Origin of the sequence: Mameliella sp. LZ-28 (genome assembly GCF_012274245.1) — a bacterium.
GTDB lineage: Bacteria > Pseudomonadota > Alphaproteobacteria > Rhodobacterales > Rhodobacteraceae > Antarctobacter > Antarctobacter albus.
The window spans coordinates 111,782-206,440 of the sequence record NZ_JAANYX010000001.1; the positions used below are offsets into that span (position 1 = coordinate 111,782).

The following is a 94,659-nucleotide window of genomic DNA, read 5'->3' on the forward strand; positions in this document are numbered from 1 at the left end:
GTACGGCTTCTGCCAGCGACTTCTCGGTGAATGGGGGGGCGGTTGGCTACTCTGGTCCGCAGGAATGGGGCTATCGACGCTTTATCCTGCACCAGGCGGCGCTTTGTGCGGCGGCCGGGGGGGTGGAAGCGTTCTGCATTGGCTCCGAGATGCGCGGTCTGACCCAGATCCGTGGCGCTACAGGATTTGCTGCGGTGGCCGCGCTGAAGGATCTTGCGACCGAGTGCCGGGCCTTGCTGGGCTCTTCCACCATGATCGGCTACGCGGCGGATTGGACAGAGTATTTCGGGTATCAGCCGAATGATGGCTCTGGCGACCTCTACTTTCACCTGGACCCTCTCTGGTCCGATGCCGAGATAGATTTCGTCGGGATCGACAACTACATGCCACTTTCCGACTGGCGTGATGGACAAGAGCACGCAGACGCAGGGTGGGGGAGCATCTACAATCAGGACTATCTGCGCGCCAATATCGAGGGCGGTGAAGGGTACGATTGGTTCTATGCCTCCGAGGCAGACCGGGACGCGCAAGTGCGCACACCGATCAGCGACGGGGCGCATGGCGAACCCTGGGTCTGGCGCTACAAGGACCTTCGCAACTGGTGGAGCAATCCGCACCATGAACGAATTGCCGGCGTAAGGCAGCCCACTGCGACCGCCTGGCAGCCGGAATCCAAACCGATCTGGTTCACCGAACTGGGGTGTGCGGCAATCGACAAGGGGACGAACCAACCCAACAAGTTTTTCGACCCGAAATCCTCGGAATCAAACCTGCCGCATTTTTCCAACGGTTTGCGGGATGATGCGATCCAACAGCAATACCTGAAGGCACAACTTGGCTATTGGGGGGAGGCCGGGAACAACCCCGTGTCGTTCGTCTATGGCGGGCAGATGCTGGATCTTGAGCGCTGTTTCGTCTGGGCCTGGGATGCGCGGCCCTATCCCTGGTTTCCGGCGGATGAGAAACTTTGGTCGGACGGGCCGAACTATCGGCGAGGGCATTGGCTGAACGGGCGACTGTCCATTCGCAGCCTTGCCTCAGTCGTGCGCGAAATCTGTTCCCGAGTGGGCTTGACGGATGTGGATACGAGCGACCTGCACGGGGTGGTGCGCGGCTATGTCGTGTCCCAGGTCAGTGATGCAAGACGGGCGCTGCAGCCGTTGATGCTGGCGCATGGGTTCGATGCCATAGAGAGGGACGGGAGGCTTGTTTTTCGGATGCGTCGGGGGCTGGGGCCGGTGGACATTCCGCGCGACGTGCTTGCGGTCAGTGACGAGATCGAGGGCGATCTGGCAGAAACGCGTGCAAGTGAGGCCGAAATGGCCGGGCGCGTGCGCGTCCATTTCGTCCTGGCGGATGCGGACCACCAGGTTGCGGCGGAAGAGGCCGTGCTGCCGGATGAGGCCATGCATGCGGTTTCGGAAACCGACATGCCGCTTGCCCTGACACGCGGCGAGGGGCGGCAGACGGCGGAACGCTGGCTGGCAGAGGCGAGGGTCTCACGAGACACCCTGCGCTTTGCCTTGCCTCCGTCGAAACTTGCGCTGGGCGCGGGTGACATCGTTCGATTGCCCTCAGACCGTGGTCCAACCCTGGCGCGGATCGACAAGGTCGAGATCATGGAGCACCAGATCGTAGATGCCGTCCGGATCGAGCTAGACGTATTCCTGCCGTCGGAGATGCCCGAGGAACCGCCCCAGGTCCGACCGTTCACGCCCGCCGTCCCGGTGACGCCGGTGTTCCTGGATGTGCCCCTTATCAGCGGGGATGAAGTGCCGCATGCGCCGCACCTTGCGCTGAGCGCGACACCCTGGTCTGACAGTGTCGCCGTATATGATGCCGCGCAAGACGCGGATTATGGGCTGAACGGCATCGTGGCCGCGCGGTCGGTAATCGGTCTTACCGAAACTGACCTGCCATCGGCTCGGGCAGGAGTGATCGACAACGGGGCGCCGCTTGAAGTGCGGTTGGCCAGTGGAGGCCTGCAATCGATCAGTGATGCGGCCCTACTTGGGGGCGGCAACCTGATGGCCATAGGCGACGGGACACCCGGAAACTGGGAGTTGTTTCAGTTCCGGGATGCCGAGTTGATCTCGGAAGGGCGTTGGCGCCTGTCACACCGTCTGCGCGGACAGGTGGGGAGTGATGGTTTGATGCCAACGTCTTGGCCCGCAGGTTCCTGGGTTGTCCTTCTCGATGGTACCCCGTCACAGATCGCACTCAAGTCCCTGCACAGGGGGCTGGAGCGCCATTACCGGATCGGACCGGCCAGTCAGACCTATGACCATCCGTCCTACGAACATCGTGTGCATGTCTTCGAAGGAAACGGCCTGCGGCCCTACAGACCCGCGCATTTGAACGCGGAACAAACGAACGGCGGCCTGGCTGTCCACTGGATCCGGCGCACTCGGATCGACGGAGATGGATGGGACCGCGCAGAGGTGCCCTTGGGCGAGGACAGCGAGGCTTACCAGGTGCGGGTGCGCCAGGGAGAGACGGTACTTCGGGACGTGACCGTCAACACCCCGGAATGGGCCTACGCGGCGTCAGAGATGGCCGTGGACGGCGCAAGCGGCACCATCACGCTATGCGTGGCCCAGGTTTCGGAACGGTATGGCGCCGGCCCATTTGCGGAACTGCAGGTGACAGTGTGAAACCGGTTCTGCCAGGGGATGTGATTGCGGCGGCACGGGCCTTGTTGCCCGCGCGCCCGATATGCGTTCGGAGCTGGCCCGCCGGCTTATAGACGAAGCATGTGCTGCCGACCTGCATTGCCAACGGACGGGGCGTGCGCATGTGCGCTGGGGCAACGGGACGCTCTCGGCGGCTGCACATGGGTGCGAAATGGGGCGGGAGACCTGTTTCGAAGACCCCGACTTTCTGGACTGCCAGGTGAAGATGCTCGACGCCCTGCGCGCCTTCTATCAGCCCGAGGCGCAGGAGATACAGCGCATCGCGGTCGGATCCAGTTCGAGGCGCTTGATGGCGATCTCTTCGCCGCAATCCTCGCAGTAGCCAAAGTCTCCGTCTTCGATGCGTGCCAGTGCCGCGACCAAAGCGCGGCGCTGGGCGTCACGGCGTGCCTGCGTTGCCTTGGCCATCGACTGGTTCAATAGTGCATCCTGACGCGACAGACGTCCTACCGCCTGCTGATCCAGTTCCACCGTCGATTGACTGTCGCGGCCCAGGGCGTCTTCTTCGCCCAGGGTCGTCAGCCGGTCGCGGATCATGGTCTGGAATCGGCGTGTCGCGGACTCATCCATATCGAAGATTTCCCCTATCACGGAATTGCGTTTCGATCGGGCAAGCCTATCTGATAGGGTCACGGCGTCAAAGGAGGACAGGCATGGCTGAAACGCGCGCACATCTGGCGGAGCTGGACCCGGTCTGGGCCCGCATTCGAAGCGAGGCCGAACAGGCCGTGATTGACGAGCCGCTGCTTGGCGGTTTGGTGCATTACTCAATCCTTCACCATCCCACGCTGGACAGGGCCCTGAGCTACCGGATCTCGCTGAAGCTCGCCAATCCCGAGATGTCCGAACAGATCCTGCGGGAGATCTGTGACGAGGCCTATGGCGAGGCGCCGGAGTTGGCGCTGTCCGCCCGGGCGGATATCGCGGCCACGTATGAACGTGACCCGGCCTGCCACCGATTCCTGCAGCCGCTGCTGTTCTTCAAGGGGTTCCAGGCGGTCCAAGCCTACCGCGTGGCGCATTGGCTCTGGACCCAAGGACGCCGTGACCTGGCCTATTTCTTCCAGATGCGCAGCTCCGAGGTCTTCGGCATCGACATTCACCCGGCCGCACGTATCGGCAAGGGCATCATGATCGACCATGCCCACTCCATTGTCATCGGTGAGACGGCTGTGGTGGGCGACAACGTCTCGATGCTGCATTCGGTGACGCTGGGCGGGACCGGCAAGGAAGAAGAGGACCGCCATCCCAAGATCGGTGACGGTGTCCTGATCGGTGCGGGCGCCAAGGTGCTGGGCAATATCCGCGTGGGCGACTGCTCGCGGATCGCGGCGGGGTCCGTGGTTCTGAAAGAAGTGCCGCGCTGCTCGACCGTGGCAGGTGTGCCGGCCAAGGTCGTGGGCGAGGCGGGCTGCGATCAGCCCTCGATCAGCATGGACCAGTTGCTGCGCGGCAGCTGAGAGTTTTTTGCATTCATACTCACGAAGCGGCGCGCCCCATCGGGAACGCGCCGTTTTTCGTCCTGGAGCAAAGGTTTTGCCCGCGTGTGGCCTGCGCTTTTTTAGGCCAGCAGGGCCAGCGGATTCTCCAGCCCTTCGACGATGGCCCGTAGCAGCTCCGCTCCCAGTGCGCCGTCGATCACCCGGTGATCGACTGAGAGTGTCACGGACATGACCGTGGCGACCTCGACCTGACCGTCGGCCCCGACCACGGCTTTCTTGACGCCCGCACCGACGGCCAGGATGGCACCGTGCGGCGGGTTGATGACGGCGTCGAAATTCTCGATTCCGAACATGCCGAGGTTGGAAATGGCAAAGCTGCCACCCTGGTATTCCTGGGGAGCAAGTTTGCGGTCGCGGGCGCGGGTGGCAAGGTCCTTCATCTCGGCGGAGAGGGTCGACAGGCTTTTCTGGTGGGCATCCCGCAGGACAGGCGTAAACAGCCCACCCTCGATGGCGACGGCCACGGCGACGTCGGAAGGCTCCAGTTGCAGGATGCTGTCCCCGGCCCAGACCGCATTGGCGGCGGGCACCTGTTGCAGCGCGTTGGCGCAGGCCTTGATGATGAAATCATTCACCGAGAGCTTGACCCCGCGCGCGGCAAGCTGGTCGTTCAGCTGCCTGCGGAAGGCCATGAGCGCGTCGAGACGAATGTCGCGGCGCAGGTAGAAATGCGGAATGGTTTGTTTCGCCTCCGTCAGGCGGGCGGCAATGGTGCGGCGCATGCCGTCGAGCGGGATCTCCTGGTGCGGACGATCGGCGTAGGTCTTGAGCACCGCATCGGCGCTGGCCCCGCCTGAGACGGGGACGGTCGTGGTTTGCGGTGCAGCGGCGACTGTCGGTTTGGCGACCGGGGCAGGGGAGGCTGTCGCCGCCTCGACATCGGCCTTGACGATCCGGCCACGCGGGCCGCTGCCACTGATCTGTGCCAGGTCCAGCCCCTTCTGCTCGGCGATCCGGCGCGCCAGAGGAGAGGCGAAGATGCGCGTGCCGTCCGATGTTTGCGGTGATGGAGGGGCGGCTTGCTCGGGGCCCCCTGCGGGGGCCGCCTCGGCAGCCGCGCCGGCCTGCGCCTTCGGCGCCGTGGCCGGCGGGGCGTCGGCGATGTCGCCGGCGGTTTCGCCCTCTTCAAGCAACACGGCGATGGGCGTGTTGACCTTCACCTCGGCGGTGCCCTCGGCCACGAGGATCTTGCCGATCACCCCTTCGTCCACCGCTTCGAATTCCATCGTGGCCTTGTCGGTCTCGATCTCGGCGATCACGTCGCCTGAGCGGACCTCGTCACCTTCCTTGACCAGCCATTTGGCCAGCGTGCCTTCCTCCATCGTGGGGGACAGGGCGGGCATGAGGATTTCCGTGGGCATCTTTGATCCTCCTCTCAGCGCTGTGACAGCCGCTGGACGTGGGTATTTTTGCCAAGAAGAAGCCGCATTTCAGCGAACCTCGATCAGCGTCAGGATATCATAGGGCGGTCGCGGCGCATCGCCGCGTGCCAACCGTTCGACAGCGCGGGCCAGCGCCGCGCGATGGGCGGCGATCCATTCGTAGGCGTCCTGGTGCGAGGGCCGTCCGCCGGGGCGCAGCCTGCCAGCCATCAGGCATTCGGGCACGAAGGCGGCGCCGGCATCGGTTTCGATGCGATAGGCCTCACGCGCGACGTCGCGGCCCCGAACCTGAACCCGCGTGCTCACCGGTAGCAGACCTGTTTCGCCGCCTCGATCACCTCGGGCGTGGTGACAAGCGCGTGGCGTTCGAGGTTGGCGGCATAGGGCATGGGCACGTCCTTGCCGGTGACGTTGATGACCGGCGCGTCTAGCCAGTCGAAGGCCTGCTGCATCAGCGTCGCCGAGATGTAATTGCCGATCGAGGCCACGGGCCAGCCTTCCTCGACGGTCACGCAGCGGTTGGTTTTCTGCACGCTTGCGATGACCGCGGCCGTGTCGATGGGGCGAAGACAGCGCAGGTCGATGACCTCGGCCTCGATGCCCTCTTCGGCGAGTTTCTCGGCAGCTTCCAGCGCGTAGGTCATGCCGATGCCGAAGCTGACGATTGTCACGTCCGAGCCTTCGCGCCAGATCCGGGCCTTGCCCAGCGGAACGGTGAAATCCTCCATCACGGGGACGTCGAAACTGCGCCCGTAGAGGATCTCGTTCTCGAGGAAGATCACCGGGTTCGGGTCACGGATGGCGCTTTTCAAGAGGCCCTTGGCGTCCGAGGCGCTGTAGGGCATCGCCACCTTGAGGCCGGGAATATGGGCATACCAGGCGGCGTAATCCTGGCTGTGCTGGGCGCCGACACGGGCGGCGGCGCCGCTGGGGCCACGGAAGACGATGGGACAGCCCATCTGCCCGCCGGACATATACAGTGTCTTGGCCGCCGAGTTGATGATCTGGTCCATCGCCTGCATGGCGAAGTTGAAGGTCATGAACTCGACGATGGGGCGCAGGCCGCCAAAGGCGGCACCGACACCGATGCCGGTAAAGCCGTGTTCGGTAATCGGCGTGTCTATCACCCGTTTCGAGCCGAACTCGTCCAGCAGGCCCTGGCTGATCTTGTAGGCGCCCTGGTATTCGGCAACCTCCTCGCCCATCAGGAAGACATCGCCATCGGCGCGCATTTCCTCGGCCATCGCATCGCGCAGGGCCTCGCGGACCGTCTGTTTCTTTGTCTTGGTGCCTTCGGGCCAGTCCGGCTCGGGGCGGGCGGCTTCGACCCTGGCCGGGGCGGCCGGTTGCGCTGCCGCTGTGGGTTGGGCCGCAGGCTTGGCGGGTTGAGCCGCCGCGCCCGTGCCGCCGACCTGATCCGGGACCTCTTCGCCCTCTTCGACCAGCACCGCGATGGGCGTGTTGACCGCGACGTTCTGGGTGCCCTCGGTGACAAGGATCTTGCCCATCACGCCTTCGTCCACGGCCTCGAATTCCATCGTGGCCTTGTCGGTCTCGATCTCGGCGATCACGTCGCCGGCGGAAACGGTGTCGCCCTCCTTGACCAGCCATTTGGCCAGCGTGCCTTCCTCCATCGTGGGGGACAGGGCGGGCATGAGGATTTCAGTTGCCATGTCAAACGCTCCTTCAGAACCCGCCCAACGCCAGAACGACGACGAGCCCGATCGCGATCGCGACGACCAAGATGACGATCTGCGAAATCAACACGTTGCCCATTGTCAGGTCAGTCCCGTCCAACGGTTCTACGTGCTGGGCCACCCAATAGGCCTGGAGAACGAAGACGGCGATGGACAGGCCAGTTATCAGAACCGACAAAATCCCCATTGCCCCCGCTGCGCCAAGGGCAAAGCCCAGAGCAAAAGACAGCACAAAGAAGCCAAGGAAAACAAGGATGTATACCTTGAAGAGCCCGCCATAGGGGACCCGCTTCTTGAACAGCCAGCGCAGGACCAGCATGACAAGGGCGGCATAGATCAGCTGTCCGATGACGCCACCGATGATGTTGGAGACAAGTGCTCCGGCAATACTTCCGTTCATGATGGATCCTCGGTTCAGGCGTCTGCGTAGACGTCGGTCCAGAGCTCGTCGAGCGCCGGCTCCGGGCTTTCACGGGCGAACTCGGCAGAGGCGTTGACCACCGCCTTGATCTCCTTGTCGATGGCCTTGAGGTCTTCTTCGGAGGCATGGCCCCCCTGCACCAGCATGTCGCGGACGTGGTCGATGGGATCGCGCTCCTCGCGCATCTTCGACACTTCCTCGCGGGTGCGGTACTTGGCCGGGTCCGACATGGAATGGCCGCGATAGCGGTAGGTCTTGATTTCCAAGATGTAGGGGCCCTTGCCTGCGCGGCAGTGTTTCACCGCCTTTTCGCCCGCCGCCTTCACCGCCAGTACATCCATGCCGTCGACCATCTCTCCGGGGATGCCGAAGGCGTTGCCGCGGTGATAGATGTCCGGGGTCGAGGTCGACCGCTTCATCGCCGTGCCCATCGCGTACTGGTTGTTCTCGATCACGAAGACCACGGGCAGGTCCCAAAGGGCGGCCATGTTGAAGGTCTCGTAGACCTGGCCCTGGTTGGCGGCGCCATCCCCGAAATAGGTGAAGGTCACGCGGCCGTTGCCCTTGTACTTGTCGGCAAAGGCAAGGCCCGCGCCCAGTGGCACCTGCGCGCCGACGATGCCGTGCCCGCCGTAGAAATGCTTTTCGCGGCTGAACATGTGCATCGAGCCGCCCTTGCCCTTGGAATAGCCGCCCTCACGGCCGGTCAGTTCCGCCATGACACCATTCGGGTCCATCCCGCAGGCCAGCATGTGCCCGTGATCGCGGTACGAGGTGATGCGCTTGTCGCCTTCCTCTGCGGCGGCCTCAAGGCCCACGACGACGGCCTCCTGCCCGATGTAGAGGTGACAGAAGCCACCGATCAGGCCCATGCCGTAGAGCTGGCCGGCCTTTTCCTCGAACCGGCGGATCAACAGCATGTCGCGGTAATACTGCGTCAGCTCCTCGGGCGAGACATTGGGTTTCGCCGTTGTCTTTCGGGCTGCCATGACACTCCTCCCCAGGACTCGTTCAGTGCTGAACTACTTTGGGCGAGGATAGGCGGGGTGCGCGACGGCGTAAAGCCTCTACGCGTCCGGTCACGGGAGCGGGCAGAGCGGCGACAAGGGCAAGCGCGTGTCAGTGCACCACGATCTCGTCGCTGCGGATCAGGCCCAGCACGTCACGGGCCTGCTGGTCCAGCAGGTCGAGGTCCAGGAAATCGTCGGACAGGCGGCGTGTGAGGTTTTCCATCCGCGCGACCTCTGCGTGCAGCTCGTCCAGTTCGCGGGCCAGCTTGTCGCCTTCGACGGCGATTTCCGCGCGACGGAACAGGCCGGAATCCCCCTGCACGGCGGCAAAGGTGAAATAGGCCGAAAGGCTCAGCGTCACGGAGAAAAAGACCAAGGCCCCCAGCGAAGGGCGCGATCGACGGGATGTCATGTGTCTGCCTCAAACACGCGCCTCTTTGGGGGCGCATGGTGGGAGAGTGGCACAACCGCGCGGGAAAGGGAATCCCGCGCGGCACCTGATTCGCGGCGCGCTGCAAAAAGTCCTTGCAGCGTTGCATTCATGCACTCAGCGCCGTGGCGACTCGGTTTTCGGGCCGGGCGGGCGCGGGGGCGGGGCGCCACCCGGAACCGCCTCTGCGAAATCGTCGGGGTCGCCGCTGCGCAGGAACTGGGCGGCGCGCAGGAAGTCCAGCGGACCGAAGGGTGTCATGCGGCCCCCTGGGGATTGCCCCGGTGCACCGATGACAGCGTCTGCAGCAAGCCGCTGTAGTAGGTCATCTCGTCTTTCAGCATCAGCTTGCGCGATTTCAGCGCGCGCAGGCGGCTCATGCTGGGCAGGGGGCGGCGCTGTTCGGCCTCGATGTCCTGTTCCAGCGCGGCGTGGCGGCTGCGAAGCGCCTGAACGCGGGCCTCCAGCGATGGGGTGCCGGTCTTTGCTGTCTTCATCTTCGGATCCTCCTCTGGCGTTACGGGATCGAGATGGGGGGCAGCGGGTTTCGATAAAACCCAATGCAATAATGATTTTGCATTGGTTATACCTATATTTCAGGAAACAGGAGGCCCGTCGTGCCCGAGACCCCAAGCCTGCGCCAGTTGCGCTACTTTCTCCTGCTGGCCGAGACCGGACAATATGGCCGCGCCGCCGCGCGCGCGGGTATCAGCCAGCCTTCGCTCAGCCTGCAGATTGCGGAACTGGAAAAGCGGCTGGGCCTGCACCTGGTGGAACGCAGACGCCGCGGTGTCGTCCTGACCCCCGAGGGCCGCGAGGTGCGCGCCCGCGCCGCCCGCATCGCCGAAGAGGTCGAGGCGCTGGTGGAAACCGCGCAGATGCTGGGAACGGGGAAGGCGGCGCAGTTGCGGCTGGGTTCGACCCCCACCATCGGCCCCTACCTGCTGCCCGGACTGGTCCGCCGCCTGCACGCCGCCGACCCGGATGCCAAGCTGATCCTGCGTGACGGCGCGCCGCGCGACCTGACAGAGGACCTGGTTGCCGGGTTGCATGACGCCATCCTGACGCAACTGCCGGTTCAGGCCCGGGACGTGACCGTGATCCGGCTGTTCCGCGAACCCCTGGTGGTGGCAATGGCCCATGATCACCCGCTGGCCGAGGCAGAGGAGGTGCGCGATACCGACCTGGCGGGACAGGACGTCCTGTCCCTGTCCAGCGCCTTTGCCCTGCATGACCAGATTGCCACGCTCTGCCGCGACCTGGGCGCGCATCTCAGCGCCGACTACGAGGGCACCAGCCTCGATGCCTTGCGCCAGATGGTGGCGATGAACATGGGGCTCAGCTTTCTGCCCGCGCTCTACGTGCGCTCGGAAATCAGCGCGCCGCGTGGCGACGTGGCGGTGCGCCCCTTCCGCAAGGGGCGATTCACCCGGTCCGTCGGTCTGGTCTGGCGGCAAAGCTCGGGGCGGGCGGCCAGTCTCGAACGGCTGGCCGATGTGCTGCGCGAGGTCATTCGCGTCGATCACGCAGGTGTTGTCATTCCCGAGGGCTGAGAGCTCTCGACCTTGCGCGCGGTTTCCCCGATTGTGCGGCCATGACTCGTGTGTTTTTCGTCCTGACGATCTGTCTGTCTGTCGCCGCCTGCGGCCCGCGCGGCATGGTGTCCCTTGTCCAGGGCGTGACGCCCGAAGCTTATGACGCGACGGTGCAGCGGGTGTTCATCGCCAGCAATCGTCACCTCGAACAGGGGTCCCCCGAAGAGGCGTTGCACCAGGCCTTTGGCGAGAGCCGCGACCCGGTGGTGAGTTATGGCCGTATCGACATTTCGATCCCGCCCAGCCACCAGCCGGGCCAGATCGAATGGCCGGGCAACGACCGCCCGGACCCGGCGCAGCATTTCGTGGCGCTGTCGGGCGAGCGCTACGCCAGCCAACTGGCCTTTCTGCGCAACCTGCCGCGCCCGGGTGGGCGCCCCGACGTGGTGCTGTTCGTACACGGGTTCAACGTGAACAACGCCGAAGCCGTCTATCGCCTTGCGCAGATCGCGCATGACTACAAGACAGAAGACCCGGTCATCAGCTTTTCCTGGCCTTCGGCCGGTGATCCGCGCGGCTATGTCTATGACCGCGACAGCGTGATCTTCGCACGCGACGATCTCGAATCCCTGCTGCTGGGGTTGGCGCGCGACAAGCGGCGGGTTCTGATCATCGCCCATTCGATGGGCAGCCAGCTGGTGATGGAGACGCTGCGGCAGATTTCGATCTCCGGCAAGGGCAGGGCGCTGACCAGCATCATGGGGGTGGCCCTGATCAGCCCCGATATCGACGAGGATGTCTTTCTCCGGCAAGCGCGCCGGATCGAACCCTTCCCTGAACCTTTCATGATCGTCGTGTCGCGCCGGGACCGGGCCCTGGGCCTGGCGGCCCTCCTGACCGGCACGCCGTCGCGGCTGGGCTCGATCGACGATCCGTCAAGGCTGGCGCAACTGCCGATCGAGATCATCGACCTCAGCACCATTCCCGGCGGTGACAGGGCGGGGCATTCCACAGCCTTTACCGCGCCCGAGGCGATCCGCCTGCTGCGCGACCTGTCCACGCCATAGGGGCGGCGTTGCATCGCTGCACTGCTATTGGCGGGCTGATGCAACAAAGGGCTGGAAACGAATCGCGCGCCAGTTAAATTTTCGTCGCATGACGAAAGGGTTATTCATCATCCTTCTGGCCGGCCTTGTCGCCGCCTGCGCCCCCCGGGGCCAGATCGACCACGTGCCGCGCGCCGTGGCCGGGGCTGCCGACCTGCGGCGCGTCTTTGTCGCCACCAACCGCAACCTCGCCCCCGAGGGCGACCTGGAACTGGTCCGTCAGGCCTTTGGTGCGGCCCGGTCGCAGGAACTGCGCTATGGCTGGGCAGACATCTCGATCCCGCCCACCCACGAGGAGGGAGAAATCGAATGGCCCGGCCGGGCCAGTCCCGATCCCGCCCGCCATTTCGTCACCCGCGACGGCGCGCCCTATGCGGGTAAGCGCCAGTTCCTCGACGGTCTGACCTCCGCGTCGCAGCCGGGGCGCAAGGACGTGGTCCTGTTCGTGCACGGGTTCAACGTCCGCAATGCCGAGGCGGTCTACCGGGTTGCGCAGGTGGCGCATGACTTCGACGCCAAGATCCCGATCGTGCTCTATTCCTGGGCCTCTGCGGGGCGGGTGCGCGGCTATGTCTATGACCGTGACAGCGTGATGTTCTCGCGCGACGGGCTGGCGCAGGTGCTGCGCGACCTCGCCAGCGAAGGCTGGCGCGTGACGCTGGTGGCGCATTCGATGGGCGCGCAACTGACGATGGAGGCGCTGCGCCAGGCGTCGATTGCAGGGGACGAGGCATCTCTCAAGGCGCTACGCGGCGTGGCGCTGATCAGCCCGGACATCGACGAGGATGTCTTTGTGCAGCAGGCGTTGAAAATCAAGCCCTTCCCGGAACCCTTCCTCGTGCTTGTCTCCAAGATGGATTCGGCGCTCAGCGTCTCTGCCTGGCTGACGGGCAAACCCTGGCGGCTGGGATCGATCCAGGACAAGACGCGGCTGGCGGGCCTGCCGATCCGGATCGTCGATCTCAGCGATTTCCGCGGCGGCGACCGGCGCAAGCATATCACCGCCCTGACGGCGCCCGAGGCGATCAAGGTGCTTTACCGGATGGAACGGGAACTCGCCCGGCAGCGATAGACCGCCGGGCGCAAGGGGCGATCAGGCCTCCAGCGCGGCGACGCCGGGCAGTGTCTTGCCTTCCATCCATTCCAGGAAGGCGCCCCCGGCGGTCGAGATATAACTGAACCCGGAGGCCGCACCGGCCTTGTTCAGCGCCGCGACCGTATCGCCACCGCCCGCGACCGAGACCAGCTTGCCCAGTTCGCTGCGTTCCGCCGCGTGTTTCGCGGCGGCATTGGTGGCCGCGTCGAAGGGCGCGATCTCGAAGGCGCCCAGCGGGCCGTTCCAGATCAGCGTTTCGGCCTCGTCGATGGCCGCGATCACGGCGGCCACGGAGTCCGGCCCGGCGTCCAGGATCATCGCGTCCGAGGGGCAGGCATCCGCCGGAACGGTTTCGTTCTCGGCGCCTTCCTTGAACTCGCGCGCCACAACCACGTCGGTTGGCAGGATGATCCGGCAACCCGCCGTCTCGGCCTTGGCCATGATCTCTTTCGCGGTGCCGGCCATCTCGTGTTCGGCCAGCGACTTGCCCACGTCGATGCCCTTGGCGGCAAGGAAGGTATTGGCCATGCCGCCGCCGATCACCAGCATGTCGACCTTTTCGACGAGGTTGCCCAGCAGGTCCAGCTTGGTCGAAACCTTGGCCCCGCCGACCACGGCAAGAACGGGCCGCGCAGGCGTGCCAAGCGCGCCTTCCAGGGCTTCAAGCTCGGCCTGCATCAGGCGACCGGCGCAGGCGGGCAGGGCATGGGCAAGGCCCGTGGTCGAGGCATGGGCCCGGTGCGCCGCCGAAAAGGCGTCGGAGCAATAGACATCCCCCAGCGCGGCCATCCCGGCCACCAGCTCGGGGTCGTTCTTTTCCTCGCCCGCGTGGAAACGGGTGTTCTCCAGCAAGGCGACCTGGTTCTCGCCCAGGCCGTCGATCACCGCAGCCGCTGCCGGGCCGATGCAGTCGCTGGCAAAGACGACCTCGACGCCCAGCACCGCTTCCATCGTCGGGATCAGCGGTTGCAGGCTCATGTCGGCGCGACGTTCGCCCTTGGGGCGGCCGAAATGCGCCAGAAGCACCGGCTTGCCGCCCTTGTCCAGGATGGTCTGCACCGTCGCCGCGATCCGCTCGATCCGCGTGGCATCGGTCACTTCCCCGTCTTCCATCGGCACGTTGATGTCGACCCGGGTCAACACGCGCTTGCCCTCAAGGTCCATGTCGTCAAGGGTGTTCCAGCCCATCTCTCACTCTCCGGTCGCAATTCCCCGGCCCACTAGACCCGATGTGCCGTGCAGGTCAACGCCGTCTTGGCTTTGGCCGCGTCACAGGCTACCTCTCGTCGCAAATGAGAAACGGAGAAAGACCAATGGCCGATATCAAGGACCCGGAAAACACCATCCTGATGGAACTCAAGGGCGGCACCGTCACCATCGAGCTGCTGCCCGACGTGGCCCCCGACCATGCCGCGCGCATGAAAGAGCTGGCGCGCGCGGGTGCCTATGACAACGTCTGCTTTCACCGCGTGATCGAGGGCTTCATGGCCCAGACCGGCGACGTGGCGCATGGCAACATGGAAAAGGACTTCAACCTGCGCCGCGCAGGCACCGGCGGCTCCGACCTGCCGGACCTCAAGGCAGAGTTCTCCAAGCTGCCGCATGACCGGGGGACCCTGGGCGCCGCGCGCTCGCAGAATCCCAACAGCGCCAACTCGCAGTTCTTCATCAACTTCAAGGATAACCATTTCCTCAACGGTCAGTACACGGTCTATGGCCGCGTGATCGAGGGCATGGACCATGTCGACGCGATCACCCGGGGTGAGCCGCCCGCGAATCCCGACCGCATGATCTCGGTGAAGGTGGCCGCAGATGTCACCGGTTAAAGGCGGTATTCTTGCGGTCGCCGTCCTGCTGGTCGGCCTGGGGGGCTATTCGGTGCTGCGCGGTGGTGCAGGGGCGGTGGATGCCGCCCCCGATCCTGCCGCGCCTGCCGAGGATGGCGTGGCCGCCGCGCCTGCGCCCGTGGCCGAGCCTGTCCTGGAACCGCTGCCCGAAGGCGCGGACATGGGGCTGCAGATCCAGCTTGCGGGCGAGGCGGACGGCACCATCACCATCGACCTCTTCGAGGACGTGGCCCCGGGCCACACCGCCCAGATCGTCGCGCTGGCCAAGGCCGGTGCCTATGACGGGGTGGTCTTTCACCGGGTGATCGATGGCTTCATGGCCCAGACCGGGGACGTGCAGTTCGGCCGCACGGGCGCCGAGGATTTCGACATGCGCCGCGCCGGCATGGGCGGCTCGACCCTGCCGGACCTCGAGGCGGAATTCTCGGAGCTGTCCTTCGAACGCGGTGTCGTCGGCATGGCGCGGTCGCAAAGCCCGGACAGCGCCAATTCGCAGTTCTTCATCATGTTCGCCCCCGGTCCCTTCCTTGACGGTCAGTACACGATCGTCGGCAAGGTGACGGAGGGCATGGACGTGGTCGACGCCATCAAGCGCGGCGACCAGCGCGCCAACGGTGCCGTGACCGGAGAGCCGGACCGCATGGTCAAGGTCACTGTCACCCAGGAGTGACCCGTGCCCACGCGCCGTCAAAAGCGCGTGGGACAGGCTGGGCAGACGCAGATTTTCGCGGCATCCTTCGGGCCACGCCCGGAGGAGATCCAATGCGCCTTTTGCCCAGACTTGCCATTGTTGCGGTTTTCGCCGCCGTGTCGGCTGCCGCCGATCCCGCCTTCTGGAAACACGAATGGCCGGACACGGATTTCGAAAAGACCACCATCACCAACTGGGTCGAGATCATGTCGGGCGGCCCGCCCAAGGACGGCATCCCGGCGCTGACCGATCCGCAGTTCATCCCGGTCGACCAGGAAAGCCGCATCCCCGATGCCGAGCCGGTCATTACCGTCGTGATCGAGGGCGAACGACCGCGCGCCTACCCGATCCGCTATCTCACCTGGCATGAAATCGTGAACGACGTCATCGGAGAGGTCCCGGTGGCGGTCACCTTCTGCCCCTTGTGCAACTCTGCCCTGACCTTCGACCGGCGCGTCGGGGACAGGGTGCTGACATTCGGCGTGTCCGGCAAGTTGCGCAACTCGGACATGGTCATGTATGACCGCGAAACCCAGAGCTGGTGGCAGCAGGCCATCGGCACCGGCATCGTGGGTGATCTGACCGGGGTCGAACTGGTCACGCTGCCCAGTTGGATGGAAAGCCTTGCCCAGTTCCGGGAACGTCACGCGGACGGCGTGGTCATGGCCGAACCGGCCTGGAACCGGCCCTACGGTCAGAACCCCTACCGCAACTACGACTCGTCGAAACGGCCCTTTCTCTATTCCGGAGAGATGCCGCCGCACGACATCCCGCCGCTGATGCGGGTGGTGCGCGTGGGCGGCCGGGCCTGGCCGATGGACCGTCTGGCCGAGGCTGGCGAGCTGCGCGAGGCGGGCGTGGTCATCACCTGGCGCGCCGGTCAGGCCTCTGCGCTGGATGCGGGCCGGATCGCAGCGGGGCGCGACGTGGGCTCGGTCCGGGTGCGGGATGAGGGCGGCGCCGACTTGCCGCATGACGTGATGTTCGCCTTTGCCTTTCACGCCTTCTGGCCAGAGGGCACGTGGATGCTGGGCGAGTGAACGCGGCGCCCGTAGGATGGGTTGTGTCAACCCATCTTCCCAATGGGACGGTCATGCCGCCATCCGCAGCGGCAGGCGCCGCGCCAGCGGGGCCAGCGCCCCCATGTGCAGCCATGTTCCGCCAAGGCGATGTGCCCGCGCGCCTGTGCCCAGCTTGAAATGGGTCACGCCGGGCGCGTCCTGCGTGTTCAGGATGCCCAGGTCCAGGCAATCGTGCCCGCGTGCCGAAAGCGTCTGCATGGCGCGCCAGAGCAGCAGGTTCATCGCGTGGCATCTGCGCCCCACCGGCGTGGTCACACCGATTTGCCAGGTGGCCATGCGCCCGTGCCGCAGCATCAGCGCGCCCGCGACGGGCCTGCCCTTGTCCAGTGCCTCGAACACCCGCGCCGCACCGGGGTTGGCCTGGGCAAAGGCGGCGCTGAACGCCGGCGGCAAGCCACGGTAACCCCGGGTGCGGGCCTGCGCGGCCTCGGCGGCCAGGATCCAGTGATCCGGGGTCAGGTCCGTCTCTCGCAGCGTCAGCCCGAACCGTTCCGCCCGGTTCAGCCGGTTGCGCCATTTCTGTCCCAGTGCCGCCCGCATTCCGGCCTCGGTTCCCAGTGGCAGCAGGGCCAGCGTGGTCGGCGTCACCAGCGGCCAGAACCCGGCACCGCGCAGCGTCCCGGCACTCAGCCCGTCGGCATTCAGCACCAGTGGCCGCCCGTCGTGCCAACGCGCCCAATCCTGCAGCCAGCTGTCCAGGTCGTCCGGATGTGCCGCGACCGGCCCGCGGGACACCAGGTCCAGCCGTCCCAGCGGGCCGAACCGGCGCGACTGCACCTGCCAGACCAGTCCGCCGTCGTTTCGACAACGGCGCAGGGGCCGGCCAAGCAGATCGCAGCTGCGGGCGAATTCCTTGGACTGGGGCAGGGGCAAGAGCAGGGACATGAGCGACATTTACCGCATGGAAAGTTTCCATGCTGTTAACTGCGCTCATGATGACCAAACACCTGCGGCACGATCCGCCCCGCGCCATTCCCCGTGACATGGCCCGCCCACGCCCGACCGTGGCGGCCGCGCTCTTGCTGGCGGGGGCTTTGTCACTGCCCTTTGCGGCCCTGGCCGTTTTCCAGGCGGTTTTCTGACCATCAGGGCAGCGGCGGGTCCATGTAGATGTCGGCGATCGGCACATCGGGCGGCAGGATGCCCATGCAGCCCAGCTCGATATCCACGTCGCAATCGTAGCATTCGACCTGCGATACCAGGGTAACCCGTGCATTGTAGCAGCTGAACCGCAGGCGGGGCATCTGCCCACCGCCGTAGCCATCGGGGTAGAGCCAGCTCTGGAATTCCTCCCATTGGCCTGCGTTGATCTCACACTCATAGGGGCGCCCGGAGCGCGCATCGACAAAGGCCCCGGTCGAGCGCATGACCTCGCCGTTCCGCGTCAAGGTCATCGCGCCGGCCCCCGGTTGCAGGTCCAGGTGCGCAGGCGCCTGGCTGCGGCTGTTGCGGCAGATCGCGTCAAAGAACTGTTCCTGCGCATAGGGATAGCGCCCATAGTTCAGCACGTTGGGTTCCACGTCGACGCCCCAGCGCACCGCCTGTTCCACGGTGTCCAGCACCAGCGGATCATCTGCGGGATGCGCCAGCATCTCGGCGAACAAGCCCTCTGACATGAAAAGTCCGCCGCCGGCGATCACGGCGGCAATGCGCGCGCTGGCTTGCATCCCCACCTCCCAGATCTGGCGCGCCGTCTCGGGGGAATAGCTGTCCTGCGTCAGGTCTATGGCGGGTGCGTGCAGGCTCAGCCGGCCCTTGGGGTGCAGGATGAAATTCGAACGGCCCTCGTAGGCGGGGTTGCCGGAAAACCGGACGAAACGCCCGGCCAGAAAGACTAGCGCGCAGGCGCCGTTGCAGGAATCGTCACGGGCGATGGCCGTCTGGATGCCGGCGGGACCACCGCTGCGGTCGCTGCTTTGATCCTGGATGTGGCCGACGATACGCAGCGCCTCGACCAGCGAACCGCCGGTGCTGTTCAGGCACACCCGGTGGGTAAAGATCGCATCGGGCGCGTAATCCAGCGCCGGGCTGAACTGTCGAAAGATGACATCGGGCCTGAAATCCGGATCGTCGTATCCCCCTGTCGGCGAGGTTTCGAGAAAGGGGGCGATCCGCTCCAGGTCGCCTGTCTCGGTGGGGCCGGACAGGCGCGCGGTACATCCCATCTCTGCCATCTTTGGCGAAATGTCGGTTTCAAGCGTGGCCGCCTGCAGCGGCGTGGCCAGCAGGGCCAGGCAGATCAAGCCGGAAAGAAATCGCATCGGGATAACCTGTTCATGAGACAATAAATCCCTGTCAGATTGCCCGGTTCGGCCCTCCGGATCAATCGGCCCCGCGCAAAAGCAACGGGCCGTCCCGCGGGGGACGGCCCGTGTTCCGTTCAGGCCGAAAGGCTCAGTCCGCCAGCTTGACCAGCGCGTGCCGCTTCTTGCCCGCCGACAGCTTGACCGGCGAGGCCAGCGCACCCGCGTCCAGCATCATCCCGGCATCGGTCAGCGGCGCATCGTCGATGCGCGCTCCGTTCTCGGCGATCAGGCGCTTGGCCTCCTTGCCGGACTTTGCCAACCCCGACTTGACGATCAGCTGCACGATGGAAATCCCGTCACCCAGGTCTGCAGGCGACAGTTCCAGCGTCGGCAGATCATCCCCGACGCCTCCTTTCTCAAAGACCTCGCGCGCGGTGGCCTCTGCTGCTGCGGCCGCCTCGGCACCGTGACACAGCGCGGTGACCTCGTTGGCCAGCACGATCTTGGCGTCGTTGATCTCGGATCCGGCCAGCGCACCCAGGCGTTCGCATTCGTCCAGCGGCATCTCGGTATAAAGCTTGAGGAACCGGCCCACGTCGGCATCCGTCGTGTTGCGCCAGAATTGCCAGAATTCATAGGGCGACAGCATGTCCGAGTTCAGCCAGATCGCGCCGCCCTGGCTCTTGCCCATCTTGCGCCCGTCCGAGGTGGTCAGCAGCGGCGAGGTCAGGCCATAGATTTCTTCGTCCAGAACACGGCGGGTCAGGTCGATGCCGTTGACGATGTTGCCCCACTGGTCGCTGCCGCCCATCTGCAGGGTACAGCCATAGCGGCGGTACAGCTCGAGGAAGTCATAGGCCTGCAGGATCATGTAGTTGAACTCGAGGAAGCTCAGCGATTGTTCCCGGTCCAGCCGCGATTTCACCGACTCGAAGGACAGCATCCGGTTGACGCTGAAATGCCGCCCGATGTCGCGCAGGAATTCCAGGTAGTTGAGCCCGTCCAGCCATTCGGCATTGTTCAGCATCAGCGCGCCGTTGCCGGATTCGCCATAGTCCAGGTACTTGGCGAAGACCTGTTTCATGCCGTCGATGTTGGCGTCGATCTGGTCCGGCGTCAGCAGCGGGCGTTCATCGGCGCGGAACGAGGGATCGCCCACCTTGGTGGTGCCGCCGCCCATCAGCGTGATCGGCTTGTGCCCGGTCTTCTGGAACCAGCGCAGCATCATGATGTTCAGCAGGTGCCCGACATGCAGCGATTTTGCCGTGGCGTCATAGCCGATATAGGCGGTCACCACCCCCTGGCTCAGCGCCTCGTCCAGCGCCTGGTAGTCGGTGCAGTCGGCCAGGTAGCCGCGCTGCATCATGACGGCCATGAAATCCGATTTGGGATGGTAGGTCATGCGGGAGCCTCTGTATACTGCGCGGCGCAGGTATAAGCGCGGGCAGGGCCGAGGGAAAGAGCATGTTGAAGGATGGGGCCGTCTGGGCGCTTGGCGCCATGTCGGGGACCTCGCTGGACGGGGTGGATGCGGCCATGCTGCACACCGACGGGCTGCGGATCCTGGATTTCGGCACCAGCGGATACCGCGCCTATTCCGAGGGGGAGCGCGCGGTGCTGAGGGCTGCTCTGGGGCGCTGGCCCGGCGCGGGATTGGAACCGGCGCTGGAGGTGATCCAGTCGGCGCATGTGGAGCTGCTGTCGCAGTTCCCGGGAGCGCAGCTGGTGGGGTTTCACGGCCAGACCCTGGCGCATGAACCGCGCGGCCGGGGCACGCACCAGCTGGGCGATGGCGCCGCGCTGGCGCAGGCCCTGGGAAAGCCGGTGGTCTGGGATTTCCGCTCGGCGGACGTTTCTCTGGGGGGCGAAGGCGCGCCCTTGGCGCCGTTCTTCCACTGGGCCTGCGCGCGCCATATTGGCGCGACCGAGCCACTGTGTTTTCTCAATCTCGGCGGCGTCGGCAACCTCACCTGGGTCGATCCCCGGGCGGAGACACCCGAGGCCGAAGGCGCGCTTCTCGCCTTCGACACCGGCCCGGCCAATGCGCCGATCAACGACCTCGTGGCGGAACGTCTGGGCCTCGATTGCGATCTTGACGGGCGGTTGGCCCGCAAGGGACGGGTCGAGGACGGCGCGCTGGAGCTGTTCCTGGATGAGGGGTTCTTCCGCAAGATGCCGCCCAAGTCGCTGGACCGGGACGATTTTTCGCTGATGCTGGACCTCGTGCGTGAATTGTCGGATGCCGATGCGGCGGCCACCATGACAGGCATGGCGGCGGCGGCGGTCATGCAAGGTATGGAACATTGCCCGAAACCGCCCGCCCGCGTGCTGGTCACAGGGGGCGGGCGCAAGAACCCGGTCATGATGCGGATGTTGGCGGCGGGGCTGGATTGCCCGGTGGAGCCGGTGGAAAAGGCCGGCCTCGATGGCGACATGCTGGAAGCACAGGCCTTTGCCTATCTCGCCGTGCGCGTGGCCCGTGGCCTGCCCACATCGGCGCCGGGCACAACAGGCGTGGCGGCGCCGGTGGGGGGCGGACAAATCAGCCGACCTGAGAGCGTCCAGGGATGAATCGCGCCTGCGGCGCGTGCCTTCGGCGGAGGTATTTATAGCCCAAAGAAACATGGGGTCCTGCAAAACGCCCGCCCCGTGACGCGCACGAGACGGGCGTGAAGCGGCGCCGGTGTCTGCCGGATGCTTCTTCGGGCACGGTCATCGGCTCCTCAGCCTGTACCGTGCAGACAGGTTGGCGCATTAACCTTAATCAAGGGTGAACGACCCAGTATTTCTTTGGGCCGAAAATACCTCCGGGGAGCGCGAGGGGCAGAGCCCCTCGTCCAAACAGCCTGTGCGGCGCAGCCGCTCCGTCGGATCAGCCTGACGTCAGCCGCCCGTGTGGCTCATGTGCCGGGACACGCGACCGTCCACGCCCTGGCGGGAGTAGTCGAAGTCGTGACCCTTGGGTTTGAGCGCGATGGCCGCGCGGATCGCCGCCTCCAGCGGTTCGTCGCTGTCGGGATGGTTGCGCAGCGCCGCGCGCAGGTCGGCGTTATCTTCCTGCCCCAGGCACATGAACAGTTCCCCGGTGCAGGTCAGGCGCACGCGGTTGCAGCTTTCGCAGAAATTATGCGTGAGCGGCGTGATGAAGCCGATCTTCTGGCCGGTTTCTTCCAGCCGGACGTAGCGGGCGGGGCCGCCGGTGCGTTCGGGCAGGTCGGTCACGGTATACTGTTCCGCCAGCCGCGCGCGCAGGTCGGTCAGTTTCCAGTATTGATCCAGCCGGTCCTCGTTGCCGATGTCGCCCATCGGCATGACCTCGATCCAGGTCAGGTCCATGTCGCGTTCGGCGCACCATTCGGTGATCGAAAACAGCTCGTCCTCGTTGAAGCCCTTGAGCGCCACGGCGTTGAGTTTGACCCGGAGACCCGCCGCCTGTGCCGCGTCCAGCCCGCGCAGGACCTGCGGCAGACGGCCCCAGCGTGTGACGTCGGCAAATTTTTTTTCGTCCAGCGTGTCGAGCGAGACATTCACCCGCCGCACGCCCGCCGCGTAGAGATCCCCGGCGAAGCGTTCCAGCTGCGATCCGTTGGTCGTCAGCGTCAGTTCCTTGAGCGCGCCGGAGTCGAGATGCCGCGTCATGCGGCGGAAAAACGTCATGATATCCCGGCGCACCAGCGGTTCCCCGCCGGTGATGCGCAGTTTCTCGACCCCCAGTCGCACAAAGGTCGAACACATGCGATCCAGCTCTTCGAGCGTCAGCAGCTCTTTCTTTGGCAGAAAGGTCATGTTCTCCGACATGCAGTAGACGCAGCGGAAATCGCAGCGGTCGGTGACGGAGACCCGAAGATAGGAGATCGGGCGCTGAAAGGGATCGATGAGCGATTGTGTCATGTGCGAGACACTAGTCCTCGGTCGGAAATTCGGCAAGAGTGCCGTGGGAAATGTCATGAAGGGGGAGGGACGCAAATTGCGCGGCATCCTGACGACACTGTTGATTTGCGCCGCCCTGGCGCCCGCAGGCTGCGGCAAACTGCCCTTCCTCAAGGACCGCTCGCAGGCCGAGGTGCCTGCACCACAGCCGCAGACCCCGCCGGAGGGCGCAGCCGCGGTCAGGCCGCCAGAGGGCGCGCGCACGGCGGAACAGTTCGATACGACCACCGCCGATGAGCGCAAGAAGGCAGCCGAGGCGCCAAAACCGGGGGGTGAGAGCCTGCTGGGCGAAACCGTGGCCAGCCTGGGCGATCCGGCGGCGGCCGGGTTCTGGCTGGAAACGCCGCTGGTGACGTCGGTGCGGCAGGGCCGGGTGGAAAACCCGGCAACCGGCAAATCCTCGCAAGTGGAACTGAGGCCGATCGATGGGCCGAAAACCGGCGGCAGCCGGATCTCGCTGGCGGCCATGCGGCTGATCGGCGCCTCGCTGACGGATCTGCCGACGCTCAAGGTCTTTGCCGGCGGCTAGGGCAGGTACTTGCCTGCCTCCTTGCGCGCAAAGGGTTTCATCGCTGCGCCATGCGAGTCGAGGAAACCCTGCGCGGCCCCGGCGTCATGTTTCGACAATTCGCGAATCCACCAGGCCACGGCCTTCTGGATGAACCAATGCTGGTCCGGCACATAGCCCGCGGCCCAATCCAGCACGCGCGCCCGGGCCTCGGCCTGCTCGGGCTTGGGGAAATTCAGATGCGCCAGGGGCAGGGTGATGACCAGCGCCGCGCGTTTCGTCCAGAGATGGTCGCTGGTGGTCCAGGTCTCGACCTCGTCCAACCGGGACAGATCCGCCATGATCCGGCGTTGTCCTGCCATGCAGGCGTGATCGGCCACCGCCCAGGCGTCGAAGGTCGGCACCCAGGAACAGATCAGCCGCCAGGCCTCGTCGTCGGGCCGCAGCCGGGCCTGGGTCAGCAGCTTGGCGGCCAGGATACGCGCCTCGTGGATGTCGCTGGCCCAGAGCGCACTGGCCAGCGCCACGCGGCCCGGCACGTCCATGACCTGCCGCCATTCCTTTGCCAGGTCGTTCAGCACCGGATTGGGTACGCCCAAGTAGACGCGGTCCACCTTGTGATAACGCGCCGATCCCTCGGCGCGTTCCGCGTCTCCCTGCGCGCGCAGTGTGTCCAGGGCTTGGTCCGGCGTCACTCCACCGTCACCGATTTTGCCAGGTTGCGCGGTTGGTCGACGTCGGTGCCCTTGGCAATGGCCGTGTGATAGGCCAGAAGCTGCGCGGGCAGGGCATAGAGGATGGGTGCCAGCACGTCTGGCACCGTCGGCATCTGAACCACGCGCCAGACGTCCTGGCCTGCGGCGGCGGCGCCCTCGGCATCGGTGACCAGGCAGACCTTGCCACCGCGCGCCATGACCTCCTGCATGTTCGACACGGTCTTTTCGAACAGCGCGTCCTTGGGGGCCATGACCACCACAGGCACATGTTTGTCGATGAGCGCGATGGGGCCGTGTTTTAGCTCTCCAGACGCATAAGCTTCGGCATGGATGTAGCTGATTTCCTTAAGTTTTAGCGCGCCTTCAAGCGCGAGGGGATACATCAGGCCTCGCCCCAGGAAAAGGATATCGCGCGCCTCTGCCAGCTTGCGCGCCACGCCCGCGATCACCTCGTCGCGGTCCAAGGCGGCGTTGAAGGTGCCGGGCAGCGCGCGCAGGCCCTTGAGGATCTCGTCGCGCGCCTCGGGCGTCAGCCGCCCGCGCGCCTCAGCCGCCTTGAGTGCCAGCAGCAGCAGCACGTTCAACTGGCAGGTAAAGGCCTTGGTCGAGGCAACCCCGATTTCCACGCCAGCGTGGATCGGCAGCGCCAGGTCGCTTTCCCGCGCGATCGAACTGTTGGGCACGTTGACCACGGAAAAGATCTTGTCGGCCTTGTCCGCGCAATAGCGCAGGGCGGCCAGCGTGTCCGCCGTCTCGCCCGACTGGCTGACGAAAAGCGCCGCGGTTCCGGGCAGGACGGGCGGCTCGCGGTAACGGAACTCGGACGCGATATCGACCTCGACCGGCAGGCCTGCAAGCTGTTCGAACCAGTATTTTGCCGTCAGGCAGGCGTAGTAGGCGGTGCCGCAGGCGACCATCGTCAGCCGGTCGATTTTGGCAAAGTCGATGCCCGGATCGGGTAGGGTGATGCCCTCTTCGGTCAGGTAGGCGTTCAGCGCGTCGGACAGGACCTGCGGTTGTTCCGCGATCTCCTTGGCCATGAAATGCTTGTACCCGGCCTTGTCGACGCGGGCCGCGTCCATCTGGACCTTGCGCATCTCGCGGTTGACCAGGCGGCCCGCCTCGTCGCGGATGGTCACACCTTCGCGGGTCAGGACCGCGCGGTCGCCTTCTTCCAGGTAGGTGATGCGCGGCGTCAGCGGGGCCAGCGCGATGGCGTCGGAGCCGACGTACATCTCGCCCTCGCCATGCCCGATTGCCAGCGGAGAGCCCTTGCGCGCCGCGACCATCAGGTCGTCTTCGCCGTCAAAGAGAAAGGCCAGGGCAAAGGCACCTTCCAGCTTGTCGATGCAGGCCATCGCCGCATCCACCGGCCCCATGCCCTTTTGCATCAGGCTATGGGTCACAAGGGCGATGGTCTCGGTGTCGGTTTCGGTCGCGGGCGCCAGTCCCGAAAATTTAACTTCGGCGCGCAACTCCTTGTAGTTCTCTATGATTCCGTTGTGAACCACGGCCACGGGGCCGGATTTGTGCGGGTGGGCATTGTCGGTCGAGGGTTCGCCGTGGGTGGCCCAGCGGGTGTGCCCGATGCCCGATTTTCCCGCCAACGGGTTGTGCACCAGCGCGTCCGAGAGGTTGACCAGCTTGCCCATCGCCCGGCGCCGGTCCAGGTGGCCGTCATGCACGGTGGCGATGCCTGCGCTGTCATAGCCGCGATATTCCAGCCGACGCAGCGCCTCGACCAGTTGCGGGGCCACTTCGTGGGTCCCAAGAATGCCTACGATTCCACACATCTTCTCAAATCCCTCGTCTCAAAATAATCCGCCCGGTCAGGCGTTTGCCTTCTGCTTGGCCTTTTTCGCGCGCAGCATGTTCATCAGCTTTTCCGCCAGGCCCGGCTTGGTTTCCTGCTTGCCCCGCGCAATCGCCAGCGCCCCGGCCGGCACGTCCGAGGTGATGGTCGATCCCGATCCTGTCATGGCGCCGTCACCAATCGTCACCGGGGCCACCAGCATCGTGTCCGATCCGATGAAGGCGCGTTTGCCGATCACGGTGCGGTGCTTGAACACGCCGTCATAGTTGCAGGTGATGGTGCCGGCGCCGATGTTGGTCTTTTCGCCGATCTCGGCGTCGCCGATATAGGTCAGGTGGTTGGCCTTGACGCCTTCGTGCAGCACCGCGTTCTTGACCTCGACAAAGTTGCCGACATGCACGTCCTCGGCCAGTTCGGCACCGGGACGCAGGCGGGCATAGGGGCCGACGATGGCGCCACGGCTGACGTGGCAGCCCTCGAGATGGGAAAAGGCACGGATGCGGGCGCCGGATTCCACGGTGACACCGGGGCCAAAGACCACGTTCGGTTCGATCTCGGCATCGCGGCCCACCACCGTGTCCCAGGCCAGGTGCACCGTTTCGGGAGCCTGCAGGGTGACGCCCAGGTCCAATAGCTCGGCCCGCGCGGCGGCCTGAAAGGCGGCTTCGGCAAAGGCCAGGTCGGTGCGCGAGTTCACGCCCAGGGTTTCCGCCTCGGGGCAGCGGACGACGGTTGCGCTCCTGCCCTCGGTGCGGGCGAGGCCCGGAACATCCGTCAGGTAGTATTCGCCACTGGCATTGTCGTTTCCGACCTTGGCCAACATCTCGGCCAGCAGGCCCTTATCTGCCGCAATTACACCTGAATTGCAGAGGGTTATGTTGCGCTCTTCATCCGTCGCGTCCTTGAACTCGACGATTTTGACCAGGTCGTCGCCCTCCATCACCAGCCGGCCATAGCGGGCCGGGTCAGCGGCCTCGAACCCTAGCACCACGACGTCATGCGTGGCCCGCGCGGCGCGCATCGCCTCCAGCGTGTCGGGCGAGATGAAGGGGGTATCGCCATAAAGCACCACCACGTCGCCCTCGAACCCCTCCAGCGCGGGCAGCGCGATACGCACCGCATGGCCGGTGCCCAGCTGTTCGGCCTGTTCGACCACGGAGAGGTCGGGGTCATAGTCGCGGGCGGCCTCGGCCACCGAGTCGAACCCGTGGCCACCCACGACCACAGTCCGCTCGGGCTCTAGCGCGGCACCGGCGCGCAGCGCGTGCCAGAGCATCGGCGCCCCCGCGATCCGGTGCAGGACCTTGGGTTGGTCCGAGTTCATGCGAGTGCCCTTGCCGGCGGCAAGTACGATCAGGGCGGTGCTCATCAGGCTGCTCCGGAATTGCCTCTTTTTCCTGCCCGTTTTATCGGAGTGTTCGAGTGGTGCAAGGTGGCGTGGTTCACGGCAGGTTGCGGCATGTGACAGCAGGGGGCAGGCAAATGAAGAAATGCGTCATCTTTGATCTGGACGGCACCTTGGCCGACACCAGCGGCGACCTGATCGCCGCCGCCAATGCCTGTTTCGAAGGCATGGGAGAGGCGGTTCGCCTGGACCCGGCCACGGATGCAGGCGTGGCGCTGCGTGGCGGCCGGCGGATGCTGACCGAGGGGCTGACGCGCGCGGGCCGCATGGACGAGGGTGTGGTGGACGCCTGGTATCCGCACCTGCTGGAGCATTACGGCGCGGCGATCGACACGCACACGCGGCTCTATGACGGTGCGGTCGAGGCGGTCGAGGCCCTGCGCGGAGCGGATTACGCCGTCGGGATCTGCACCAACAAGCCCGAGGCGCTGGCCCAGGTCCTGCTGGAACGGCTGGGGGTGCGCGGGTTGTTCGGCTCGCTGATCGGCGCTGATACCGGACCGACGCGCAAGCCGGATGTCGCGCCCTACTGGGCGGCGGTCGAAGGCTGCGGCGGTCTGCGCGAGGCTTCGCTGCTGGTGGGGGACAGCGACACGGACCGCAAGACCGCCGCCGCGGCGGGCGTGCCCTCGGTTCTGGTCACCTTCGCGCCCGAGGGGCAGGCGGTCAGGGCGCTGAACCCGGAAGGTGTGATCGACCATTTCGACGAGTTGTCAGGGGTCGTCCGGCGTCTGATCGGGTAGCGGCAAGGCCCTTGGACCGCGCTTTCAAGCGCGTTTCTCCACCTGTGGCGCCCGATACAGAAGATCGGTCAGCGCAGTCAGCGGCCCGGTTTCAAGCTGAGCGATGGCCTTGTCGATGGCCCGGGCACGGTCCGGTCCCAGAATCGGGTCCGCCAGGGCGCGGTATTTCCCGGCCAGTTCCTCTTCTGTCGGCGGCGCCTCGGCGTCCCATCGCGGCTGGACCCAGTCGCCCTGGACGACGCGCCCGTCACGCAGGTGCAGCCGCACCCGCGCCAGCCGCGTTCCCGGAAAGACCGCGTTGGCATGGGCGTCTTCGGACATGATCAGCCCTTCGGAGAGGCGCAGGATCTCGGGGTCGCGCAGGCTGTCGCCGTCGAGATCCTCTGGCCCAAGGGCGCCGCGCACCAGCGCCACGGCACAGGGGAACGACGTCGAATACTGCGCCTCTTCGGTGGTCCGGGGGCGTGCCGTGGCCAGGCGGATCGACTCGTGAAAGCTCTCGACCTCGATGCGGTCGACATCGCCCGAGGTCAGCCCATGCGCCCGCCGCAGCGCCAGCACGCCTTCCACCGGCGCCTGGGCCCAGCGGCAGACCGGGTAGGGTTTGAAGTACTGCCGCAGGATACGCCAGTCTTCGCCCAGACCGGTCCAGACCTGCGGCGCCTGTTCAACCGTGATCGCGGGGGCACCGGTAAAGCCGCGCCGCGCCAGCTGGACCGCCGAGACGCCGCACATGGCGCCCCAGCCGGACCCGTCCTTGACCATCGTCGGCCAGTCGATGCAGCGCATCATCTGGCTGCGCGGGCCGTGGTATTCCGCGATTCCCAAGGCCTGCCGCGTCTGCTCTGCCGAAAGTCCCAGAAGGCGGGCGCCCCCCGCCGCCGCCGTCACCGCGCCCCAGCTCCCCGAGGTGTGGTAGTCGGGGCAGGTGGCGTGCTGGGCCTCGGCCGCGCGCGCGCCGAATTCATACCCCATGACCAGCGCGGTCAGGAACTCTTGCCCCGAGACCTGTGCCTGGTGGCCAAAGACCAGCAGCGCGGGCAAGAGCGGGCAACCGATATGCCCCTTGGAAGGGTTATAGCCGTCGTGACCATCGAGGCTGTCGATGGTCATGCCCGCGGCCATTGCCGCCGCCGCGGGGGCCGCAGCGCGATTGTCGAACAGCATCGGTGCCGTGCCGGGCAGGTCCTCGGCGGCGTGATCGCGGATGATCCGCGACAGGTCGGTGCCAAGACCACCCGCTGCGACGCCGACCAGGTCGCGCAGGCAGCGCTTGGCCTGGGCCTGAACTCTCCGGGGCAGGTCGTCCCATCGCAGGGTGTGGATAAAGGTCAGGGTATCGCTCATGCTCCAAGTCTTTGACCGGGGCGGCCCGGATTCTGCGCGGATCGCGACAGGATTGCCCGCGGAGTGTCGGAAACGAAGACTGTGCGCCGGGGCAGGTCCGATGTGAACCGGCGCGCGTGCCCTTGGCCGGCAGGAGTGATAACGACGCGCCGTAGTTCCGAGAAAGGCCGTGCCCGATGATTCCCGCCAGATATGCCCATGTCCTGTTCAGCCTGCTCTTGTCCGGGTTCATGTCGCTGCTGGTGTCGCTGATCGCGACGCTCAAGAATGCAGGGCTGAACGCCGATATCCTCTCGCTCTGGATGGGGGCCTGGCTGTCCAGCTGGCTGCTGGCCTTTCCCGCCGTCCTGGTCATCGCGCCTTTGGTGCGCCGGCTGGTGGCGCGGCTGACCGTGGCCGAGGACCGCCCCGTCTGATGTGCGGAGGGGAATTGACCGCGCCCGGCCAAGGCGGCATCAAAGACCCATGACAGAGCGTTTCACCGGCACTTTCACCCAGCAGGAACCGATCCCCGAGGAGGCCATTGCCGCCGCGGTCGAGGTCATGCGGGGCGGGCGGCTGCACCGTTACAACACCCTTCCCGGAGAGACCGCAGAGGCGGCCTTGCTGGAACAGGAGTTCGCCGCCCTGACCGGGGCGCGCTACTGCCTGGCGGTGGCCTCGGGGGGCTATGCGCTTGGCTGTGCCTTGCGGGCGGTCGGCGTGCAACCGGGCGAGCCGGTGCTGACCAATGCCTTTACCCTGGCCCCCGTGCCGGGGGCGATTGCCGGGGCGGGGGCGGTGCCGGTCTATGTCGGCGTGACAGAGGATCTCGTGATCGACCTCGACGACCTTGAAGCAAAGGCGGATCGTGCGCGTATCCTGATGCTCAGCCACATGCGCGGGCATCTTTGCGACATGGACCGCCTGATGGCGATCTGCGACGCGGCGGGGATCACCGTGATCGAGGATTGCGCGCATACGATGGGCGCGGCCTGGAACGGCGTTCCCTCGGGGCGCCACGGCGCCGTGGGCTGTTACTCGATGCAGACCTACAAGCATGTGAACTCGGGCGAGGGCGGGTTGCTTGTCACCGATAACGAGGAGATCGCGGCGCGCGCCGTGATGCTGTCGGGGTCCTACATGCTCTATGACCGGCACCTGGCCGCGCCGGGACCGGAGGTTTTCGAGCGGGTGAAATACACGACGCCCAATGTCTCGGGGCGGATGGACAACCTGCGCGCGGCGATCCTGCGTCCGCAACTGCGGGCGCTGGACACCCAGGTGGACCGCTGGAACGACCGTTACGCGGTGGTCGAGGAGGGCTTGCGCGGGACACCCGGTCTGCACCTGCCGCGGCGTCCGCAATCGGAACGCTATGTCGGCTCTTCGATCCAGTTCCTGCTGCCGGGATGGACCGGCGAGGCGGTGCAGGAAGTGCTGTCACGCTGTGCCGCGCGGGGTGTCGAACTCAAGTGGTTCGGCGGGGCCGAGCCCAGCGGCTTTACCTCGCGCTATGACAGCTGGCGCTATGCCCCGTCCGAGCCGATGCCGCAGACCGACCGTATCCTGCGCGGCCTTCTGGACATGCGCCTGCCGCTGACCTTCAGCCTCGAGGATTGCGCATTGATCGCCCGGATCATCCGGGCCGAGGTCGGGGCCGTCTTCCAGGCGCGGGACTGAAAGCCGCCTAGTCGATCACCGGGTCCAGCCCCATCAGCCGGCTGACAGGCGCGTGGTCGTCGGTCAGGATCATCGGGTCCTTGGCGCACAGCACGCTGTCGATGAACTCCGGTCCCAGCGCGGCAAAGCGGATCTCTTGCGGGGCACGCGTGGTGATGGTGGACACCTGGCTGTCCCCGGCGCCCGCCAGCAGGACGAAGATCCGCCGCTCTCCGGGTTGCGGCGGGCGTGCCTCGGTCCAGACCTCGACGCTGGGAAAGACCGCGCGCAGGGTTGCCACGATGGCGGCCAGCGCATCCAGCCGGTCAGTGCTGTCGATCAGGTTCATCGCAAAGACGCCATCCGGGGCAAGCCGGTCACGGACCAGCTGAAAGAACTCGCGCGTGACCAGGTGTTCGGGCACGGCGATGTCGGTAAAGGCATCGCCGATGATCACGTCATAGGGCGCGGCGCTGTCTCGCAAGGCGGTGCGCGCGTCGCGGTGCAGGACTGTGACGGTTTCGGTGTCGAACCAGAAATCGGCCACGGCCCGCGCGGTCACCTCGGGGTCGATCTCGGCCACGGTGATGCCGGTGATGCCGCGATCCGCCCAGGCGCGCGGGACAGAGTAAGAGCCGCCGCCGATGTGGAACGAGGTGAAATCGCGATCCCCCATGCGCATCCGGGGCAGGGCGTCCAGCATGGCGGTGTGGTCGGTGAACATGACGCGCGGATCTTCGCGCGCGCTGATGCCGTGCGCCAGGTGGTCGAGCACCATGAGTCGGACCGGCGCCTCGGTGTCCTCGGACAGGTCCACGGTGCGGATACAGAAATAGCTGCTTTCCCGGTCGCAGACGGCGGGCAGGCGCAGCGCCGACACCCCCAGCAGCAGGGCCAGCGCCAGCGTGCCGCCCACGGTGGCCCACTGGCCGCGTGATCCGCCCGCAAGGCCAAGGCAGACCAGGGCCGAGACCGCATAGACCGCCGCGATCACCGTCAACGAGGCGACCGAGCCCAGCCAGGCCACGAAGAGGAACCCGGCCAGCAGCGTGCCGGCGATGGCCCCAACGGCGCCTGCGGCGAACATCGCCCCCAGCGCCTGTTCCGATTTCTCGCGCCCGCGCATTGCCGCGACGCTGAGGATGGGCGCTGGCACCCCGGCAAAGAGCGACGGCAGGAAGAAGGCCAGCGCGGAAATCGCCGTGATCGCCGCCAGGGGATGGGTCAGCGCGCCCAGCACCGGCCCTGCTGTGGAACGCAGCAGCAAAGAGGCGGCGGCCGTGGCCACCGACGCCGCCACCATGCACCAGGCCGCCCTTCGCAGTGCGCGGCCCGTCTCCAGCGCGGCGATCCGTCCGCCCCACCAGTGGCCGACCGACAGGCCCGCCAGGACGACGGCGATGATGGCAGTCCAGGTGTAAAGGCTCATGCCGACGTAGGGCGCGATCATGCGTCCGGCGACGATCTCGACCACCATGCTGGCGGCGGACACCGTGGCCTGCAACAGGATCATAAGCCAGAGCGGGGCGTGCGGGGATGTGGGTCCGGTCATGGTGCCATTAGGACAGCCGGGAAATCCCGGTCAAGCCGGAAGCGCGGGACGGCATTAGCCGGACCGGCGCCCTGCGGCTTGACCGGTCCGGTTGCGTCAGGCGCTGCGCCGTGTCGCGTTGGTGCCCGGTGCCCTTGGGGCAAGGCGTTCACGGAGTGCCGCCGGCAGGTGCCGCCGGGCCGAAATCCGCGGGCGGGGCATCTCGGGGATGATCCGTTCAACCCCGTAGAGGTCGAGGTATTCACCAAAGTTGTCAAAGGCCCGTCGACCGACAAGGTCGATGAAGGTTTCCGCAGGCGCGCCGTTGGCCAGGATCACGTCATGCGCCTCTGTCTCGACATGGTAGACGGTGAACCGCTGGGGCAGATCGGATAGCGGGACAAAGTCGATACTGTCCCCGTTGACCATTGCGCTGGCGTTCACCACCAGCCCGTCGAGGATCATGCCGTGATCCGCTGTCACCGTCAGGTCGCGATGCGGAATGCCGTCCCCCAACGCGCCCGCGCAAATGCGGACCATCTGCGCCCTCTTGGCGGCTATCCCTGTGCGAAGGGCCTGACGCCCCAGCCATTTGACCGGCACGATGCGTCCGTCCGCAGTGAGGACGAGATCGCCTATGGTCAGCGACTCCACGGGGCGGCTGCCTGAGGGCGTGGCAATCTCCGTCCCGGCGGCGAAACAATAGGTGTAGTGGCCGCTGGTGACCGGGCCGACAAGAACAGAGCCGTCGGCATCGTAGAACCTGTTGGATGCCACCCAGTAAGACGTGCTGAGCGTGCCGGTGATGGCGATGATCGGATCGCCATCGGCGTTGAAGCCATAAAGCGTAACGGGGTTCTGGGCCGTCCCCGTCCATGTCAGCGGATCGCCGACAGTCGTGGTGTCATTGCTTGCGCCATCGGCACCGTCCGTCATCGTCGTGTCGGTCACATAGCGATTGGTATAGGCGGTGGAGCCGTCCGGCGGCGTCGTGCCGAGGAAGTAGGCGTAGGAATAGGAATCGGGGCTGGGCATTCTGTCGTCTTTCCTTGGTCGTCCGGCGGCTTGGCCTCGGGTGTCCTGTCGCTTTAACGCATCCAGCCGGGCAGCGGCTTGAGGCAGATCAAAGGTCCCGCAGCCAAGTGACCGTGCCGCGCGTTTGCAACCCCATTGACCCGACTCGCTTGCTCGCGTTAAATGAACAAGCGTTCATTACTTGGGAGGAGCGGGCGTGTTTCTGGCGACGATGAAGTTTGACCTGGGCGAGGATGTGCTTGCGCTGCAGGAAATGGTGCACAAGTGGGCGCAGGAGCGGGTCAAGCCAATGGCGGCCGAGGTCGACCGCAGCAACGAGTTTCCAGCCGTGCTATGGCGCGAGATGGGGGACTTGGGCCTGCTGGGGATCACCGTGCCCGAGGAATTCGGCGGCGCGGGCATGGGTTATCTTGCCCATACCGTCGCGGTCGAGGAAGTGGCGCGCGCCTCTGCCTCTGTCTCGCTGTCCTACGGGGCACATGCCAACCTCTGCGTGAACCAGATCAAGCTGAACGGCAGCGATGAACAGCGCCGGAAATACCTGCCCGGCCTGATCTCTGGCGAACACGTGGGCGCGCTGGCCATGTCCGAACCGGGGGCCGGCTCGGATGTCGTCAGCATGAAGCTGCGCGCCGAAAAGCGGAACGACCGCTTTGTTCTGAACGGCAACAAGTACTGGATCACCAACGGGCCGGACGCCGATACGCTGGTGGTTTACGCCAAGACCGACCCCGATGCCGGGGCCAAGGGCATCACCGCCTTCCTGGTCGAGAAGACCATGAAGGGCTTTTCCACCAGTCCGCATTTCGACAAGCTGGGGATGCGCGGATCGAACACCGCCGAGCTGATCTTCGAGGATGTCGAGGTGCCCTTCGAAAACATCCTTGGCGAAGAGGGCAAGGGTGTGCGCGTTCTGATGTCCGGGCTGGACTATGAGCGTGTCGTGCTGGCGGGCATCGGCCTGGGCATCATGGCCGCCTGCATGGACGAGATCATGCCTTACATGGTCGAGCGGAAGCAGTTTGGCCAGCCCATCGGGAACTTCCAGCTGATGCAGGGCAAGATCGCCGACATGTACACGGCGATGAATTCCGCCCGTGCCTATGTCTACGAGGTCGCCAAGGCCTGCGACCGGGGCGAGGTCACGCGGCAGGACGCGGCGGCCTGCTGCCTTTACGCCTCGGAACAGGCGATGGTTCAGGCACACCAGGCGGTGCAGGCGATGGGCGGCGCGGGCTTCCTCAACGATGCGCCGGTGGCGCGGATCTTCCGCGATGCCAAGCTGATGGAGATCGGCGCCGGCACGAGCGAGATCCGCCGGATGCTGGTCGGGCGCGAGCTGATGGGGGCCATGTCCTGATGAGGGGCGCCGCGCCCATGCGGACCAGGGGCCGGCGGTCGCGGTGAGCATGCGCCTGCTGCTCTGGGCGCCGCTGGCGGCGCTGGTGGCCCTGGGCGCGCTCCTGGCCTTTCGGGCCGGTTGGATCGCGGCCCACCTGACAGAGAGCATGGCGATCGAGAGGTATGCCGCCCGCTACATGGCCGAAACCGGCGCGCAGGCGGCGGATTGCTCGGCGGTGCCGGGGGCACGGGTCTGGCTGGTGATACGCTGCGGCACGGGGCAGGATCGGCGGGTCTACCGGGTGAACCGATTTGGCGGACTGGTCACGGGACGGCCGGCGGACGGTGACAGGATGAAGGAACCAAGTACATGAAATCTATTGCCTTTGCCATTTTTTCCGCTTGTGCGGCACTGCCCGCCACGGCGCAGGAGCTGGTGTTCTCTCCGCGCGCGACCGAAAGCTGCCTGGGATCGGGCGCGGACTTTCGCAGCTGTATCGGGCTGTCGGCCGCAGCCTGCGTCGAGGACAACGGCTATGCCACCGTGGTTCTAAGCGGTTGCTACGGGCGCGAGCTGGACTGGTGGGACGACCGCCTGAACGCCTCTTACGGATTTGCGATCCGCTATGCCAAACAGGCCGACATCGACAACGCCAGTTTCGCCCCTTCGCAAGAAGAGGCCCTGCGCGAAATGCAGCGCGCCTGGATCCGGTTCCGTGACGCCAAATGCGCCTATGCTCGCAGCCACTGGGGCGGAGGCACCGGTGCCGGGCCCGCAGGCGTCGAATGCCTGATGCGTGAGACCGCCGAGCAGACCTGGTACATCGAAAGCATGGTGACGCCGGGCTGATGCTGCAATCTGCCCCCACATATGACGCGCTGCGCGCGGGCTTTCGCTGGGATCTGCCGGCGCGGTTGAACATGGCCGAGCAGGCCTGCGACCTCTGGGCGCGCCGCGACCCGGACCGCGTTGCGATCCTGGATCATTGCAGCGGCGCGGCGGTGACTTACGGCACCCTGGCGGCCCTGTCGCGGCGGGTGCAGGCGGCGCTTCTGGCGCGCGGCGTGAGGCCGGGCGACCGGGTGGGCGTATTGCTCAGCCAGTCGCCGCTGTGCGCGGCCGCGCATCTGGCCTGCTGGCGCATGGGGGCGATTTCCGTGCCGCTTTTCATGCTGTTCCGAGAGGACGCGCTGCGCTCGCGCCTGTCGGACAGCGGCGCGGGCCTGGTGGTCACGGACGCGGAGGGCGCCGGAATGCTGGCACCTTTCGACCTGGAGGTGCTGTGCGAGGACGAGCTGCCCGCAGAGGAGGCCGAGGGGCCGGCGTTTGACAGCGGGCCGGAAACGCCCGCCGTGCTGATCTACACCTCGGGCACCACGGGCACGCCCAAGGGCGCGCTGCATGGGCACCGGGTCCTGACCGGGCACCTGCCGGGGGTGGAGATGAGCCATGATTTCCTGGGCCAGCCGGGGGACGTCCTGTGGACGCCCGCCGACTGGGCCTGGATCGGCGGATTGTTCGACGTTCTGATGCCGGGACTGGCCCTGGGGGTGCCGGTGGTCGCGGCGCGGATGCGGCGCTTCGACGTCGATGAGTGCACAAGGATCGTCTCGGAACATGCTGTCAGGAATGTGTTTTTTCCGCCGACGGCCCTGCGTATCCTGAAGGCCGCGGATGCCCGGATCACCGGGCTGCGCTCTGTCGCCAGCGGTGGCGAGCCGCTGGGAGCCGAGATGCTGGCCTGGGGGCGCGTGGCGCTGGGCGTCACGATCAACGAATTCTACGGTCAGACCGAATGCAACATGGTGGCCAGTTCCTGCGCGGCGCTTTTCGATCCGATACCGGGCGCCCTGGGCCGGGCGGTGCCGGGCTTCGACATCGCCGTGATCGATGAGGATGGTGCGCCGGTCGAGGGCGAAGGCGACATCGCCGTGCGGCGCGGCTGTGCCTCGATGATGCTGGAATACTGGAACCGGCCCGGGGCGACGGCGGAAAAGTTCCGCGGCGACTGGCTGGTGACGGGCGACCGGGGGAGGCTCGACGCGGGCTTCATCCGTTTCGTAGGCCGCGAGGACGACGTCATCACCTCTGCCGGCTACCGCATCGGTCCGGCGGAAATCGAGGACTGCCTGCTGACCCATCCCGGCGTCGCCACCGTGGGGGTGGTGGGCAAGCCCGATCCGCTGCGGACAGAGATCGTCAAGGCCTACGTGGTCCGCAAACCGGGTGTCGAGGTCGACGCCGGGACGCTGCAGGCATGGGTGAAGGATCGCCTCGCAAGCTATTCCTATCCAAGGGAAATCTCTTTTCTGGACGCCCTGCCGATGACGGTGACGGGCAAGGTGATCCGCAAGGAACTGAAGGCGCGCGCGGCGGCCGAGACCGCGCAGGAATGAACAAGGGGACAGGGACATGAAACTGCAATCGCAGGTGCTGACGGCGGGTGAGGCCTACGAGGCCAACCGCGCGGTCCATCTCGAGGCGCTCGACCAGATCCAGGAGGCCGCCGCGCTGGCCATGTCCGGCGGCGGGGAAAAGGCGCGTGACCGCCACCTGAGCCGGGGCAAGATGCTGCCGCGCGAGCGGGTGGCCAACCTTCTCGATCCCGGGTCGCCCTTCCTGGAGGTCGGGACCACGGCGGCGCATGGCATGTACGGCGGCGCGGCGCCCTGCGCGGGGGTGATCGCGGGCATCGGGCTGATTCAGGGGCGGCAGGTCATGGTGATATGCAACGATGCCACCGTGAAGGGCGGCACCTATTATCCCATGACGGTCAAGAAACACCTGCGCGCGCAGGAGATAGCCGAGGAAAATGCGCTTCCTTGTGTCTACCTCGTGGACAGTGGTGGTGCCAACCTGCCGAACCAGGACGAGGTGTTCCCGGACCGCGACCATTTCGGGCGGATCTTCTACAACCAGGCGCGGATGTCGGCCAAGGGCATCGCGCAGATCGCCGTGGTCATGGGCAGTTGCACGGCGGGCGGGGCCTATGTGCCCGCCATGTCGGACGTGTCCATCATCGTCAAGGAACAGGGCACGATCTTCCTGGCCGGGCCGCCTTTGGTCAAGGCGGCGACGGGAGAGGTCGTCACCGCCGAGGACCTGGGCGGCGGCGACGTGCACACGCGCCTTTCGGGTGTGGCCGACTACCTGGCCGAGGATGACGCCCATGCGCTGGCCTTGGCGCGGCGGGCGGTCGGATCGCTTGGGGGGCATGGGTGCAAAGCACCCATCCTACAGGGCGAAGCGCCGGCCTATGACCCGGACGAATTGCTGGGCGTGGTGCCTGCGGATCTGCGCACGCCCTACGACATCCGCGAGGTCATCGCGCGGATCGTGGACGGCTCCTACTTTGACGAGTTCAAGCCCCGCTTCGGCGAAACGCTGGTCTGCGGATTTGCCAAGCTGGAAGGCATGGATGTGGGCATCATCGCCAACAACGGCGTGCTTTTTTCGGAAAGCGCCTCAAAGGGCGCGCATTTCGTCGAGCTTTGCTCGCAGCGGCGCATCCCCCTGGTTTTCCTGCAGAACATCACCGGCTTCATGGTCGGCCGCAAGTACGAGAACGAGGGCATCGCGCGCCACGGCGCCAAGATGGTCACCGCTGTCGCCACCACCTCGGTGCCCAAGGTGACGGTGCTGGTCGGCGGCAGTTTCGGGGCGGGCAACTACGGCATGGCGGGCCGCGCCTACCAGCCGCGCTTCCTGTGGACCTGGCCCAACAGCCGGATCTCGGTCATGGGCGGCGCCCAGGCGGCGGGCGTGCTGGCCACGGTGAAACGCGATGCCATCGAACGCTCGGGCGGCACCTGGTCCGAGGAAGAAGAGGCTGAATTCAAGCGCCCGACGCTGGAGATGTTCGAGGAACAATCGCATCCGCTCTACGCCTCTGCCCGGCTCTGGGACGACGGCATCGTCGACCCGCGCAAGACCCGGCAAGTCCTGGCCCTGTCCCTGCGCGCTGCGCTGAACAAGCCGGTCGAGGAGACACGCTTTGGCGTGTTCCGGATGTGATCGGGATGAGGACGACGACCATGCACGACACGCATTCCCTTGAGGCGATGCGGAAACCGGCTGCTTCGGCGTCCGTGTTTCTTTGGGCTGAAAATACCTCGGGGAGTGTGAGGGGCTGGCCCCTCACCGCCCTGACGGCGTCACCGGCAGGAGGCAAGGGACGATGACCATGTTTGATACCATCCTGATTGCAAACCGGGGCGAGATCGCGGCCCGTGTCATCCGCACCGCCCGTGCGATGGGCCTGCGCACCGTGGCGGTGCATTCCGACGTGGATGCCGACGCCTTGCACGTGGCGCTGGCGGACGAGGCGGTCTGTATCGGCGGCGCGGCGCCCTCGCAGAGCTACCTGCGGACCGACCGGATCATCGAGGCCGCGCAAACCACCGGCGCGCAGGCGATCCACCCGGGCTATGGCTTTCTCAGCGAGAACCCGGATTTCGTCGAGGCGGTCGAGGCGGCGGGCCTGACCTTTGTCGGGCCTTCGGCGCAGGCGATCCGCCAGATGGGGCTCAAGGACGCGGCCAAGCGGCTGATGGACGAGGCTGGCGTACCCGTAGTGCCCGGTTACATGGGCGAAGACCAGGACCCCGGCCACCTGGAGGTCGAGGCACACCGTGTCGGCTATCCGCTGCTGATCAAGGCGGTCGCGGGCGGCGGCGGCAAGGGGATGCGACTGGTCGAGGCGCCCGAGGAATTTGTCGACGCGCTGGAGCGGGCCAAGGCCGAGGCGCTGACCGCCTTCGGAAACGATGCGGTGCTGATCGAGAAATACATCCAGCGCCCGCGCCATATCGAGGTGCAGGTCTTTGGCGACGGAACGCGGGCGGTGCACCTTTTCGAACGCGACTGTTCCCTGCAACGCCGCCACCAGAAGGTGATCGAGGAGGCGCCTGCGCCCGGCATGACCGAGGAGATGCGTGCCGCGATGGGGGCCGCCGCCGTGCGCGCCGCCGAGGCCATCGGCTACAAGGGCGCGGGCACGGTGGAATTCATCGTCGACGGGGCGAACGGCCTGCGCCCTGACGGGTTCTGGTTTATGGAAATGAACACCCGGTTGCAGGTGGAACACCCGGTGACCGAGGAAATCTGCGGTGTCGACCTGGTGGAATGGCAGATTCGGGTCGCCTCGGGCGAACCATTGCCTGCCCGGCAGGAGGACCTGAAGATCAACGGCCATGCCTTCGAGGCGCGGCTATACGCCGAGGACGTGCCGGCGGGATTCCTGCCCGCTACGGGCACGCTGTCGGACCTGTCGTTCCCCGAGGGGCTGCGCGCGGAAACCGGCGTGCGGGCCGGTGATGCCATCAGCCCGCATTACGACCCGATGATCGCCAAGCTGGTGGTGCATGGCCCCACGCGGGCCGTGGCCCTGCGACGCCTGGCGCGGGGGCTGCGCAACAGCCGGGTGGCGGGCACGGTGACGAACCTCGCCTTTCTGGGCGCGCTGGCGGAACACGAGGGCTTTGCGCGGGGAGAGGTGGACACCGGGTTGATCGCGCGGGACATCGACGCGCTGACCACACAGCCCGAGGTCACGCCTGCGATCTGGGCCGAGGCGGCGCTGACCGCGCTGGGGCTGACGGAGGCCGTGGACTGGGAAACCGGCTTTGCCCTCTGGCGGCCGGAATGGCGTAGGGTGGTGCTGGAACGGGGCGGCACCCGGCGCGAGATCGGCGTCAAGGTCAGAGGGCCGGGCTTTGTCCTGGTCTCCGTCGAGGGGCAGGTCGTCGAGGCGCTGCGCGGGGTGCGCGGCTGGACCTTCGATGACACGCCGGCTGCGGGCGCCTATCTGGCGCCGGGCCAGGTGACGGTCTTTGCCCACTACGGGATCGCCTTCGATCTGCCCGATCCGCTGGCGCGGGGCGCCGCGGCTGCGGGCGCCCTGGACGGGGCGCTGGCGCCGATGCCGGGGCGGGTCGTCTCTGTCCATGTCGGTGTCGGCCAGGAGGTCGCGGAAGGCGACCGGCTGGTGGTGCTGGAGGCGATGAAGATGGAACACACCATGCGCGCGGGCCGTGCGGGCGTGGTGTCCGAGGTGCTGGTGGCCCAGGGCGACCAGGTCGAGGCGGGCGCGCCGCTTGTGCTGCTGGAGGAAGAGGCGTGATCCGGCTGCACCATGTCCAGTACGGGCGCAGCTTTCGCGTGCTCTGGCTGATCGAGGAGATCGGGCCGGAGCGCTTCGGTGGGCTGGAAGTGATCGAGCACCGCATCGGCACGCCGGAGATGCGCGACAGCGGCCTGGCGCGGGTCTCTCCGGCCATCCGCATCCCGGCGATCGAATGGAATGGCCTGGAGATGAGCGAATCCGGCGCCATCGTGGAATACCTGTCCGAGCGGCTGGCGCCGGACCTGACCCGTGCGCCGGACCATCCGGAGCGTCCCGCGTTCCTGCAATGGCTGCACTATGCCGAGACGATGGCCAGCCTGATCGAGAACCTGAACCTGCAGATGGTCTTTTTGCGACCGCCTGCGAAACCGGCGCCTGTGGTGGTCAAGCTGCATGTGGCACGTCTGCGCCAGACCCTGCGGGGGATGGAAGAGGCGCTGGGGGAGAAGGAGTGGCTGTTGCCCTCCGGGTTCTCGGCGGCGGACATCATGATGGGGTTCAACCTTTTTGCGGCGCCTTACTACGTGGACATGGAGGAATTTCCGCGCCTTCTGGCCTACCGCGCCCGGATGGAGGCGCGTCCAGGCTATCAGCGGGCGGTTGAGCGCGAGGGGCCGCAACGGTTTTACGCGCAGGATTTCTACCCGGTGCCGGAGGCGTGAGACGGCAATCCGATTGAGCGCCTTCGGCGCACTGGTTTTCTCGCCTTTCGCCTGCGGCGGGCGGCTCGGCGAATGGGTATTTGGACCAAGAAGAAACCCGGAGGGGAAAGATGAGCGAGACAGTCGAGATCTTCGAGGTGGGCCCGCGTGACGGGCTGCAGAACGAAAAGCGCGAGATTCCGACTTCGGAGAAGGTGGCGTTGGTCGATCTCTTGTCCGGGGCGGGGTTTCGGCGCATTGAATGCGCCTCATTCGTGAGTCCGAAATGGGTGCCGCAGATGGCGGATTCCGGCGAGGTCCTGGCAGGGATCACACGGGCGCCGGGCGTGTCCTACGCGGCGCTGGCGCCGAACCTGAAAGGGCTGGAGCGGGCATTGGCGGCCAAGGCGGACGAGGTGGCGTTGTTCGGTGCGGCCTCGGAAGGATTTTCCAGGGCCAATATCAACGCCAGTGTCGACGAGGGGCTGGCGCGTTTCGTGCCGGTGGCCGAGGCGGCGAGAGAGGCGGGGCTGCCGGTGCGGGGCTATGTGTCCTGCGTGGTGGAATGCCCCTATGACGGCGCGGTGGCGCCCGGGGCCGTGGCCCGGGTTGTGGCGGCGCTGCGCGACATGGGCTGCTACGAGGTCTCCCTTGGCGACACCATCGGGCGGGGTGTGCCCGAGGCGGTGGACGCCATGCTGGCGGCGGTGCTGGACGAGATGCCCGCCGCGCGGCTGGCGGGGCATTTCCATGACACAGCCGGCCGGGCGCTGGAGAATATCGACGTCGCGCTGGAGCGGGGCCTGCGGGTTTTTGATGCAGCCGTGGGTGGGCTGGGGGGATGTCCCTATGCGCCGGGGGCGGCGGGCAACGTGGCGACGGAGGCGGTGCACGATCACCTGGTTGCCAAGGGCTACGTCACCGGGCTGGACCGGCCGGTGCTGGACAGGGCCGCGCAGATGGCGCGGTCCATGCGTGAGGGCTGAAATGGACAGGGAACATTGGGATGCCGCCTACGCAGAAGGCGTCGAGGGCAAGAGTTGGCACGAAGCCGTGCCCGAGGCCTCGCTGCGGATGATCGAACGGTCCGGGCTGGTGCCTGGGCGGGCGATCGACGTGGGCGGTGGCGCCTCGTCCCTGGCCGGGCATTTGCGCGGGCTGGGCTGGGATGTGACAGTCCTGGACATTTCCGCGGCAGCGCTGGAGCTGGCGCAGGCGGCGCTTGGGTCGGGAGCGGCGCAGATCACCTGGGTTGCCGAGGACATCACGCGCTGGCGGGCCTCGGTGCCCTTCGATCTCTGGCATGACAGGGCGGTGTTCCATTTCCTGACGGACCTGGAGGACCGGTTGGCCTATGCGCGTGCCCTGCGCGACGGGCTGCGGCCTGGCGGTGCGGCTGTGATCGCGACCTTTGCAGAGGATGGACCGGAGCGTTGCTCGGGCCTGCCGGTACGGCGCTATTCGCCTGAAGGTCTGTTGGCTGCGCTGGGGCAGGGGCTGCGCCTGGAGGGCGCCGAGCGGGTCCGCCACGTCACGCCATCTGGGCAGGAACAGAAATTTCAGGTCAGCCTGCTGCGGCGGCTGCCAAAGGAGTGAGGACAAGGATGGAGTTGATCGGGGTATCGCGCGACGCGCGGGGTGTGGCGGAGATCAGCCTGCGCCGGGCGGACAAGCACAACGCGCTGTCGGCGCAGATGATGACCGAGCTGGAGGCCACAGCGCGCAGCCTTGCGGCGGACGCAGAGGTGAAGGTCGTGGTGCTGTCGGCCGAGGGGAAGTCCTTCTGCGCCGGCGGTGACCTGGCCTGGATGCGCGCGCAGTTCGAGATGGACCGGGCGACACGACGCGAGGAATCCTCGCGCATCGCCAAGGCTTTGGGCGCGCTTTATGCGCTGCCGCAGCCCCTGATCGGCAAGGTGCAGGGCAATGCCTTTGGCGGTGGGTTGGGGCTGATTTCCGTTTGCGACATCGCGTTGGCCGCCGAGGGCGTGAAATTCGGGCTGACCGAGGTCAAGCTGGGTTTGATCCCGGCCAATATCGGGCCCTACGTGATCGCCCGGCTGGGCGCTGTGAAGGCGCAGGAGATCTTCATGAACGGTCGGATCTTTGGCGCCGCCGAGGCGGTGGCCCTGGGGCTGGTGAACCGGGCGGTTGCCCCGGATGACCTGGACGAGGCCGTGGCGGCAGAGGTGGCCTTGCCGCTGGCCTGTGCCCCGGGGGCGGTTCGGGATGCCAAGGCCCTGTTGCGGCGGCTGGCGGGCGAAGTCACCGAAGCCGAGGTCGAAGGGGCCATCGACGCCCTGGCCGATCGCTGGGAAACCTCTGAGGCGCAGGAGGGAATCGCAGCCTTTTTCGACAAGCGGCCCGCGCCCTGGGCGTGACCGGGGGCGGGATGCTGATCCAGATCGCCCATCTTTATGCGACGGCCTGCCTGGCGGTGGTCTTTTTCCAGTTTGCGCTGATCGGTGGGGCGCCGCTGGGGCCCTGGACGCAGGGCGGGCAGCATGAGGGGGCCTTGCCCATCTCGGGCAGGGTGATTGCGGCTTTTTCGGTGCCGGTGCTGATCTTCCAGGGGCTTGCGATCCTCTCGGTGGCAGGCTTTCCGGGGCTGGACTGGCCGCGCTGGTACGGGTGGGCGGCCCTTGGGGTCAGCACGGTCAGCGCGGTGCTGAACGGGATCACCCCCTCTGCGCGTGAACGCGCGGTCTGGTTTCCGGTCACTTTGGTGATGGCCGGACTGGCCGCCTATGTCATGATTTCGACCGCGCACTGAACAGGCTCATCGCTGCGCGGCGAGTTCCGCCCAGCGGGTGGCGATCAGCCGGGCATAGCGCATGGGCGAGAGGCCGTAGGCGCCCACGGCGTAGCTGTCGTTGATCTCGACCACCAGCGTCCGGTCCTCGGAGGTGACCCCGAAATCCAGCGCATAGGCCGCGGGTGCGCCCGCCTGCGACTGGGCGGCCAGCGCGGCGCGGATCACCTGCGGATCGGGGAAACGCAGCGGATCGCCCCGGTAGGGCCGCAGGTCGATCAGATCCCCGTGCAGGACAAAGCCGCGATACTCGGTCACGAAATCCACCGGTTCGGCACAGATCACGGGCTCGGCGTCGGCGATATGCGCCGTCGGGATCAGGTCGGCAAAGCTGGACAGCAGCGTTCCGGTAAAGAGCTTTGGCCGGTCGGGCAGGGGCTTGACGAAGATCGCGCTGCCATTGCCCGCCAGCTGTCGCGCCTCGGCCATCGTCGCCTGCCAGATGCGCCGCCCGGCAAAGGGCATCAGCGCCTCGGGGATGCTGTCGAGATCGGGCACCGGAATGCCAAGCCGTTCCATGCCCTGCCGGGCATAGCGGATGCCGCCCACGACGATATCCCCCGGGACCAGCGCGAGGGCGTCGAAATCCCCGGGCGCGAAGAGGCGGACCTCTTCGCCAAGCTGCGCAAAGCCCACGCGGGCGATATCGCGGTTGACGCTGAAGATCGTGTCGTCGGGGGCAAGGAGGTGAACGGTCATGGCACTGTCTTTCCTGTCTGTCCGAGGCAGGTAGCGCAGGCGGCCCGACATGAACATGGCGGGATTCCCGCCCCCGGCGCATGTGATCACAACACCGGGCGCGACGCTTGCGCGCGGCGTGTGCTGCCGTGCAGCATGGGATTTCCGGACATCCCATTGTCAACAAAGGAAAATCCGCCAATTTCAGGGAAAGCCTTTTGTTCGCAGGGATTTGAATGCTTGCGCCTCGTGTTGACCCTGCCAGATGGCAGCGATAAGGGACAATAAGCCAAGCGCCACAGCGCCCGATCCTTGAAGGAGCCACGTCTTGGAAGAGATGCTGCGGGAATACCTTCCCATCCTCGTCTTTCTGGCCATTGCCATCGGTCTCGGCCTTGTCCTGATCCTTGCCGCGGTGATCCTCGCCGTGCGCAACCCGGACCCGGAAAAGGTGTCGGCCTACGAATGCGGGTTCAACGCCTTCGACGATGCCCGGATGAAATTCGACGTCCGGTTCTACCTGGTCTCGATCCTCTTCATCATCTTCGATCTTGAGATCGCCTTCCTGTTTCCCTGGGCGGTGGCCTTCAAGGATGTCTCGATGGTGGGCTTCTGGTCGATGATGGTGTTCCTGGGCGTGCTGACCATCGGCTTTGCCTACGAATGGAAGAAGGGGGCACTGGAATGGGAGTGATGACCGGAGCCAATACGGCCGGAGCCGACCGCGAGGTCGCGACCCAGACCCTCAACCGCGAGCTGCAGGACAAGGGGTTCCTGCTGACCTCGACCGAGGACATCATCAACTGGGCGCGTACCGGCAGCTTGCACTGGATGACCTTTGGCCTGGCCTGCTGCGCGGTCGAGATGATGCACTCCTCGATGCCGCGGTATGACCTGGAGCGGTTCGGCACCGCGCCGCGCGCCAGCCCGCGCCAGTCCGACCTGATGATCGTGGCCGGCACGCTGACCAACAAGATGGCCCCGGCGCTGCGCAAGGTCTACGACCAGATGCCGGAACCGCGCTACGTGATCTCGATGGGGTCCTGTGCCAACGGCGGCGGCTACTACCACTATTCCTACAGCGTGGTGCGCGGCTGTGACCGCGTCGTGCCGGTGGATGTCTATGTGCCCGGCTGCCCGCCGACGGCAGAGGCGCTGGTCTACGGCATCATGGCGTTGCAGAAAAAGATCCGCCGGACGGGGACATTGGTGCGATGAGCGATTTGCTGAACGAACTGGGTGGCCATATCGAGGCCAAGCGTCCCGACTGCGTGATCGGCTGGGACGTCACGCATGGCGAGCTGAACGTCGACGTGGCGCCCTCGAACATCCGCGGTTTCGTCGAGTTCCTGAAGACCGACCCGACCTGCAAGTTCTCGACCTTGGTGGACATCACGGCGGTGGACTACCCCGAGCGGCCCAAGCGGTTCGACGTGGTCTATCATTTCCTGTCGATGTACCAGAACCACCGCATCCGCCTGCGCGTGGCGATCCGTGAGGACGAGATGGTGCCGTCGATCGTGTCGGTGCACCCCTCGGCCAACTGGTTCGAGCGCGAGGTCTTCGACATGTTCGGCGTGCTGTTCGCCGGCCATCCGGACCTGCGCCGAATCCTGACGGACTACGGGTTCCGCGGCTTTCCGCTGCGCAAGGATTTCCCGACCACGGGCTATACCGAGGTGCGTTACGACGAAGAGCAAAAGCGCGTCGTCTACGAACCGGTGAGCCTGGTGCAGGAATACCGCCAGTTCGATTTCATGTCGCCGTGGGAGGGGGCACAATACGTGCTGCCCGGCGATGAGAAGACGGAAGAAAAGGCATGATGGGCGGCTGGGGCTTTGGTGGCGGGGGGCTATTGTGGCTGATTGTCATCGGCGCACTGGTGGTCGTGCCATTCTGGAAGCTCCTGCCGCGTTTTGGCATTCCCAACTGGGTGGCGATTTTCGCCATCTTCCCGCTTGTGGCGTTGATCCTGCTCTGGATCATGGCGTTCAAGGATCAGATTGACGGAGGTCGCGCGTGATGGACGGCTCCAAAGGCTTCGAAGACGCCCTGACGGGTGAACAGAAGATCCGCAACTTCAACATCAACTTCGGGCCCCAGCACCCGGCGGCGCACGGCGTGCTGCGCCTCGTGCTGGAGCTGGACGGCGAGATCGTGGAACGCTGCGACCCGCATATCGGCCTGCTGCACCGTGGCACCGAAAAACTGATGGAAAGCAGGACATACCTGCAGAACCTGCCGTATTTCGACCGTCTCGACTACGTTGCGCCGATGAACCAGGAACATGCCTGGTGCCTGGCCATCGAAAAGTTGACCGGGGTCGAGGTGCCGCGCCGGGGTTCGCTGATCCGCGTGCTCTACTCGGAAATCGGCCGTGTCCTGAACCACCTGCTGAACGTGACCACGCAGGCCATGGACGTGGGCGCGCTGACGCCGCCGCTGTGGGGCTTCGAGGAACGCGAAAAGCTGATGGTCTTCTACGAGCGGGCCTGTGGCGCGCGCCTGCACTCGGCCTATTTCCGGCCCGGCGGCGTGCACCAGGATCTACCGCCCGCGCTGATCGACGACATCGAGACCTGGGCCAAGGAATTCCCGGCCAAGCTGCAGGACATCGACGACCTGCTGACCGAAAACCGCATCTTCAAGCAGCGCAACGCCGACATCGGCGTCGTGACCGAGGAAGAGATCAACGAATGGGGTTTCTCCGGCGTCATGGTGCGTGGCTCGGGCCTTGCCTGGGACCTGCGCCGCGCGCAGCCCTACGAGTGCTACGACGAGTTCGACTTCAAGATCCCGGTCGGCAAGAACGGCGACTGCTATGACCGCTACCTCTGCCGCATGGCCGAGATGCGCGAGAGCGTGAAGATCATCCTGCAGGCCATCGAGAAGCTGCGCGCGCCCGAAGGGCAGGGCGACGTCCTGGCCCGCGGCAAGATCACCCCGCCGAAACGCGGCGAGATGAAGACCTCGATGGAAGCGCTGATCCATCACTTCAAGCTCTACACCGAGGGTTTCCACGTCCCCGAGGGCGAGGTCTACTGCGCCGTCGAGGCCCCCAAGGGAGAGTTTGGCGTCTACCTCGTTGCCGATGGGTCAAACCGGCCCTACCGCTCCAAGATCCGCGCGCCGGGTTACCTGCACCTGCAGGCGATGGACCATGTCGCCAAGGGCCACCAGCTTGCCGACGTCGCGGCGATCATCGGGACGATGGACGTCGTCTTCGGGGAGATCGACCGGTGAGAGCGCTGATCGCGCTTTGCGCGCTGGCGGTGACGCCGGCGCTCGCTCAGGATCTGCCCATCTTCCAGGAAGAGCGCGGCTATGAAATCCTGGGCGGCATCGATGATGGTCTGCTGGTCCGCAATGGCGGTCATGCGTTCTACTGTGAAGTCGACGAAGGCCCGGACGATCGTTTCCTGGTGATGGAACGCTGCCTTCCGATCCTCGGCCCCAAGGCAGCGGCATCCGCCTCCCGGGCGACGCTCTCCAGGGCGCGCGGCGAAAAGGCCTTTGTCGAGGCCATCGAGGCGCTGCCGCCCTCCGTCTTTATCCCGGCGGTGACGCAGACGATGAAGGAATTCGGCTGCGTGCTGGACATGCGCACCGGCGAGGATGCATTTCTGGCCGTACTGGCGCGCCACGTCGCCGAAGAGGCGGTCTATGACGGCGAGATGACCGAAGGCCTGATCGACGCCATTGGCGAAGTGACCGAGGATACCGCAGAGATCATGATGGACCAGGGCCTGATCGTTCTGGACCGCGCCGCCGGCAAGGCGCATCTGGTGAATTGCCCCTGACGGGGAAAGATGGGCCGCCGCCGCGCGGCCTTTTTACGAGGGACGACACGATGAAGAGATACGCTTTTGCCCTGGTCGCGACGGGACTGGTTTCGGGCTGTTTCCTGCCCGAGGGCGTCACCGAAGAAGACCTTGCGGCCTTTGATGCGGCGGTGGCCTCGATCGGTTGTGACCTCGTGAACGAAAGCGATTATCTGCCCGTGGAGTTGCAGACCGGGATGCCGCGTGAAAAGGTGGTGACCATCTCGCAGTACAAGGTCGAACAGAAACAGGCCGTGCCGCTGTCGAACGGCGGTGTGCGCCTTCAGACTGGCGCCTGCGCCCCCAAGACAGAGCCCGCGCCCGAGGCGGCAACGTGACGTGACCGGCCCCCGAGGCCGGACTGGATGCAAGATTGAAACCCGAGGCGCCGCGCCCTGGCGCCGGACGTAAGACGGAAAGCCGAAAGCCATGCTGCGCCGACTGCACCCCGAACAGCCCGATAGTTTTGCCTTTACGCCCGCCAACCTGGCCTGGGCGCGCGAGCAGATCACCAAATACCCCGAGGGCCGCCAGGCCAGCGCGATCATACCGCTGCTGTGGCGGGCGCAGGAACAGGAAGGCTGGCTGACCCGTCCGGCGATCGAACATGTCGCCGACATGCTGGGCATGGCCTATATCCGCGCGCTCGAGGTGGCCAGCTTCTACTTCATGTTCCAGCTCCAGCCGGTCGGCTCGCTGGCGCATATCCAGATCTGCGGCACGACGTCGTGCATGATCTGCGGTGCCGAGGACCTGATCGCCGTCTGCCGCGAGAAGATCGCCGACAAGCCGCACGCCTTGTCGGAGGACGGCAAGTTCAGCTGGGAAGAGGTGGAATGCCTGGGCGCCTGCACCAACGCGCCGATGGCCCAGATCGGCAAGGACTATTACGAGGACCTGACCGCGGAAAAGCTGCGCGATCTGCTCGACGCGCTGGCGCGGGGCGAGGTGCCCACGGTGGGGCCGCAGAACGGCCGTTTCGCCTCGGAACCCAAGCCGGGCATCACCACGCTGACCGAATTCGTGAACGGCTCGATCAAGTTGAATGCCAGCGCGCAGCTGGCCGATGACATCGGCGACACGATCAAGCGCATCGACGGCACCGAGGTGCCGCTGGCGGCGCCCTGGAACGACCAGTCCGGCACCCGTGGCAGCCAGCCGGACGCTCCCGAGGCACATGTCCCGGCCAAGGAGGCCCCGCAACCGGCCAAGCCCGCGCCCAAGCCGGAGAAGGTCGCCAAGGCACCCGCCGAGGTCGAACAGGCGCTGGTTCAGCCCAGCACGCCGCTGCCGGGGCAGGACGACCTGTCCAGCCGCAAGGGCAGCTGGCGCTACGAGGCGCCCGAAGCGGAGGACCAGCCCGCGGCAGAGCCGGCCGCTCCTCCGGCTGAGGACAAGCCCGTGGGTCTTGATTCCCCGCGCGAGGGCAAGGCCGATGACCTGAAGGAAATCAAGGGCGTCGGACCCAAGCTGGAAAAGCTGCTCAACTCGCTGGGCTTCTACCACTTCGACCAGGTTGCCGCCTGGACCGACAAGGAACTGGCCTGGGTCGATGACAATCTGGAAGGCTTCAAGGGCCGGGCCACGCGCGACGAATGGGTGGCGCAGGCCAAGGAGCTGGCGGCGCGGTCCTAAAGTCTGATAGCCCCGGACACCTTTTTTCGTGATACTCCGGTCCAGACAGGACCGGATATCGGCGACAGGGAGGAATGTCATGGGGGATTGGACTGAGCAGGGGAACTGCGGTCAGTTGAGTTGGGGATTGGCGGCTTTGGCCGCCTTTCTTGTATTCGTATTGCTGTTGACGCTGGGCGACTGGCGCGTGATCCAGGCGGTCTTTGCAGGAGGAGCCACGCTGGTCGTGCTTGGCCTGCTGTTCTCCAAGCTGTTCTGTGCCGGCGCGGCAGAGGCCCCGGCACCCGCCGCGCGGCCCACGCCACAGCCCAAGCCCGCCTCGACGCCGCAACCAGAGACGGCCCCCGAGCCTGAACCGGCGCCCGCCGCGGCCGAGAGCGCGGACACCGGATCGCTGGTCAAACCCAGTGGTGCCCTGCCCGGCGAGGAAGACCTTGCCAGCCGCAAGGGCAACTGGACCTACAGCGCCGACAGCACCGCCGAGGCGGATCCGGCCCCGGCAGAGGCGCCAACTCCATCGCCCGAACCGGCACCCACCCCAGCCCCTTCCGAGCAGTCAGCTGCACCGCTGGTGAAGACAGGGACGGTGTTGGCTGGCGAGGCGGAACTGGCCTCGCGCAAGGGCAGCTGGACGTACACGCCCGGCGACTGATCCCAAGGGAATTGCTGGTCACAGAGTGGTCAAACCGGCGGTCGCGGCCCCTGAAAAGGGGCTGCGACAACGCCATGTCTTGCGTGCCGCGGCGCAGTATGTCAGGCGTGGCACCGGCACTGTTGGGGAGGAACGGCGCTAAGACACGCGCAGGATGCTGCGCCCGTTTAGTGGAGCGAGAACGTGACCATGACGACCCCGATCTTTTCGATGACACCCGACTTTACCCCGCTGATGCGCATGATGCAGTTGCAGACTCGTTTTGCGATGGAAGCCAGCCAGGGGATGATGAAACTGGCCATGATGCCCTGGACCGGAATGCCGGCGGGCTTCGGCTCGATCTGCACGCCGATGGGTGGCGTGACGGTCGCAGCCTCGGTGACGACCACCGAAGAGGCTGCCCCGGTTGACGACGTGGCGGAAACCGTCGTTGTCGAGGCCACGGCAGAGCCGGTGGCCGAGCCCGAGGTGACTATCGAGGAACCCGTGGCAGAAACCGTTGCGGAACCTGTGGTGGAACTGGCTCCGGCCCCCGAGGCTGCCCCCGAGAAAGCCGAGACCGCGCCTGAGGCCGCACCCACTGTCGCACCCGCGCCCGAAGCGGAGGCCACCGCAGAACCCGCGATGGTCAAACCCGCCGCGTTGAAGGCGCCAAAGGGCGAAGCGGACGACCTGACCGTCCTGAACGGGGTCGGCCCCAAGCTGGCCGAGGCGCTGAACGCCGAAGGCATCTATCATTTCTCACAGATCGCCGGCTGGACCGAGGAAAACGTCGCCTGGGTCGACGAGAACCTCGCCGGTGTGCGGGGCCGGGCCTCGCGCAATGGCTGGGTGGCGCAGGCCGCCGAACTTGTGAAATAAGGCACGGGCGGCAATGGCCGGGAACCAGGACTACAACCGGAGAGGCCGCGCGATTGCGCTGGTGATCGTCGGGACGGCTCTCGGCTGGGTCGCGGCCAATGTGATCGGCGCGGCGGTGGACCTGAGCCACCGCTGGCGCGCGCTTTTCGACCTTGCTGCAATTGGTGGCTTTGTCTGGGCGCTGTGGATGTTATACGGGCTTTGGCGGGAGCGCCAGGAACACAAGGATTGAGAGATGCTAGCTGACCAGGACCGGATCTTTACCAACCTCTACGGCATGCATGACCGCACCCTCGACGGCGCGAAAAAGCGTGGCCACTGGGACGGGACAAAGGATCTGATCGCCAAGGGGCGCGACTGGATCATCGAGGAGATGAAGGCCTCGGGCCTGCGCGGTCGCGGTGGCGCCGGTTTCCCGACCGGCCTGAAATGGTCTTTCATGCCCAAGGAATCGGATGGGCGTCCGGCCTACCTGGTGGTCAATGCCGACGAGTCCGAGCCGGGCACCTGCAAGGACCGCGAGATCATGCGCCACGATCCGCATACGCTGATCGAAGGCTGCCTGATCGCCAGCTTCGCCATGCAGGCCCATGCCTGCTACATCTACATCCGCGGCGAATACATCCGCGAGCGTGAGGCCCTGCAGGCCGCCATTGACGAGGCTTATGACGCCGGTCTTCTGGGCAAGAACGCCGCCGGATCGGGCTGGGATTTCGAACTTTTCCTGCATCACGGTGCGGGCGCCTACATCTGCGGCGAGGAAACCGCGCTGCTGGAAAGCCTCGAAGGCAAGAAGGGCATGCCCCGGATGAAGCCGCCGTTCCCGGCGGGCGCGGGTCTCTATGGCTGCCCGACCACGGTGAACAACGTCGAATCCATCGCGGTCGTGCCGACGATCCTGCGCCGTGGCGCGGAATGGTTTTCGTCCTTCGGGCGTGACAACAACAAGGGCACCAAGCTGTTCGCGGTGTCCGGCCACGTCAACAACCCCTGCGTCGTCGAAGAGGCCATGTCGATCAGCTTTGAGGAGCTGATCGAAAAGCACTGCGGCGGCATCCGCGGCGGCTGGGACAACCTCAAGGCGGTGATCCCCGGCGGATCTTCGGTGCCTTGTGTGCGCGGCGAAAAGATGCGCGACGCGATCATGGACTTCGACTACCTGCGCGGCGAGCTGGGCTCGGGTCTGGGCACGGCGGCGGTGATCGTGATGGACAAGGACACCGACATCATCAAGGCGATCTGGCGCCTGGCCAAGTTCTACAAGCACGAAAGCTGTGGCCAGTGCACCCCGTGCCGCGAAGGCACCGGCTGGATGATGCGGGTGATGGAGCGCCTGGTAAAGGGCGAGGCCGACGAGGAAGAGATCGACATGCTCTGGGACGTGACCAAGCAGGTCGAGGGCCACACGATCTGCGCGCTCGGCGACGCGGCGGCCTGGCCGATCCAGGGCCTGATCCGCAACTTCCGCGACGAGATCGAGGACCGCATCAAGGCGCAGAAGACCGGACGTCTCAGCGCCGTCGCCGCGGAATAATCGTGGTCTTCTCGGATGTTATCAGGGCCTCCTGCCAAATGGCGGGAGGCTTTCTGCTTTTGGCGTCAACCGCGCTGGCGCAGGGCAAGATGCCCTATGAAATCAGTGATGAGGTGATCTACAACGGGCGATCCTTCGACGTGTGGTTCGGCCTCTACGAGACCGAGACAGTGCGCGACGCGCCGGACACGGGGCTGCCGCAAAAGGAATGGATCGAGCAGAGCCGCCTTGTTGTGCGCACCAACCAGGACCCCCAGATCGGTCCGGGCGATAAGGTGCTGGCGCGCAAGGTCGGCATCGCCTTTTGCAGGCACTACGGGCTGACAGTCCGATCTGCGCCCGGGGACGCACATGAGTGGCAGGGCGAGTGGTCCTTTGTCGACCTGTGCTGGAAAGACGGCTGGTGACCGGCTGGCACCTGGCCGAGTTCAACATCGGCATCCTGCGACACGACTGGGAAGATCCGCGCATCGCCGAATTTCGCGACAACCTGGACAGGGTCTTTGCCGTCGCGGAACGCAGCCCCGGTTATGTCTGGCACATGGCCGAAGCCGAGATGGATGCGGCGCAGACCGATCCGGGTGGTCCGCTTGGCGGCAATCCCCGGACCGCGTCGACCTTGTCGGTCTGGCGCGACCTGCCGAGCCTCGAACATTTCGTCTGGCAGACCGTGCACCGGCGGTTCTACGACCGGCGCGCGGAATGGTTCGATGCTGCGGGGCAGGGGCTGCGGCTGGTGATGTGGTGGGTGCCCGAGGGCCACCGGCCCGGGATCGCGGAGGCGGCGGCCAAGCTGCAGCATCTGGCAATAACAGGAGAGAGCGACGCGGCCTTCGGCTGGACCCATGCCCGGGCGCGATGGGGCGCATCGGGATAATTCATTGGGCGTGGCAGGGGCCGCGCGCTACAGCTTGCGGGCCGATTGGCCGACTTGATTTCAGAAAGGACATCACATGCACCTGGCGGAATTGAACATCGGGCGCCTTCTGGCCCCCACGGACGACCCGCGCGTGGCGGAGTTCATGGACAACCTCGACCGGGTCAACGGGCTGGGCAAGCGGATGCCGGGCTTTGTCTGGATGATGGAAGGCTCGGGCGAGCCGGGCACAGGAAACACCGAGGCCAAGATCGACGGCGACCCGCAGTTCGTGTCCAACCTGACGGTATGGGAGGACGTGGAAAGCCTGGAACGCTTTGTCTGGGGCACCATCCACAAGCAGTTCTACGACCGCCGCACCGAGTGGTTCGAGATCATGGGCGACCAGCATTTCGTCATGTGGTGGGTGCCCGAGGGACATCAGCCGACGCTGGACGAAGCGCTGGAACGACTGGAGATGCGTAAGACGCAGGGCGACACCGATGCGGCCTTTGGCTGGTCCTACTTGCCGCAGGCGCAGATGTGGCGTGCAAGGCACTGTACGCCCGAGACCGTGTGACGCCAGTTGTGCCTCGCCCATGTTTCCTTCGGTTGCCGTCATCGTGGTCGGCCGTCGCTCACGGGGCGGGGCGCCCGCTCCTTGACCTCTTGCCCCGCAGGCGCGACAGTGCGCGGCACGCGTGGGCCGGGTGTGGCGGGCGCGCGATGCGAGCAGAAAAGACACGGGTTGGAATGATGAAACGGATTTTGGGAACGGCGGTGCTGATCGCGGCGCTGGCGCCCGTGGCGCAGGCGGAAACCGTCCGCTCCAAGAGCTTCGTGGGCGATATTCAGCGCCGCGCGGTGACGATGCAGGCCCGTGACGGATCGGGCTCTGCCCAGGCGCTGCAGGCCTATGTCAGCTTGACCACGGTTGCCGGGGTGGTTCCCGCGCAGGCACAGATCCAGGCCGCCGGAGCTTTTGCCGCCAAGGCCGGGTGTCGCGATGCGCGCGCCCTGACCACGATTCTGGCCGGGGTGACGGCCAAGGCAGCCGAGTTCGAGGTACTGTGCCGGGGAGGCCAATAAGATGATGACTCGCGTGTTGTGCATTCTGGCCCTCGCGGCCACGCTCGGGGGCTGCGGTCGCGCCGGGATCTTCAAGTCGGACCAGCCGATGTTCGACGGTCAGCGCTTTCGCACGGTGGTAAAGACCGAACGCAAGAACCGGCAGGTCTTTGCCGTGACGGTTCACCAGGTATCGAAATCGGTGGAGGGCGCGCGCGCTGCGGCAGATTACAAGGCGAAGCAGCACTGTATCCAGTATTTCGGCACCTCCGAGATCGACTGGACCGTTGCGCCGGATGCCGACGGGCAGAGCCTGCGCATCGTGGACAACACCCTGACTTTCCGGGGGAGCTGTCACGACGAGGCGGCCTGAGGCGCGCAAGGGGGCGCCGGATGCGTGGATCCTTGCCGAAACAGAGGCCTGCGGGGGCCGGATATTGAATATCCGCCCCCTCTGCCCCCACCTCAAGGGCACCAGTCTGAAAACGGAGAGCCGCGTATGCGCCTGATTCTCACTTCCATCGTCTGCATGACCCTGGCTCTGCCGGCCGTGGCCAAGCCGCCCCTGCGCGAGGTCAGCGAAATCGACGACGGTCTGATGGCGATCGCGATCGCGGACGAGATCCGCAAGAATTGCGACGACCTGCAGCCGCGCATGGTGCGGGCGTATCGCCAGATCAAGGCGCTTGAGAAACGCGCCAAGGCCCTGGGCTACTCCGAGACCGAGATCGACGACTATGTGAAGTCCGACAAGGAAAAGAAACGGATGCGCGGCAAGGCCGAGACCTGGCTGGCCTCAAAGGGGGTCAATCCCAAGGACACGCGCGCCCTGTGCAAGTTCGGTCGGGACGACATTTCGCGCGGCGGGCCTGTCGGTTACTTCCTGCGCTGAGTCGCGTCCAGGCCGCTAACAGGCGGTACATATTCAACTTTTGTGATCACAATGGCGCGGTGTGCGGGGAAAACTCGTGCGCCGCGTCGTTTTTTCCTGCCTTTTCGCTGCACCTGCATCTGGTAACGTCCGGCGGACCACGATAGAACCCCGAGGACTGCGGCCTGCCTGCCAGCGGGCGCTGCCAGCCGAAGAACGGGAGAGGCTCAGGCATGTCCGATACGCGAAAGATCATCATCGACGGGCAGGAGATCGAGGTGGACGGGGCCATGACCCTGATCCAGGCCTGTGAAGAGGCCGGGATCGAAGTTCCTCGCTTCTGCTACCACGAACGTCTGTCGATTGCCGGCAACTGCCGCATGTGCCTTGTCGAGGTCGTGGGTGGCCCGCCCAAGCCCGCCGCCTCCTGCGCGATGCAGGTGCGTGACATGCGCCCGGGCCGCAACGGTGAACCGCCGGAAATCAAGACAAACTCGCCGATGGTCAAGAAGGCCCGCGAAGGGGTGATGGAGTTCCTGCTCATCAACCACCCGCTGGATTGTCCGATCTGCGACCAGGGCGGCGAATGCGACCTGCAGGACCAGGCGATGGCCTACGGCGTCGATTTCAGCCGGTTCCGCGAGGCCAAGCGCGCGGTGGACGATCTGGACCTGGGTCCGCTGGTCGAAACCCACATGACGCGCTGCATTTCCTGCACCCGCTGCGTGCGCTTCACGACAGAGGTCGCGGGCATCACCCAGATGGGTCAGACCGGCCGGGGAGAGGATGCGGAGATCACCTCGTACCTGAACGAGACGCTCGATTCGAACCTGCAGGGCAACATCATCGACCTGTGCCCGGTGGGCGCGCTGGTGTCGAAGCCCTACGCCTTCACCGCGCGTCCCTGGGAACTGACCAAGACAGAGACGATCGACGTGATGGATGCGCTTGGGTCCAGCATCCGGGTCGATACCAAGGGCCGCGAAGTCATGCGGATCCTGCCGCGCAACCATGACGGCGTGAACGAGGAATGGATTTCCGACAAGACGCGCTTTGTCTGGGACGGGCTGCGCCGCCAGCGTCTGGATCGCCCATATGTGCGCGAAAACGGCAAACTGCGTCCCGCAAGCTGGCCCGAGGCGCTGGGGGTTGCCGCCAAGGCGATCAAGGGCGCCGAAAAGCTGGCCGGGATTGTCGGCGATCTTGCCCCGGTCGAGGCGATCTACTCGCTGAAAACGCTGGTCGAAGGGCAGGGCGGTGCCGTCGAAAGCCGGACTGACGGGGCCAAGCTGCCCGCCGGCAACCGTTCCGGCTATGTCGGCAATGTCGCCATCGAAGAGATCGACACGGCAGCTGAGATCATCCTGGTCGGAACCAACCCGCGCGACGAGGCGCCGGTGCTGAACGCCCGTATCCGCAAGGCCTGGGCCAATGGTGCCAAGGTCAAGCGCGTCGGCCCCGCGGTCGACCTGACCTATGACGTCGAGGACTGCGGCACGGGTCGAGATGCACTGTCCCGGCTGACGGCCGGTGACGATGCCATCGTGATCGTCGGGCAGGGCGCCCTGAACGAGGCGGACGGCGCCGCGGTGCTGGGCGCCTGCATGGCGCTGTCGGGCCGGATGCTGGTCCTGCATACGGCCGCCAGCCGCGTGGGCGCGCTGGACGTGGGCGCGGTGAACGACAATGGCATGGAGGCGGTTCAGTCCGCTGATGTGATCTACAATCTCGGCGCGGACGAGGTCGAGATCGGCGAAGGCGCTTTCGTGATCTACCAGGGCTCGCACGGCGACCGGGGCGCACATCGCGCTGACGTGATCCTGCCGGCTGCTGCCTACACCGAGGAACAGGGCCTTTTCGTCAACACCGAGGGCCGCCCCCAGATCGCGCTGCGTAGCGGGTTCGCCCCGGGCGAGGCCAAGGAAAACTGGGCCATCCTGCGGGCGCTCTCTGCCGAGGTTGGCGCGCAACTTCCCTGGGATAGCCTTGCACAACTGCGCCAGGCTCTGGTCAAGGATGTGCCGCACCTGCAGCAGATCGACGACGTGCCGGAAAACGAGTGGCAGCCGCTGGACGCGGGCAAGCTGGGAGAGGCCGATTTCCGGTACGCGGTGCGCGACTTCTACCTGACCAATCCGATTGCCCGCGCCTCCGAGCTGATGGCGGAACTGTCGAAACAGGCGCGCGACCGCGCCGCGGCGCCGCTGGCGGCGCAATAACTTGCGCGGACTGGCGATCATAACACTTCTGGTGATTGCCACCGGGCTGTCGGCCTGCACCGAAGAGGCCGCCTCTGACGCGCCTTTCACGCCCAGCTATGCCGGGATCGAAACCCGGCTTCTGGATGGCGACCTGGTGCAGTTCGAGGTCGAGATGCGCGGCGCCCGCGACGAGGGCGACGTGAAGGATTATGCCGAATGCGCAGCCGCGCAATACGCGCTGATCCGGGGTTACGGTTTTGCGCGTCATTTGCGCACGACCGTTTACGAAGAGGGTGGCCTATGGCGTGGAGATGCGGTTTACACCATCTCGGCAGCGCTGCCCCCAGGGCTCAAGACCATCGACGCCGAAGTGGCGGCGCTGGCCTGTGCCGAGAACGGAATACCGATGGTGTGAGGACCTGATGGAAAACTTCTTCGCCACGCCTCTGGGCACCTTTGTCATCATCTTCGCGCAATGCCTTGCGGTGCTGGGCTTCGTGATGGTGTCACTGCTCTTCCTCGTCTACGGCGACCGCAAGATCTGGGCCGCGGTCCAGATGCGGCGCGGTCCGAACGTGGTGGGCATCTACGGCCTGCTGCAGACGGTCGCCGACGCGCTGAAATACGTCGTCAAGGAAGTGGTGATCCCGGCGGGGTCGGACCGGACGGTCTTCATGCTGGCACCGCTGACAAGTTTCGTGCTGGCGATGATCGCCTGGGCGGTGATCCCCTTCGGTGACACCTGGGTCCTGTCCGACATCAACGTGGCGATCCTCTATGTCTTCGCGGTCTCCTCGCTTGAGGTTTACGGCGTGATCATGGGCGGCTGGGCCTCGAACTCGAAATACCCCTTCCTCGGGTCGCTGCGCTCGGCGGCACAGATGATCTCCTACGAGGTCTCCATCGGCCTGATCATCATCGGTGTCATCATCTCGACCGGATCGATGAACTTCGGTGACATCGTGGACGCGCAGGACGGCGCTTATGGTTTCTTCAGCTGGTACTGGCTGCCGCATTTCCCGATGGTCTTCCTGTTCTTCATCTCGGCCCTGGCCGAGACCAACCGCCCGCCCTTCGACCTGCCGGAAGCGGAATCGGAACTGGTGGCCGGTTACCAGGTGGAATATTCGGCAACCCCCTTCCTGCTGTTCATGGCCGGTGAATACATCGCCATCTTCCTGATGTGTGCGCTGACCACGCTGCTGTTCTTCGGCGGCTGGCTGTCGCCGATCCCGGGTCTGCCGGACGGGGCACTGTGGATGGTCGGCAAGATGGCGTTCTTCTTCTTCATCTTCGCGATGGTGAAGGCGATCACGCCGCGTTACCGCTACGACCAGTTGATGCGCCTTGGCTGGAAGGTCTTCCTGCCGTTCTCGCTGGTCTGGGTGGTCTTCGTTTCCTTCGCCGCGAAATTCGGCTGGTTCTTCGACGGCTATGCCCGCTGGGTGACCGGGGGCTGAATTGGTGACGTTTCGGAAACATATCGTTTCGGACAGCCAGCTGAGGGGAGGGCGCCGTGTCTGACCTCAAGAGCGCGATCCTGGATGCGAAATACATCGACATGATCGATCTCGGTGATTTCGTCGTCCGCGACACCGGGCTGCCGGACGTGGACAGCGACGGCAACCTGATGCCGCAGGCCACGGAAATTGCCGCCGCGATCTTTCGCTGGGCGGCGGACATGCAGGCGGCCGAGGCCGCGCGCGCCGAACAGGCCGATCCGGCGCCGGAGACATCCGGCCCCGAGGCAGCCAAGGAATACGATGAGCAGGGCGATCCGCGGACGGATGCGCCCACGGCCGCAAAGCTGGAGGCCGAATTGCACAAGCTGGCACAGGAGCAAGGATAGAATGGCGACCATCGACTACGGCCGGGCCGCGAAATACTTTCTGCTCGCGGATTTCGTGAAGGGGTTTCAGCTGGGCCTGAAATACTTCTTCGCGCCCAAGGCCACGGTGAACTACCCGCACGAGAAAGGCCCGCTGAGCCCCAGGTTCCGCGGCGAACACGCGCTGCGCCGCTATCCCAACGGCGAGGAACGCTGCATTGCCTGCAAGCTCTGCGAGGCGATCTGCCCGGCGCAGGCCATCACCATCGACGCCGAGCCGCGCGACGACGGCAGCCGCCGTACCACGCGCTACGACATCGACATGACAAAATGCATCTACTGCGGCTTCTGCCAGGAAGCCTGCCCGGTGGATGCGATCGTCGAAGGCCCGAACTTCGAGTTCTCGACCGAAACCCGCGAAGAACTTTACTACGACAAGGCCAAGCTGCTGGAAAACGGCGAACGCTGGGAAGCCGAAATTGCCCGCAACCTCGAACTGGACGCCCCGTACCGCTGACCCGAAATGATCAGAGCCGCCGCCATCATACTGATCCTTGCCGCCCCGGCCACGGGCGCCCAGACGATTGTCGAGGGCGGTCCGGAATGGCTGGACAAGCGCGCCGAGGTCTTTTCCTCGGTCTGCATGGCCGCGGCGCCGGATTTTGCGGCCTTTGACGCAAAGGCAGAGGCGGCCGGCCTGGAACGGATAGAGCAGGGTTGGCACCTGCCTCCCGAGGCATTTCTCAGCCTTCGCGCGCACGACGGGTTCTGCAGTTGCTTCATGACCGTGGGGGCGCCGGACCAGACCGAAATGGTCGGGGCCATCTTTGGCCGCCTGATGCAGGACTGGGGGGCGTCTTTTACCGGCAAGGCTGAAGGGCTGGCCAATGTCGCGCCATTCCAGCGGGATGGGATCGAGGCGGTTTCGATCCTCGAGCCCCGGACCTTGGATGGGCAGAAATGGCTTTCTGCGCGGATCACTGTCTTTGGTGCCTGTCCTGAAGGGGAGGGCGGCCAATGAGCAAGACGCGCACGCTCCTCGACGGTTTTCTGAAGGCTGCTGAACACAAGGCGCAGGCCCTGTCCGACTGGTCGGATCGCGCCACAGCCATGGTCGATATACTGAGCCGGCGGATCGACAACTCTGTCGATAAGGCGCTGGCCGCCAAGGAGGGCCGGACATGAGCGAGAACAAGACCCCCTTCGAGCTGATGATGGCCCAGGCCCAGGAAATGGCCAAGGCCTTCAATCCGGCCATGAGCAGCTTTGACCCCAAGGGCTTTGAAAAGCTCTGGCCGACCATGTCCAAGGACGCGATGGAGATGTGGTTCGGCAAGGGCATCTCCAAGCAGGGGCTGGATGCCAAGACGCGCCTTCTGCTGACCCTGTCGGGGCTGACCATGCAGGGCGCGCAGGCCGAAACACCGTTCCGTCTGACCGTGCGCCACGCGCTCGAGGCAGGCGCGACCTCTGAAGAAATCGCCGAGACCATTGGACATATGTCGATGTTCGCAGGCATTCCCGCGATGACCCGCGCAATGGAACTTGCGCGCGAAGTCATCAATGAAAACAAGGATGACGAGACATGATGGTCTTTGCCTTCTACCTCTTCGCACTCGGCGCCATCGCGGGCGGGTTGTTCACCGTGGTCAGCCGCAACCCGGTGCACTCGGTGCTCTGGTTGATCCTGGCCTTCCTTTCTTCGGCAGGCCTGTTCGTGCTGATGGGCGCGGAATTCGTCGCCATGCTGCTGGTCATCGTCTACGTCGGCGCGGTCGCGGTGCTGTTCCTGTTCGTCGTCATGATGCTGGATGTCGATTTCGCCGAGCTGAAGGCGGAAATGGCGCGTTACATGCCGCTGGCCCTGCTGATCGGGCTGGTGATCCTGATGCAGCTGGCGATGGCCTTTGGCGCCTGGCAGGCCTCGGACATGGCGGCGGGGCAACTTGCCCAGCCGACGCCCGAGGGCATGCACAACACCCAGGCGCTGGGGATGATCCTCTATGACGAGTACTTCCTGCTGTTCCAGCTGGCCGGCCTGATCCTGCTGGTCGCCATGATCGGCGCCATCGTGCTGACCCTGCGCCACCGCCAGGACGTCAAGCGCCAGGACATCCTGGCCCAGATGTACCGCGATCCGGCCAAGGCGATGGAGCTGAAGGACGTGAAACCGGGGCAGGGGCTTTGAGCGGGTTCTGGGACGTGGTCCTGTCCCCGACGGGACTGGTTCTCTACGCCGGGTTCTGGGCCTTCAAGATCGTGGCCGGTGCCTGGGTCCTGCGGCGGGCCATGCTGCTGCTTCCGGTGCGGGCGCAGGTCTGGACAGAGGACCGGCTGGCCCGGCTGAAACTGCGGGGCCGCCGCCGCCCTTTGGGATGACCCGCCCGGCGCGGGAGAGACAGACAAGAGGTCCCGGATCAGGTCCGGGACGGGGGGCGCAAGGCCCCGCAGGGCCCGCAGCGAGACGGGCCACAAGAGCGAAAGAGGGCCCCGGCACCAGCGCGGGGCACGATTTGGAAGACCAAAAGCGGGCAAAACGCCCGGAGGGACGCACATGATCGGATTGGAACATTACCTGACGGTGGCGGCGGTGCTTTTCGTCATCGGCATCTTCGGGCTCTTCCTGAACCGCAAGAACGTCATCATCCTGCTGATGAGCATCGAACTGATGCTGTTGGCAGTGAACATCAACCTCGTCGCCTTCTCGACCCATCTGGGCGACCTGGTGGGGCAGGTCTTTACCCTCTTCGTGCTGACCGTCGCCGCCGCCGAGGCCGCCATCGGCCTGGCGATCCTGGTCTGCTTCTTCCGCAACCGCGGCACCATCGCCGTGGAAGACGTCAACGTGATGAAAGGCTAAAGCCTCATGGAGAGCATCATCCTCTTTGCGCCCCTCGCGGGCGCCCTGATCGCGGGCTTTGGCTGGAAGCTGACCGGCATCCGCGGTGCCCAGTGGATCACCACCGGCCTGCTGTTCCTGGCCTGTGCCTTTTCCTGGATCACCTTCTTTACCCACGGTCCGGACACCCAGCACATCCAGATCATGCGCTGGATCGAAAGCGGCACGCTGTCGACCGACTGGTCGATCCGGCTGGACCGGCTGACCTCGATCATGCTGATCGTCGTGACCACGGTCTCGGCGCTCGTGCACCTGTATTCCTTCGGCTACATGGCGCATGACGACAACTTCAAGGAAGGCGAGGAGAGCTACAAGCCGCGCTTCTTCGCCTACCTGTCGTTCTTCACCTTCGCCATGCTGATGCTGGTGACTTCGGACAACCTGGTGCAGATGTTCTTTGGCTGGGAAGGCGTGGGCGTCGCCTCCTACCTGCTGATCGGCTTTTACTATCGCAAGCCCTCGGCCAACGCCGCCGCGATCAAGGCCTTCGTGGTCAACCGGGTCGGCGACTTCGGCTTTGCGCTGGGGATCTTCGCACTGTTCTTCCTGACCGACAGCATCAAGTTCGACGACATCTTTGCCGCCGCGCCCGAGCTGGCGGAAACCCAGCTGACCTTCCTCTGGACCAGCTGGAACGCGGCCGAGCTGGTGGCCTTCCTGCTGTTCATCGGCGCGATGGGCAAATCGGCCCAGTTCATCCTGCACACCTGGCTTCCGGACGCGATGGAAGGCCCGACGCCGGTGTCGGCCCTGATCCACGCCGCGACGATGGTCACCGCAGGCGTTTTCCTGGTCTGCCGCATGTCGCCGATCATGGAATTCGCGCCGAACGCCACCGGGTTCATCACCTTCCTGGGGGCAGTCACGGCCTTTTTCGCGGCGACCGTGGGCCTGGTACAGAACGACATCAAGCGCGTCATCGCCTATTCGACCTGTTCGCAGCTGGGCTACATGTTCGTGGCGGCGGGCGTGGGCGTCTACTCGGTCGCCATGTTCCACCTCTTCACGCATGCCTTCTTCAAGGCGATGCTCTTCCTCGGGGCCGGTTCCGTGATCCACGGCATGCACCACGAGCAGGACATGCGGAACTACGGCGGGCTGCGCAAGAAACTGCCCTATACCTTCTGGGCGATGATGATCGGCACGCTGGCCATCACCGGCGTCGGCATCCCGCTGACGACCATCGGTTTTGCCGGGTTCCTGTCCAAGGACGCCGTGATCGAGAGCGCCTATGCCGGCACCAACGGTGGCTTTGCCTTCTGGGCACTGGTCATCGCGGCCCTGTTCACCAGCTTCTACAGCTGGCGTCTGATGTTCCTGACCTTCTACGGCAAGCCGCGCGGCGACAAGCACACGCATGAGCATGCCCACGAAAGCCCGACCGTCATGCTGGCCCCGCTGGCCGTGCTGGCGCTTGGCGCGGTCTTTTCGGGGATGATCTGGTACGGGTCGTTCTTCGGCAAGGAAGACTACGTCAACAAGTTCTTCGGCATTCCGGTCGCCGAGGCGGCAGAGCATGGCGAAGCCGCCGATGCGGGCCATGCGGCGGCGGCGGACGCCGGCGACCATGCCGCACCGGCCGCCGACCACGGGGACGATCACGCCGCACCGGCGGGCGATCATGCGGCGGTCGCCGCTCCCGGGGCAGGAGCTATCTACATGGGCGCGGACAACCACGTCCTGCACGACGCGCACTATGTGCCGAAATGGGTCAAGGTCTCGCCCTTCATCGCCATGGTGATCGGCTTTGTCGTGGCCTTCTGGTTCTACATCGTGAACCCGAAGCTGCCGGTCAAATTGGCCGAGAACCAGCGCCCGCTGTACCTGTTCCTGCTGAACAAGTGGTACATCGACGAGATCTACAACTTCCTCTTCGTCCGGCCCGCCTTTGCGCTGGGGCGCATCCTGTGGAAGGGCGGTGACGAGTCGATCATCAAGGGCGGAATCAACGGCCTTGCAATGGGGATCATCCCCTTCTTCACCCGGCTCGCGGGCCGGGCGCAGTCCGGTTACATCTTTACCTATGCCTTCTGGATGGTGATCGGGATCGCGGTCTTCATCACCTGGATGACGCTCAGCGGAGGGGCACACTAATGGGCAACCTGCTTTCCATCGTCACCTTCCTGCCCGCGCTGGCGGCCCTGATCCTGGGCCTGTTCCTGCGCGGCGACGACGCGGCGGCACAACGCAATGCCAAGTGGCTTGCGCTGATTGCGACGACGGCGACCTTCGTCATCTCGCTCTTCATCCTGTTCCAGTTCGACGCAGGCAATACCGAGTTCCAGATGCTGGAAGAGCGGGAATGGCTTCTGGGTCTGAGCTATCGGATGGGCGTTGACGGGATCAGCGTACTCTTCGTCATGCTGACCACCTTCATGATGCCGCTGGTCATCGCCGCCAGCTGGGACGTCAGCCACCGGGTCAAGGAATACATGATCGCCTTCCTGGTGCTGGAAACCCTGATGCTGGGCGTCTTCATGGCGCTGGACCTGGTCCTGTTCTACCTCTTCTTCGAGGCGGGCCTGATCCCGATGTTCCTGATCATCGGCATCTGGGGCGGCAAGGAGCGTATCTACGCCAGCTTCAAGTTCTTCCTCTACACCTTCCTCGGCTCGGTGCTGATGCTGGTGGCGATGGTCGCGATGTATTCCGACGCGGGCACCACCTGTATCGGCGGCTGCGACGTCTCGCTGTTGAAGCACAACTTCGCCTCCGAGAGCTTCAGCATCCTGGGCGTGCAGATCATCGGCGGCATGCAGACCATGCTGTTCATCGCCTTCTTCGCCAGCTTCGCAGTCAAGATGCCGATGTGGCCGGTCCATACCTGGCTGCCCGAGGCGCACGTTCAGGCGCCGACCGCCGGGTCGGTCGTTCTGGCGGCGATCCTGCTGAAAATGGGCGGCTACGGCTTTCTGCGCTTCTCGCTGGCCATGTTCCCGGTCGGTTCGGACGTGATGGCGAACTTCGTCTTCACGCTGAGCGTCATCGCGATCATCTACACCTCGCTGGTGGCGCTGGTGCAGGAAGACATGAAAAAGCTCATCGCCTATTCGTCCGTCGCGCACATGGGCTACGTGACGATGGGGATCTTTGCCGCCAACCAGCAGGGCGTGGACGGGGCTATCTTCCAGATGATCAGCCACGGCTTCATCTCGGGCGCGCTCTTCCTTTGTGTCGGCGTGATCTATGACCGGATGCACACGCGCGAGATCGAGGCCTACGGCGGTCTTGTGAACCGGATGCCGGCCTATGCGCTGATCTTCATGCTGTTCACGATGGCCAACGTCGGCCTGCCGGGGACCTCCGGCTTCATCGGGGAATTCCTGACGCTGATGGGCATTTTCCAGGTCAATACCTGGGTGGCTGCGGGCGCGGCCACTGGCGTGATCCTCTCGGCGGCCTATGCGCTGTGGCTTTACCGCCGGGTGGTCATGGGCGACCTGATCAAGGAAAGCCTGAAGACCATCAAGGACATGACCACCCGGGAAAAGGCGATCTTTGCGCCGCTGGTGGTCATGACGATCTGGATGGGTGTCTACCCGGCACCGATCCTCGACCGGACCGGCCCCGCGGTAGAGGCGCTGGTGACGAAATACGACACGGCGCTTGCCGCTGCCGGCCGCACAGAGGCCGACACGCAAGTCGCCGTCGCGGAACACTGAGGGAGAGCGGGACATGATCTCGGCCGATCTGAACATCATCCTGCCGGAAATCCTGCTGTCGGTCTTTGCGATGGCAGCGCTGGTGGGCGCGGTCTACTCGGGCAAGGACAAGCTGGCGCCGCTGCTGGTCTGGATCACCTCGGCGTTGTTCCTGGCGCTGGCCTTATGGATCGGAACCACCGGCGAGGGCACGCAGGTGGCCTTTGGCGGCATGTTCGTGAACGACGGCTTCGCGCGCTTTGCCAAGGTGGTGATCCTGGTCTCCGCCGGTGCCGTGCTGCTGATGAGCGAAGGCTACATGCAGCGTCGCGGCCTCTTGCGGTTCGAATACCCGCTGCTCATCACGCTGGCCGTTGTCGGCATGATGATGATGGTCTCTGCGGGTGACCTGATGGCGCTTTACATGGGGCTGGAGCTGCAGTCTCTGTCGCTTTACGTCGTGGCCTCGCTGCGCCGTGACAGCGCCAGGTCGACCGAGGCGGGCCTCAAGTACTTCGTGCTGGGTGCGCTCTCCTCGGGCCTGCTGCTCTATGGTGCCTCGCTGACCTACGGCTTTGCCGGGACCACGCTGTTCTCGGGCATCATCCAGACCGCGACCGATGGCAACATGCCGGTCGGCCTGCTCATCGGCCTGACGATGCTGATCGCGGGCCTGGCCTTCAAGGTCTCTGCCGTGCCCTTCCACATGTGGACTCCGGACGTCTACGAAGGCTCGCCGACGCCGGTCACCGCCTTCTTTGCCACCGCGCCCAAGGTGGCGGCTATGGCCCTGTTTGCGCGCCTGATGCACGATGCCTTTGGCGAGGCGACCAGCGACTGGGGGCAGGTCATCGCGCTCTTGTCGGTCCTTTCGATGTTCCTGGGCGCGATCGCCGCGATCGGACAGCGCGACATCAAGCGCCTGATGGCCTATTCCTCGATTGCCCACATGGGCTATGCGCTGATGGGACTGGCCGCCGGGACCGAGCTGGGCGTGCAGGCGATGCTGATCTACATGGCGATCTACGTCACCATGAACGTCGGCACCTTTGCCTTTATCCTGTCGATGGAACGTGATGGTCAGCCGGTGACGGATATCCAGAGCCTGGGCATGTATTCGACCAAGGAACCGGGCAAGGCGCTGGCGATGCTGGTGCTGCTGTTCAGCCTTGCCGGTGTGCCGCCGCTGGTGGGTTTCTTCGGCAAGCTCTACGTCCTGCGCGCCGCCTATGACGCCGGGCTGGCCTGGCTGGCGGTGGCGGGTGTTGTCGCCTCGGTGATCGGCGCCTTCTACTACCTGCGGATCGTCTACTACATGTACTTTGGTCAGGACCGCGAAGATGCGCTGGACGGGGGCAAGTCGCCGGTGCTCTGGGGATTCCTGATGGTGTCGGCGGTGATCATGGTGGTCGGTGTGGTCAATCTCTTCGGCATCGAAGGCGTCGCACAGGCGGCGGCTGCGACGCTGGTGAACTGATGCGGTGGCAGCACGCCCGGCGGGCGTGCTGCGATTGGGGGGGGCGTCATGCCGAAGGCATGCCCTTAACGTGCCCCCGCCTCCCTTCGGTCGACTCCCCCGAGGTATTTTGCAAACCAAAGAAACAGGGGTGCGCGCCATGAACTGGCCCGAGGGCTATGGACGGCGGGTGCTGGCCGAAGTGGACAGCACCAATGCCGAGGCGGCACGGATTGCCGCCGGGCTAAGCGGACCGGAATGGATTCTTGGCCTGCGCCAGACCGCCGCGCGCGGCAGGCGGGGGCGGCCCTGGGTCAATCCGGCGGGCAATTTCGCGGCGACGCTGGTCATCCGCCCCAAGGATAGCCCCGACAAGCTGGCCCTGCGGTCTTTTGTGGCGGCGCTCGCGCTGTACGATGCGCTGGCCTCGGTCACGGGGACCGAAACCGGGCTGGCGCTGAAATGGCCCAACGATGTGCTGCTGAACGGCGGCAAGCTGGCCGGCATCCTGCTGGAGGGGATCGGCGGTCCGGGGGGGCACCTGGCCATCGGGTTCGGCGTCAACCTCCTGGCCGCGCCGGGGCGGGATGCGGTGGAACCGGGCGCCGTGCCGCCGGTGTCGCTTTTGGGGGAAACCGGGGTGCGGGTTCTGCCGGAGGTCTTCCTCGTGGCGCTGGCCGCGGCATATGCCACCCATGAGGCCCGGCTGACCAGCTACGGGTTCGAGCCGATCCGGACGCTCTGGCTGGCCCGGGCGGCGCGGCTCGGAGAGGTGATCACCGCGCGCACGGCCCGCGACAGCGTCACCGGCGTCTTCGAGACAGTGGACGGCACCGGGCAACTTGTCCTAAAGACGCCCAAAGGCCGCGTCAGCGTGGCTGCGGCAGAGATATTTTTCGAATAGGCGGGCCTCATGCTCTTGGCCATCGACTGTGGCAACACCAATACCGTTTTCTCGATCTGGGACGGGCAGGATTTTGTCGCCACCTGGCGGACCGCGACCGAACACCAGCGGACGGCGGACCAGTATTACGTCTGGCTGTCGACGCTGATGGAATTCCAGGGGATCGAGGCGGATATCACCGATGTCATCGTGTCGACCACCGTTCCGCGCGTCGTGTTCAACCTGCGGGTGCTGGCAGACCGCTATTTCAACACGCGGCCCATTGTCGTCGGCAAACCCGATTGTGCCTTGCCGGTGGCGGTGCGCGTCGATGAGGGGACGCAGGTCGGCCCCGACCGGCTGGTCAACACCGTGGCGGGCTACGACCTTTTCGGAGGCGACCTGATCGTGGTGGATTTCGGTACGGCCACGACCTTTGACGTGGTCGACGTGGACGGGGCCTATGTCGGCGGGGTCATCGCGCCGGGGGTGAACCTCAGCCTGGAGGCGCTGCACCTTGCCGCCGCCGCCCTGCCGCATGTGGACATCACCAAGCCGCAGCGCGTGGTGGGCACCAACACGGTGGCCTGCATGCAATCCGGCGTCTTCTGGGGCTATGTCGGGCTGGTGCGCGAGATCTGTTCGCGGATCAAGGCAGAGCGGGAACGCCCCATGAAGGTCATCGCGACGGGCGGCCTGGCGCCGCTGTTCCAGCAGGCCGATCCGCTGTTCGACGCATTCGAGGAATTCCTGACCATGCATGGCCTGGTCCGCATCTACAATCACAACAAGAAAAGCGAGGCCAACGCATGAGCGACTCCAGACTGATCTACCTGCCACTGGGCGGTGCCGGCGAAATCGGCATGAACTGCTATGTCTATGGCTACGGCAAACCCGGTGAAGAGCGGCTGATCGTCGTGGACATGGGCGTGACCTTTCCGGACATGGACACGACGCCCGGCGTCGACCTGATCCTGCCGGACATCACCTGGCTGAAAGAGAACAGGAACCGGATCGAGGCGCTGTTCATTACCCATGCGCATGAGGATCACGTGGGCGCCGTAGGCCATACCTTCGACGCGTTGGGGGTTCCGATCTATGCCCGCGCCTTCACCGCCAATATCGCACGCGGCAAGCTGGCGGAATACGGTGTCGAGGGCAAGGCGGTGCGGACCGCCTCGGCCTGGCCGGAAACCGTCAAGGTGGGGCCGTTCACGGTGGGGTTCCTGCCGATCTCGCACTCGATCCCCGAAAGCAGCGCGCTGGTGATCGACACGCCCGCGGGCCGGGTGATCCATACCGGCGATTTCAAGCTGGACGTGACCCCGCTGGTGGGCGAGGCATGGGATCCCGCGCTCTGGGAAGAGGTGTCAAAGGACGGGGTCAAGGCGCTGGTCTGCGATTCGACCAACGTGTTTTCACAACACGCGGGCCGGTCAGAGGCGACGGTGGGCCCGGCGGTCGAAAAGCTGGTGAGCGAGGCGCGCAACATGGTCGTGGCGACGACCTTTGCCTCCAACGTGGCACGGGTCAAGACACTGGCCGAGGCGGGCGACCGCGCTGGCCGCTCGATCTGCCTTTTGGGCCGGGCGATGCGGCGGATGATCGAGGCGGCGGTGGAAACCGGCGTCCTGACCGGTTTTCCCAAGGTGATCGGACCCGAGGATGCGGCGCAACTCCCGCGTGAGAATGTCATGCTGCTGGTCACCGGCAGCCAGGGGGAGCGGCGCGCCGCCAGCGCGCAACTGGCGCGGGGCAAGTACAACGGGATCGAGCTGAAAGAGGGCGACCTCTTCCTGTTTTCATCGAAAACGATTCCGGGCAACGAACGCGACGTGATCCGCATCATGAACCAGCTTTCGGAAAAGGGCGTGGACGTGGTGGATGACGCGATGGGCGATTATCACGTCTCCGGCCACGCCAACCGGCCCGACCTGGAAACCGTGCAGAACCTGGTCAAGCCGCAGATGGTTGTTCCCATGCATGGCGAACACCGCCACCTGCGCGAACACGTCAAGCTGGCGGGCCAGAACGGGCGCGCGGGCGTGCTGGCGGTCAACGGCATGATGATCGAGCTGAGCGGAAACGAGCCGCGCGTCGTGGAATACATCGAGACCGGGCGCACCTACCTGGACGGCAACGTGCAAATCGGCGCTCTGGACGGCATCGTGCGCGATCGTATCCGCATGGCCCTGAATGGTCATGTGGTCGTGACCGTGATCCTGGACGAGGACGACGAACCCCTGGGCGAACCCTGGTGCGACCTGATGGGCCTGCCCGAACAGGGCCGCAGCCACGCGCCGCTGGTCGATATCCTCGAAGAGGACCTGGCCCAGTTCATGGGCCGCGCCGGTGGCAAGACGCTGACCGACGACGACAAGCTGGAAGAAGGCCTGCGCCGCGTCGCGCGTCAGACTGCGATGAACGAGATCGGCAAGAAACCCGAGGTCACGGTGGTGGTCAGCCGGCTCAGCTGAGCCGGACAGGCGGGTTGCACGCAAGGGGCGGCTTGGGCAGGTTGCTGACGTAACCTGTTCAGGAGCGCTTTATGCCATTTCGACCCGCCTTGATTGCATTCTCCTTATTTGCCGCCGCCAGTGCCACCGCGGAACCCGCACCGGGCACGGTTCTGGTCTATGACACGATGACTGCCGTGATGGGCGACACGCCGGATCGGGACGAGATGCGGCTGACGCTGTTGCGCGCGCCCGAAGGGCTGAACGCCTTTTCCGAATGTCGCGGGCCGACGTTCTGCATGGTCTCTCTGCGTCGGGGCATGTTTCAATATGTCCGTGCCGCCTATCCGGAAGCGGGCAGTTTCGATCCCTCCCTGACCTATGGGACCGATACGTTTGACGACATGGAGATGCTGCAAAAGATCACCGTTTCCGAGCAGACAGGCGGTTCGATCTTTCCGCTGGCCGACGGCAAGCGCGTCACCTGGACCGAAACCTGGGCCTCGGACGAATTCAACGCGGTCTATCATATGTCGGTGGAGCAGAGCTGTTGCGTGCCCGCAGACAACCCGCTGGCCCACTCAGACGAGGTCTGGACGCTGAAATACACGTTCGAGGAGGTGCAGTCGGACCGGGTGGCCGGTGGCGATTTCACCTTCTATTACGATCCGGCGCTTGGATGGTGGACCGGATCCAAAAGCGTGAACCGCAGTGCGCCAAGCAAGGATGATCCCCTGCGCACGATTCTGATCCAACACCGTCTGAAAGCGATCGAAGCGCCAGAGTGAGGCGCAGTCCGGGCCTCGGCCAAATGCGCCGTGGCCCGGTTTTCAGGGATCAGCTGGCGCGGCGCTCTTCAAAGCTAAGCGCGATGAATTCGGGCATGTGGTCGCCCATGCCGACCACGGTCTTGTCGCGGCCACCCCCGCTGCGGCGGTCCGACGACCGCCCGCTGTCCTTGGACCGCGACGGGCGGCTGTCGCCCTTGTCGCTGTCAGAACGGCGGCTGCGGCTGCTCTTGCGGGTGTCATCCTTGGGGGTGTCTTCCCTGGCTTCGACAGGGGCCGGGGCAGGTGCTTCGGCCACGGGGTTGTCGAGACGCGGGATCTCTTTCTGCAGCAGCTTTTCGACGGCCTCGAAATATTTCTCGTCGCGCGGTGTGCAGATTGTAAAGGCCTTGCCCGAGCGTCCGGCGCGGCCGGTGCGGCCGATGCGGTGAACATAGTCCTCCGCATGGCTGGGCACGTCGAAGTTGAACACATGGCTGACGGCGGGAATGTCCAGCCCGCGCGCAGCCACGTCAGAGGCGATCAACAGGCGCACGTCGCCGTTGCGGAACCCATCGAGCGTTTTCGTGCGTTGAGACTGGTCCAGGTCACCGTGGATCGGCGAGGCGTTGTAGCCGTATTTCTTGAGAGATTTCGCCACCACGTCCACGTCGACCTTGCGGTTGCAGAAGATGATGGCGTTTGTGCAGGCTTCGCCCTCGGCGTCGATCAGCGCGCGCAGAACCTTGCGTTTCTCGCTGCCTTCGCGGTCCTTGCGGGAGGGTTTGAAAACGACGGCGCCCTGTTCGATGGTCTCCGACGCGGTGGCCTGGCGGGCAACCTCGATCCGCGCGGGGGCAGAGAGGAAGGTATTGGTGATGCGCTCGATCTCGGGCGCCATCGTGGCCGAGAAGAACAGCGTCTGGCGGGTAAAGGGCGTCAGCGAGAAGATGCGCTCGATGTCGGGGATGAACCCCATGTCGAGCATCCGGTCGGCCTCGTCAACCACCATGATCTCGATGCCGGTCAGCAACAGCTTGCCGCGTTCGAAATGGTCCAGCAGGCGGCCCGGGGTCGCGATCAGCACGTCGACACCCTTGTCGATCAGCTGGTCCTGTTCCTTGAAGGAAACGCCGCCGATCAGCAGGGCCTTGGTCAGCTTGACGTATTTCGAATAGGTGTCGAAGTTCTCCGCCACCTGCGCGGCCAGCTCCCGCGTCGGGCAAAGCACCAGCGAACGGGGCATCCGGGCGCGGGCGCGGCCTCGGGCCAGCTTGCAGATCATCGGCAGGGTGAAACTTGCGGTCTTGCCGGTGCCGGTCTGGGCGATGCCGAGGACATCCTTGCCGTCGAGCGCGTGTGGAATCGCGCCTTCCTGGATCGGCGTGGGTGTCTCGTAGCCGGCCTCTTCGACGGCTTTCAGGACTTTCGGGCTGAGGTTCAGATCAGAGAATTTGGTCATTTATGTCCGATTGGTTTGCGGACACTTTGCCTGGCCCGCGCGTCTGATGGGGAGCGGACCCGTGTGGCCCGGTGGCAGTGCATTCATCCCCTTGGTGGCGCATCCCATAGTGAAAACACATAGAAACGTCAATCAAAGCTTGCACCGACGTGGCGGAGGGTGGCGCATTCCGGTTCCAATTCGGGGTCAATCGGGGCCGTCACCCCGGATTGACCCCCGGAAAATGACGCACGCGCAGCTGGTCAAGGTCCATCGCCCGGCGTCGCAGCAGCCCTTCGGCCTGCAACCGGTCGCAAAGCCTGCGGTCCGCCACGCAGACCTCGTCAAAGAAGGCCCGCAGCGCCGTTTCGCCTCCCGCGTCCTCGATGCTTTGGAACAGGTCGTGCAGGTTGACCGCGCCAGCCTGACGGACCTGCGGTTTCAATTCTGCGCGGTAGGACCCGCGCGACAGGCGGAACCGGTAGGAGGCCAGGAAATGCTCCCAGCTGTCGGCGTGGAAATGGCCCAGTTCGATCCCGGGCAGGGTGACCTGCCCAGGGTTCTGTTCCCCGTTCAGGATCACGTTGTGAATCCTGACCTGCAGCCCCTTGGTGCCGGCCCGAAAGAACAGCTTGCCCGCGACATGGCTGAGGAACCCGCCCGACAGCTGCGGTCCCCAGGTTGGAAAACAGTCCCGCGCAGCCCGCTGGCGGGCGGCCTGGTCCAGGTGGAAGGCCTTGAAGGCGGTCTCTCCGGGGATCGTGCCGCTGTCCGGTGCCAGCGCCTCGACGGGACGCATGCGGGCGCAGAGCGCATCTGCGGGCAGGGCGGACAGTTGTTCATCCACCGGCGTGGCGGGCAACAGGAACTCGTCCACGTCGATATGGGCCAGCCAGTCGACCTCTGGCTTGCGGTTGTTGGCGTGGCGCGCGTTGGCGGCCTGTCGCGCCTGGTGTTTCTCTGGCCGGCCGTTGCGTTTCGCCCACCAGGCGTCATCGGTCTGGACCACGCGGATCTTGGGATGCGCCTTGAGGGCTGCAAAGGTCCGTGGCGCCTCCTCGTCGAGGTAGAGATACAGCCGATGCGCGCCTTGTTCGAGATGCCAGGCGGCGAAATCCAGGATCGCCCGCAGAGGCGCCTTGACCGTCGTGACGGTGCCCCATCGGGTCATGGCAGGGTCCCGAAGACGCGCCGGACACTACCGTCGAAATCGAAGTCATGCGCCAACAGCATCCCGTGCCGCGACAGGCGGTCGCGCAGCTCCGGCGTATCGGCACAGATCTCGTCAAAGAACGCGCGCAGGCCTGCCTCTCCCTCTTGCGCCTGCAGGTAGGACAGCAGTTCGCCCTGACCCATTTCCGGGCGCGCGTCATTGGCCCGGTAAGACCCTTTCTCGCGGCGAAAATCGAGGTGGCTGCGGAAATGGGCCCAGTCCGGGGCGTGGAGATGCGCTAGGTATATTCCGTCCGGCTTGATCCGGTTGGTGGCGTCCTCACCCTTGTACTTGAGCGTATGGATGCCCAGCCGCGTGTCGGGAATGCCGGGGCGGGCAAAGATCTTGCCGCCGGTATGGCTGAGGAAACCCCCAAACAGGTGCAGGCCGAAGGTGGGATAGATTTCCTGCAACAGGGATTTCTTGATGCCCGCCTGCTTGTGCGTCAGCTTGAAATGCCGGGGCGGTCCGTTCTCTCGGGCCAGTGCCTCGGCAGGCGGAATGCGGGCGATGGCCCTGTCCGGAGGGACATTGGCCAGGATTTCGGACAGCGGGCGGTTGGTGACCAGGAACTCGTCGTGGTCGATGTGCCCCAGCCAGTCCAGCGCCTCGGCGCTGTCGCGCAGGGTGCGGGTGGCATTGAAGGCCTGCCGCAACTGGTGCTGGGCCATGCGGTCCCGGCCAGAGGCCTGCCAATAGGCGGCGTCGCATTGCGTGACATGGATGCGGGGATGGCGCCCTAGGAAGGCGGCGGCATCCGCATCGGGGGCATCGAGGTAGAGGTGCAGCGCATGCGCGCCCATGTCGATGTGATGGGCGGCAAAGCGCGCGATCTGCGGCAGCGGCGCCTTGACAGTGCTGACCAGGCCCCAGCGCAGCGTCTCCGCGGTCTTGCGGGGACGCGCAGGCACTGGCGCGTCGTTGTTCCGGGGCGCGGCCTGCCGGTTCCGCCGTTCCTTGCGGGCGGCCATGACCGCGAGGCGGCGAAAGACGCCTGCGGGATCGTGGATCAGCAGGTCCAGCAGGTGATGGGCGAGGGGGCGGATCACCGCGTCGCCCTCGGCCTCTTGCCAGAGGCGGGCGATCAGGTTCACGTCCAGCCCGCCGCCCACCAGCGCATAGCTGTCCATCTGCAGGGGCAGCTTGGCCTTGATGCGATCCGTGACCGGAAAGGGCTTGTCGGGCGGTTTGCCGCTGTAAAGCCGTTCGCTCTCGTAGAGCTTCATCATCCCGAACAGCGCCGTCAGCGCTAGCCCGGTGCTGCGCTGGACCGGCGTCGCCCCGTGATCGCCGAAGGTGGTCACGGCAGAGACCAGCCAGCGCGCGTCGAGCTGTCCCAGCAGGTGATCACTCTGTTCCGCCCACATGCGTTGGAACAGGCCCGGAGCCTGGTCGGGACAGGCGCGTTTGCGCAGATGCGAGATGGTCAGCCCGTGCAACACGGTCAGTTCGCTTTGTCCCTGCAGTTCTTCGCGCAGCTGAAAGATCTTGCGTTGCAGGTTATTGGCAAAGGGCGGGGCAAAGGGGCCCTGCGCCGGATCTGCCACGGGGGAGGCGGCCAGGGCGGCCAGGTCGACGTCTGCAGCCGGCAAGCCGCCATCGCCGGGCAGCGGCGCGCGGCGGGCTTCGTACTGGTCCAGAACGGCCTTTATGCCGCCCTTGTAGGTGGGTGTCCTGCTCATGCCGCTACAGTGGCTTTGGCCGCGTGCCTCGGCAAGTGGGCGACCTGCGAAATCTGCGGGCGGGCGTCGGCGATTGCATCTTTGTTCCGGCAGGCGAAGCGTGTAGAGGAGCGCGCATGGCACAGACATCCTTCGAGTTGACCGCCCGCGACGGGCGTGCGCGGCGTGGCGTGATCCGCACCCCGCGCGGTGAGATCCGCACCCCCGCCTTCATGCCCGTGGGCACGGCAGCCACCGTGAAGGGCATGATGCCCGAAAGCGTGGCAGCCACCGGCGCGGACATCCTGTTGGGCAATACCTATCACCTGATGCTGCGCCCCGGGGCCGAACGGGTGGCGCGGCTTGGCGGATTGCACAAGTTCATGAACTGGGAAAAGCCGATCCTGACGGACTCCGGCGGGTTCCAGGTCATGAGCCTTGCGGAGCTGCGCAAACTGACCGAGGAAGGCGTGAGTTTCCGCAGCCATATCGACGGCTCAAAGCACATGCTGACGCCCGAACGCTCGATGGAGATCCAGAAATTGCTGGGTTCGGACATCGTCATGGCCTTTGACGAATGCCCGGCCCTGCCGGCGGATCGTGACCGGATCACCCAGTCCATGCGCCTGTCGATGCGGTGGGCGGCGCGCTCGCGCGAGGCCTTTGGCGACAGGCCGGGACACATGCTGTTCGGCATCCAGCAAGGTGGTCTGGAAGAGGACCTGCGGGGCGAAAGCGCCGAGGCGCTGAAGGCCATCGGCTTCGACGGTTACGCCGTGGGCGGCCTGGCCGTGGGCGAGGGGCAGGAGGCCATGTTCTCCTGTCTCGATTTTGCGCCGGACATGCTGCCCGAGGACAAGCCGCGTTACCTGATGGGGGTCGGCAAGCCCGATGACATCGTCGGCGCCGTCAAGCGCGGCATCGACATGATGGACTGCGTGCTGCCGTCCCGCTCTGGCCGGACGGGGCAGGCCTGGACGCGGCGCGGACAGGTCAACATCAAGAACGCGCGGCATGCGGATGATCCGCGACCGCTGGACGAGAATTGCACATGCCCGGCCTGCCGGGGCTATTCGCGCGCCTACCTGCACCATGTCTTCCGCGCGGGTGAGATGATCTCGGGGATGCTGCTGACCTGGCACAACCTGCATTATTATCAGGAATTGATGCAGGGGATGCGAAGTGCCATCGAGGCGGGCGATTTTGCGGGGTTCGAGGCGGATTTCCATGCAAAGCGCGCCGAAGGGGACATCGAGCCGCTTTGAGGGGCGGGTGTCGGGACAATGCCGGCAAAGGATGGTGCCGTTCAGCGCGGCGGTAACATAGCGGGGAGGTCGGCGCGCAGGCGGGTCATGCCGCCGGGGCGCCAGCCCAGGGCGGGCAGGCGGGCGCAGATGAGTGGGTTGACCGGGCCTGTGCTGGGGTCGGGCGGCGGGTGCGGGCAGGTCGTGAGGCGCTGGACCTCTGTCAGCAGATCGTGGCGGTCTAGCAGCAGGTCGGAGAGATGGAAGGCACCCGCCTCACTTCTATCCAGCAGTAGACGCGCGGCCTCGGCGAGATCGGCACCATGGACCTCGGTGCCGCGACGGGGCGTGATGGTGCGGCCTGCGAGGTAGTCGGCGAAGAGACCCTGCCACTTGTGGTCCGGGCCGGGGCCGTAGACGCCGGTGGCGCGCAGGTTTTGCCCGATCAGCGGCAGGGCCGAGAGATGCCCCTCTGCCGCCGCCTTGACCTGGCCATAGAGCGAGGCGGGATCTGGCGGTATGTCCTCGGTGAGAGGTGTGCCCTCGGGCGCGCCGTCGAAGACCGCCCGGGACGACAGGAACTGGATACGCGTGACGCCCGCCTCGGCGGCGGCATCGAAGAGGCGCCTTGTGCCGTCGAGATTGGACTGCAGGAAGCCGCGCGGATCGTCGCCTTCGCCGCCGCGATAACGGCCCGGGACATGGGAGAAGGCCGCGTGGATCAGGGTGTCGATCCCGCTAAGGTCGGGCGCCGGGCCGCAGAGATCCCAGGGGCGGAAATCATGGCCGGGCAGGGCGCGCCGGCCTAGCACCGTGATCGGGCCGGGCAGACCACGCAGCAGGAACCGGCCCACGAGGCCCGAGGCGCCGGTCAGCGCGATCATGTCGGGTTTGGAAGGGCGGCGAGGTCGGGTGTTTCTCCCGCCGCATAGGCGTGCCAGAGGTCGATCAGGGGCCGCAGGCGATCCGCCTTGGCGTGGTCCTGCCAGGGTTTTTCATACTGGAAATGCAGGACCTTGATCGCGTCCCAGTTCCAGAGCTTGGGCATGTTGAACCAGACATATTGCAGCGTGTTGAAGGTGACCGGCAGCCCGTGCCAGTCGGGAAAGAAATCCTGCAGAAAGGTCTGGTCGGTGCGGCGCCAGAAGGCGCCGGGAGTATCGAGCCGGGTCATCATCGCCTCGAAGGTCGCCTGAGAGGGGCGCGCGGTGAAGACACCGGAATTCATCCGGTGAAAATCACCGAGGCTTTCGTAGACGTTCGGCGCGGCGCAGAATTCCGGGTAGTCAAAGAGGCTGTCGATGTTGCGCAGGACCAGCGTGTCGGCATCCAGAAAGACCACCCGGTCATGGTCCAGCTGCCACAGGCGCAGTTTGCAGAAATTGTCGAGCGGGGTGTGAAAGGCAGGTTTCTCGCCCTTGGTGAAGGGCGCGGCCCCGTGCAGGGCCTCGCGCGCATGGGCGGCATTGAAGGCATCCGACGTGGGCAGCAAGTCGGTTTGCACCAGCCGTGCGCCAAGGGCGGTGAGCGGCGCCAGTGCCTCGGGCGGCACGCCTCCGGTGTGCAGGACGACGCGCTCCGCCGTTGTCCCGGTGGCATTAAGAGAGTTCAGCAAGGCCTTGGCGCCCAACGCGAAATCCGCGTTGGTCACCAGTGTCACATAGGCACGTTTCACGACACCGACCGCAGTGCCTTGCCTTCGGGGTCATGGTCGACCTTGGCCGCGATGTCCTTGGTCCAGGCCGAAACCGCGGCAACGCGCGACCGGTCGATGCGGTGCGCGTATTTCTTCGCCACGTCCACGACCTCGGACAAAAGACCCTCGGCCAGCGTCGTCGGGTTCAGGCCCAGGGCCAGGAACTGGTCGTTCTTGACAATCAGGTCGTTCTCGGGGGCTTCCTTGCGCGGGTTGGGCAGGTATTTGACCTCGGCCCCGGTCAGCCCCGCCACCTTCTCGGCCAGGTCGCGGACGCGGTGGGTTTCCGTCATCTGGTTGAAGATCTTGACGCGGTCGCCCCGATCCGGTGCGTCCTTCAGAGCCAGCTCGATGCAACGCACCGAATCCTGGATGTGGATAAAGGCGCGGGTCTGACCGCCGGTGCCGTGAACCGTCAGCGGATAGCCGATGGCGGCCTGGATCAGGAAACGGTTGAGCACCGTGCCATAGTCGCCGTCATAGTCGAAACGGTTGATAAGCTGTTCGTGACGCCGGGTCTGGTCGGTATGGGTGCCCCAGACGATGCCCTGGTGCAGGTCGGTAATGCGCAAACCGTCGTTCTGGGCGTAGAACTGGAACAGGATCTGATCCAGGCTCTTGGTCATGTGATAGACCGAGCCGGGCCGCGTCGGGTAGAGGATTTCCTGCTCTTTCGGACCTGCGGGCGTGTCGATGGTCACGTCCAGGTAACCTTCGGGGATCGGCGCACCGACCGAGGAATAGCCGTAGACGCCCATCGTGCCGAGGTGCACCAGATGCGCGTCAATGCCCGATTCCACCATCGCCGCCAGCAGGTTATGCGTCGCGTTGGTGTTGTTGTTGACGGTATAGACCTTGTGCCGGTCGGTCTTCATCGAATAGGGCGCGGCGCGCTGTTCGGCGAAATGGATCACCGCCTCGGGGCGGATTTCGACCAGCCACTGTTTCAGGCGTTCATATTCCTTGGCGAGGTCGAGCAGGTGGAAATGAATGGTTTCTCCGGTGACTTCTTTCCAGATGCGGCAGCGTTCCTGGATCGAATCCATCGGGGTCAGCGATTGAACGCCCAGTTCCGTGTCGATCCAGCGCCGGGACAGGTTGTCGAGGATATGCACCTCGTGTCCCTGGGCCGAAAGATGCAGGCAGGTGGGCCAACCGACGAAACCGTCGCCGCCAAGGATCGCGATACGCATCTGGTGTCTCCTTATGGAAGTCTTCGCGCGCTCGAAGCCGCATTAACGGTTGCCCCTAGGGTGCACAACCGGGGAAGTAAAATGAAGCTTTCTTGACAATTGCTGTCCTGAAAACACTCCTTTCTCTTTGAAAACGTTTTGTTTTCAATGGTGGGAGGTGGAATTGATACAGGGGTGATATCGGCGGATCGCCGCCGCCCGCTATATTGGGCGGCGGCGTGTCGTTATTGCCGGAACCGGATCGCGATCTGCTTGGGATAGTGGCGGGTCGCCGTATCCGCCGGGTCCGCATTGGCTGTTTCGGGCAGGTGGCGCAGCTTGGCGCGGGCCAGCCGGGGGCCAATCTGAGCACTGCAGTCGATGTCCAACGGCGCCTGCGCACCGGCATGGACCGGGATTGACAGCATCATCGGGGTCGTGATCGTGACCGTCCGCTCTCCGCGCGCGATCTCGCACCGCGCGGTGTTCAGTTCCGCCAAAGAGGACGAGGCGCCGACCAGAAAGGCACTGACCGTCACGGTTTCACGTTGAAGAACGGGTTTGCCGGGCTCGGGTGGCAACGCCACTGGCGTTGCCGGCGGATCGTAGTCCGCGGCGCAGGCCGATAGGGCAAACACAACGGCAATGATCGACAGGCGCGAGGAGATCAATCCTCGACCCCCAGCACCAGGTGGATATTGACGGGATAGTTGAACTCATCCTTGAGCGGGTCCCGGGCGGCCTTGGCGATGCCCTTGGCGGCGGCGGTCAGTGAAACGCCCAGGATCCCGCCCGAGGTTGTCGAGGACTGGTTCATCCGCAACAGCGTCATGTTGATCGGCTTGACGGTCTTGTCAGTCCGGTCCTTGTCGGTTCGGCAGGTGACGGCAATCGGATCCGCCGCGCCCTGGTAGGCGGGCATCTTGACGATCGCGGGGGTGACGAAAGCGGCCTTGAACCCGGTCCCGGTCAGGCTGCAGCGGACACCGACAAGCTCCTGGTTGTCCTTGCGGCCCTTTTCGGTGCTGCGGAAGCTGCGAAAGGTGGTTTCGGAATAGCCCCGGACCGCCGCCTGGGCGCGGCTCTCGGTAAAGCTGACGGATTGCGGCGGGGTCTTCACTTCGGCGTATTCGACACAGGCCGCCAGCAAAAGCGGCAGCGCCAGGGGAAGAAAACGGATGTTCATGGTCATTCGGCTCTTTGAAATTGCAGTGGGGCGCTCATAGGGGTGACGCCAATTGGCGTCGAGGCTTGGCGGCGCAGTTTTCGTCCGCATGACGGCCTGTGTGGTCTTCCGGGCACGGGCAAAGTTTCCTGCATTGGGAATGGCCCGCGTTTTTCGGGGAATTCACCGCAGATGGCAGCCGTGGCGCAGGATCGGGACACGATGGGCGCTTGCACACCGCGGGGCGTAGGGTCATGCTGCCCACCCAGGGTCAGGGGCGTGTGCTTGAATTCCGGTGCAGCGACCCCATCTTTGACCCTCATGACCGGAGGCGACCTCAAGCTGCCGCGAAGCGGGGCAGGGACGTCTTGCCAAGAACAGGACACGAGCATGAAACAACCTCTCAATCCTTCCTACCCGGTGCTGCCGCTGCGCGACATTGTCGTGTTCCCGCACATGATCGTGCCGCTCTTCGTGGGGCGCGAGAAGTCGGTGCGCGCACTGGAAGAGGTGATGAACGACGACAAGCAGATCCTGCTTGCCAGCCAGATCGACCCGTCCGACGACGATCCGGATACCAGCGGAATCTACAAGGCCGGCGTTCTGGCCAACGTGTTGCAACTGCTGAAACTGCCCGATGGCACCGTCAAGGTGCTGGTCGAAGGCCAGAGCCGCGTGCGCATCGAGGAATACATCGAAAACGAGAACTTCTTCGAGGCCAAGGCCGAACACCTGACCGAGATGCCGGGCGACACCGCCTCGATCGAGGCGCTGGTGCACACGGTCGCCGAAGAGTTCGAGCGGTATGCCAAGATCAAGAAGAACATCCCCGAAGAGGCCCTGTCCGCCGTGGGCGAGGCCAATGATGCCGCGCAGCTGGCCGATCTGGTTGCCGGGCACCTGGGGGTCGAGGTCGAGCAGAAGCAGGAACTGCTCGAGACGCTTTCGATCAGCGAGCGGCTGGAAAAGGTCTATGGCCTGATGCAGGGCGAATTGTCGGTCCTGCAGGTCGAGAAAAAGATCAAGACCCGCGTCAAGTCGCAGATGGAGAAGACCCAGCGCGAGTACTACCTGAATGAGCAGATGAAGGCCATTCAGAAGGAACTTGGCGATGGCGAGGACGGCGAAGGCGAAATCGCCGAGCTGGAAGAGAAGATCGCCGGCACCAAGCTGTCGAAGGAAGCCAAGGAAAAGGCCGACGCCGAGCTGAAGAAGCTCAAGAACATGTCGCCCATGTCCGCCGAGGCGACCGTGGTGCGCAACTACCTCGACTGGATGCTCAGCATTCCGTGGGGCACCAAAAGCCGTGTGAAAAAGGACCTGAACAAGGCGCAGGAAATCCTTGATCACGACCACTACAGCCTCGAGAAGGTCAAGGAACGGATCGTCGAGTATCTCGCCGTGCAGGCGCGCTCGAAAAAGCTCAAGGGCCCGATCCTCTGCCTCGTCGGCCCTCCGGGTGTCGGCAAGACATCGCTGGGGAAATCGGTTGCCAAGGCCACGGGACGCGAATTCATCCGCATCTCGCTGGGCGGCGTGCGGGACGAATCCGAGATCCGTGGCCACCGTCGGACCTACATCGGCTCGATGCCGGGCAAGATCATCCAGGCGCTGAAAAAGGCCAAGACCACGAACCCGCTCATCCTGCTCGACGAGATCGACAAGATGGGGCAGGACTTTCGTGGCGACCCGGCCAGCGCGATGCTGGAGGTGCTGGACCCCGAACAGAACGGGACCTTCGTGGACCACTACCTTGAGGTGGAATACGATCTGTCGAACGTGATGTTCGTGACCACGGCCAACAGCTACAACATGCCTGGGCCGCTCCTCGACCGGATGGAGATCATCCCGCTCTCGGGTTACACCGAGGACGAGAAGATCGAGATCGCCCGGCGGCACCTGCTGGACAAGCAGGTCAAGAACCACGGGCTGAAGGCCAAGGAGTTCTCGATCACCGACGGCGCGCTGACCGACATGGTGCGGTACTACACCCGCGAGGCCGGTGTGCGGAACCTCGAGCGCGAGATTGCCAAATGCGCGCGGAAGGCCGTGACCAAGATCGTCAAGAAAGAGGCCGAGGTGGTCGAAGTGACCTCTGACAACCTCGACGATTTCCTGGGCGTGCGGAAATTCCGCTATGGCCTGGCCGAGGATGAAAACCAGATCGGTGTCGTCACCGGGCTGGCCTATACCTCGGTTGGTGGGGATCTCTTGCACATCGAGGCGCTGAAGCTGCCGGGCAAGGGCCGGATGAAGACCACCGGCAAACTGGGCGACGTGATGAAGGAGTCGATCGACGCGGCCTCTTCCTACGTGCGTTCCATCGCGCCGGAGATCGGGGTGAAGCCGCCGAAGTTCGACAAGATGGACATTCACGTCCACGTGCCCGATGGCGCCACGCCCAAGGACGGGCCCTCGGCCGGTCTGGCGATGGTGACCTCCATCGTGTCGGTCCTGACCGGCATCCCGATCCGCAAGGACATCGCCATGACGGGGGAAGTCAGTTTGCGCGGCAACGCCATGCCCATCGGCGGTCTTAAGGAAAAGCTGCTGGCAGCCCTGCGCGGCGGGATCAAGACCGTTCTCATCCCCGAAGAGAACGAGAAGGACCTGGCCGAACTGCCGGACAACGTGAAGGACGGGCTGGAAATCATCCCGGTCAAGCACGTCTCCGAGGTGCTGGACATTGCACTGGTCGGCAAGCCCGAGCCGGTGGAATGGGACGAGGAGGCCGAGGAAGCGGCCGCCGCGGCATCGGCCAAGAAGGCCGAGGATTCGGTGGCAGGCGCAACCGCGCACTGATCATCGGTCGCGAGGTCTGAAAACGGGAACGCGCGGTGGGTCACCACCGCGCGTTTTGTCTTGTGATCAGGGCTATGCCCGACAGTCAGTGATAGTAGTGGTAGTGGTGACCGCCACTGCCAGAACTGACCGCCGCCGCGACGACAATCAACAGCATCAGCGGAATCAGCAATGCCGCGCCGGACGAGGCTGTTGTCAGCTCGGCGCTCTGCGAAGAGACGATCATGTCGTTGCGCAGTTGCTCCGGGCTCATCTTGGGTGCGGGTTTGCCATCAGCAAAGGCGGCATTGGCCACCGACAGGCACAAGGCGGTGGTGAGTACGAGTTTCTTCATCTTATCCCCCGTGATTGGTGCAGTAGACAGTCAACCGTTTACGCAACCAATGCGCCCGAAGACGCTGTGGGTAGTTTGCGCCTCCTTGACGCTGGGGCAAGAGGGGAAAGCGTGCCAGCCGCCTGGTCGCGACCAAGATGCAACATCCCACCTGTCGCCAAATGGAAAAGGACCCCGCAGCCTGGCTGCGAGGCCCTTGTCCCCGGTTGGTCCCGTGATGGGTTCGGTTTCGTCCCCGCGTCCCCGGGCCAGGACCCCGCGATATGCTCAGGGGGGGCTGATCGACCGGACATGGCGCCCGGGCCGAAAGTGCCTTACTGGCTGGCGGCCACGCCGAAGACGACGATGGTCATCAGTGCAAGCAGCATGCCGGCGCTGCTGCTGGTCTGTTGCGTCTCTTCGACGACAACCGGCGGCGCGACATAGGGGGTTTCATAGCTTCCGGCGATCGACGTGGTGGTCGTTGCAGCGATCAGAAGACTTGCGGCAGCAATCGTCTTTTTCATGTGAGTCTCCAAACCCAAGTGGCAGATAGAAAAACCCTGCCTTGGAGATTCGTTGCAAGTCAAGCAACCCACAGGCACCCTGTTGTTTTCGCGCATCGACTGTGCTGATGCTGCCGCTCTGGGCACGCGGTCCGGGGTGGCTGCAAGTGGGGCATTTTTTGCGGGCCAAGCCTCTTGCGCAGGGCTGCGCTTGCCGGTAATAGGTCCGCCACCGGGTGATTAGCTCAGTGGTAGAGCGCTTCGTTCACATCGAAGATGTCGGGAGTTCAAATCTCTCATCACCCACCAGGTTTTCCGGAAAGCGCGCCCCGAAAGGCGCGCTTTCTTCGTTTCAGACCCTGTCCGTTCATCGGTATCGTTGCCAGTCGGACAGGGCGTGCAGGCTGTCGGACAGGCGCATCGCGGAGAGTTCCTCCTGTACTTGTTGGCACAATGCGCCGCAGCGTGGGGCAGGGGCCATGAGGCGGGCCAGAAAAGCTCTCATGACCGGCCCCCTTGCTCGACGTCCTCGGGCCGCAGACCGACATCCCGCAAAAGATGGGGATCAGCGCGCAGCCGCGCTTGCCTGCGGCGGTTTCTGCCACGGTGGAACAGACGGGCCAACCGGTCGCGCCAGCGGGCGGGGCGTCGGCGCGAGCGGCGTCTTTCGTCGATGTCTCTGAGGGCTTGGGCGGACATTCAGGTTCTCCTTGCAGATTCGGTTTGCTTCCCTAAGCTGCTTCCTCAAGTAAACTTGAGGTCAAGAAGAATGTCCGGAACACGTGGCCCGCGTCGCATGCGCAGCAATGATCTGACGGTCGGGGAAATGGCGCGCCGCGCGGGGGTGGCGGTGTCGACCCTGCACTACTACGAGGCCGAGGGGCTGATCCAAAGCTGGCGGACAGAGGCCAACCACCGCCGCTATGACCGGCGAGAGCTGCGCCGGGTGGCGGTGATCCGGATTGCCCAGACCCTTGGCATTCCGCTTGCCCAGGTGCGCGAGGTGCTGGCCCAGGTGCCCTCGGGCGGGGCGGTACGCAAGGCCGACTGGCAGGGCGTGTCCGAGATCTGGCGCGAAGAGATCGACCGCCGGATGGAGCTGCTGGCGCGGTTGCGGGGGCAACTGGATCACTGCATGGGATGCGGCTGTCTGTCGTTGGAAAATTGCCCGCTCTACAACCCGCAGGATCGCCTGGGGGACAACGGTGCAGGCCCACGCCGCTGGCTGGGAGAAGAGGAAGAACGCGAAGCTCCACCGGACCCACTTGCGCCCTGAGCATTCCTTCGCTAAATCGCCTTCTGCCGGGTGATTAGCTCAGTTGGTAGAGCGCTTCGTTTACACCGAAGATGTCGGGAGTTCGAGTCTCTCATCACCCACCATCCCACCTCATTGATTTGTTGCATCTTCTTGACCTAGAAGGGGTTTTGCCGCCTCAGCTGGTACATAGAGGTGGTACATCTATGGGAATTGTGATGGCAAAGCCGGTCAAGAGAGGCGATACCTACTACCTGCGAGTCAGCGTGCCCCGAGATGTCGCGGAAGCGGCCAAAGGGACCAAGGTCGCTGTCCCTGTAGGCGATGATGTGTCAACGGTGACAATCGGCGCTTGGGCGAAGACGTCACTCCGTACCAAGGACCGAGACGAGGCGAAGAGGAGGTTCACGCTTGCGCTGGCCGCCGTAGAGCAGCACTGGCAAGCGCTCAGGGCTGGGCCTTTGTCTTTGACACACAAGGAAGCCTTGGCTCTCGCTGGGGAGGTCCGGGAGGCGTTCATTGATGCTTTCGACGATGAGCCGGGGCAGCCGGAGCGCTGGACCCGCATACTCGCCACGGACGCGTTGGCACGCGGCGGGGGTCTTAATCCCTTGGCCGTGCCCACTGCGGCAACTGTGGCTCGGGACCTCGAATTGCGTTTCGGCGCATTCGTTGACGGCATCCTTAGGCGGCATGGGTTGATCGTGGACGAGGCTTCTAGGGGCAAGGTCCTGCATCAAGTGTCGCTGGCTATGGTGGATGTTGGGTTGGTCAATTACGCCAAGGCGCAAGGGGATTACTCCGACAGCGGAGAGACCGACCGATACCCGGCTTTCACACCGAAGACGAAAGCACAGGGCGAGAAAGGGAAGCCTCAGGTTGGGGTGACATTCACGGAGGTGATCAATGCAGAGATCAGGCGGCGGGCGGCTGGCAAGGAGGCAAAGCCGATGCCGGAAGGAACCGCGAGGAAGTACCGACAGGTCGTCAATGCCTTTTCGGCGTTTCGGAAGAGCGATCTTGTAGGCACAGTCACACCGCAGGAAGCGGACGCCTGGAAGTGGGAGATGCTGGAAGGGGGCAGCCTCAGCAACTCAACCATTGCCCAACGCATCCAGAATGTCAGTACTGTGATAGGCTGGGCGCGGGTGCAATCCGTGGGAACGCTGTTCCCGGATCGGAACCCTTTGGACTTGGTGGTCCGCCCGGAACGGAATGGCGTTCGAAGTGAAGACCGTACGCTCAGGATGGAGGAGGCTGTAACGATCCTCCGGGCGGCGCGACAGGAGACAAAACCGGACCTGCGTTGGCTACCTTGGATGTGCGCGTATTCTGGGGCGAGGGTCTCCGAAGTGGCCCAGTTGCGCCCTGACGACTTCTTTCAATTCGAGGGGTCATGGTTTTTCCGGCTGACCACGAAAGGGCGGAAGACACTGAAGAACGTGCATAGCATTCGGCGTGTTCCAGTCCATCCGGACCTTGTCGCGGAAGGCTTGATTGAGTTCGTCAACAGGCATCGCGAGCATCCTGAGCAGCGGCTATTCCATGCACGGTCTCAAGGAAACGTCGCCGGGTGGGTGAGAAGCAAGCTGAAGCTGACGCGCGAGGATATGGCACCAAGCCACGGATGGCGGCACCTCTTTGAGGACAAGGCCATGTACGCGGGTATGCTCGACAGCGCCAAGACCTACATAACCGGAAGGTCGAAGGGGCGTTCTGCTGAGGGCTACGGAAAGAGCGACGTAATGTTGCCGGGGCTGGCTGCGGAGATGCGCAAGATCAAGGGCTATCTTGCTGAATGAGGCCTGTGGGAGGGGCCAATTGGGTGCCACCATCAGAGAGGCGAGCTAGCTATAGCTGATCCTGAGGACGGCCTCCTCCTAGAGGTCCACCCTGAAGGAGAAGGCAGCTATAGGCCAGCTATAGAAGGGCCTTGCCCAGCTCGGTGATGACATGGAGGTGAGGGCCGCAAAGGGCTACCCTCGGATGTCTGATGACCTGCCGAAGATGGCGGCTCTGGCCAAGCTTTGGCAGCGGCTTGGGTATGCAACATCAGGGCGTGCATTCTGCATAGGCCGCCCCACCGCGTTTCGACTCGTTTAACCCCTACAATACACGGAAAATCCATGCAAATTCAGACGCATGGCAAGCCTACTCAGCGGAAGGTCCGCCTGAGCGAGATCACTTGCCGTCCCGAGGCCTTCCAATTCCGGCACCTTGAGACCGATGAATACCACGTCCGCACCTTGGCCGAGGTGCCAGCAGGTGGGAACACGCTGGACCCCATCGCCGTTTGGGCCGACCCAGACAGCGGCGAATTGATCGTGATCGACGGGCATCACAGGCTGGCCGCCTACCGGCAGGTGCAGTGGTCTCGTAAGGTGCCTGTCCGGGTCCACCAGTGCAGCCTTGAGGATGCGCGACTTCTGGCGCTCAAGGAAAACGGGAAGACGCGACTGCCTCTAACACAGCAGGAGCGCAGTGACGCAGCTTGGCGTTTAGTGTGCCTCGGGCCGCGTACATACAGCAAGCGCGTCACCGCACAGGTAACGGGGGTTTCGGAGCGCACTGTTGCCAACATGCGGAAGACCTATGAATTGCTGATCAAATTGGCAGGTGGAGACGATCTTCTCCCGACAAGCTGGGTGGCAGCCTTGAGCGAGGCCAGCGGACGTGAGCGGCGTGATTTCACGGAAGAGGAGCGAACAGCCATGATCGACGAGAAGACTCGCCAACTGGACGACAAGATTGGGAAGGCCCTAGGCTTCATGGCAAGCCACCAGCCAGAGGCGGCAGTGCAGGTCGTGGCGAGCCGCCTGGGCAGGCAGGGGCTTCGGCTACTCTTCGAGGAGTACGGAGGCGAGATCGGACTGGATGACGGCGACCCCTACGGAGAATGTTCTCCGTTCTAGCAGGAAGTTGGGGCTGTTTTTGCCTCCCATATCTGAGCGCCTTACCGATAGGGGGGGCGATGTCGGCTTCCCCCAGTGGGTGCCAAGGGGGGTGCCCCCTCAGCAGCGGCATGAGGTCAGACCTTGGCAGGGCGACCGGGGGTGACGAAGAACTGCCCGCGCCCGCAGTTCACAACCAACTCGCCGGGGCTGCCATTGCGTTCGATGCTGACCACCGGAGGGAGCCAGCGGAGGCGGGGGGAGAGGATGGCGGTGATATGGAAGATGCCGAGGGGCAGTGTGTAGGTGTGCATGGGGCGATCCTTGCAAGAGTTGGTGCAAGGTCTTGAAGTCGATGCCACTTTGCATTGATTGCCTTGCCTTCATCGGTAGCACGCGGGCGCCACAGCCGCAACCACCGTGGACCCACTTGCGGAAGTCACGGGCGATGGGGTGTACCCGCTGCGCTCGCATGATGATCTGATACAGGCCCGCCTCTGAGATCAGCTTGGAGCGGGGGTGCAGGCCCATTCCCCTCAAACTTTGAGGGGTAGCCATTTTGTCCCGCGCATCGAGCGAGCGGAGCATGTTGTCGGGGCGTGAGTAGTTGAAGACACGAAGAACATCACCAGCCACGAACCACGGCTGGCCGTCGATCTCTATGATGCGGATGGAGGAGCCGTTGAAGTCGAAGAGGCTGCCACAGGGCATGGTCTAGTGGCAGTCCGTGATGTGCGGCCACGGGCGTGCCATAAGAGTGGTATTTACTTTTTGGCAGCCTGCGTGCCACAAGGTCTTAAATGGCAGTGGCAGAAGGATGCGGCAAAATGAAGATCGGTTACGCTCGGACCTCGACCCTCGACCAGGCTGCAGGGTTGGACGCCCAGCGCCGGGATCTCCGGAAGGCAGGCTGTGAGAAGCTCTTTGAGGAGCAGGTCTCTTCCGTGGACAAGACGAAGCGGGTGAAGTTGGCCGATGCGCTGGAGTTCTGCCGGGACGGGGATACGCTTGTGGTCACAAAGCTCGACCGCTTGGCCAGATCGACGCAACACCTCCTCGGCATTGTCGAGGGGCTGGAAGCGAAGGGGGTGGGGCTGGAGATCCTCGACATGGGGATCGACACCAGCAACGCCACAGGCAAGCTCATGCTCACCATGCTGGGCGGGATCGCAGAGTTTGAACGTCGCATCATGCTGGAGCGGCAGCGCGAGGGCATCGCCAAGGCCAAGGCCGAGGGGAAGTACAAGGGGCGGCAGCCTACAGCACGGGCCAAGGCCGAGGAGATGCGCCGTCTGGACGAGGAGGGGCGCACCCGGAAGGAGATTGCCGAGGAGTTGGGGGTTTCAGTGCGCAGTGTGTACCGCGTCCTGCAGAGATAGGGCGATTGGCCCTAGCTGTTTCATCGGCGCGGCAGGTGACTCCCACACAACGCATGGCGGTTGAACCAGAGACCAAACAAGGTATCGTGAAAAGGGAGTATTCCTTTTCGCAGCAAGAGCCATGCTTCAAGATTTCAATGATGATGACACCCTTCGACCGTATTTCACAGGCGACGAGCCAATCATTCAAGTTATCGGGGTAGTCATAGCAATTGTGATAGGCTTGAAGGTCTTGGAGTCGATGGTCTCTGATTGGAGAGAATTTGGAATTGGCAAAGGCATCATGGTTTGGGTGTTTCAAATTTCGCTGCTGCCAGTGATCGTCTTGTCAGTGATAATCTTCCGGTACTGGGGAATCCTCATTGGTTTGGCTTGGCTATTTGTGTCATCCCAGGTGGAGGACTGGGCGCGACGTAAGAAAGAAACGAACGCACCCAAGTAGTTGGCGTCCATGTGGTGCAAGAGCTTCAGTGACGAGAAAGTCAAAAGGACGCAGCGTGCTGAACGGCGAAAGCTGAGAGCGCTGTTGTAGGTCCTCGGGGAAGGGAGTGCAGCCATTTGGCGCCTGAAATCGCCTTGTCCCGCTCCGCTGGCTGCCGCTAGTGTGCGTCAGCAGGAGTGGTGACCATGTACGAGAACGCGTTCAACAGTATCGAGAAGGACCTCCGGGCCGAAGAGGGCATCGCCAACGAGCTGGACTACGTCGAGCAGACCTCTTGGGTCCTCTTCCTCAAGTACCTCCACGACCTTGAGGTCGAGCGGCAGGACCGGGCCGAACTCGACGGCAAGGACTATGAGCCGATCATCGGAGGCGAGTACCGCTGGGACAACTGGGCCGCGCCCAAGAAGGACGGCGAGTTCGACCACAACGCAGCGCTGATCGGCGACGACCTGATCGACTTCGTGGACCGCAAGCTCTTCCCCTACCTCGGCTCCTTCCGCCAGACCGCCACAGGGCCGCGCACCATCGAATACAAGATCGGCGAGGTCTTCACCGAACTCCGCAACAAGTTCCGCTCGGGCTACGTCCTGCGCGACGTGCTGGAGATCGTGGACGGTCTTAGCTTCAACACAGAGGCCCAGCGCCACGAACTGTCCTCGCTCTACGAGACCCGCATCCGCCGCATGGGCAACGCGGGCCGCAACGGGGGCGAGTACTACACGCCGCGCCCGCTCATCCGTGCCATGATCAAGGTAACCGACCCCAAGATCGGCGAGACGGTCTACGACGGCGCTGTCGGCTCCGCTGGCTTCCTCTGCGAGGCCTACGAGTACATGCGCAGGCCGGACCTCAGCGGCTCCCAGTACGAGACGCTGCAGCGCGACACCTTCTTCGGGCAGGAGAAGAAGTCGCTCGCCTACATCATCGGGATCATGAACATGGTCCTGCACGGCATCGAGGCCCCCAACATCGTCCACACAAACTCGCTCAACGAGAACGTGATGGACTACCAGGAGAAGGACCGCTTCGACGTCATCCTCGCCAATCCGCCTTTTGGCGGCGGGGAGCGGCGCGAGGTGCAGCAGAACTTCCCGATCCGCACGGGTGAGACCGCCTACCTCTTCCTACAGCACTTCATCCGCAGGCTGAAGGCCGGGGGCCGTGCGGCGGTGGTCATCAAGAACACCTTCCTCAGCAACACCGACAACGCCTCCGTGGCGCTGCGCAAGGAACTGCTGGAGAGCTGCCAGTTACACACCATCCTCGACTGTCCCCAAGGCACCTTCCAAGGCGCCGGGGTCAAGACAGTGGTGCTGTTCTTCGAGAAGGGCGCACCGACGCGCGAGACCTGGGTCTATCAGCTCAATCCGGGGCGGACGTTGGGCAAGACCAACCCGCTGAGCGACGACGATCTGGCCGAGTTCGTGGAACTGTCCAAGACCAAAGCCGAGGGGGCGAAGAGTTGGCGGGTGGCCCGTGCCGATCTGGACGAGGAGACCTTGGACCTCTCCGTGAAGAACCCCAACGCGCCCGAGGAAGCGCCCCTGCGCTCGCCGGAGGAGATCATCGCCGACATGCTGGCGCGGGATGCCGAGACCGCGCAGATACTCGAAGACATCCGGGGGATGCTGTGAGGGACGCTGCTCACAGTGCGTGGCCTGTGTGTCGCTTGCAGGAAGTGACCACCAAGATCGGGAGTGGCGCAACTCCGAAAGGCGGTAGAGACTCTTACAAGGCAGAGGGGCTTTCTCTGATCCGAAGCCTCAACGTTCACGACCTGGATTTCCGCTACGAACAACTGGCAAAGATCGACGATGAACAGGCCGCAGCACTCTCAAACGTGGAGGTTCAACCCGACGACGTCTTGCTCAACATCACGGGCGCATCCATTGCCCGTTGCTGTGTCGTGCCCAACGAAGTCCTGCCCGCCAGGGTAAACCAACATGTTTCCATCATCAGGCCGATCCCTGAGGTTCTGAACAGCCGCTTTCTGGCTCTCCTCCTTGTTTCAGGAGACATGAAGGACAAGTTGTTGGGCATCGGAGACAAGGCAGGTGCAACACGTCAGGCTCTGACGAAGGCACAGCTTCAAGATTTCTCAATCTCCCTCCCGCCTCTCGAAGAACAACGGCGGATCGTTGCGGTTCTGGACGAGGCCTTCGAGGGTCTGGCAAGCGCCCGCGCCCACGCCGAAGTCAACCTCCACAACGCGCGGGAGTTGTTCGACACCCTTGTAGACGAGGTTTTCGTTGACGACGACATCACTCCAACTCCGCTGGCTGGACTGGTTAGTGACGACTGCACCTTGTCTTATGGGATTGTCCAGCCGGGGGGCGATGTTGAACACGGACTACCTATCGTGAGGCCCACGGACTTCGGCCCTCGCGAGATCTTTTTGGAAGGCTTGAAGCGCATTGATCCTGCGAAGGCAGCCGGATACGCACGAACGGAATTGCAGGGTGGCGAGTTGCTTCTCTGTGTCCGAGGGACGACTGGCTCAATTGGGCTTGCGTCAGAGGAGTTGGCTGGAGCAAATGTAACCCGAGGCATTGTGCCGGTGCGGTTCGACCCTCGGAAGATACTTCCAGGCTTCGGCTACTTCCAGTTCCGATCACGCTTTGTTCAAGAACAGATAGCCGCCGGAACCTACGGTGCAGCCCTTATGCAGATCAACATCCGCGACCTTCGGAAGCTACAGCTGTATGCGCCGCCAGTGGATCGGCAGGAAAAAGCTCTTGCGCGGCTGCGCCAGACTGAAGAGCTGTGCCTGCAGTTGGAGCTAGCGCAATCCGCGAACCTGCAGGACCTCGACGATCTCCGCCAATCCCTCCTCCAGAAAGCCTTCGCGGGCGAGCTGACCTAGAAGAAGGATTCCGGCCATGACGAGTAAAGCCGCAAAGACAAAGCGGAAGGCTGCACTGTAAGCGGTGCGCCGATCACACGGTCGGGGCATAGTTCCAGGGCAAGAGGTCGTCGATCCGGGATTGCTTATGTCCGTTGACAATGGCTTGGAGAGTGGCTGTCAGCCAGGCGTGGGGATCGATGG

At 64.8% G+C, this 94,659-nt stretch carries 104 protein-coding genes, 2 tRNA genes and 1 pseudogene (1 of these 107 running past the window's edge); 73 read left to right on the top strand and 34 right to left on the bottom strand.

The window, feature by feature from the left end; genetic code table 11:
- Positions 1-2,654, top strand: partial view of a baseplate multidomain protein megatron gene (locus tag G9Q80_RS00545; RefSeq protein ID WP_088714007.1) — the 3' portion only. Its footprint begins 1,282 nt before the window's first position; only the last 2,654 of its 3,936 coding nucleotides appear in the window; the start codon falls outside the window, past its left edge; it ends in the stop codon at positions 2,652-2,654.
- A gap of 61 nt (positions 2,655-2,715) precedes the next feature.
- The gene (locus tag G9Q80_RS28625; RefSeq protein ID WP_447257653.1) at positions 2,716-3,015 is read left to right on the top strand and encodes a DUF7742 family protein; all 300 of its coding nucleotides are present in this window, start codon (positions 2,716-2,718) and stop codon (positions 3,013-3,015) included.
- On the opposite strand, the gene G9Q80_RS00550 is transcribed toward G9Q80_RS28625, so the two are convergent.
- Positions 2,925-3,263: a TraR/DksA family transcriptional regulator gene (locus G9Q80_RS00550; protein ID WP_088714006.1), complete on the bottom strand. Its 339-nt coding sequence runs from the start codon at positions 3,261-3,263 to the stop codon at positions 2,925-2,927. The genes G9Q80_RS28625 and G9Q80_RS00550 overlap by 91 nt on opposite strands.
- Positions 3,264-3,346: 83 nt before the next feature.
- Here G9Q80_RS00550 and cysE point away from each other — a divergent pair, with 83 nt between their 5' ends.
- Positions 3,347-4,153 (top strand): serine O-acetyltransferase, encoded by an 807-nt coding sequence (cysE, locus tag G9Q80_RS00555; protein ID WP_043143516.1) that lies wholly within the window; start codon positions 3,347-3,349, stop codon positions 4,151-4,153.
- Between the two features lie 101 nt (positions 4,154-4,254).
- Here cysE and G9Q80_RS00560 read toward each other — a convergent pair whose 3' ends face one another.
- The 8 genes from G9Q80_RS00560 to G9Q80_RS00595 all read right to left on the bottom strand — a co-directional run bounded on the left by G9Q80_RS00560 (position 4,255) and on the right by G9Q80_RS00595 (position 9,632).
- Positions 4,255-5,556, bottom strand: a complete 1,302-nt coding sequence (locus tag G9Q80_RS00560) for a pyruvate dehydrogenase complex dihydrolipoamide acetyltransferase (protein WP_088714005.1) — start codon at positions 5,554-5,556, stop codon at positions 4,255-4,257.
- Between the two features lie 69 nt (positions 5,557-5,625).
- The gene (locus tag G9Q80_RS00565) at positions 5,626-5,883 is read right to left on the bottom strand and encodes a hypothetical protein (RefSeq protein WP_088714004.1); all 258 of its coding nucleotides are present in this window, start codon (positions 5,881-5,883) and stop codon (positions 5,626-5,628) included.
- Positions 5,880-7,250, bottom strand: a complete 1,371-nt coding sequence (locus G9Q80_RS00570) for a pyruvate dehydrogenase complex E1 component subunit beta (RefSeq protein WP_088714003.1) — start codon at positions 7,248-7,250, stop codon at positions 5,880-5,882. Before G9Q80_RS00570 ends, G9Q80_RS00565 begins: the two co-directional genes overlap by 4 nt.
- Before the next feature lie 13 nt (positions 7,251-7,263).
- Positions 7,264-7,674: a hypothetical protein gene (locus tag G9Q80_RS00575; protein ID WP_088714002.1), complete on the bottom strand. Its 411-nt coding sequence runs from the start codon at positions 7,672-7,674 to the stop codon at positions 7,264-7,266.
- A gap of 14 nt (positions 7,675-7,688) precedes the next feature.
- Positions 7,689-8,684 (bottom strand): pyruvate dehydrogenase (acetyl-transferring) E1 component subunit alpha, encoded by a 996-nt coding sequence (gene pdhA, locus G9Q80_RS00580; protein WP_088714001.1) that lies wholly within the window; start codon positions 8,682-8,684, stop codon positions 7,689-7,691.
- Positions 8,685-8,814: 130 nt separating this feature from the next.
- Entirely contained in the window at positions 8,815-9,117 is a 303-nt protein-coding gene (locus G9Q80_RS00585; RefSeq protein WP_043143530.1) for an FtsB family cell division protein, read from the bottom strand.
- Between the two features lie 135 nt (positions 9,118-9,252).
- The gene (locus G9Q80_RS00590) at positions 9,253-9,396 is read right to left on the bottom strand and encodes a hypothetical protein (protein ID WP_157903770.1); all 144 of its coding nucleotides are present in this window, start codon (positions 9,394-9,396) and stop codon (positions 9,253-9,255) included.
- A complete protein-coding gene (locus G9Q80_RS00595) occupies positions 9,393-9,632 on the bottom strand; it encodes a YdcH family protein (protein ID WP_088714000.1) in 240 nt (79 codons plus the stop codon). The genes G9Q80_RS00590 and G9Q80_RS00595 overlap by 4 nt, the downstream gene beginning before the upstream one ends.
- A 120-nt stretch (positions 9,633-9,752) precedes the next feature.
- On the opposite strand from G9Q80_RS00595, the gene G9Q80_RS00600 reads away from it, so the two are divergent.
- From G9Q80_RS00600 to G9Q80_RS00610, 3 genes are all read left to right on the top strand, one after another.
- Positions 9,753-10,688: a hydrogen peroxide-inducible genes activator gene (locus tag G9Q80_RS00600; protein WP_088713999.1), complete on the top strand. Its 936-nt coding sequence runs from the start codon at positions 9,753-9,755 to the stop codon at positions 10,686-10,688.
- Between the two features lie 41 nt (positions 10,689-10,729).
- Complete coding sequence (locus tag G9Q80_RS00605; RefSeq protein ID WP_088668691.1) at positions 10,730-11,737, top strand: alpha/beta hydrolase; 1,008 nt, start codon at positions 10,730-10,732, stop codon at positions 11,735-11,737.
- An 88-nt stretch (positions 11,738-11,825) separates the two neighbouring features.
- Positions 11,826-12,848, top strand: coding sequence for an alpha/beta hydrolase (locus G9Q80_RS00610; RefSeq protein ID WP_052244574.1), 1,023 nt, complete (start codon positions 11,826-11,828; stop codon positions 12,846-12,848).
- 21 nt (positions 12,849-12,869) lie between these two features.
- Here the strand turns inward: G9Q80_RS00610 and G9Q80_RS00615 are convergent, their stop codons facing one another.
- Positions 12,870-14,060 (bottom strand): phosphoglycerate kinase, encoded by a 1,191-nt coding sequence (locus G9Q80_RS00615; RefSeq protein WP_088713998.1) that lies wholly within the window; start codon positions 14,058-14,060, stop codon positions 12,870-12,872.
- Positions 14,061-14,185: 125 nt separating this feature from the next.
- Here G9Q80_RS00615 and G9Q80_RS00620 point away from each other — a divergent pair, with 125 nt between their 5' ends.
- From G9Q80_RS00620 to G9Q80_RS00630, 3 genes are all read left to right on the top strand, one after another.
- Positions 14,186-14,698: a peptidylprolyl isomerase gene (locus G9Q80_RS00620; RefSeq protein WP_043143538.1), complete on the top strand. Its 513-nt coding sequence runs from the start codon at positions 14,186-14,188 to the stop codon at positions 14,696-14,698.
- 181 nt (positions 14,699-14,879) lie between these two features.
- Positions 14,880-15,389 (top strand): peptidylprolyl isomerase, encoded by a 510-nt coding sequence (locus G9Q80_RS00625; RefSeq protein ID WP_052244590.1) that lies wholly within the window; start codon positions 14,880-14,882, stop codon positions 15,387-15,389.
- Positions 15,390-15,481: 92 nt separating this feature from the next.
- Positions 15,482-16,450, top strand: coding sequence for a DUF3179 domain-containing protein (locus G9Q80_RS00630; protein ID WP_088713997.1), 969 nt, complete (start codon positions 15,482-15,484; stop codon positions 16,448-16,450).
- 51 nt (positions 16,451-16,501) lie between these two features.
- Here the strand turns inward: G9Q80_RS00630 and G9Q80_RS00635 are convergent, their stop codons facing one another.
- Complete coding sequence (locus tag G9Q80_RS00635) at positions 16,502-17,386, bottom strand: GNAT family N-acetyltransferase (RefSeq protein ID WP_088713996.1); 885 nt, start codon at positions 17,384-17,386, stop codon at positions 16,502-16,504.
- 38 nt (positions 17,387-17,424) lie between these two features.
- On the opposite strand from G9Q80_RS00635, the gene G9Q80_RS00640 reads away from it, so the two are divergent.
- Positions 17,425-17,574: a hypothetical protein gene (locus tag G9Q80_RS00640; RefSeq protein WP_168246316.1), complete on the top strand. Its 150-nt coding sequence runs from the start codon at positions 17,425-17,427 to the stop codon at positions 17,572-17,574.
- Positions 17,575-17,577: 3 nt separating this feature from the next.
- Here the strand turns inward: G9Q80_RS00640 and G9Q80_RS00645 are convergent, their stop codons facing one another.
- The gene (locus G9Q80_RS00645) at positions 17,578-18,753 is read right to left on the bottom strand and encodes a hypothetical protein (RefSeq protein WP_168246317.1); all 1,176 of its coding nucleotides are present in this window, start codon (positions 18,751-18,753) and stop codon (positions 17,578-17,580) included.
- Positions 18,754-18,886: 133 nt separating this feature from the next.
- Entirely contained in the window at positions 18,887-20,140 is a 1,254-nt protein-coding gene (gene tyrS, locus G9Q80_RS00650; RefSeq protein ID WP_088668686.1) for a tyrosine--tRNA ligase, read from the bottom strand.
- Positions 20,141-20,202: 62 nt separating this feature from the next.
- Here tyrS and G9Q80_RS00655 point away from each other — a divergent pair, with 62 nt between their 5' ends.
- The gene (locus G9Q80_RS00655) at positions 20,203-21,309 is read left to right on the top strand and encodes an anhydro-N-acetylmuramic acid kinase (protein ID WP_088713994.1); all 1,107 of its coding nucleotides are present in this window, start codon (positions 20,203-20,205) and stop codon (positions 21,307-21,309) included.
- 312 nt (positions 21,310-21,621) lie between these two features.
- Here the strand turns inward: G9Q80_RS00655 and moaA are convergent, their stop codons facing one another.
- The gene (gene moaA / locus G9Q80_RS00660) at positions 21,622-22,629 is read right to left on the bottom strand and encodes a GTP 3',8-cyclase MoaA (RefSeq protein WP_074620858.1); all 1,008 of its coding nucleotides are present in this window, start codon (positions 22,627-22,629) and stop codon (positions 21,622-21,624) included.
- A gap of 55 nt (positions 22,630-22,684) precedes the next feature.
- Between moaA and G9Q80_RS00665 the strand changes: the two genes are divergently transcribed.
- Complete coding sequence (locus G9Q80_RS00665) at positions 22,685-23,197, top strand: hypothetical protein (RefSeq protein ID WP_088713993.1); 513 nt, start codon at positions 22,685-22,687, stop codon at positions 23,195-23,197.
- On the opposite strand, the gene G9Q80_RS00670 is transcribed toward G9Q80_RS00665, so the two are convergent.
- Genes G9Q80_RS00670 through glmU form a run of 3 tightly spaced genes read right to left on the bottom strand, consistent with a single transcriptional unit; the run spans position 23,194 to position 27,074 of the window.
- Positions 23,194-23,871, bottom strand: coding sequence for a DNA alkylation repair protein (locus tag G9Q80_RS00670; RefSeq protein WP_088713992.1), 678 nt, complete (start codon positions 23,869-23,871; stop codon positions 23,194-23,196). The genes G9Q80_RS00665 and G9Q80_RS00670 overlap by 4 nt on opposite strands.
- Complete coding sequence (gene glmS, locus G9Q80_RS00675; protein ID WP_088713991.1) at positions 23,868-25,685, bottom strand: glutamine--fructose-6-phosphate transaminase (isomerizing); 1,818 nt, start codon at positions 25,683-25,685, stop codon at positions 23,868-23,870. The genes G9Q80_RS00670 and glmS overlap by 4 nt, the downstream gene beginning before the upstream one ends.
- Positions 25,686-25,721: 36 nt before the next feature.
- Positions 25,722-27,074: a bifunctional UDP-N-acetylglucosamine diphosphorylase/glucosamine-1-phosphate N-acetyltransferase GlmU gene (glmU, locus tag G9Q80_RS00680; RefSeq protein WP_088713990.1), complete on the bottom strand. Its 1,353-nt coding sequence runs from the start codon at positions 27,072-27,074 to the stop codon at positions 25,722-25,724.
- 113 nt (positions 27,075-27,187) lie between these two features.
- Between glmU and G9Q80_RS00685 the strand changes: the two genes are divergently transcribed.
- Positions 27,188-27,853 (top strand): HAD-IA family hydrolase, encoded by a 666-nt coding sequence (locus G9Q80_RS00685; RefSeq protein ID WP_088713989.1) that lies wholly within the window; start codon positions 27,188-27,190, stop codon positions 27,851-27,853.
- A gap of 24 nt (positions 27,854-27,877) precedes the next feature.
- Here the strand turns inward: G9Q80_RS00685 and G9Q80_RS00690 are convergent, their stop codons facing one another.
- Positions 27,878-29,200, bottom strand: a complete 1,323-nt coding sequence (locus G9Q80_RS00690) for an MmgE/PrpD family protein (protein WP_088713988.1) — start codon at positions 29,198-29,200, stop codon at positions 27,878-27,880.
- Between the two features lie 176 nt (positions 29,201-29,376).
- Between G9Q80_RS00690 and G9Q80_RS00695 the strand changes: the two genes are divergently transcribed.
- Positions 29,377-29,616, top strand: coding sequence for a DUF2798 domain-containing protein (locus G9Q80_RS00695; protein ID WP_088713987.1), 240 nt, complete (start codon positions 29,377-29,379; stop codon positions 29,614-29,616).
- A gap of 49 nt (positions 29,617-29,665) precedes the next feature.
- A complete protein-coding gene (locus G9Q80_RS00700) occupies positions 29,666-30,862 on the top strand; it encodes a DegT/DnrJ/EryC1/StrS family aminotransferase (protein ID WP_088713986.1) in 1,197 nt (398 codons plus the stop codon).
- A gap of 7 nt (positions 30,863-30,869) precedes the next feature.
- Here the strand turns inward: G9Q80_RS00700 and G9Q80_RS00705 are convergent, their stop codons facing one another.
- Both G9Q80_RS00705 and G9Q80_RS00710 read right to left on the bottom strand, forming a co-directional pair.
- Entirely contained in the window at positions 30,870-32,393 is a 1,524-nt protein-coding gene (locus G9Q80_RS00705; RefSeq protein WP_088713985.1) for a fused MFS/spermidine synthase, read from the bottom strand.
- A 96-nt stretch (positions 32,394-32,489) separates the two neighbouring features.
- Positions 32,490-33,407, bottom strand: a complete 918-nt coding sequence (locus G9Q80_RS00710) for a Hint domain-containing protein (protein ID WP_232788133.1) — start codon at positions 33,405-33,407, stop codon at positions 32,490-32,492.
- Between the two features lie 196 nt (positions 33,408-33,603).
- Between G9Q80_RS00710 and G9Q80_RS00715 the strand changes: the two genes are divergently transcribed.
- The 11 genes from G9Q80_RS00715 to G9Q80_RS00765 all read left to right on the top strand — a co-directional run bounded on the left by G9Q80_RS00715 (position 33,604) and on the right by G9Q80_RS00765 (position 44,287).
- The gene (locus G9Q80_RS00715; protein ID WP_088713984.1) at positions 33,604-34,767 is read left to right on the top strand and encodes an isovaleryl-CoA dehydrogenase; all 1,164 of its coding nucleotides are present in this window, start codon (positions 33,604-33,606) and stop codon (positions 34,765-34,767) included.
- A gap of 49 nt (positions 34,768-34,816) precedes the next feature.
- Complete coding sequence (locus G9Q80_RS00720) at positions 34,817-35,122, top strand: hypothetical protein (RefSeq protein WP_088713983.1); 306 nt, start codon at positions 34,817-34,819, stop codon at positions 35,120-35,122.
- Positions 35,119-35,598 carry a lysozyme inhibitor LprI family protein gene (locus tag G9Q80_RS00725; RefSeq protein WP_088668673.1) on the top strand — a complete coding sequence of 160 codons (480 nt, stop codon included), beginning with the start codon at positions 35,119-35,121 and terminating at the stop codon, positions 35,596-35,598. Before G9Q80_RS00720 ends, G9Q80_RS00725 begins: the two co-directional genes overlap by 4 nt.
- The gene (locus G9Q80_RS00730; RefSeq protein WP_088713982.1) at positions 35,598-37,145 is read left to right on the top strand and encodes an AMP-binding protein; all 1,548 of its coding nucleotides are present in this window, start codon (positions 35,598-35,600) and stop codon (positions 37,143-37,145) included. Before G9Q80_RS00725 ends, G9Q80_RS00730 begins: the two co-directional genes overlap by 1 nt.
- 16 nt (positions 37,146-37,161) lie before the next feature.
- Positions 37,162-38,763 carry a carboxyl transferase domain-containing protein gene (locus G9Q80_RS00735; protein WP_088713981.1) on the top strand — a complete coding sequence of 534 codons (1,602 nt, stop codon included), beginning with the start codon at positions 37,162-37,164 and terminating at the stop codon, positions 38,761-38,763.
- 169 nt (positions 38,764-38,932) lie between these two features.
- Positions 38,933-40,870, top strand: a complete 1,938-nt coding sequence (locus tag G9Q80_RS00740) for an ATP-binding protein (RefSeq protein WP_088714156.1) — start codon at positions 38,933-38,935, stop codon at positions 40,868-40,870.
- Positions 40,867-41,535: a glutathione S-transferase family protein gene (locus G9Q80_RS00745; protein ID WP_121497588.1), complete on the top strand. Its 669-nt coding sequence runs from the start codon at positions 40,867-40,869 to the stop codon at positions 41,533-41,535. Before G9Q80_RS00740 ends, G9Q80_RS00745 begins: the two co-directional genes overlap by 4 nt.
- Positions 41,536-41,645: 110 nt before the next feature.
- On the top strand, positions 41,646-42,500 hold the full coding sequence (locus tag G9Q80_RS00750; protein ID WP_088713980.1) for a hydroxymethylglutaryl-CoA lyase: 855 nt from the start codon (positions 41,646-41,648) through the stop codon (positions 42,498-42,500).
- A gap of 1 nt (position 42,501) precedes the next feature.
- Positions 42,502-43,110 (top strand): class I SAM-dependent methyltransferase, encoded by a 609-nt coding sequence (locus G9Q80_RS00755; protein ID WP_043143585.1) that lies wholly within the window; start codon positions 42,502-42,504, stop codon positions 43,108-43,110.
- Between the two features lie 8 nt (positions 43,111-43,118).
- Positions 43,119-43,895 (top strand): crotonase/enoyl-CoA hydratase family protein, encoded by a 777-nt coding sequence (locus G9Q80_RS00760; RefSeq protein ID WP_088713979.1) that lies wholly within the window; start codon positions 43,119-43,121, stop codon positions 43,893-43,895.
- Between the two features lie 11 nt (positions 43,896-43,906).
- Positions 43,907-44,287 carry a hypothetical protein gene (locus G9Q80_RS00765; RefSeq protein WP_088713978.1) on the top strand — a complete coding sequence of 127 codons (381 nt, stop codon included), beginning with the start codon at positions 43,907-43,909 and terminating at the stop codon, positions 44,285-44,287.
- Between the two features lie 6 nt (positions 44,288-44,293).
- Here the strand turns inward: G9Q80_RS00765 and G9Q80_RS00770 are convergent, their stop codons facing one another.
- Positions 44,294-45,025, bottom strand: coding sequence for an ATP-grasp domain-containing protein (locus G9Q80_RS00770; protein WP_157903769.1), 732 nt, complete (start codon positions 45,023-45,025; stop codon positions 44,294-44,296).
- Positions 45,026-45,332: 307 nt separating this feature from the next.
- Here G9Q80_RS00770 and G9Q80_RS00775 point away from each other — a divergent pair, with 307 nt between their 5' ends.
- The 36 genes from G9Q80_RS00775 (at position 45,333) to G9Q80_RS00950 (ending at position 72,454) form a co-directional block, all read left to right on the top strand.
- A complete protein-coding gene (locus tag G9Q80_RS00775) occupies positions 45,333-45,698 on the top strand; it encodes an NADH-quinone oxidoreductase subunit A (RefSeq protein WP_043143593.1) in 366 nt (121 codons plus the stop codon).
- Positions 45,689-46,222, top strand: coding sequence for a NuoB/complex I 20 kDa subunit family protein (locus G9Q80_RS00780; RefSeq protein ID WP_172429800.1), 534 nt, complete (start codon positions 45,689-45,691; stop codon positions 46,220-46,222). Before G9Q80_RS00775 ends, G9Q80_RS00780 begins: the two co-directional genes overlap by 10 nt.
- The gene (locus G9Q80_RS00785) at positions 46,219-46,827 is read left to right on the top strand and encodes an NADH-quinone oxidoreductase subunit C (RefSeq protein ID WP_069211585.1); all 609 of its coding nucleotides are present in this window, start codon (positions 46,219-46,221) and stop codon (positions 46,825-46,827) included. The genes G9Q80_RS00780 and G9Q80_RS00785 overlap by 4 nt, the downstream gene beginning before the upstream one ends.
- Positions 46,824-47,027 carry a hypothetical protein gene (locus tag G9Q80_RS00790; RefSeq protein WP_232788132.1) on the top strand — a complete coding sequence of 68 codons (204 nt, stop codon included), beginning with the start codon at positions 46,824-46,826 and terminating at the stop codon, positions 47,025-47,027. Before G9Q80_RS00785 ends, G9Q80_RS00790 begins: the two co-directional genes overlap by 4 nt.
- Positions 47,024-48,247 carry an NADH-quinone oxidoreductase subunit D gene (locus tag G9Q80_RS00795; protein WP_052244579.1) on the top strand — a complete coding sequence of 408 codons (1,224 nt, stop codon included), beginning with the start codon at positions 47,024-47,026 and terminating at the stop codon, positions 48,245-48,247. Before G9Q80_RS00790 ends, G9Q80_RS00795 begins: the two co-directional genes overlap by 4 nt.
- Positions 48,244-48,804 (top strand): hypothetical protein, encoded by a 561-nt coding sequence (locus G9Q80_RS00800; protein ID WP_074620878.1) that lies wholly within the window; start codon positions 48,244-48,246, stop codon positions 48,802-48,804. The genes G9Q80_RS00795 and G9Q80_RS00800 overlap by 4 nt, the downstream gene beginning before the upstream one ends.
- Before the next feature lie 50 nt (positions 48,805-48,854).
- Positions 48,855-49,163 (top strand): hypothetical protein, encoded by a 309-nt coding sequence (locus tag G9Q80_RS00805; RefSeq protein ID WP_043143603.1) that lies wholly within the window; start codon positions 48,855-48,857, stop codon positions 49,161-49,163.
- A 91-nt stretch (positions 49,164-49,254) separates the two neighbouring features.
- Positions 49,255-50,460 carry an NADH-quinone oxidoreductase subunit E gene (locus tag G9Q80_RS00810; RefSeq protein WP_088713976.1) on the top strand — a complete coding sequence of 402 codons (1,206 nt, stop codon included), beginning with the start codon at positions 49,255-49,257 and terminating at the stop codon, positions 50,458-50,460.
- Between the two features lie 79 nt (positions 50,461-50,539).
- Entirely contained in the window at positions 50,540-51,112 is a 573-nt protein-coding gene (locus tag G9Q80_RS28630) for a hypothetical protein (RefSeq protein WP_133066356.1), read from the top strand.
- A gap of 189 nt (positions 51,113-51,301) precedes the next feature.
- The gene (locus tag G9Q80_RS00820) at positions 51,302-51,973 is read left to right on the top strand and encodes a helix-hairpin-helix domain-containing protein (protein ID WP_088713974.1); all 672 of its coding nucleotides are present in this window, start codon (positions 51,302-51,304) and stop codon (positions 51,971-51,973) included.
- Between the two features lie 13 nt (positions 51,974-51,986).
- A complete protein-coding gene (locus G9Q80_RS00825; RefSeq protein ID WP_043143606.1) occupies positions 51,987-52,205 on the top strand; it encodes a DUF5337 domain-containing protein in 219 nt (72 codons plus the stop codon).
- A 3-nt stretch (positions 52,206-52,208) separates the two neighbouring features.
- The gene (nuoF, locus tag G9Q80_RS00830) at positions 52,209-53,507 is read left to right on the top strand and encodes an NADH-quinone oxidoreductase subunit NuoF (protein WP_043143607.1); all 1,299 of its coding nucleotides are present in this window, start codon (positions 52,209-52,211) and stop codon (positions 53,505-53,507) included.
- Positions 53,508-53,545: 38 nt separating this feature from the next.
- Positions 53,546-53,914 (top strand): hypothetical protein, encoded by a 369-nt coding sequence (locus tag G9Q80_RS00835; protein WP_069211590.1) that lies wholly within the window; start codon positions 53,546-53,548, stop codon positions 53,912-53,914.
- Positions 53,911-54,384, top strand: coding sequence for a DUF3291 domain-containing protein (locus tag G9Q80_RS00840; protein WP_232788131.1), 474 nt, complete (start codon positions 53,911-53,913; stop codon positions 54,382-54,384). The genes G9Q80_RS00835 and G9Q80_RS00840 overlap by 4 nt, the downstream gene beginning before the upstream one ends.
- 76 nt (positions 54,385-54,460) lie before the next feature.
- Positions 54,461-54,943 (top strand): DUF3291 domain-containing protein, encoded by a 483-nt coding sequence (locus G9Q80_RS00845; protein ID WP_088713973.1) that lies wholly within the window; start codon positions 54,461-54,463, stop codon positions 54,941-54,943.
- A 173-nt stretch (positions 54,944-55,116) separates the two neighbouring features.
- Entirely contained in the window at positions 55,117-55,452 is a 336-nt protein-coding gene (locus tag G9Q80_RS00850) for a hypothetical protein (RefSeq protein ID WP_088713972.1), read from the top strand.
- A gap of 1 nt (position 55,453) precedes the next feature.
- Positions 55,454-55,804 (top strand): hypothetical protein, encoded by a 351-nt coding sequence (locus G9Q80_RS00855; RefSeq protein ID WP_083242518.1) that lies wholly within the window; start codon positions 55,454-55,456, stop codon positions 55,802-55,804.
- 126 nt (positions 55,805-55,930) lie between these two features.
- On the top strand, positions 55,931-56,323 hold the full coding sequence (locus G9Q80_RS00860) for a DUF5333 domain-containing protein (RefSeq protein WP_043143615.1): 393 nt from the start codon (positions 55,931-55,933) through the stop codon (positions 56,321-56,323).
- Between the two features lie 212 nt (positions 56,324-56,535).
- Positions 56,536-58,521, top strand: coding sequence for an NADH-quinone oxidoreductase subunit NuoG (nuoG, locus tag G9Q80_RS00865; RefSeq protein WP_043143617.1), 1,986 nt, complete (start codon positions 56,536-56,538; stop codon positions 58,519-58,521).
- Between the two features lies 1 nt (position 58,522).
- Positions 58,523-58,918, top strand: coding sequence for a YNQ4 family lipoprotein (locus G9Q80_RS00870; RefSeq protein WP_175459221.1), 396 nt, complete (start codon positions 58,523-58,525; stop codon positions 58,916-58,918).
- Between the two features lie 7 nt (positions 58,919-58,925).
- Entirely contained in the window at positions 58,926-59,963 is a 1,038-nt protein-coding gene (gene nuoH / locus G9Q80_RS00875; protein WP_043143619.1) for an NADH-quinone oxidoreductase subunit NuoH, read from the top strand.
- Positions 59,964-60,019: 56 nt separating this feature from the next.
- Positions 60,020-60,352: a hypothetical protein gene (locus G9Q80_RS00880; protein WP_088668661.1), complete on the top strand. Its 333-nt coding sequence runs from the start codon at positions 60,020-60,022 to the stop codon at positions 60,350-60,352.
- 1 nt (position 60,353) lies between these two features.
- Entirely contained in the window at positions 60,354-60,848 is a 495-nt protein-coding gene (nuoI, locus tag G9Q80_RS00885) for an NADH-quinone oxidoreductase subunit NuoI (RefSeq protein ID WP_043143624.1), read from the top strand.
- Between the two features lie 6 nt (positions 60,849-60,854).
- Complete coding sequence (locus G9Q80_RS00890; RefSeq protein ID WP_088713971.1) at positions 60,855-61,352, top strand: hypothetical protein; 498 nt, start codon at positions 60,855-60,857, stop codon at positions 61,350-61,352.
- A complete protein-coding gene (locus G9Q80_RS00895) occupies positions 61,349-61,516 on the top strand; it encodes a hypothetical protein (RefSeq protein ID WP_157903768.1) in 168 nt (55 codons plus the stop codon). The genes G9Q80_RS00890 and G9Q80_RS00895 overlap by 4 nt, the downstream gene beginning before the upstream one ends.
- Complete coding sequence (locus tag G9Q80_RS00900) at positions 61,513-61,920, top strand: carboxymuconolactone decarboxylase family protein (protein WP_043143627.1); 408 nt, start codon at positions 61,513-61,515, stop codon at positions 61,918-61,920. The genes G9Q80_RS00895 and G9Q80_RS00900 overlap by 4 nt, the downstream gene beginning before the upstream one ends.
- Positions 61,917-62,519 carry an NADH-quinone oxidoreductase subunit J gene (locus G9Q80_RS00905; protein WP_043143629.1) on the top strand — a complete coding sequence of 201 codons (603 nt, stop codon included), beginning with the start codon at positions 61,917-61,919 and terminating at the stop codon, positions 62,517-62,519. The genes G9Q80_RS00900 and G9Q80_RS00905 overlap by 4 nt, the downstream gene beginning before the upstream one ends.
- Positions 62,516-62,710: a hypothetical protein gene (locus tag G9Q80_RS00910; RefSeq protein WP_043143630.1), complete on the top strand. Its 195-nt coding sequence runs from the start codon at positions 62,516-62,518 to the stop codon at positions 62,708-62,710. The genes G9Q80_RS00905 and G9Q80_RS00910 overlap by 4 nt, the downstream gene beginning before the upstream one ends.
- Positions 62,711-62,885: 175 nt before the next feature.
- Positions 62,886-63,191 (top strand): NADH-quinone oxidoreductase subunit NuoK, encoded by a 306-nt coding sequence (gene nuoK / locus G9Q80_RS00915; protein ID WP_023849383.1) that lies wholly within the window; start codon positions 62,886-62,888, stop codon positions 63,189-63,191.
- A 6-nt stretch (positions 63,192-63,197) separates the two neighbouring features.
- Positions 63,198-65,324 carry an NADH-quinone oxidoreductase subunit L gene (gene nuoL / locus G9Q80_RS00920; protein WP_088713970.1) on the top strand — a complete coding sequence of 709 codons (2,127 nt, stop codon included), beginning with the start codon at positions 63,198-63,200 and terminating at the stop codon, positions 65,322-65,324.
- Positions 65,324-66,892, top strand: a complete 1,569-nt coding sequence (locus G9Q80_RS00925) for an NADH-quinone oxidoreductase subunit M (RefSeq protein WP_088668659.1) — start codon at positions 65,324-65,326, stop codon at positions 66,890-66,892. Before nuoL ends, G9Q80_RS00925 begins: the two co-directional genes overlap by 1 nt.
- A 13-nt stretch (positions 66,893-66,905) precedes the next feature.
- Complete coding sequence (gene nuoN, locus G9Q80_RS00930) at positions 66,906-68,348, top strand: NADH-quinone oxidoreductase subunit NuoN (protein ID WP_088713969.1); 1,443 nt, start codon at positions 66,906-66,908, stop codon at positions 68,346-68,348.
- A gap of 139 nt (positions 68,349-68,487) precedes the next feature.
- Positions 68,488-69,231 carry a biotin--[acetyl-CoA-carboxylase] ligase gene (locus tag G9Q80_RS00935; protein WP_088713968.1) on the top strand — a complete coding sequence of 248 codons (744 nt, stop codon included), beginning with the start codon at positions 68,488-68,490 and terminating at the stop codon, positions 69,229-69,231.
- 9 nt (positions 69,232-69,240) lie between these two features.
- On the top strand, positions 69,241-70,023 hold the full coding sequence (locus tag G9Q80_RS00940) for a type III pantothenate kinase (RefSeq protein WP_088713967.1): 783 nt from the start codon (positions 69,241-69,243) through the stop codon (positions 70,021-70,023).
- Positions 70,020-71,687 (top strand): ribonuclease J, encoded by a 1,668-nt coding sequence (locus G9Q80_RS00945; RefSeq protein WP_088713966.1) that lies wholly within the window; start codon positions 70,020-70,022, stop codon positions 71,685-71,687. The genes G9Q80_RS00940 and G9Q80_RS00945 overlap by 4 nt, the downstream gene beginning before the upstream one ends.
- 71 nt (positions 71,688-71,758) lie before the next feature.
- Positions 71,759-72,454 (top strand): hypothetical protein, encoded by a 696-nt coding sequence (locus tag G9Q80_RS00950; RefSeq protein ID WP_088713965.1) that lies wholly within the window; start codon positions 71,759-71,761, stop codon positions 72,452-72,454.
- A gap of 49 nt (positions 72,455-72,503) precedes the next feature.
- On the opposite strand, the gene G9Q80_RS00955 is transcribed toward G9Q80_RS00950, so the two are convergent.
- The 3 genes from G9Q80_RS00955 to G9Q80_RS00965 all read right to left on the bottom strand — a co-directional run bounded on the left by G9Q80_RS00955 (position 72,504) and on the right by G9Q80_RS00965 (position 76,769).
- Positions 72,504-73,895, bottom strand: coding sequence for a DEAD/DEAH box helicase (locus G9Q80_RS00955; RefSeq protein ID WP_043143649.1), 1,392 nt, complete (start codon positions 73,893-73,895; stop codon positions 72,504-72,506).
- Between the two features lie 199 nt (positions 73,896-74,094).
- Positions 74,095-75,045 (bottom strand): glycosyltransferase family 2 protein, encoded by a 951-nt coding sequence (locus G9Q80_RS00960; protein WP_088713964.1) that lies wholly within the window; start codon positions 75,043-75,045, stop codon positions 74,095-74,097.
- The gene (locus G9Q80_RS00965) at positions 75,042-76,769 is read right to left on the bottom strand and encodes a glycosyltransferase family protein (RefSeq protein WP_088713963.1); all 1,728 of its coding nucleotides are present in this window, start codon (positions 76,767-76,769) and stop codon (positions 75,042-75,044) included. Before G9Q80_RS00965 ends, G9Q80_RS00960 begins: the two co-directional genes overlap by 4 nt.
- A 116-nt stretch (positions 76,770-76,885) precedes the next feature.
- Between G9Q80_RS00965 and tgt the strand changes: the two genes are divergently transcribed.
- Complete coding sequence (gene tgt, locus G9Q80_RS00970) at positions 76,886-78,013, top strand: tRNA guanosine(34) transglycosylase Tgt (RefSeq protein WP_088713962.1); 1,128 nt, start codon at positions 76,886-76,888, stop codon at positions 78,011-78,013.
- Between the two features lie 41 nt (positions 78,014-78,054).
- On the opposite strand, the gene G9Q80_RS00975 is transcribed toward tgt, so the two are convergent.
- The 5 genes from G9Q80_RS00975 to G9Q80_RS00995 form a co-directional block, all read right to left on the bottom strand.
- The gene (locus tag G9Q80_RS00975; protein ID WP_088713961.1) at positions 78,055-78,876 is read right to left on the bottom strand and encodes an NAD-dependent epimerase/dehydratase family protein; all 822 of its coding nucleotides are present in this window, start codon (positions 78,874-78,876) and stop codon (positions 78,055-78,057) included.
- Positions 78,873-79,667, bottom strand: a complete 795-nt coding sequence (locus G9Q80_RS00980) for a glycosyltransferase (protein WP_088713960.1) — start codon at positions 79,665-79,667, stop codon at positions 78,873-78,875. The genes G9Q80_RS00975 and G9Q80_RS00980 overlap by 4 nt, the downstream gene beginning before the upstream one ends.
- A complete protein-coding gene (locus tag G9Q80_RS00985; RefSeq protein ID WP_074620897.1) occupies positions 79,664-80,881 on the bottom strand; it encodes an NAD-dependent epimerase/dehydratase family protein in 1,218 nt (405 codons plus the stop codon). Before G9Q80_RS00985 ends, G9Q80_RS00980 begins: the two co-directional genes overlap by 4 nt.
- Positions 80,882-81,105: 224 nt before the next feature.
- Positions 81,106-81,531 (bottom strand): hypothetical protein, encoded by a 426-nt coding sequence (locus tag G9Q80_RS00990; protein WP_088713959.1) that lies wholly within the window; start codon positions 81,529-81,531, stop codon positions 81,106-81,108.
- Positions 81,528-82,052, bottom strand: coding sequence for a hypothetical protein (locus tag G9Q80_RS00995; RefSeq protein WP_088713958.1), 525 nt, complete (start codon positions 82,050-82,052; stop codon positions 81,528-81,530). The genes G9Q80_RS00990 and G9Q80_RS00995 overlap by 4 nt, the downstream gene beginning before the upstream one ends.
- Positions 82,053-82,415: 363 nt before the next feature.
- Between G9Q80_RS00995 and lon the strand changes: the two genes are divergently transcribed.
- Entirely contained in the window at positions 82,416-84,827 is a 2,412-nt protein-coding gene (lon, locus tag G9Q80_RS01000; protein ID WP_088713957.1) for an endopeptidase La, read from the top strand.
- An 85-nt stretch (positions 84,828-84,912) separates the two neighbouring features.
- Here the strand turns inward: lon and G9Q80_RS01005 are convergent, their stop codons facing one another.
- Both G9Q80_RS01005 and G9Q80_RS01010 read right to left on the bottom strand, forming a co-directional pair.
- Positions 84,913-85,161 carry a hypothetical protein gene (locus tag G9Q80_RS01005; RefSeq protein ID WP_043143669.1) on the bottom strand — a complete coding sequence of 83 codons (249 nt, stop codon included), beginning with the start codon at positions 85,159-85,161 and terminating at the stop codon, positions 84,913-84,915.
- 314 nt (positions 85,162-85,475) lie between these two features.
- Entirely contained in the window at positions 85,476-85,667 is a 192-nt protein-coding gene (locus G9Q80_RS01010) for a hypothetical protein (RefSeq protein WP_043143672.1), read from the bottom strand.
- A gap of 213 nt (positions 85,668-85,880) precedes the next feature.
- On the opposite strand from G9Q80_RS01010, the gene G9Q80_RS01015 reads away from it, so the two are divergent.
- From G9Q80_RS01015 to G9Q80_RS01035, 5 genes are all read left to right on the top strand, one after another.
- A tRNA-Val gene (locus G9Q80_RS01015) sits at positions 85,881-85,955 on the top strand.
- 487 nt (positions 85,956-86,442) lie between these two features.
- Positions 86,443-86,922 carry a redox-sensitive transcriptional activator SoxR gene (gene soxR, locus G9Q80_RS01020; RefSeq protein WP_043145262.1) on the top strand — a complete coding sequence of 160 codons (480 nt, stop codon included), beginning with the start codon at positions 86,443-86,445 and terminating at the stop codon, positions 86,920-86,922.
- Positions 86,923-86,950: 28 nt separating this feature from the next.
- Positions 86,951-87,026, top strand: a tRNA-Val gene (locus tag G9Q80_RS01025).
- 81 nt (positions 87,027-87,107) lie between these two features.
- Positions 87,108-88,703, top strand: coding sequence for a site-specific integrase (locus G9Q80_RS01030; protein ID WP_088713956.1), 1,596 nt, complete (start codon positions 87,108-87,110; stop codon positions 88,701-88,703).
- 324 nt (positions 88,704-89,027) lie between these two features.
- A complete protein-coding gene (locus G9Q80_RS01035) occupies positions 89,028-89,813 on the top strand; it encodes a ParB/RepB/Spo0J family partition protein (RefSeq protein WP_088713955.1) in 786 nt (261 codons plus the stop codon).
- Positions 89,814-89,929: 116 nt separating this feature from the next.
- On the opposite strand, the gene G9Q80_RS27950 is transcribed toward G9Q80_RS01035, so the two are convergent.
- Together G9Q80_RS27950 and G9Q80_RS28635 are read right to left on the bottom strand one after the other, a co-directional pair.
- Positions 89,930-90,106 (bottom strand): hypothetical protein, encoded by a 177-nt coding sequence (locus tag G9Q80_RS27950; RefSeq protein ID WP_232788129.1) that lies wholly within the window; start codon positions 90,104-90,106, stop codon positions 89,930-89,932.
- A 121-nt stretch (positions 90,107-90,227) separates the two neighbouring features.
- Positions 90,228-90,503: pseudogene (locus G9Q80_RS28635) on the bottom strand (BRO-N domain-containing protein); the annotation flags it as partial.
- Between the two features lie 116 nt (positions 90,504-90,619).
- Between G9Q80_RS28635 and G9Q80_RS01045 the strand changes: the two are divergent.
- From G9Q80_RS01045 to G9Q80_RS01060, 4 genes are all read left to right on the top strand, one after another.
- A complete protein-coding gene (locus G9Q80_RS01045; protein ID WP_088713953.1) occupies positions 90,620-91,171 on the top strand; it encodes a recombinase family protein in 552 nt (183 codons plus the stop codon).
- A gap of 121 nt (positions 91,172-91,292) precedes the next feature.
- Positions 91,293-91,613 carry a hypothetical protein gene (locus tag G9Q80_RS01050; RefSeq protein WP_088713952.1) on the top strand — a complete coding sequence of 107 codons (321 nt, stop codon included), beginning with the start codon at positions 91,293-91,295 and terminating at the stop codon, positions 91,611-91,613.
- Positions 91,614-91,798: 185 nt separating this feature from the next.
- Positions 91,799-93,247: a class I SAM-dependent DNA methyltransferase gene (locus G9Q80_RS01055; protein ID WP_088713951.1), complete on the top strand. Its 1,449-nt coding sequence runs from the start codon at positions 91,799-91,801 to the stop codon at positions 93,245-93,247.
- A gap of 26 nt (positions 93,248-93,273) precedes the next feature.
- Positions 93,274-94,476, top strand: a complete 1,203-nt coding sequence (locus G9Q80_RS01060; RefSeq protein WP_269799290.1) for a restriction endonuclease subunit S — start codon at positions 93,274-93,276, stop codon at positions 94,474-94,476.
- Between the two features lie 73 nt (positions 94,477-94,549).
- On the opposite strand, the gene G9Q80_RS01065 is transcribed toward G9Q80_RS01060, so the two are convergent.
- A partial coding sequence (locus G9Q80_RS01065; protein WP_168246318.1) for a transposase domain-containing protein occupies positions 94,550-94,659 on the bottom strand: 110 nt, incomplete at its 5' end.

Coding starts and splice junctions, on each gene's coding strand:
- G9Q80_RS00585 (WP_043143530.1), bottom strand. CDS start 9,117: ATGACATCCCGTCGATCGCGCCCTTCGCTGGGGGCCTTGGTCTTTTTC.
- G9Q80_RS00595 (WP_088714000.1), bottom strand. CDS start 9,632: ATGAAGACAGCAAAGACCGGCACCCCATCGCTGGAGGCCCGCGTTCAG.
- G9Q80_RS00630 (WP_088713997.1), top strand. CDS start 15,482: ATGCGCCTTTTGCCCAGACTTGCCATTGTTGCGGTTTTCGCCGCCGTG.
- G9Q80_RS01055 (WP_088713951.1), top strand. CDS start 91,799: ATGTACGAGAACGCGTTCAACAGTATCGAGAAGGACCTCCGGGCCGAA.
- G9Q80_RS00850 (WP_088713972.1), top strand. CDS start 55,117: ATGATGAAACGGATTTTGGGAACGGCGGTGCTGATCGCGGCGCTGGCG.
- G9Q80_RS00975 (WP_088713961.1), bottom strand. CDS start 78,876: ATGATCGCGCTGACCGGCGCCTCGGGCCTCGTGGGCCGGTTCCTGCTG.
- soxR (WP_043145262.1), top strand. CDS start 86,443: ATGCGCAGCAATGATCTGACGGTCGGGGAAATGGCGCGCCGCGCGGGG.
- G9Q80_RS00730 (WP_088713982.1), top strand. CDS start 35,598: ATGCTGCAATCTGCCCCCACATATGACGCGCTGCGCGCGGGCTTTCGC.
- G9Q80_RS28625 (WP_447257653.1), top strand. CDS start 2,716: ATGCGTTCGGAGCTGGCCCGCCGGCTTATAGACGAAGCATGTGCTGCC.
- G9Q80_RS00750 (WP_088713980.1), top strand. CDS start 41,646: ATGAGCGAGACAGTCGAGATCTTCGAGGTGGGCCCGCGTGACGGGCTG.
- tgt (WP_088713962.1), top strand. CDS start 76,886: ATGGCACAGACATCCTTCGAGTTGACCGCCCGCGACGGGCGTGCGCGG.
- G9Q80_RS00955 (WP_043143649.1), bottom strand. CDS start 73,895: ATGACCAAATTCTCTGATCTGAACCTCAGCCCGAAAGTCCTGAAAGCC.
- G9Q80_RS00890 (WP_088713971.1), top strand. CDS start 60,855: ATGATCAGAGCCGCCGCCATCATACTGATCCTTGCCGCCCCGGCCACG.
- G9Q80_RS00995 (WP_088713958.1), bottom strand. CDS start 82,052: ATGACCATGAACATCCGTTTTCTTCCCCTGGCGCTGCCGCTTTTGCTG.
- G9Q80_RS00810 (WP_088713976.1), top strand. CDS start 49,255: ATGCTGCGCCGACTGCACCCCGAACAGCCCGATAGTTTTGCCTTTACG.
- G9Q80_RS00560 (WP_088714005.1), bottom strand. CDS start 5,556: ATGCCCACGGAAATCCTCATGCCCGCCCTGTCCCCCACGATGGAGGAA.
- G9Q80_RS01010 (WP_043143672.1), bottom strand. CDS start 85,667: ATGAAAAAGACGATTGCTGCCGCAAGTCTTCTGATCGCTGCAACGACC.
- lon (WP_088713957.1), top strand. CDS start 82,416: ATGAAACAACCTCTCAATCCTTCCTACCCGGTGCTGCCGCTGCGCGAC.
- G9Q80_RS00905 (WP_043143629.1), top strand. CDS start 61,917: ATGATGGTCTTTGCCTTCTACCTCTTCGCACTCGGCGCCATCGCGGGC.
- G9Q80_RS00985 (WP_074620897.1), bottom strand. CDS start 80,881: ATGCGTATCGCGATCCTTGGCGGCGACGGTTTCGTCGGTTGGCCCACC.
- G9Q80_RS00755 (WP_043143585.1), top strand. CDS start 42,502: ATGGACAGGGAACATTGGGATGCCGCCTACGCAGAAGGCGTCGAGGGC.
- nuoI (WP_043143624.1), top strand. CDS start 60,354: ATGGCGACCATCGACTACGGCCGGGCCGCGAAATACTTTCTGCTCGCG.
- G9Q80_RS00685 (WP_088713989.1), top strand. CDS start 27,188: ATGAAGAAATGCGTCATCTTTGATCTGGACGGCACCTTGGCCGACACC.
- G9Q80_RS00625 (WP_052244590.1), top strand. CDS start 14,880: ATGGGGCTGCAGATCCAGCTTGCGGGCGAGGCGGACGGCACCATCACC.
- G9Q80_RS00780 (WP_172429800.1), top strand. CDS start 45,689: ATGGGAGTGATGACCGGAGCCAATACGGCCGGAGCCGACCGCGAGGTC.
- G9Q80_RS00700 (WP_088713986.1), top strand. CDS start 29,666: ATGACAGAGCGTTTCACCGGCACTTTCACCCAGCAGGAACCGATCCCC.
- G9Q80_RS00690 (WP_088713988.1), bottom strand. CDS start 29,200: ATGAGCGATACCCTGACCTTTATCCACACCCTGCGATGGGACGACCTG.
- G9Q80_RS00725 (WP_088668673.1), top strand. CDS start 35,119: ATGAAATCTATTGCCTTTGCCATTTTTTCCGCTTGTGCGGCACTGCCC.
- G9Q80_RS00925 (WP_088668659.1), top strand. CDS start 65,324: ATGGGCAACCTGCTTTCCATCGTCACCTTCCTGCCCGCGCTGGCGGCC.
- G9Q80_RS00590 (WP_157903770.1), bottom strand. CDS start 9,396: ATGACACCCTTCGGTCCGCTGGACTTCCTGCGCGCCGCCCAGTTCCTG.
- G9Q80_RS00765 (WP_088713978.1), top strand. CDS start 43,907: ATGCTGATCCAGATCGCCCATCTTTATGCGACGGCCTGCCTGGCGGTG.
- G9Q80_RS00790 (WP_232788132.1), top strand. CDS start 46,824: ATGATGGGCGGCTGGGGCTTTGGTGGCGGGGGGCTATTGTGGCTGATT.
- nuoK (WP_023849383.1), top strand. CDS start 62,886: ATGATCGGATTGGAACATTACCTGACGGTGGCGGCGGTGCTTTTCGTC.
- G9Q80_RS00740 (WP_088714156.1), top strand. CDS start 38,933: ATGTTTGATACCATCCTGATTGCAAACCGGGGCGAGATCGCGGCCCGT.
- G9Q80_RS00695 (WP_088713987.1), top strand. CDS start 29,377: ATGATTCCCGCCAGATATGCCCATGTCCTGTTCAGCCTGCTCTTGTCC.
- G9Q80_RS00820 (WP_088713974.1), top strand. CDS start 51,302: ATGACGACCCCGATCTTTTCGATGACACCCGACTTTACCCCGCTGATG.
- G9Q80_RS00635 (WP_088713996.1), bottom strand. CDS start 17,386: ATGTCGCTCATGTCCCTGCTCTTGCCCCTGCCCCAGTCCAAGGAATTC.
- G9Q80_RS00665 (WP_088713993.1), top strand. CDS start 22,685: ATGAAGGGGGAGGGACGCAAATTGCGCGGCATCCTGACGACACTGTTG.
- G9Q80_RS00710 (WP_232788133.1), bottom strand. CDS start 33,407: ATGCCCAGCCCCGATTCCTATTCCTACGCCTACTTCCTCGGCACGACG.
- tyrS (WP_088668686.1), bottom strand. CDS start 20,140: ATGACCTACCATCCCAAATCGGATTTCATGGCCGTCATGATGCAGCGC.
- G9Q80_RS00770 (WP_157903769.1), bottom strand. CDS start 45,025: ATGACCGTTCACCTCCTTGCCCCCGACGACACGATCTTCAGCGTCAAC.
- glmU (WP_088713990.1), bottom strand. CDS start 27,074: ATGAGCACCGCCCTGATCGTACTTGCCGCCGGCAAGGGCACTCGCATG.
- G9Q80_RS00550 (WP_088714006.1), bottom strand. CDS start 3,263: ATGGATGAGTCCGCGACACGCCGATTCCAGACCATGATCCGCGACCGG.
- G9Q80_RS00570 (WP_088714003.1), bottom strand. CDS start 7,250: ATGGCAACTGAAATCCTCATGCCCGCCCTGTCCCCCACGATGGAGGAA.
- G9Q80_RS00760 (WP_088713979.1), top strand. CDS start 43,119: ATGGAGTTGATCGGGGTATCGCGCGACGCGCGGGGTGTGGCGGAGATC.
- moaA (WP_074620858.1), bottom strand. CDS start 22,629: ATGACACAATCGCTCATCGATCCCTTTCAGCGCCCGATCTCCTATCTT.
- G9Q80_RS00945 (WP_088713966.1), top strand. CDS start 70,020: ATGAGCGACTCCAGACTGATCTACCTGCCACTGGGCGGTGCCGGCGAA.
- glmS (WP_088713991.1), bottom strand. CDS start 25,685: ATGTGTGGAATCGTAGGCATTCTTGGGACCCACGAAGTGGCCCCGCAA.
- nuoH (WP_043143619.1), top strand. CDS start 58,926: ATGGAAAACTTCTTCGCCACGCCTCTGGGCACCTTTGTCATCATCTTC.
- G9Q80_RS00860 (WP_043143615.1), top strand. CDS start 55,931: ATGCGCCTGATTCTCACTTCCATCGTCTGCATGACCCTGGCTCTGCCG.
- G9Q80_RS00605 (WP_088668691.1), top strand. CDS start 10,730: ATGACTCGTGTGTTTTTCGTCCTGACGATCTGTCTGTCTGTCGCCGCC.
- nuoG (WP_043143617.1), top strand. CDS start 56,536: ATGTCCGATACGCGAAAGATCATCATCGACGGGCAGGAGATCGAGGTG.
- G9Q80_RS00610 (WP_052244574.1), top strand. CDS start 11,826: ATGACGAAAGGGTTATTCATCATCCTTCTGGCCGGCCTTGTCGCCGCC.
- G9Q80_RS00855 (WP_083242518.1), top strand. CDS start 55,454: ATGATGACTCGCGTGTTGTGCATTCTGGCCCTCGCGGCCACGCTCGGG.
- G9Q80_RS27950 (WP_232788129.1), bottom strand. CDS start 90,106: ATGCACACCTACACACTGCCCCTCGGCATCTTCCATATCACCGCCATC.
- G9Q80_RS01035 (WP_088713955.1), top strand. CDS start 89,028: ATGCAAATTCAGACGCATGGCAAGCCTACTCAGCGGAAGGTCCGCCTG.
- G9Q80_RS00620 (WP_043143538.1), top strand. CDS start 14,186: ATGGCCGATATCAAGGACCCGGAAAACACCATCCTGATGGAACTCAAG.
- G9Q80_RS00935 (WP_088713968.1), top strand. CDS start 68,488: ATGAACTGGCCCGAGGGCTATGGACGGCGGGTGCTGGCCGAAGTGGAC.
- G9Q80_RS28630 (WP_133066356.1), top strand. CDS start 50,540: ATGGGGGATTGGACTGAGCAGGGGAACTGCGGTCAGTTGAGTTGGGGA.
- G9Q80_RS00835 (WP_069211590.1), top strand. CDS start 53,546: ATGGCGGGAGGCTTTCTGCTTTTGGCGTCAACCGCGCTGGCGCAGGGC.
- G9Q80_RS00895 (WP_157903768.1), top strand. CDS start 61,349: ATGAGCAAGACGCGCACGCTCCTCGACGGTTTTCTGAAGGCTGCTGAA.
- nuoN (WP_088713969.1), top strand. CDS start 66,906: ATGATCTCGGCCGATCTGAACATCATCCTGCCGGAAATCCTGCTGTCG.
- G9Q80_RS00615 (WP_088713998.1), bottom strand. CDS start 14,060: ATGGGCTGGAACACCCTTGACGACATGGACCTTGAGGGCAAGCGCGTG.
- G9Q80_RS01050 (WP_088713952.1), top strand. CDS start 91,293: ATGCTTCAAGATTTCAATGATGATGACACCCTTCGACCGTATTTCACA.
- G9Q80_RS01045 (WP_088713953.1), top strand. CDS start 90,620: ATGAAGATCGGTTACGCTCGGACCTCGACCCTCGACCAGGCTGCAGGG.
- G9Q80_RS01005 (WP_043143669.1), bottom strand. CDS start 85,161: ATGAAGAAACTCGTACTCACCACCGCCTTGTGCCTGTCGGTGGCCAAT.
- G9Q80_RS00655 (WP_088713994.1), top strand. CDS start 20,203: ATGTTGAAGGATGGGGCCGTCTGGGCGCTTGGCGCCATGTCGGGGACC.
- nuoF (WP_043143607.1), top strand. CDS start 52,209: ATGCTAGCTGACCAGGACCGGATCTTTACCAACCTCTACGGCATGCAT.
- G9Q80_RS00960 (WP_088713964.1), bottom strand. CDS start 75,045: ATGACCCGATGGGGCACCGTCACGACGGTCAAGGCGCCTCTGCGGGCG.
- G9Q80_RS00645 (WP_168246317.1), bottom strand. CDS start 18,753: ATGCGATTTCTTTCCGGCTTGATCTGCCTGGCCCTGCTGGCCACGCCG.
- G9Q80_RS00950 (WP_088713965.1), top strand. CDS start 71,759: ATGCCATTTCGACCCGCCTTGATTGCATTCTCCTTATTTGCCGCCGCC.
- G9Q80_RS00940 (WP_088713967.1), top strand. CDS start 69,241: ATGCTCTTGGCCATCGACTGTGGCAACACCAATACCGTTTTCTCGATC.
- G9Q80_RS00900 (WP_043143627.1), top strand. CDS start 61,513: ATGAGCGAGAACAAGACCCCCTTCGAGCTGATGATGGCCCAGGCCCAG.
- pdhA (WP_088714001.1), bottom strand. CDS start 8,684: ATGGCAGCCCGAAAGACAACGGCGAAACCCAATGTCTCGCCCGAGGAG.
- nuoL (WP_088713970.1), top strand. CDS start 63,198: ATGGAGAGCATCATCCTCTTTGCGCCCCTCGCGGGCGCCCTGATCGCG.
- G9Q80_RS00845 (WP_088713973.1), top strand. CDS start 54,461: ATGCACCTGGCGGAATTGAACATCGGGCGCCTTCTGGCCCCCACGGAC.
- G9Q80_RS00640 (WP_168246316.1), top strand. CDS start 17,425: ATGATGACCAAACACCTGCGGCACGATCCGCCCCGCGCCATTCCCCGT.
- G9Q80_RS00720 (WP_088713983.1), top strand. CDS start 34,817: ATGCGCCTGCTGCTCTGGGCGCCGCTGGCGGCGCTGGTGGCCCTGGGC.
- G9Q80_RS00785 (WP_069211585.1), top strand. CDS start 46,219: ATGAGCGATTTGCTGAACGAACTGGGTGGCCATATCGAGGCCAAGCGT.
- G9Q80_RS00805 (WP_043143603.1), top strand. CDS start 48,855: ATGAAGAGATACGCTTTTGCCCTGGTCGCGACGGGACTGGTTTCGGGC.
- G9Q80_RS00575 (WP_088714002.1), bottom strand. CDS start 7,674: ATGAACGGAAGTATTGCCGGAGCACTTGTCTCCAACATCATCGGTGGC.
- G9Q80_RS01030 (WP_088713956.1), top strand. CDS start 87,108: ATGGGAATTGTGATGGCAAAGCCGGTCAAGAGAGGCGATACCTACTAC.
- G9Q80_RS00965 (WP_088713963.1), bottom strand. CDS start 76,769: ATGAGCAGGACACCCACCTACAAGGGCGGCATAAAGGCCGTTCTGGAC.
- G9Q80_RS00705 (WP_088713985.1), bottom strand. CDS start 32,393: ATGACCGGACCCACATCCCCGCACGCCCCGCTCTGGCTTATGATCCTG.
- G9Q80_RS00735 (WP_088713981.1), top strand. CDS start 37,162: ATGAAACTGCAATCGCAGGTGCTGACGGCGGGTGAGGCCTACGAGGCC.
- cysE (WP_043143516.1), top strand. CDS start 3,347: ATGGCTGAAACGCGCGCACATCTGGCGGAGCTGGACCCGGTCTGGGCC.
- G9Q80_RS00825 (WP_043143606.1), top strand. CDS start 51,987: ATGGCCGGGAACCAGGACTACAACCGGAGAGGCCGCGCGATTGCGCTG.